This is a genomic window from Pseudomonas cremoris, assembly GCF_014230465.1.
The window spans coordinates 512,104-627,446 of sequence record NZ_JAAXCY010000001.1 but is presented as its reverse complement, the minus strand read 5'-3'; the positions used below and the strand labels follow the sequence as shown (position 1 = coordinate 627,446).

General features: G+C 60.5%; 96 protein-coding genes and 1 other RNA gene (2 of these 97 only partly in view). 48 read left to right on the top strand and 49 right to left on the bottom strand.

The features are described 5' to 3' along the window. From acnD to prpD, 3 genes are all read left to right on the top strand, one after another. Positions 1 to 1,283: the 3' end of a Fe/S-dependent 2-methylisocitrate dehydratase AcnD gene (gene acnD / locus HF257_RS02860; RefSeq protein WP_185703380.1), read on the top strand. Its footprint begins 1,312 nt before the window's first position; only the last 1,283 of its 2,595 coding nucleotides appear in the window; its start codon lies beyond the left edge, outside the window; the stop codon is at positions 1,281 to 1,283. 9 nt (positions 1,284 to 1,292) lie between these two features. Then, complete coding sequence (prpF, locus tag HF257_RS02855; RefSeq protein WP_185703382.1) at positions 1,293 to 2,483, top strand: 2-methylaconitate cis-trans isomerase PrpF; 1,191 nt, start codon at positions 1,293 to 1,295, stop codon at positions 2,481 to 2,483. Positions 2,484 to 2,681: 198 nt separating this feature from the next. Continuing rightward, positions 2,682 to 4,166, top strand: coding sequence for a 2-methylcitrate dehydratase (gene prpD, locus HF257_RS02850; protein WP_185703384.1), 1,485 nt, complete (start codon positions 2,682 to 2,684; stop codon positions 4,164 to 4,166). A gap of 148 nt (positions 4,167 to 4,314) precedes the next feature. Here the strand turns inward: prpD and HF257_RS02845 are convergent, their stop codons facing one another. The 7 genes from HF257_RS02845 to HF257_RS02815 all read right to left on the bottom strand — a co-directional run bounded on the left by HF257_RS02845 (position 4,315) and on the right by HF257_RS02815 (position 13,122). Next, positions 4,315 to 5,637 (bottom strand): ABC transporter ATP-binding protein, encoded by a 1,323-nt coding sequence (locus tag HF257_RS02845; protein WP_185703386.1) that lies wholly within the window; start codon positions 5,635 to 5,637, stop codon positions 4,315 to 4,317. Positions 5,638 to 5,651: 14 nt separating this feature from the next. Then, positions 5,652 to 7,397: an ABC transporter permease gene (locus tag HF257_RS02840; RefSeq protein WP_185703388.1), complete on the bottom strand. Its 1,746-nt coding sequence runs from the start codon at positions 7,395 to 7,397 to the stop codon at positions 5,652 to 5,654. Positions 7,398 to 7,639: 242 nt separating this feature from the next. Then, entirely contained in the window at positions 7,640 to 8,368 is a 729-nt protein-coding gene (locus HF257_RS02835) for an alanyl-tRNA editing protein (RefSeq protein ID WP_185703390.1), read from the bottom strand. Positions 8,369 to 8,370: 2 nt separating this feature from the next. After that, complete coding sequence (locus HF257_RS02830; protein WP_185703392.1) at positions 8,371 to 9,363, bottom strand: serine O-acetyltransferase; 993 nt, start codon at positions 9,361 to 9,363, stop codon at positions 8,371 to 8,373. 37 nt (positions 9,364 to 9,400) lie between these two features. Further along, positions 9,401 to 10,315, bottom strand: a complete 915-nt coding sequence (locus tag HF257_RS02825) for a PLP-dependent cysteine synthase family protein (protein WP_185704338.1) — start codon at positions 10,313 to 10,315, stop codon at positions 9,401 to 9,403. 24 nt (positions 10,316 to 10,339) lie between these two features. Beyond that, on the bottom strand, positions 10,340 to 12,202 hold the full coding sequence (gene moeB, locus HF257_RS02820) for a molybdopterin-synthase adenylyltransferase MoeB (RefSeq protein WP_185703394.1): 1,863 nt from the start codon (positions 12,200 to 12,202) through the stop codon (positions 10,340 to 10,342). A 26-nt stretch (positions 12,203 to 12,228) separates the two neighbouring features. After that, positions 12,229 to 13,122 carry a DMT family transporter gene (locus HF257_RS02815; RefSeq protein ID WP_185704340.1) on the bottom strand — a complete coding sequence of 298 codons (894 nt, stop codon included), beginning with the start codon at positions 13,120 to 13,122 and terminating at the stop codon, positions 12,229 to 12,231. 160 nt (positions 13,123 to 13,282) lie between these two features. Here HF257_RS02815 and HF257_RS02810 point away from each other — a divergent pair, with 160 nt between their 5' ends. After that, positions 13,283 to 14,707, top strand: a complete 1,425-nt coding sequence (locus HF257_RS02810) for an aminotransferase-like domain-containing protein (RefSeq protein WP_185703396.1) — start codon at positions 13,283 to 13,285, stop codon at positions 14,705 to 14,707. 158 nt (positions 14,708 to 14,865) lie between these two features. Here the strand turns inward: HF257_RS02810 and ppsR are convergent, their stop codons facing one another. Further along, entirely contained in the window at positions 14,866 to 15,684 is an 819-nt protein-coding gene (gene ppsR / locus HF257_RS02805; RefSeq protein ID WP_003193298.1) for a posphoenolpyruvate synthetase regulatory kinase/phosphorylase PpsR, read from the bottom strand. Between the two features lie 178 nt (positions 15,685 to 15,862). Between ppsR and ppsA the strand changes: the two genes are divergently transcribed. The 8 genes from ppsA to HF257_RS02765 all read left to right on the top strand — a co-directional run bounded on the left by ppsA (position 15,863) and on the right by HF257_RS02765 (position 23,956). Continuing rightward, a complete protein-coding gene (gene ppsA, locus HF257_RS02800) occupies positions 15,863 to 18,238 on the top strand; it encodes a phosphoenolpyruvate synthase (RefSeq protein WP_185703398.1) in 2,376 nt (791 codons plus the stop codon). Between the two features lie 105 nt (positions 18,239 to 18,343). After that, positions 18,344 to 19,327, top strand: a complete 984-nt coding sequence (locus tag HF257_RS02795) for an alpha/beta fold hydrolase (RefSeq protein ID WP_185703400.1) — start codon at positions 18,344 to 18,346, stop codon at positions 19,325 to 19,327. 187 nt (positions 19,328 to 19,514) lie between these two features. Further along, on the top strand, positions 19,515 to 20,006 hold the full coding sequence (rraA, locus tag HF257_RS02790; RefSeq protein ID WP_017527456.1) for a ribonuclease E activity regulator RraA: 492 nt from the start codon (positions 19,515 to 19,517) through the stop codon (positions 20,004 to 20,006). A 25-nt stretch (positions 20,007 to 20,031) separates the two neighbouring features. Then, positions 20,032 to 21,027 (top strand): zinc transporter ZntB, encoded by a 996-nt coding sequence (locus HF257_RS02785; RefSeq protein ID WP_185703402.1) that lies wholly within the window; start codon positions 20,032 to 20,034, stop codon positions 21,025 to 21,027. Positions 21,028 to 21,113: 86 nt separating this feature from the next. Then, positions 21,114 to 21,359, top strand: a complete 246-nt coding sequence (locus tag HF257_RS02780; protein ID WP_005790375.1) for a hypothetical protein — start codon at positions 21,114 to 21,116, stop codon at positions 21,357 to 21,359. 2 nt (positions 21,360 to 21,361) lie between these two features. Continuing rightward, positions 21,362 to 22,186, top strand: coding sequence for a mechanosensitive ion channel family protein (locus HF257_RS02775; RefSeq protein WP_003175519.1), 825 nt, complete (start codon positions 21,362 to 21,364; stop codon positions 22,184 to 22,186). Positions 22,187 to 22,274: 88 nt separating this feature from the next. Next, the gene (sigX, locus tag HF257_RS02770; protein WP_046382425.1) at positions 22,275 to 22,865 is read left to right on the top strand and encodes an RNA polymerase sigma factor SigX; all 591 of its coding nucleotides are present in this window, start codon (positions 22,275 to 22,277) and stop codon (positions 22,863 to 22,865) included. A 107-nt stretch (positions 22,866 to 22,972) separates the two neighbouring features. Continuing rightward, positions 22,973 to 23,956 carry an OmpA family protein gene (locus HF257_RS02765; RefSeq protein WP_185703404.1) on the top strand — a complete coding sequence of 328 codons (984 nt, stop codon included), beginning with the start codon at positions 22,973 to 22,975 and terminating at the stop codon, positions 23,954 to 23,956. 70 nt (positions 23,957 to 24,026) lie between these two features. On the opposite strand, the gene HF257_RS02760 is transcribed toward HF257_RS02765, so the two are convergent. The 4 genes from HF257_RS02760 to HF257_RS02745 all read right to left on the bottom strand — a co-directional run bounded on the left by HF257_RS02760 (position 24,027) and on the right by HF257_RS02745 (position 28,935). Further along, the gene (locus HF257_RS02760) at positions 24,027 to 25,697 is read right to left on the bottom strand and encodes a bifunctional protein-serine/threonine kinase/phosphatase (protein WP_185703406.1); all 1,671 of its coding nucleotides are present in this window, start codon (positions 25,695 to 25,697) and stop codon (positions 24,027 to 24,029) included. Continuing rightward, on the bottom strand, positions 25,697 to 26,908 hold the full coding sequence (locus tag HF257_RS02755; protein WP_105697579.1) for a nitrate/nitrite transporter: 1,212 nt from the start codon (positions 26,906 to 26,908) through the stop codon (positions 25,697 to 25,699). Before HF257_RS02755 ends, HF257_RS02760 begins: the two co-directional genes overlap by 1 nt. A 211-nt stretch (positions 26,909 to 27,119) precedes the next feature. Then, entirely contained in the window at positions 27,120 to 27,695 is a 576-nt protein-coding gene (locus HF257_RS02750) for an ANTAR domain-containing response regulator (RefSeq protein ID WP_185703408.1), read from the bottom strand. 13 nt (positions 27,696 to 27,708) lie between these two features. Then, positions 27,709 to 28,935 carry a CmpA/NrtA family ABC transporter substrate-binding protein gene (locus HF257_RS02745; protein ID WP_185703410.1) on the bottom strand — a complete coding sequence of 409 codons (1,227 nt, stop codon included), beginning with the start codon at positions 28,933 to 28,935 and terminating at the stop codon, positions 27,709 to 27,711. Positions 28,936 to 29,207: 272 nt separating this feature from the next. On the opposite strand from HF257_RS02745, the gene sctC reads away from it, so the two are divergent. From sctC to HF257_RS02725, 4 genes are all read left to right on the top strand, one after another. Then, positions 29,208 to 30,677 carry a type III secretion system outer membrane ring subunit SctC gene (gene sctC, locus HF257_RS02740; protein ID WP_185704343.1) on the top strand — a complete coding sequence of 490 codons (1,470 nt, stop codon included), beginning with the start codon at positions 29,208 to 29,210 and terminating at the stop codon, positions 30,675 to 30,677. A 236-nt stretch (positions 30,678 to 30,913) separates the two neighbouring features. Beyond that, the gene (locus HF257_RS02735; RefSeq protein ID WP_185703412.1) at positions 30,914 to 31,318 is read left to right on the top strand and encodes a winged helix-turn-helix domain-containing protein; all 405 of its coding nucleotides are present in this window, start codon (positions 30,914 to 30,916) and stop codon (positions 31,316 to 31,318) included. After that, a complete protein-coding gene (locus HF257_RS02730) occupies positions 31,311 to 31,772 on the top strand; it encodes a transglycosylase SLT domain-containing protein (RefSeq protein ID WP_185703414.1) in 462 nt (153 codons plus the stop codon). Before HF257_RS02735 ends, HF257_RS02730 begins: the two co-directional genes overlap by 8 nt. Before the next feature lie 86 nt (positions 31,773 to 31,858). Beyond that, positions 31,859 to 32,884, top strand: coding sequence for a quinone-dependent dihydroorotate dehydrogenase (locus HF257_RS02725; protein ID WP_185703416.1), 1,026 nt, complete (start codon positions 31,859 to 31,861; stop codon positions 32,882 to 32,884). A 124-nt stretch (positions 32,885 to 33,008) separates the two neighbouring features. On the opposite strand, the gene rmf is transcribed toward HF257_RS02725, so the two are convergent. Next, a complete protein-coding gene (gene rmf / locus HF257_RS02720; RefSeq protein ID WP_002553055.1) occupies positions 33,009 to 33,224 on the bottom strand; it encodes a ribosome modulation factor in 216 nt (71 codons plus the stop codon). 530 nt (positions 33,225 to 33,754) lie between these two features. On the opposite strand from rmf, the gene rlmKL reads away from it, so the two are divergent. Both rlmKL and HF257_RS02710 read left to right on the top strand, forming a co-directional pair. Next, complete coding sequence (gene rlmKL / locus HF257_RS02715) at positions 33,755 to 36,019, top strand: bifunctional 23S rRNA (guanine(2069)-N(7))-methyltransferase RlmK/23S rRNA (guanine(2445)-N(2))-methyltransferase RlmL (protein WP_185703418.1); 2,265 nt, start codon at positions 33,755 to 33,757, stop codon at positions 36,017 to 36,019. Between the two features lie 141 nt (positions 36,020 to 36,160). Next, a complete protein-coding gene (locus HF257_RS02710) occupies positions 36,161 to 38,563 on the top strand; it encodes a sensor domain-containing diguanylate cyclase (RefSeq protein ID WP_185703421.1) in 2,403 nt (800 codons plus the stop codon). A 124-nt stretch (positions 38,564 to 38,687) separates the two neighbouring features. Here HF257_RS02710 and dacB read toward each other — a convergent pair whose 3' ends face one another. Further along, positions 38,688 to 40,148 (bottom strand): D-alanyl-D-alanine carboxypeptidase/D-alanyl-D-alanine endopeptidase, encoded by a 1,461-nt coding sequence (dacB, locus tag HF257_RS02705; protein ID WP_185703423.1) that lies wholly within the window; start codon positions 40,146 to 40,148, stop codon positions 38,688 to 38,690. A 236-nt stretch (positions 40,149 to 40,384) separates the two neighbouring features. Here dacB and HF257_RS02700 point away from each other — a divergent pair, with 236 nt between their 5' ends. Then, positions 40,385 to 40,729, top strand: coding sequence for a YggL family protein (locus tag HF257_RS02700; protein WP_003193255.1), 345 nt, complete (start codon positions 40,385 to 40,387; stop codon positions 40,727 to 40,729). A gap of 37 nt (positions 40,730 to 40,766) precedes the next feature. Here HF257_RS02700 and HF257_RS02695 read toward each other — a convergent pair whose 3' ends face one another. Next, positions 40,767 to 41,957 carry a benzoate/H(+) symporter BenE family transporter gene (locus tag HF257_RS02695; protein ID WP_185703425.1) on the bottom strand — a complete coding sequence of 397 codons (1,191 nt, stop codon included), beginning with the start codon at positions 41,955 to 41,957 and terminating at the stop codon, positions 40,767 to 40,769. 214 nt (positions 41,958 to 42,171) lie between these two features. Between HF257_RS02695 and HF257_RS02690 the strand changes: the two genes are divergently transcribed. Beyond that, positions 42,172 to 42,936, top strand: coding sequence for a GntR family transcriptional regulator (locus tag HF257_RS02690; RefSeq protein WP_135288557.1), 765 nt, complete (start codon positions 42,172 to 42,174; stop codon positions 42,934 to 42,936). A 139-nt stretch (positions 42,937 to 43,075) separates the two neighbouring features. Here HF257_RS02690 and guaD read toward each other — a convergent pair whose 3' ends face one another. The 4 genes from guaD to xdhA form a co-directional block, all read right to left on the bottom strand. Continuing rightward, positions 43,076 to 44,380, bottom strand: coding sequence for a guanine deaminase (gene guaD / locus HF257_RS02685; RefSeq protein ID WP_185703427.1), 1,305 nt, complete (start codon positions 44,378 to 44,380; stop codon positions 43,076 to 43,078). 12 nt (positions 44,381 to 44,392) lie between these two features. Further along, a complete protein-coding gene (xdhC, locus tag HF257_RS02680; RefSeq protein WP_185703429.1) occupies positions 44,393 to 45,232 on the bottom strand; it encodes a xanthine dehydrogenase accessory protein XdhC in 840 nt (279 codons plus the stop codon). Between the two features lie 115 nt (positions 45,233 to 45,347). Beyond that, positions 45,348 to 47,747 carry a xanthine dehydrogenase molybdopterin binding subunit gene (xdhB, locus tag HF257_RS02675; protein WP_185703431.1) on the bottom strand — a complete coding sequence of 800 codons (2,400 nt, stop codon included), beginning with the start codon at positions 47,745 to 47,747 and terminating at the stop codon, positions 45,348 to 45,350. Next, a complete protein-coding gene (gene xdhA / locus HF257_RS02670; protein WP_185703432.1) occupies positions 47,740 to 49,188 on the bottom strand; it encodes a xanthine dehydrogenase small subunit in 1,449 nt (482 codons plus the stop codon). The genes xdhB and xdhA overlap by 8 nt, the downstream gene beginning before the upstream one ends. Before the next feature lie 280 nt (positions 49,189 to 49,468). Between xdhA and HF257_RS02665 the strand changes: the two genes are divergently transcribed. The 6 genes from HF257_RS02665 (at position 49,469) to ffs (ending at position 58,984) form a co-directional block, all read left to right on the top strand. After that, positions 49,469 to 50,128, top strand: a complete 660-nt coding sequence (locus HF257_RS02665; protein ID WP_185703434.1) for a GntR family transcriptional regulator — start codon at positions 49,469 to 49,471, stop codon at positions 50,126 to 50,128. Positions 50,129 to 50,130: 2 nt separating this feature from the next. After that, positions 50,131 to 53,619 (top strand): chromosome segregation protein SMC, encoded by a 3,489-nt coding sequence (smc, locus tag HF257_RS02660; RefSeq protein ID WP_185703436.1) that lies wholly within the window; start codon positions 50,131 to 50,133, stop codon positions 53,617 to 53,619. 259 nt (positions 53,620 to 53,878) lie between these two features. Further along, positions 53,879 to 54,742: a cell division protein ZipA gene (zipA, locus tag HF257_RS02655; RefSeq protein ID WP_185703438.1), complete on the top strand. Its 864-nt coding sequence runs from the start codon at positions 53,879 to 53,881 to the stop codon at positions 54,740 to 54,742. A gap of 87 nt (positions 54,743 to 54,829) precedes the next feature. After that, entirely contained in the window at positions 54,830 to 57,187 is a 2,358-nt protein-coding gene (gene ligA / locus HF257_RS02650; RefSeq protein WP_185703440.1) for an NAD-dependent DNA ligase LigA, read from the top strand. A gap of 222 nt (positions 57,188 to 57,409) precedes the next feature. After that, complete coding sequence (locus tag HF257_RS02645; RefSeq protein WP_185703442.1) at positions 57,410 to 58,576, top strand: zinc-binding metallopeptidase family protein; 1,167 nt, start codon at positions 57,410 to 57,412, stop codon at positions 58,574 to 58,576. Positions 58,577 to 58,887: 311 nt separating this feature from the next. Beyond that, positions 58,888 to 58,984: signal recognition particle sRNA small type (gene ffs / locus HF257_RS02640), an RNA gene on the top strand. 110 nt (positions 58,985 to 59,094) lie between these two features. Here the strand turns inward: ffs and HF257_RS02635 are convergent. Continuing rightward, positions 59,095 to 59,655 (bottom strand): hypothetical protein, encoded by a 561-nt coding sequence (locus tag HF257_RS02635; protein WP_185703444.1) that lies wholly within the window; start codon positions 59,653 to 59,655, stop codon positions 59,095 to 59,097. Between the two features lie 176 nt (positions 59,656 to 59,831). Here HF257_RS02635 and HF257_RS02630 point away from each other — a divergent pair, with 176 nt between their 5' ends. After that, positions 59,832 to 60,419, top strand: a complete 588-nt coding sequence (locus HF257_RS02630; protein ID WP_185703446.1) for a hypothetical protein — start codon at positions 59,832 to 59,834, stop codon at positions 60,417 to 60,419. A gap of 7 nt (positions 60,420 to 60,426) precedes the next feature. On the opposite strand, the gene HF257_RS02625 is transcribed toward HF257_RS02630, so the two are convergent. Next, complete coding sequence (locus HF257_RS02625) at positions 60,427 to 61,290, bottom strand: LysR family transcriptional regulator (RefSeq protein ID WP_185703448.1); 864 nt, start codon at positions 61,288 to 61,290, stop codon at positions 60,427 to 60,429. Positions 61,291 to 61,392: 102 nt separating this feature from the next. Here HF257_RS02625 and HF257_RS02620 point away from each other — a divergent pair, with 102 nt between their 5' ends. Continuing rightward, on the top strand, positions 61,393 to 62,292 hold the full coding sequence (locus tag HF257_RS02620) for a DMT family transporter (protein ID WP_185703450.1): 900 nt from the start codon (positions 61,393 to 61,395) through the stop codon (positions 62,290 to 62,292). Here the strand turns inward: HF257_RS02620 and HF257_RS02615 are convergent. Then, positions 62,243 to 63,001, bottom strand: a complete 759-nt coding sequence (locus HF257_RS02615) for a substrate-binding periplasmic protein (protein WP_185703452.1) — start codon at positions 62,999 to 63,001, stop codon at positions 62,243 to 62,245. The two genes, HF257_RS02620 and HF257_RS02615, sit on opposite strands and share 50 nt — an antisense overlap. A gap of 133 nt (positions 63,002 to 63,134) precedes the next feature. Between HF257_RS02615 and dnaX the strand changes: the two genes are divergently transcribed. From dnaX to recR, 4 genes are all read left to right on the top strand, one after another. Beyond that, on the top strand, positions 63,135 to 65,189 hold the full coding sequence (gene dnaX, locus HF257_RS02610) for a DNA polymerase III subunit gamma/tau (RefSeq protein ID WP_185703454.1): 2,055 nt from the start codon (positions 63,135 to 63,137) through the stop codon (positions 65,187 to 65,189). Positions 65,190 to 65,232: 43 nt separating this feature from the next. Further along, the gene (locus HF257_RS02605) at positions 65,233 to 65,571 is read left to right on the top strand and encodes a YbaB/EbfC family nucleoid-associated protein (RefSeq protein ID WP_003175481.1); all 339 of its coding nucleotides are present in this window, start codon (positions 65,233 to 65,235) and stop codon (positions 65,569 to 65,571) included. Positions 65,572 to 65,860: 289 nt separating this feature from the next. Then, the gene (locus HF257_RS02600) at positions 65,861 to 66,895 is read left to right on the top strand and encodes an NADP-dependent oxidoreductase (RefSeq protein WP_185703456.1); all 1,035 of its coding nucleotides are present in this window, start codon (positions 65,861 to 65,863) and stop codon (positions 66,893 to 66,895) included. Between the two features lie 66 nt (positions 66,896 to 66,961). Further along, a complete protein-coding gene (gene recR, locus HF257_RS02595) occupies positions 66,962 to 67,564 on the top strand; it encodes a recombination mediator RecR (RefSeq protein WP_015885312.1) in 603 nt (200 codons plus the stop codon). Positions 67,565 to 67,636: 72 nt separating this feature from the next. Here recR and HF257_RS02590 read toward each other — a convergent pair whose 3' ends face one another. After that, positions 67,637 to 68,185, bottom strand: a complete 549-nt coding sequence (locus tag HF257_RS02590; RefSeq protein WP_185703458.1) for an adenine phosphoribosyltransferase — start codon at positions 68,183 to 68,185, stop codon at positions 67,637 to 67,639. A 79-nt stretch (positions 68,186 to 68,264) separates the two neighbouring features. Beyond that, positions 68,265 to 68,999 carry a fumarate/nitrate reduction transcriptional regulator Fnr gene (gene fnr, locus HF257_RS02585; protein WP_016979302.1) on the bottom strand — a complete coding sequence of 245 codons (735 nt, stop codon included), beginning with the start codon at positions 68,997 to 68,999 and terminating at the stop codon, positions 68,265 to 68,267. Between the two features lie 150 nt (positions 69,000 to 69,149). Here fnr and HF257_RS02580 point away from each other — a divergent pair, with 150 nt between their 5' ends. Both HF257_RS02580 and HF257_RS02575 read left to right on the top strand, forming a co-directional pair. Further along, entirely contained in the window at positions 69,150 to 69,620 is a 471-nt protein-coding gene (locus tag HF257_RS02580) for a hypothetical protein (RefSeq protein ID WP_185703460.1), read from the top strand. A gap of 51 nt (positions 69,621 to 69,671) precedes the next feature. Further along, positions 69,672 to 70,130, top strand: coding sequence for a hypothetical protein (locus tag HF257_RS02575; protein WP_185703462.1), 459 nt, complete (start codon positions 69,672 to 69,674; stop codon positions 70,128 to 70,130). Here the strand turns inward: HF257_RS02575 and hemN are convergent, their stop codons facing one another. From hemN to ccoN (HF257_RS02505), 14 genes are all read right to left on the bottom strand, one after another. After that, entirely contained in the window at positions 70,131 to 71,513 is a 1,383-nt protein-coding gene (gene hemN / locus HF257_RS02570) for an oxygen-independent coproporphyrinogen III oxidase (protein WP_185703464.1), read from the bottom strand. 103 nt (positions 71,514 to 71,616) lie between these two features. Beyond that, positions 71,617 to 72,300, bottom strand: a complete 684-nt coding sequence (locus HF257_RS02565) for a sulfite exporter TauE/SafE family protein (protein WP_185703466.1) — start codon at positions 72,298 to 72,300, stop codon at positions 71,617 to 71,619. Further along, positions 72,293 to 72,505, bottom strand: a complete 213-nt coding sequence (gene ccoS / locus HF257_RS02560; protein WP_185703468.1) for a cbb3-type cytochrome oxidase assembly protein CcoS — start codon at positions 72,503 to 72,505, stop codon at positions 72,293 to 72,295. The genes HF257_RS02565 and ccoS overlap by 8 nt, the downstream gene beginning before the upstream one ends. Positions 72,506 to 72,527: 22 nt before the next feature. Further along, entirely contained in the window at positions 72,528 to 74,972 is a 2,445-nt protein-coding gene (locus tag HF257_RS02555) for a heavy metal translocating P-type ATPase (protein ID WP_185703470.1), read from the bottom strand. Positions 74,973 to 75,089: 117 nt separating this feature from the next. Then, positions 75,090 to 75,629, bottom strand: coding sequence for a FixH family protein (locus HF257_RS02550; RefSeq protein WP_185703472.1), 540 nt, complete (start codon positions 75,627 to 75,629; stop codon positions 75,090 to 75,092). A gap of 17 nt (positions 75,630 to 75,646) precedes the next feature. After that, the gene (ccoG, locus tag HF257_RS02545) at positions 75,647 to 77,050 is read right to left on the bottom strand and encodes a cytochrome c oxidase accessory protein CcoG (protein ID WP_185703474.1); all 1,404 of its coding nucleotides are present in this window, start codon (positions 77,048 to 77,050) and stop codon (positions 75,647 to 75,649) included. 319 nt (positions 77,051 to 77,369) lie between these two features. Then, positions 77,370 to 78,344: a cytochrome-c oxidase, cbb3-type subunit III gene (gene ccoP / locus HF257_RS02540; protein ID WP_185703476.1), complete on the bottom strand. Its 975-nt coding sequence runs from the start codon at positions 78,342 to 78,344 to the stop codon at positions 77,370 to 77,372. Further along, positions 78,341 to 78,526, bottom strand: coding sequence for a CcoQ/FixQ family Cbb3-type cytochrome c oxidase assembly chaperone (locus HF257_RS02535; RefSeq protein WP_005790274.1), 186 nt, complete (start codon positions 78,524 to 78,526; stop codon positions 78,341 to 78,343). Before HF257_RS02535 ends, ccoP (HF257_RS02540) begins: the two co-directional genes overlap by 4 nt. Positions 78,527 to 78,531: 5 nt before the next feature. Continuing rightward, positions 78,532 to 79,140, bottom strand: coding sequence for a cytochrome-c oxidase, cbb3-type subunit II (ccoO, locus tag HF257_RS02530; protein WP_003193167.1), 609 nt, complete (start codon positions 79,138 to 79,140; stop codon positions 78,532 to 78,534). Further along, positions 79,140 to 80,582, bottom strand: coding sequence for a cytochrome-c oxidase, cbb3-type subunit I (gene ccoN, locus HF257_RS02525; RefSeq protein WP_185703478.1), 1,443 nt, complete (start codon positions 80,580 to 80,582; stop codon positions 79,140 to 79,142). The genes ccoO (HF257_RS02530) and ccoN (HF257_RS02525) overlap by 1 nt, the downstream gene beginning before the upstream one ends. A gap of 367 nt (positions 80,583 to 80,949) precedes the next feature. After that, positions 80,950 to 81,897: a cytochrome-c oxidase, cbb3-type subunit III gene (gene ccoP / locus HF257_RS02520; RefSeq protein ID WP_185703481.1), complete on the bottom strand. Its 948-nt coding sequence runs from the start codon at positions 81,895 to 81,897 to the stop codon at positions 80,950 to 80,952. Then, on the bottom strand, positions 81,894 to 82,094 hold the full coding sequence (locus HF257_RS02515; protein ID WP_185703483.1) for a cbb3-type cytochrome oxidase subunit 3: 201 nt from the start codon (positions 82,092 to 82,094) through the stop codon (positions 81,894 to 81,896). The genes ccoP (HF257_RS02520) and HF257_RS02515 overlap by 4 nt, the downstream gene beginning before the upstream one ends. Positions 82,095 to 82,097: 3 nt before the next feature. Then, complete coding sequence (gene ccoO, locus HF257_RS02510) at positions 82,098 to 82,706, bottom strand: cytochrome-c oxidase, cbb3-type subunit II (RefSeq protein ID WP_185703485.1); 609 nt, start codon at positions 82,704 to 82,706, stop codon at positions 82,098 to 82,100. A gap of 10 nt (positions 82,707 to 82,716) precedes the next feature. After that, entirely contained in the window at positions 82,717 to 84,141 is a 1,425-nt protein-coding gene (ccoN, locus tag HF257_RS02505) for a cytochrome-c oxidase, cbb3-type subunit I (RefSeq protein ID WP_185703488.1), read from the bottom strand. Positions 84,142 to 84,220: 79 nt separating this feature from the next. Between ccoN (HF257_RS02505) and HF257_RS02500 the strand changes: the two genes are divergently transcribed. After that, complete coding sequence (locus tag HF257_RS02500) at positions 84,221 to 84,913, top strand: alpha/beta family hydrolase (RefSeq protein ID WP_185703490.1); 693 nt, start codon at positions 84,221 to 84,223, stop codon at positions 84,911 to 84,913. 124 nt (positions 84,914 to 85,037) lie between these two features. Here HF257_RS02500 and HF257_RS02495 read toward each other — a convergent pair whose 3' ends face one another. Both HF257_RS02495 and HF257_RS02490 read right to left on the bottom strand, forming a co-directional pair. Then, positions 85,038 to 86,603 (bottom strand): methyl-accepting chemotaxis protein, encoded by a 1,566-nt coding sequence (locus HF257_RS02495; protein WP_185703492.1) that lies wholly within the window; start codon positions 86,601 to 86,603, stop codon positions 85,038 to 85,040. A gap of 73 nt (positions 86,604 to 86,676) precedes the next feature. Next, positions 86,677 to 87,468 (bottom strand): CPBP family intramembrane glutamic endopeptidase, encoded by a 792-nt coding sequence (locus tag HF257_RS02490; RefSeq protein WP_185703494.1) that lies wholly within the window; start codon positions 87,466 to 87,468, stop codon positions 86,677 to 86,679. A gap of 419 nt (positions 87,469 to 87,887) precedes the next feature. On the opposite strand from HF257_RS02490, the gene HF257_RS02485 reads away from it, so the two are divergent. Beyond that, entirely contained in the window at positions 87,888 to 88,748 is an 861-nt protein-coding gene (locus HF257_RS02485) for a DMT family transporter (RefSeq protein WP_185703498.1), read from the top strand. Positions 88,749 to 88,795: 47 nt separating this feature from the next. Here HF257_RS02485 and HF257_RS02480 read toward each other — a convergent pair whose 3' ends face one another. Further along, complete coding sequence (locus HF257_RS02480; RefSeq protein ID WP_185703500.1) at positions 88,796 to 89,695, bottom strand: DMT family transporter; 900 nt, start codon at positions 89,693 to 89,695, stop codon at positions 88,796 to 88,798. A gap of 52 nt (positions 89,696 to 89,747) precedes the next feature. After that, positions 89,748 to 91,310, bottom strand: a complete 1,563-nt coding sequence (locus tag HF257_RS02475; protein ID WP_408635590.1) for a methyl-accepting chemotaxis protein — start codon at positions 91,308 to 91,310, stop codon at positions 89,748 to 89,750. Positions 91,311 to 91,762: 452 nt separating this feature from the next. Here HF257_RS02475 and aceK point away from each other — a divergent pair, with 452 nt between their 5' ends. From aceK to HF257_RS02450, 5 genes are all read left to right on the top strand, one after another. Beyond that, positions 91,763 to 93,478 (top strand): bifunctional isocitrate dehydrogenase kinase/phosphatase, encoded by a 1,716-nt coding sequence (gene aceK / locus HF257_RS02470; RefSeq protein ID WP_185703504.1) that lies wholly within the window; start codon positions 91,763 to 91,765, stop codon positions 93,476 to 93,478. A 68-nt stretch (positions 93,479 to 93,546) separates the two neighbouring features. Further along, positions 93,547 to 97,458, top strand: coding sequence for an ATP-dependent RNA helicase HrpA (hrpA, locus tag HF257_RS02465; protein ID WP_185703506.1), 3,912 nt, complete (start codon positions 93,547 to 93,549; stop codon positions 97,456 to 97,458). 341 nt (positions 97,459 to 97,799) lie between these two features. Further along, the gene (locus HF257_RS02460; protein ID WP_185703508.1) at positions 97,800 to 98,921 is read left to right on the top strand and encodes a beta-ketoacyl-ACP synthase III; all 1,122 of its coding nucleotides are present in this window, start codon (positions 97,800 to 97,802) and stop codon (positions 98,919 to 98,921) included. Between the two features lie 141 nt (positions 98,922 to 99,062). Then, a complete protein-coding gene (locus HF257_RS02455) occupies positions 99,063 to 99,677 on the top strand; it encodes an RNA polymerase sigma factor (protein WP_185703510.1) in 615 nt (204 codons plus the stop codon). After that, positions 99,671 to 99,916 carry an anti-sigma factor family protein gene (locus tag HF257_RS02450; protein ID WP_185703512.1) on the top strand — a complete coding sequence of 82 codons (246 nt, stop codon included), beginning with the start codon at positions 99,671 to 99,673 and terminating at the stop codon, positions 99,914 to 99,916. Before HF257_RS02455 ends, HF257_RS02450 begins: the two co-directional genes overlap by 7 nt. A gap of 107 nt (positions 99,917 to 100,023) precedes the next feature. Here the strand turns inward: HF257_RS02450 and HF257_RS02445 are convergent, their stop codons facing one another. Further along, a complete protein-coding gene (locus tag HF257_RS02445; RefSeq protein WP_185703514.1) occupies positions 100,024 to 101,370 on the bottom strand; it encodes a putative porin in 1,347 nt (448 codons plus the stop codon). Between the two features lie 281 nt (positions 101,371 to 101,651). Between HF257_RS02445 and HF257_RS02440 the strand changes: the two genes are divergently transcribed. Continuing rightward, entirely contained in the window at positions 101,652 to 102,776 is a 1,125-nt protein-coding gene (locus HF257_RS02440) for a GNAT family N-acetyltransferase (protein WP_185703516.1), read from the top strand. A 12-nt stretch (positions 102,777 to 102,788) separates the two neighbouring features. Here HF257_RS02440 and aqpZ read toward each other — a convergent pair whose 3' ends face one another. The 5 genes from aqpZ to HF257_RS02415 form a co-directional block, all read right to left on the bottom strand. Next, positions 102,789 to 103,490, bottom strand: coding sequence for an aquaporin Z (gene aqpZ / locus HF257_RS02435; protein WP_185703519.1), 702 nt, complete (start codon positions 103,488 to 103,490; stop codon positions 102,789 to 102,791). Between the two features lie 288 nt (positions 103,491 to 103,778). Continuing rightward, the gene (locus HF257_RS02430) at positions 103,779 to 105,611 is read right to left on the bottom strand and encodes an ABC transporter ATP-binding protein (protein WP_185703521.1); all 1,833 of its coding nucleotides are present in this window, start codon (positions 105,609 to 105,611) and stop codon (positions 103,779 to 103,781) included. An 81-nt stretch (positions 105,612 to 105,692) separates the two neighbouring features. After that, complete coding sequence (locus HF257_RS02425; protein WP_185703523.1) at positions 105,693 to 106,256, bottom strand: peptidylprolyl isomerase; 564 nt, start codon at positions 106,254 to 106,256, stop codon at positions 105,693 to 105,695. A gap of 3 nt (positions 106,257 to 106,259) precedes the next feature. Continuing rightward, positions 106,260 to 107,063: an alpha/beta fold hydrolase gene (locus HF257_RS02420; RefSeq protein ID WP_185703525.1), complete on the bottom strand. Its 804-nt coding sequence runs from the start codon at positions 107,061 to 107,063 to the stop codon at positions 106,260 to 106,262. 14 nt (positions 107,064 to 107,077) lie between these two features. Beyond that, positions 107,078 to 108,001: a LysR family transcriptional regulator gene (locus HF257_RS02415; RefSeq protein WP_185703527.1), complete on the bottom strand. Its 924-nt coding sequence runs from the start codon at positions 107,999 to 108,001 to the stop codon at positions 107,078 to 107,080. 49 nt (positions 108,002 to 108,050) lie between these two features. Here HF257_RS02415 and HF257_RS02410 point away from each other — a divergent pair, with 49 nt between their 5' ends. The 3 genes from HF257_RS02410 to HF257_RS02400 all read left to right on the top strand — a co-directional run bounded on the left by HF257_RS02410 (position 108,051) and on the right by HF257_RS02400 (position 110,179). Then, positions 108,051 to 108,365 (top strand): 3-phosphoglycerate kinase, encoded by a 315-nt coding sequence (locus tag HF257_RS02410; protein ID WP_185703529.1) that lies wholly within the window; start codon positions 108,051 to 108,053, stop codon positions 108,363 to 108,365. 139 nt (positions 108,366 to 108,504) lie between these two features. Further along, positions 108,505 to 109,104 carry an FMN-dependent NADH-azoreductase gene (locus HF257_RS02405; protein WP_185703531.1) on the top strand — a complete coding sequence of 200 codons (600 nt, stop codon included), beginning with the start codon at positions 108,505 to 108,507 and terminating at the stop codon, positions 109,102 to 109,104. Positions 109,105 to 109,309: 205 nt separating this feature from the next. Then, positions 109,310 to 110,179 (top strand): carboxylate/amino acid/amine transporter, encoded by an 870-nt coding sequence (locus tag HF257_RS02400; protein WP_185712017.1) that lies wholly within the window; start codon positions 109,310 to 109,312, stop codon positions 110,177 to 110,179. On the opposite strand, the gene HF257_RS02395 is transcribed toward HF257_RS02400, so the two are convergent. Next, positions 110,176 to 111,474 (bottom strand): mechanosensitive ion channel family protein, encoded by a 1,299-nt coding sequence (locus HF257_RS02395; RefSeq protein WP_185703535.1) that lies wholly within the window; start codon positions 111,472 to 111,474, stop codon positions 110,176 to 110,178. The genes HF257_RS02400 and HF257_RS02395 overlap by 4 nt on opposite strands. A 193-nt stretch (positions 111,475 to 111,667) precedes the next feature. On the opposite strand from HF257_RS02395, the gene HF257_RS02390 reads away from it, so the two are divergent. The 3 genes from HF257_RS02390 to HF257_RS02380 all read left to right on the top strand — a co-directional run. Then, positions 111,668 to 113,014: a DEAD/DEAH box helicase gene (locus HF257_RS02390; RefSeq protein WP_016979359.1), complete on the top strand. Its 1,347-nt coding sequence runs from the start codon at positions 111,668 to 111,670 to the stop codon at positions 113,012 to 113,014. Between the two features lie 149 nt (positions 113,015 to 113,163). Next, complete coding sequence (locus HF257_RS02385; RefSeq protein WP_185703537.1) at positions 113,164 to 113,553, top strand: transcriptional regulator; 390 nt, start codon at positions 113,164 to 113,166, stop codon at positions 113,551 to 113,553. 126 nt (positions 113,554 to 113,679) lie between these two features. Next, positions 113,680 to 115,343: the 5' portion of a copper resistance system multicopper oxidase gene (locus tag HF257_RS02380; RefSeq protein ID WP_185703539.1), read on the top strand. Its footprint extends 43 nt past the window's final position; 1,664 of the gene's 1,707 nt are visible here — the first part of the coding sequence; its start codon is at positions 113,680 to 113,682; its stop codon lies off the right edge, out of view.

Here is a 115,343-nt window from a genome sequence, read left to right as displayed (position 1 = left end):
CGTCCCTGGCACCGGGTTCGAAAACCGTGGCCATGTACCTTGAAGACGCCGGCCTGGATCATGAACTGGAAAAACTCGGCTTCGGCGTGGTGGCCTTCGCCTGCACCACGTGCAACGGCATGTCTGGCGCGCTCGACCCGGTGATCCAGCAAGAGATCATCGACCGCGACCTGTACGCCACTGCCGTGTTGTCGGGCAACCGCAACTTTGACGGGCGCATTCACCCGTACGCCAAGCAAGCCTTCCTTGCGTCGCCGCCGCTGGTGGTGGCTTACGCGATTGCCGGCACCATCCGTTTCGACATCGAAAAAGACGTGCTGGGCCTGGACGCCAACGGCAAGGAAATCCGCCTGCAGGACATCTGGCCAAGCGACGAAGAAATCGACGCGGTGGTGAAGGCTTCGGTCAAGCCGGAGCAGTTCCGCAAGGTCTACATCCCGATGTTCGCCATTCACGAAGACACCGGCCTCAAGGTTGCACCGCTGTATGACTGGCGCCCGCAAAGCACCTATATTCGCCGCCCGCCTTACTGGGAAGGCGCACTCGCCGGTGCGCGTCCGCTCAAGGGCATGCGCCCGCTCGCGGTGCTGCCGGACAACATCACCACCGATCACCTGTCGCCGTCCAACGCGATCATGCTCGACAGCGCCGCCGGCGAATACCTGGCGAAAATGGGCTTGCCGGAAGTCGACTTCAACTCCTACGCGACTCATCGGGGCGACCATTTGACCGCGCAGCGCGCGACGTTTGCCAACCCAAAACTGTTCAACGAAATGGTGGTGGAAAACGGCAAGGTCAAACAGGGTTCCCTGGCACGTATCGAGCCCGAAGGCCAGGTTACGCGGATGTGGGAAGCCATCGAAACTTACATGGAGCGCAAGCAGCCGCTGATCATCATTGCCGGCGCCGACTACGGCCAGGGTTCATCCCGCGACTGGGCGGCCAAGGGCGTGCGCCTCGCCGGCGTGGAAGCGATTGCTGCCGAAGGTTTCGAGCGCATCCACCGCACCAACCTGGTGGGCATGGGCGTGTTGCCGTTGGAGTTCCTGCCGGGCACCGACCGTCATACCTTGAACATTGACGGCAGCGAAACCTATGACGTGGTCGGCTCGCGTACCCCGCGTGCGCAACTGACCCTAGTGATCCACCGCAAGAATGGCGAACGTGTCGAAGTGCCGGTGACCTGCCGCCTGGACACCGCCGAAGAAGTGTCGATCTACGAGGCGGGCGGCGTGTTGCAACGTTTTGCCCAGGACTTCCTGGAATCGGCGGCGACCGCCTGAGGAATAACCATGGCACACGTAGCGCAAATCAAGATCCCCGCCACCTATATGCGTGGCGGCACCAGCAAGGGCGTGTTTTTCAGCCTCAAGGACCTGCCCGAGTCGGCGCAGGTCCCGGGCGCTGCACGCGACGCCCTGTTGCTGCGGGTAATCGGCAGCCCCGACCCGTACGACAAGCAGATCGACGGCATGGGCGGCGCCACGTCCAGCACCAGCAAAACCGTGATCCTGGCCAAAAGCACCCGCGCCGATCATGACGCGGACTACCTGTTCGGCCAGGTGTCCATCGACAAACCATTCGTGGACTGGAGCGGTAACTGCGGCAACCTGTCGGCGGCAGTGGGTTCGTTCGCCATCAGCGCGGGGCTGGTTGACCCAGCTCGCGTGCCCCGCAACGGCGTGGCCGTGGTACGTGTGTGGCAGGCCAATATCGGCAAGACCATCATCGCCCACGTGCCAATTACTGACGGCGCGGTGCAGGAAACCGGCGACTTCGAACTCGATGGCGTGACCTTTCCTGCGGCCGAAGTGCAGTTGGAATTCATGGACCCGGCAGCAGAAGAAGAGGGCGGCGGCGGCTCGATGTTCCCCACTGGCAACCTGGTGGACGACCTCGAAGTGCCCGGTGTCGGCACTTTCAAGGCTACGCTGATCAACGCGGGCATCCCGACCATCTTCATCAACGCCGAAGACCTGGGCTACACCGGCACCGAGCTGCAGAGCGCGATCAACAGCGACCCCAAGGCCCTGGCGATGTTTGAAACAGTACGGGCCTACGGCGCATTGCGCATGGGCCTGATCAAGCATCTGGACGAAGCCGCCCAGCGTCAGCACACGCCGAAGGTGGCGTTTGTGGCCAAGCCTGCGGACTACGTGGCATCCAGCGGCAAGGCGATCAAGGCCGGTGATGTCGACCTGCTGGTGCGCGCACTCTCCATGGGCAAGCTGCACCACGCGATGATGGGCACAGCGGCGGTGGCGATTGGCACGGCAGCCGCGATTTCCGGCACGTTGGTCAACCTCGCAGCCGGTGGTGTGGAACGCAATGCGGTGCGGTTCGGGCACCCGTCCGGCACGTTGCGCGTAGGTGCCGAGGCGACCCAAGTGAACGGCGAATGGGTAGTGAAAAAAGCCATCATGAGCCGCAGTGCGCGGGTGCTGATGGAAGGCTTCGTGCGCATCCCCGGCGACGCTTTCTAGCGACTTGCACCGAGCCAATGTGGGAGCGGGCTTGCTCGCGAATGCGTTGGATCAGTCAGCACATCTGTGGCTGACCCTCCGCATTCGCCAGCAAGCCCGCTCCCACAGGTGATTTGTATTCCAAGGCAGGCAATCAAGATCTGCCCCTGACAACCGTGAGCCCGAGGACTGACCCCAACCCACTTTTGGAGTACTGCCATGAGCGCCAACGTCGACCAGAACAACCGCCCCGACTACGACCAGGTCCTACAGGACATCGCCGACTACGTCCTCAACTACCGGATCGATTCCCAGGCTGCGCTGGACACCGCCCGTAACTGCCTGATGGACACCTTGGGTTGTGGCCTGCTGGCCCTGCGCTTTCCCGAGTGCACCAAGCACCTGGGGCCTATCGTCGAGGGCACGGTGGTGCCGTTTGGCGCGCGTGTACCGGGCACCTCGTTCCGTCTGGACCCGGTAAAAGCCGCGTGGGACATCGGCTGCATCGTGCGTTGGCTCGACTACAACGACACCTGGCTCGCCGCCGAATGGGGCCATCCTTCGGATAACCTCGGCGGCATCCTGGCCGTGGCCGATCACCTCTCGCAAAAACGCGTGGCCAATGGCGATGCACCGCTGACCGTACGTGCGGTGTTGGAAGCAATGATCATGGCCCATGAGATTCAAGGCGTGATCGCCCTGGAAAACTCCTTCAACCGCGTCGGCCTCGATCACGTGCTGCTGGTGAAAGTCGCCTCCACGGCGGTCACCGCCAAGCTGATGGGCGCTAACCGCGAGCAACTGTTGGCAGCGTTGTCCCATGCGTTTGTCGATGGGCAAGCGTTGCGCACCTATCGCCATGCGCCGAATGCCGGGTCACGTAAATCCTGGGCAGCCGGGGATGCGTCAAGTCGTGGCGTGCGCCTGGCGGATATCGCCTTGCGTGGCGAGATGGGCATTCCCGGCGTATTGAGCGCGCCGCAATGGGGCTTTTACGACGTGCTGTTCAGTCACACCAACAAGGACCTGGCGCTCAAATCCGAGGACAAGCGTGCGTTCAGTCTGTCCCAGCCCTACGGCACTTACGTGATGGAAAACGTGTTGTTCAAGATCAGCTTCCCCGCCGAGTTCCATGCGCAAACGGCCTGCGAAGCGGCGGTGACCTTGCACCCGTTGGTGAAAGATCGCCTGCATGACATCGAACGCATCGTGATCACCACCCATGAATCAGCGATTCGCATCATCTCCAAGGTCGGCCAACTGGCCAACGCCGCTGACCGCGACCACTGCCTGCAATACATGACCGCCGTACCGTTGGCGTTCGGTAACCTGGTGGCCGAGCAGTACGAAGATGAGTTCCACGCCGCCCATCCGATCATCGACGAACTGCGCGACAAAATGGTCATCGTCGAAGATCCGCGCTACAGCCGCGAATACCTGGAAGCGGACAAGCGCTCCATCGCCAACGCGGTGCAGGTGTTCTTCAAGGACGGTTCCAGCACCGAACAGGTGGCGGTGGAATACCCGATTGGCCATCGCCGCCGCCGGGTGGATGGCATTCCGTTGCTGGAAGACAAGTTCAAGGCCAACCTGGCCACGCGGTTTACGGCGCAGCGCAGCGCGGAGATTTTTGCATTGTGCAAGGATCAAGCGCGGCTTGAGGCCACGCCGGTCAACCGGTTCGTGGACCTGTTCGTGATCTAAATAACACCAGGTATCCAATGGGAGAAGGGCTTTTGTGGGAGCGGGCTTGCTCGCGAAGGCGGTGTTTCAGTCGACACATACTTCACTGATCCACCGCTTTCGCGAGCAAGCCCGCTCCCACATTTTGAACTGCGCGAGTCTCAGTTCACTACATACTGCCTTCAACGTCCTCCAGGCTAAACGTCTCGGTATGGTCGTCATACGAGAAAATCTCCGCATACCGTCCCCACGCCACCACGGTTTCCAGGGTTTTCTCCACGAACGCTTCGGTCATCGAGTCTTCCAACTCCTGCTCGAAACGCACCCGTGGTGCCCGGTGCCCGCTGCGCTCCAGCAACACCTGATGAATGCGCGCGGCCAATGGCACATGCTGGATCAGATGCTCGGCGAACAAGGTCTTGCGCTCTTGGGTGCCGTAGTCGGCAAACAGCTTGCCCGCATCGGTCAACGTGATGTCGGCACCCTTGAGTTCGGCGAAGCCCAGGTGCTCGAGCATTTCCGCGACTGGAAACAGATCGTCCACTTCCAACAGGCCCCGTTCGGCGACATTGGGCAAACCGGCGTGACCGTTGTAGGGCTCGGCGGCCAGGGTTTCGATCAAGCCGGCCATCAGGTTGGTGGAGACTTCCGGCAGCAGGCTGCCCATTTTCAGCTCGGGTTTGCCGGCGCTGGCATCGGCGCTGCGCCGGTCGGTCATCAGCGCGTAGATGTCATCGACCATCTGCCGGAATGTTGGGTCCAGGCGATTGCGCGGGTGAGCAAACGGTACCTTGATCTCGGCGACCACGCGGCCAGGGTTGGACGACAGCACCAGGATGCGGTCGCACATCAGCACGGCTTCCTCGATGTTGTGGGTCACGATCAGGATCGACTTGATCGGCAACTGTTTGCCGCTCCACAGGTCCAGCAGGTCGGTGCGCAGGGTTTCGGCGGTGAGCACGTCGAGGGCAGAGAAGGGTTCGTCCATCAGCAGCAGCGTCGGGTTGACCACCAGGCCACGGGCGAAACCGACGCGCTGGCGCATGCCACCAGACAGCTCGCGCGGGTAAGCGTTTTCAAAACCGTCCAGGCCGATCAGGTCGATGGCGGCCAGGGCACGCCGGCGCGTTTCCTTGCGCTCGACCTGCAAGGCTTGCAGGCCGGCTTCGACGTTTTCCAGCACGGTCAGCCAGGGGAACAACGCAAAGGTCTGGAACACCATGGCCACGCCTTCGGCCGGGCCGGTCAGTGGCTTGCCGTTGTAGTGCACGTCGCCCGACGAGGGCTGTATCAGCCCGGCGATAATGCGCAGCAAGGTGGACTTGCCGGAGCCGGAGCGCCCTAGCATGCCTACGATCTCGCCTTCATGCAGGCTCAGGTCGACGCCGCTGAGTACTTGCAGCTCGTCTTTGCCTTTGCCAAACACCCGGTTGACGTTTTTCAACGCGTAGATTTCCGGGGTGCCTGCAGTGTGTTCGATAGAAGTACTCATCACGGTGAATCCCATCAATTCAGACGCAGTTTGTTTTCAGCCATGGCGTACATCGGCCGCCAGACCGCACGGTTGAAGGCCACCACAAAGATCGACATCACCACCACGCCCAGGGCGATTTTGGGGAAGTCGCCGGCGGCGGTGGTTTGTGCGATGTAGGCGCCCAGGCCATGGGCGACCACGGTGTCCTGGCCCCACGACACGTACTCGGAAACGATGCTGGCGTTCCACGCACCGCCTGAGGCGGTGATCGCGCCGGTGACGTAGTACGGGAAAATGCCCGGCAGCATCACTTTGCGCCACCACAGCCAGCCGCGAATGCGGAAGTTGGCGGCGGCTTCCTTGAAGTCGTTGGGGAAGGCGCTGGCACCGGCGACGACGTTGAACAGGATGTACCACTGGGTGCCCAGCACGATCAGTGGGCTCAGCCAGATATCCGGGTTGAGTTTGTAGTGCAGGATCACGATGACGAACACCGGGAACAGCAGGTTGGCCGGGAACGCCGCGAGAAACTGCGCCAACGGCTGAATCTTTTCCGCCAGTTTGGGACGCAGGCCGATCATCACGCCTAGGGGCACCCAGATCAGCGACGCGATCAGGATCAGCCCCGCGACCCGCAACAAGGTGATCAGGCCCAACACCAGCACGTGGCCAACTTCGGCCAGGCCTACTTCCGTGCCGACGTACAGCACGATGTGGTACAGCGCATAGGCGGCCATCAAGGCGATCAGGCTGCCCCATGCCCAGTCGATCACCTTCGAGGCTGCCGGCGTTTCTGCCGGCAATGCCTTGAACGCACCGCCTGCCAGGCTGAAGCGCTTGTTGCCAATCCGGCTGATGGTGCGGGTGATCGGGCGCAAGATGCGTTGGACCATGCGCGTGCGCTGGATCAGGTTCAGCACCCAGGACTGTGGCGCAGCGCCTTGGGAGGCGGTGGTTTCCATGCGGAACTTGTCGGCCCAGGCCACCAGCGGGCGGAACAGGAACTGGTCGTAGATCAGGATCACCGCGATCATCGCCAGAATCACGTAACCCACGGCGTGCAAGTCTTTCTGGGCAATGGCCAGGGCCAGGTACGAACCCACGCCGGGCAGGGTGATGGTTTTGTCGCCGACGGTAATGGCTTCGGATGCGACCACGAAGAACCAGCCGCCGGACATGCTCATCATCATGTTCCACACCAGCCCGGGCATGGCGAAGGGCACGTCGAGTTTCCAGAACTTCTGCCAGCCCGACAGCCGCAGGTTGGTGGACACTTCCACCAGGTCGTGAGGCAGCATGCGCAGCGACTGGTAGAAGCTGAACGTCATGTTCCAGGCTTGGCTGGTGAAGATCGCAAAGATCGCCGCGAACTCGGCACCGAGCACGCGCCCGGGGAACAGCAGCAGGAAAAACGTCACCGTAAAGGAGATGTAACCGAGCACCGGCACCGATTGCAGGATGTCGAGCACCGGCACCAGCAGCTTCTCGGCGCGCCGGCTTTTGGCCGCCAAGGTGCCATACAACAGGGTGAAAACCAGCGCCGCAAACATCGCTGCGAGCATGCGTAGGGTGGTGCGCATCGCGTACTCCGGCAGGTTGGCCGGGTCGAGGGAAATGATTTCGCTCTGCAGGGTGTCGATGGGAGCCCAGGTTTCACGGGCAGTGATCGAGAAAAACAGTAGAAAGCCGATTACCAGCGGCAGGGCAACCAAATCCCAGCGGTTGGGCAGCAAGCGCAATGTGGACGCCGGGATGTAGTGGCGGAACACTTTGTTCATAGGCAGTCATTCCTGCAGCGTTCAGGTTCTAAGAGATGCGATGGGGGTGAGCTTAGCTTCTGTTCGAAAGCCCCACCGAGAATGGGCGGACGCTCTTTTTCCATGAGTCAGGTGGCTGCACATCAGGGGGATGGCTGCAGGCGGGATTGTACGTTTCTGAATGTTACAAGCACATAAATTTGCTGTCAGTTTGCTGTACGAAACGCAGCCAGGGCGCGGTCGCCCCAGCTGTTGCCCGGCGGTTATTCAAACCGCAGGATTACCCGGCGGTTGTGCTTGCTCTTCTTCTCGATTTTCTCGCAGAACACCCGGCCGATTTCCTCGGTGTTGGTGACGTGGGTACCGCCGCATGGTTGTATATCGATACCGCTGATCTCGATGACCCGGACCGAGCCTTGGACCACCGGAGGCGCGACCGCCTGGGTGCGGGTTATCTGCAGCAGGGTGGAATACTCGGAGGCGGGCATCGACAGGGTCTTGACCGTATGGGCTTGCTCGATCAGCGCGTTCAGGTCACGGGTGAGGCTGTCTTTGTCGAGGGTCATTTCCGGCAAGTCGAAATCCAGGCGGCCTTTGTCGGCACTGATGCTGCAACCGGTGACCGGAGCGTCGATGAGCGAACACAGCAGGTGCAAGCAGGTGTGCATCTTCATGTGTTGGTAGCGCCGCTCCCAATCGATACCCGCATCCACCTGCGCGCCGGCAGCCAACTGCGCCGGCCACTGTTCCACCTGGTGCCAGATGATCGAGCGCAGTACCGGGTCGCGTACCGTGCCGGTCACTTCAACCCGCGTGCCGTCGGCCAGCGTGAGGTGGCCGGTGTCGCCCGGCTGCCCGCCGCCAGTGGGATAGAACAACGTGTGTTCCAGCGCGACGCCGTGTTCGCTGACGGCGATCACCCGGGCGCTGAAGGCGTTCTGGTAGGGCGCGCTATCGAACAGCGCCAGGGTTTCCATGGTGTGCACAGACATGTTCAACCTCCGACAGTCAATGGGCTGGCTTGCATCAGGGAACGCACCATTGCACTCAAGCCAGGGGGGGATAGCAGGGTGATTTCAAATTCCGGGCCGCACACTTTCAGGTTCAGCGGCAGGCGCGGCAGGTGGTTGCCTGACTCCACGCGATGCAGACGAAATTGCAGGTGGTGGCGCTCCTTCACCGTGGGCTCCAGCATCAGCCCTTGCAAGGGGTGGAAATCGGCGTCCAGCACCGTGACCTTGTGACTGGCGTTGATCTCGCCGACCACGTGCAAACGCTCGTCGAGGGCGAAAGCGCCGAGGTAGTTGCTGTGCTCTGATTCATCGTTTTTCTGCAGCTGGACCTGGTTCACCACCTTGACCTTGGTGCCGGCCGGCACGTCTTGAGTGATCACGCAGGAAGGGCTGATAAACACGTTGTCGCCGATCAGCACGTAACCCAGCACGCGTGCGCCGGAGCCGACCTCGACGTTGTTGCCCAGGCGCGGGTGGCGCTTGCCGTCGGGGTTGTTGGCGATGCCTCGGGCGCCGAGCGTCACGCCGCAGAGGATGTAGCAGTCGTTGCCGATCTCGCAGGTTTCACCGATCACCGTGCCGTAGCCGTGGTCGAGCACAAAGCGCCGACCAATGCGGGCTGCCGGGTGGATCTCGGCGCCGGAGAGGATCTTGCCCTGGTTGCTCAGCTTGAGCGCCATGCGCGAAAACACCCCGTTGGTCTGGTCGGGGAAATTCCACACCAAGTGCGCCAAGCGGTAATACAGCACCGCCTTGAACGAGGCATAGGACTCCAGGATCAGCTCCCCACGCCCACGGGATGCCGGGTCGCGGTAAGCGTAGGCGATCAGGTCTTCGGCCACCGCCTGCGCGGCGTTCTGGATCAGCGGCGCGAGGTGCGGTTCCAACTGCTTCATCTGCGCCGGCGTGAGGGTGGTGATGAGGTGGGTGAGCAACTCATCGTGCAGCTGTTGCATGTCGATAAAACCGCTCATGGAGGCACCCCCGCATTCTGGTTTGTTGGAATACCGCTTATTCGAAACTGGGCAGGTAGCTGTCGGCATTGTCGTAGACCATGGTCAACACCACCGTTTCGGGCGGCAATTCGGGGGCGAGCTTGGCGATGGCCACCATGTTGGCGGCAGAGGACAGGCCCAGGCTGATGGCGTCGGTGCGCATGATGCGTTTCATCATGTCGATGCACTCCTGGCGCGAGACCTTGAGCATGCCGTCGATCACGTCCAGGTTGAGGATGCTCGGAATCAGGCCGATCGACAGGCCCTGGATATGGTGCGGTGCGTGCTGGTTTTTCAGCAGGTCGCATTCCTCCGGTTCCACACCCATGACGCGCACGGCTGGCCAGGTCGCTTTCAAGGTTTCACCGATGCCGGTGATATGCCCGCCGGTGCCAATGCCGCTGACGAAATAGTCCACGCGACGCTCGCCAAAGGCGCGGATGATTTCCCGTGCGGTGGTGTCGCGGTGGGTCTGCGGGTTGGCGCCATTGCGCTGCTGGTTGAGCATCACGAAGCTGGGGTTTTCCAGCTGCAGTTCCATGCACTTTTCGCCATGGGAGTTGTTGCCCAGGCGGCTGTCCGACAGCACCACCTTGGCCCCGTACAGGCGCAGCAATTTTTGTTTTTCAGGGCTGTAGTTGTCGGGGATCACCAGCACCACCTTGTAGCCCAGCACATTGCCGGCCATCACCAGGCCGATGCCGGTGTTGCCGCCGCTGGGTTCGATGATGGTTTGCCCGGAGTCGCGGATCAGCACGCCCCGGCGCTCGGCGTCGAGGATCATGCCCAAGGCGATGCGCGCCTTGTGGCTGCCGCCGGGGTTGAGGGATTCCAGCTTGGCGTAGACCTCGATGCCGAGGTCTTCGGAAAACTGCGCCAGGCGCACGATCGGCGTGTGGCCGATGGCGTCGAGAATAGAGTTATGCAGCATCAGGTAGGAGCCCATGGCCGGAGGTCAGTACAAAGGCATGTCGGGTTCGACGTCGCGAACCCAATGTTTCATGCCACCTTGCAGGACTTTGGTGTTGGCAAAACCTGCCGCCAGCAGCGTGCTGGCGGCCTGCTCGGCGCGGGTACCGGCATAGCAGATCAGGTAATGGGTGTTGTCCCGGCTGAGGCTGTCGAGTTGCCCATCCAGTTCGGCCAGCGGGATGTGCACCACGCCCGGCAACTTGCACACTTCCAGTTCGCTGGCATCGCGTACGTCCAGCAGCACGTCGGCGCTGCGTGGGTGTTCGAGCAATTGCTTGAGCACGCGGGGCTTGATGTAGCGCTCTTCGGCCAGTGACGGCTGGCTCGGCACGGCATCGGCGCACACCGCCGGCGCCTGGGTTTCGCTGTGGCGCAGTTCCGAGCAGCACGGGCAGTCGGTACGGCGCTTGAAGCGGATCTCGCTGAATTTCATCGCCAGCGCATCGAAGCGCATCAGGCGGCCGGACAGCGGCTCACCAATGCCGATCAGCAGCTTGATTGCCTCGGTGGCCTGGATCATTCCGACCACGCCGGGCAGCACGCCGATCACGCCGCCGGCGCTGCAATTGGGCGCCAGCTCAGCGGGCGGGGCCTTGGGGAACAGGCAGCGGTAGCACGGCCCGCCTTTATAGTTGAGGACGCTGATCTGCCCGTCGAAACGGTAGATGGCGCCGTACACCAAGGGTTTGCCCAGCTGCACGCAGGCGTCGTTGACCAGGTAGCGGGTGTCGAAGTTGTCGGTGCCGTCGATCACCAGGTCGTAGGCGCCCACGAGGTCCAGGGCGTTGTCGGCGTTCAAGGCGGTGTCGTGCGCGTTGATCTGGATATGTCGGTTTAGGTCTTGCAGGCGTTGCTTGGCGGACTCGACCTTGGGCATGCCAAGGGTGCTGTTGCCGTGCACGATCTGGCGCTGCAGGTTGCTGCTTTCCACCACGTCAAAGTCCACCAGGCCCAGGGTGCCGATGCCGGCCGCCGCCAGGTACAGGCTGATGGGCGAACCCAGGCCGCCAGTGCCGATGATCAGCACCTTGGCTTTCTTGAGGTTCAATTGGCCTTCACGACCGACACCGGGCAGGGTGATGTGGCGCACGTAGCGCTGTACTTCTTCGTTGCTCAAGGTGTCGACGTCGATGCCGCCCGAGGTGGCGAGCAGCACTTCGATCTTGGCTTTTTCGGGCAGCAGGTCGTCCGCGTCGATCAGCGCTTCCTCGGCGGTAAACAGGAAGTGCTCCTTGAGCTGGTTGTTTTTCTCGTGGAACAGGTGCGGACGCAACTGTGGGTGGCTGCTGCAGAGGTTTTCAATGACTTCGCGCAATGTCGATCCGGTACCCTCAAGGGTCGATTCCGGCAGCTTGGCCACGCGAACCAGAATGTCGGGGAAAGAGACAGCGTTCATGGACAACTCCGTGTGCAGGTCGTTGAAAGGGTTGAGGGCGAAATGCTTGCCGTCCCAGGCAAACAGCTTGGAACCCAGGGCCTGGCCCTGGCGAACGTCTACCACCAGGTAACTGACGGGGTAGATCGGTTCGCCCATGAACAGCGCCTTGTCCTGGTCTTCGTCGCTGAAATAGGCACCGACATCCGGGTGGGAGTGGTAGATCACCACCACCGGGTTGTCGCTGCGAAACGCCTTGTTCATCAGCAGGGTGTCGGCCACCGCAAACGTGTAGCCGTTGGCCGCGTTGCGTGGGTACATCTCGGGGTTCTTGCGGTGCAGCTCATTCTGGATATTGCTGCCCAGGTACACACTGCCATCGGCGAAGACGAAGCCGCAGCATTCCTCGGGATAGCTGCGGCTGGCGTGGGCGTAGATCTGTTCCAGGGCTTTTGGGCGGAGGACGTCCATGTTTCTCTCGCGTAGTGGTTGAAGGGTCAATTTTTCTTGGCCAGCAGTTTTTCAACCGGCAACTTGGTAATCGCAAAACCGGCCAGCAGGATGGCCGAATACAGCATCAGGTCGCGGGAAATCGCTACGCCTTCGTACCAGGCGCCGATGATCACCGCGAACACCGGAAAGATGATGAACACGAACGACAGGATGATCGGGCTCAAACGCTTGAGCAGCATGAAGTACACGATGAACCCGCCGACCGAAGCCACCAGCCCCAGATAGAACAGTGCCCCCCAGGAGCGCAGGGTGATGGCTTCAAAGGTCGGTGTTTCAAACCACAGTCCGGCGACAAACAGCATCAGCCCAGCGATGCCGATGGGCAGGGTGTTGTAGGTGATCACACTGATGGCGCTGCCTTTTTGCTTGGTAATCACGTAGCACAAGGCATGCATGATCGCGGCGGTGAGGATCGCCAGCACGCCGAAGAACTCGGCGTGGTCCAGGTGCAGGCCCTGGCTCTTGATGATCATGTACAGGCTGCCAAAGCCGATACCGATACCGACCACCTGGGAAAAGTAGATGCGTTCGCGCAGGAACAGCGCGGAGAAAATCAGGATGAAGACCGGCATGCAGCTGAACAGCAGGGCAGTGAGGCCGGATGAGACATGCATCTCGCCGTAATTGAGCAGGTAATAGGGAACGCTGAAGTAGGAAAGGGTCACGAACACAAAGAACCAGCGGCTTTCACGAGGGAACAGGATGGGCTCGCGGCGCACCATGGCAAAACACAGGAACAGTGGGAAGGCGATCAGGAAGCGCAGGCCGGCGGATGTGAGCGGCGGAACGCTCTCCACGGCAATCTTGATGCCCAGCCAAGTGGTGCCCCAACTCAGGCACACGATCAGGAACATCACGCTGGTGACCAGGCCGGCCAACCACTGTTTTTGGTTTTTGGCCTTGGCGGTATTTTCGAGAACGGCGGACATTGGCATCGTTTATTGCTTCCCTGAGCCGAAATTGAACTCTATATTGAGCTTGTAATGAGTTGTAAAATTCGGCGATTGAACCCGTAAAAGCACACTATTAGGGCGAAAGATGGCTGTCAAAACAAATATTGACATGGTGTCAATTATGCGTGAGGGGTTGTCCAACGGGCAGGGCGTGAAGTACAAGCGCCTGTCCGATGTCATGGAACGGGGCATCCTCGAAGGCTTGATTGAACCGGGAAGAAAACTGCCACCCCATCGGGTGCTTTCCGACAATCTTGGCGTCACGATCGGCACCATCAGCCGGGCCTACGGCGAGTTGGAACGCCTGGGGTTGGTAGTGGCGCGTGTGGGCGACGGCACGTTCGTCCGCAAGCGTGGGATGGAGCGCCAGCGCGATGAAGGCTTTCGCAACTTCAGCGAAGAGCCGCGCCAGTACTTCGACATGAGCCGCAACATGCATATCCCCGGGCAGGAAACGACGTTCCTCGCCCAGAGTTTCCAAACCCTGTCGACCAATGCCAAGTTCCTCCAGGACATCAGCGCCTACACCCCGGACGCGGGTCTGCCGCGTTACCGCGAGGCGGGCGCGCAGTGGCTGGTGCAGCGCGATTTCCATCCGATTCCCGAACAGGTCATCTGCGTCAATGGCGGCCAGCACGGCTTGCTCTGCGCGATGATGGCGTTGCTGCGGGCCGGCGACACGGTGGTCACCGAGCAATTGACCTATCCCGGCCTCATCACTGCCGCGCGCATGCTCGGCATACGACTGATCGGCCTGGCGATGGATGAAGAAGGCGTGCTGCCGAGTGCGCTGGATGAAGTCTGTCGCAGTCATCGGGTTTCAGCGTTGTACTGCACGCCGACTATTCAAAACCCGACCACGGCGGTGTTATCCGTCGCGCGTCGAGAAGCGCTGGTCAGGGTGTGCCGTGAACACAACCTGCTGATCCTTGAAGACGAGGCCCACGGTGTATTGGTAGAAGACCGACCGCCACCGCTCAGTTATTTCGCGCCCGAGCGTACGATTTTGATCAGCAGCTTGAGCAAGGCGGTGTCAGCCGGGTTGCGCGTGGGTTACGTACATGCGCCGCCGGCGTTGGTCAGCCGCATCTCGGCGGCGCTGCGCTCGACGTGCTGGATGGCCACCCCGGTGACCTTGGAACTGGCCACACAATGGATCGAAAACGGCACGGCGGAGTACCTGCTGCGCCAGCAGATCAACGAGATCAGCCGGCGCAAGGCGCTGGTGCGCGACCTGTTGGCCGGCCTGGAATACCGCACCCATCTCAATAGCCCGCACTTCTGGATTGAAGTGCCGGAGCCGTGGCGCGCGTCGGAAATCGAGGCAGAGCTCAAGCAGAATAATTACCTGATCGCCACTGCCGAGGCGTTTGCCGTGGGGCAGACGGCGGTGCCGCAGTTTATTCGGGCGAGCATCTGCAATACGTCGGGAGATGATCTGCTGTTGCGGGCGGGGTTTGATGCGTTGGCCACTGCGCTGGGGCAGGGTGGGGGCAGGTTTCATCTGTAGGCGGGGATATACACTGAACCAAATGTGGGAGCGGCGGTGCGACGATTCGACTTGCTCGCGAATGCGGTGTATCAGCCAACGAATCTATTGACTGGCACACCGCATTCGCGAGCAAGCCCGCTCCCACATTGGACTGCGGCGCTGTCGGGCAATCAGCCTTACTTGAACCTACGCTCAACCCCTTTCTCCACCAAAATCTTCGCCGAAATCTCTTCCACCGAAAAATGCGTGGAATTGATGTGCGCAATATTCTCGCGACGGAACAGATTTTCTACTTCGCGCACTTCGAACTCGCACTGGGCATAGCTGGAGTAGCGACTATTAGGCTTGCGCTCATTGCGGATCGCCGTCAGCCGGTCCGGGTCGATGGTCAGGCCGAATAGCTTGTGGGAATGGGCGCGCAGGGCAGCGGGCAATGTCAGGTGCTCCATGTCGTCTTCGGTCAGCGGGTAGTTCGCCGCGCGGATGCCGAATTGCATGGCCATGTACAGACAAGTCGGCGTCTTGCCGCAGCGGGACACACCCACCAGGATCAGATCGGCCTTGTCGTAGTAGTGGGTGCGGGCGCCGTCGTCGTTGTCGAGGGCGAAGTTCACCGCCTCGATTCGCTCCATATAGTTGGAGTTGTGGCCAATGGAGTGGGACTTTCCTACGGAGTATGAGGAGTGTTCACTCAGCTCTTGCTCCAGTGGCGCAAGGAACGTGGAGAAGATGTCGATCATGAAACCATTGGAGGTTGCGAGGATCTCACGGATGTCTTGATTGACGATGGTGTCGAAAATGATCGGCCGAAAACCGTCTTTTTCAGCCGCCAGATTGATTTGTTGTACCATGGCCCGCGCTTTATCCACGCTGTCGATATAGGGCCGCGTGAATTTGGCGAAGGTAATGTTTTCGAACTGCGCGAGCAGGCTTTGACCCAATGTTTCGGCTGTGATGCCGGTGCCGTCGGAGATAAAGAAAGCAGATCGTTTCATTTGAGCCCTGGGCCTTAAGCTGATGACGAATCTTGGATATGATAGGCGCGATTTTGCCGTCCCGCAGTGGGCCGCATTCTCACTTATTTTCCAGGTCCAGGCCACAAACGCCGGTAAGCGCTCCTACTGAGCAACCGGCGTCCTGAGCTTTTCCAACACAGTTAGTGGAGAGATCACCTTGGTAGAGTACGTAGTTTCCCTCGATAAGCTCGGCGTCCATGATGTAGAGCACGTAGGGGGCAAGAACGCATCCCTCGGCGAGATGATCAGTAATCTTGCAGGCGCTGGTGTCTCGGTGCCGGGTGGTTTCGCCACCACGGCCCAGGCTTACCGCGATTTCCTCGAACTGAGCGGCCTCAACGCTCAGATCCACGCCGCGCTGGATGCCCTGGACGTCGACGACGTCAACGCCCTGGCCAAGACTGGCGCCCAGATCCGCCAGTGGATCATGGAAGCCGAGTTCCCCGAGAAGCTCAACGAAGAAATTCGTACCGCCTTTGCTGAATTGTCTGCCGGCAACCCGGATGTGGCCGTTGCCGTGCGCTCCTCGGCTACCGCCGAAGACTTGCCGGACGCCTCCTTCGCCGGTCAACAAGAGACCTTCCTGAACATCCGCGGCGTGGAAAACGTGATCCGCGCGGCCAAGGAAGTGTTCGCCTCGCTGTTCAACGACCGCGCTATTTCCTACCGCGTACACCAAGGTTTCGACCACAAGCTGGTAGCCCTGTCTGCCGGCGTGCAGCGCATGGTGCGTTCGGAAACCGGTACTGCCGGCGTGATGTTCACCCTGGACACCGAATCCGGTTTCCGTGACGTGGTGTTCATCACCGGTGCCTACGGCCTGGGCGAAACCGTCGTACAAGGCGCGGTAAACCCGGACGAATTCTACGTACACAAGGGCACCCTCGAAGCGGGTCGCCCGGCCATCCTGCGCCGCAACCTGGGCAGCAAGGCCATCAAGATGATCTACGGCGACGAAGCCAAGGCTGGTCGCTCGGTTAAAACCGTTGAAGTCGACAAGGCCGAGCGCGCGCGTTTCTGCCTGACCGACGCTGAAGTCAGCGAGCTGGCCAAGCAAGCGATGATCATCGAAAAGCACTACAAGTGCCCGATGGACATCGAGTGGGCCAAGGACGGTGACGACGGCAAGCTGTACATCGTGCAGGCCCGTCCGGAAACCGTGAAGAGCCGTACTTCGGCCAACGTCATGGAACGCTACCTGCTGAAAGAAACCGGCACTGTGTTGGTGGAAGGCCGTGCCATTGGCCAGCGCATCGGCGCCGGCAAGGTGCGGATCATCAAGGACGTGTCCGAAATGGACAAAGTCCAGCCAGGTGACGTACTGGTTTCCGACATGACCGACCCGGACTGGGAACCGGTAATGAAGCGCGCCAGCGCCATCGTCACCAACCGTGGCGGGCGTACTTGCCACGCGGCGATCATCGCTCGTGAGCTGGGTATTCCTGCGGTCGTGGGCTGCGGCAACGCGACTCAACTGCTCAAAGATGGCCAGGGCGTGACCGTTTCCTGTGCCGAGGGCGATACCGGCTTTATCTTCGAAGGCGAGCTGGGCTTCGATATCAAGCAAAACTCCATCGATGCCATGCCCGACCTGCCGTTCAAGATCATGATGAACGTCGGCAACCCGGACCGTGCCTTCGACTTCGCGCAGTTGCCGAACGCCGGTGTGGGCCTGGCCCGCCTGGAGTTCATCATCAACCGCATGATCGGCGTGCACCCCAAGGCCCTGTTGAACTACGACGGCCTGCCGCTGGACATCAAGGAAAGCGTCGACAAGCGCATCGCCGGTTACAACGACCCGGTGGGCTTCTACGTCGAGAAGCTGGTGGAAGGCATCAGCACCCTGGCGGCGGCGTTCTACCCGAAAAAGGTCATCGTGCGTCTGTCGGACTTCAAGTCCAACGAATACGCCAACCTGATCGGCGGCAAGCTCTACGAGCCGGAAGAAGAAAACCCGATGCTGGGCTTCCGTGGCGCCTCGCGTTACATCAGCGAAGCGTTCCGTGACTGCTTCGAACTCGAATGCCGTGCCCTCAAGCGCGTGCGCAACGAGATGGGCCTGGATAACGTCGAGATCATGGTGCCGTTCGTGCGTACCTTGGGCGAAGCGAGCCAGGTCATCGATCTGCTGGCTGAGAACGGCCTGTCCCGTGGCGAAAACGGCCTGCGCGTGATCATGATGTGCGAGCTGCCGTCCAACGCCATCCTGGCCGAGGAGTTCCTGGAATTCTTCGACGGTTTCTCCATCGGTTCCAACGACCTGACCCAGCTGACCCTGGGCCTGGACCGTGACTCCGGGATCATCGCGCACCTGTTCGACGAGCGTAACCCTGCGGTCAAGAAGCTGCTGGCCAACGCTATCCAGGCCTGTAATAAAGCCGGCAAGTACATCGGTATCTGCGGCCAAGGCCCTTCCGACCACCCTGACCTGGCCAAATGGCTGATGGAACAGGGCATCGAAAGCGTCTCGTTGAACCCGGACTCCGTGCTGGAAACCTGGTTCTTCCTGGCGGAAGGCCAAGCGTCCGCCTAAGGTCGCTACGTCAAAAGTGCCGGCCACTCGTCGAGGGTGGCCGGCATTCTTATCTGTACAGGGCGGAATCCTTGCGGACGTCGCCCTTTTTTGTGCAAGAGCATTATGCAAAGCAGCAGCAACCTGTTTCCCGTCGCCCTGATCAGCGCTGAACGTCGTGGCGACCTGAGTGAAGATGTGTACCGCCTCAAGCCCGGTAACAGTCCCGACGGCACCGTTGAGCTCGCGGTTACCCGTTTGGGCCTGGCGGATGTCCCGGAAAACCGGGGCATCCCGGTTATCTTGTTGCATGGCAGTTTTTCCAATCGGCGTTTCTGGTACTCACCCAAGGGCATCGGTCTCGGTGCTTATCTGGCGCGCCAAGGGTTCGATGTGTGGATCCCTGAAATGCGCGGTCACGGCCTGTCCAAGCGTAACCAGAACTACGCGCGCAACCGCGTCGCCGACTATGCACGCTACGATTTGCCGGCGATTGGTGCGTTTGTGCGCGAGCAAAGTGGGCAGATTCCCCACTGGATCGGTCACTCCCTGGGTGGCACCAGCTTGGCTGCGGCCCTTGGCGGGCAACACCTGGGCGCGCCAGCAGTGGCTTCGGTGGCGCTGTTTGGCTGTCAGGTCAGCCGCACTCACTGGCCGCTGAAACTGCCGCCGGTTGAGTGGACGGGGCGCTTGCTATTGAAACGCTTCGGCGAGGTGTCCGGCTCGCGCCTCAAGCGTGGCCCAGAGGACGAACCGGCAGGCGTGATGATCGAAGCCATGCGTTGGAATGGTCTGTTTGGCCGGTTTGGCGAAGGCAAGAATGATTGGTGGAAGGGCTTGGCTGAAGTCGATGTGCCGTTGCTGGCGGTGAGCGCCGCGGGGGATCGTCAAGACCCAGACTGGGCGTGTCGCAAGTTGTTCGAACAAGTGGGGTCGGAACATCGCCAGTACTTATGCCTGGGGCGTCAGCAGGGTTTTACCGGGGATTTCGGGCACGTAGAGATGTTGGTCAGCAAGCCTGCACAGGCCGAAGTGTGGCCGTTGGTGGAACGCTGGTTGAGAGATCCGCTTGCACCGTTTTTCGAAGCGCCCGCATTGGCGGTGGATTGATGAAGCGCTCTGCCAAGGGCGTTTCGCTTGTAGCAGGTTGCGGCTAAGATATGACGCGCTGATCGCTTCTGGTCATATTCAGTCGCGCAGTGACTATTGCGTTGCGGCGAAGCGAGTGGGATGTTCCCTACCTGCTTCGACCGGTACTTCCTTGAAAGACACTTCTTTGACAGAAAGGAATTTTTCGATGAACCATTACGTGACCCCCGACCTCTGCGACGCCTACCCGGAACTGGTACAGGTGGTCGAGCCGATGTTCAGTAACTTTGGTGGCCGAGACTCCTTTGGCGGTGAGATTGTCACCATCAAGTGCTTCGAGGATAACTCGCTGGTCAAGGAACAAGCCGACCAGCCGGGCGCCGGCAAGGTGCTGGTGGTCGACGGTGGTGGTTCGCTGCGCCGCGCGCTGCTTGGCGACATGATCGCCGAAAAAGCCGCGAAAAACGGCTGGGAAGGGTTGGTGATCTACGGGTGCATTCGTGACGTCGACGTCATCGCCCAGACCGATCTTGGTGTGCAGGCCCTGGCCAGCCATCCCATGAAGACCGACAAGCGCGGCATCGGCGACCTCAACGTCGTAGTGACGTTTGCAGGCGTGACGTTCCGCCCGGGAGAATACATCTACGCCGACAATAACGGTGTGATCGTGTCACCCAGCCCGCTGAAAATGCCTGAATAAACCGCAATAACCGACAGGGGTGAGGATGTTCGAGGAAGAAAACGCGCAGTGGGGGCTGGTGCACGCCCTGGTGCTGGACGGTAAAGGCGGCGCGCGTTCGATTGCCCGGACTGAGCTCGACGATTTGCAATTGCAGCCCCAGGAAAGCCTGTGGCTGCATTGGGATCGCAGCCACCCGCAAACCCAGACCTGGCTGCGTAAATCCAGCGGTTTGAGCGAATTCGCGTGTGACCTGCTGCTGGAAGAGAACACGCGCCCACGGCTGTTGCCATTGCCGGATTCTGAGCTGCTGCTGTTTCTGCGCGGGGTCAATCTCAATCCGGGTGCGGAGCCGGAAGACATGGTCTCGGTGCGCATCTTCGCTGCAGCCAACCGTGTGATCTCCCTGCGTTTGCGCCCGCTGCGTGCCACCGATGAGCTGCTGGTGCAGTTGGCGGATGGCAAGGGCCCCAAAACTGCGTCAGAACTCATCCTTTATATGGCGCAGTACCTGACCAATAAAGTGCAGGATCTGGTCAGTGACCTGTCTGAAATCGTCGACGGCGAGGAAGAAAAACTCGACGCCGACGAACGGTATACCCCGGAGCATGGCAGTGTCCTGCAAATCCGTCGCAGGGCAGCCGGGCTCAAGCGATTCCTCGCGCCACAACGGGATATTTTTGCCCAGCTCACACGGATCAAATTGCCGTGGTTTTGCGACGACGATGCCGATTATTGGAACGAATTGAACAACAGCCTGACCCGCTACCTGGAAGAGCTCGAATTGACCCGGGAGCGCGTGGGGCTTGTGCTTGAGACCGAAGACCGGCGTTTGAGCGTGCGCATGAATCGCACCATGTACCGCTTCGGAATCATCACTGGGATCTTTCTGCCGATGAGCTTTCTGACCGGCCTGCTGGGTATAAACGTGGGGGGGATTCCGTTCTCCGCCAGCCCCTATGGTTTCGTGATTGCCTGCCTGATGATGGTGGCCGTCGCGCTCGGACAATGGTGGCTATTTCGACGATTGCGCTGGGTTTGAGCTGAATATGACCTGAACGTAGGAAGGGTCCTATGTGACCCCAAGAATTTAACCCTCGTCTTTTAACTCACTTGCGAGAGGTCTATATGCACGATCCGTTCGAACAGTCTTTGCGTGACATGCTCAATGCTTCGCCGTCCAACCGGGATGACGATGCCTGCCTGGGCCGCGTGTTGAAAACCGCCAACCGCCAGGTAGGCGCGGGCGATCTGTTCGGTCTGCTCGGCCGCTGGCTGCCGGCGTTGATGATGGCCCTGAACAACGGTTCGGCCCACGTATCACCGGTTTCCCGTCGTAAACCTCTTGCTCGCACTGCTGATAAGGCTGATTGAATATGGAACTTGATCTCTGGACCCAGAGCCTGGTCACCGCGATGACCGCATTGTGGACCAAGGTGGCGAACTTCATTCCCAACCTGTTTGGTGCCCTGGTACTGGTGTTGCTGGGCTTTGTCGTGGCCAAGCTGCTCGACACCCTGCTGTCCAAATTGCTCGCGAAACTGGGCCTCGATCGCTTGATGGCAGGCACTGGCCTGACCAAGCTGCTGGGGCGTGCGGGGCTGCAAGTGCCGATCTCCACGCTGATCGGCAAGATCGTCTACTGGTTTGTTTTACTTATTTTTCTGGTTTCTGCGGCGCAATCCCTTGGCCTTGAGCGAGTTTCAGCTACGCTCGACATGCTGGCACTGTATTTGCCGAAGGTTTTCGGCGGCGCGCTGGTACTGCTGGTAGGTGTTTTGCTGGCGCAACTGGCCAATGGGCTGGTGCGCGGCGCCGCAGAAGGCGTGGGCCTGGACTATGCTGCGGGGCTGGGGCGAATTGCCCAGGGGCTGGTCATTATCATCAGTATTTCGGTCGCGATCAGCCAGTTGGAGGTCAAGACTGACCTGCTCAACCACGTGATTGTGATCGTTTTGATTACCGTTGGTCTGGCCGTTGCACTGGCCATGGGGTTGGGAAGCCGGGAAATTGCCGGCCAGATTCTTGCGGGAATCTACGTGCGTGAGCTGTATCAGGTTGGGCAACAGGTGCGTGTGGGCGAGGTCGAAGGGCAGATCGAGGAGATCGGCACAGTCAAGACGACGGTGCTGACTGATGACGGTGACCTGGTGTCGTTGTCCAATCGGATTCTCCTGGAGCAGCAGGTCAGTAGCCGCTAATCCGGCAAAACCCTGCTAATGTACGCCGCCGCAAACCCGGCTGACCGGGCTGTAGCGGACATTGACCTGACTGTCGGCACGACTTGTTTTGAATAAAGCCCAAACGCTGTCCACGCGCTATGACCCCCGTGAGCTCTCTGATGAGGAGTTGGTCGCGCGCTCGCACACGGAGCTGTTTCACGTAACACGCGCGTACGAAGAATTGATGCGCAGATATCAACGCACTCTGTTCAACGTTTGTTCAAGGTATTTAGGGAACGATAGAGATGCGGATGATGTCTGTCAGGAAGTGATGCTCAAGGTGCTGTATGGCTTGAAGAACTTCGAGGGCAAATCGAAGTTCAAGACATGGCTATATAGCATCACGTACAACGAGTGCATCACGCAGTATCGGAAGGAACGGCGAAAGCGTCGCTTGATGGACGCATTGAGTCTGGACCCCCTCGAGGAAGCGTCGGAAGAGAAGACGCCGGCACCCGAGGAGAAGGGCGGACTTGATCGCTGGTTGGTGCATGTGAACCCGATTGACCGAGAAATTCTGGTGCTACGTTTTGTCGCAGAACTGGAATTTCAGGAAATCGCTGACATTATGCATATGGGTTTGAGTGCTACAAAAATGCGTTACAAACGTGCTCTAGATAAATTACGTGAGAAATTTGCGGGCGAGACTGAAACTTAGTGCGTGGCAAATATCTCTTACGTGTAGGCAAGTTCTGTTAGACTTGTCGCCGAGTTGTCCCCCGGTTTGTGGGACTGCTTTACAATCACCAGATGGGGATTTAACGGATGAAACTGAAAAACACCTTGGGCTTGGCCATTGGTACTCTTATTGCGGCCACTTCTTTCGGCGCACTGGCACAAGGCCAAGGCGCAGTTGAAGGCCAGCTGTTCTACAAAAAGCAGTTCAACGATAGCGTCAAGCACATCGAAGACGGCTACAACCCTGGCGCAAGCATCGGTTACTTCTTGACCGACGACGTGTCGATCAACCTGAACTACGACACCACCAACCACACCCGTTCGAACGACGGTACTGGCAACCAGAAGATCAAAGGTGACACTGGCAGCGTGACTGCTCAGTACCACTTCGGTCAGGCCGGCGTTGATTCCCTGCGTCCATACGTAGAAGGTGGTTTTGGTCACCAGTCCCGTACCAACGTACAGGCTGACGGCCACAGCGGTCGCGACCAGTCGACCCTGGCTATCGCTGGCGCTGGTGTGAAGTACTACTTCACCAACAACCTGTTCGCCCGTGCTGGTGTTGAGTCTGACTACAACCTGGACAACGGCAAGTGGGATTACTCCGCACTGGTCGGCCTGGGTGTGAACTTCGGCGGCAACGCTGGCGCAGTTGCTCCAGCTCCTACCCCAGCACCAGCTCCAGAGCCAACTCCAGAGCCAGAAGCTCCAGTTGCTCAGGTTGTTCGTGTTGAGCTGGACGTCAAGTTCGACTTCGACAAGTCCGTTGTTAAGCCTAACAGCTACGGCGACGTGAAAAACCTGGCCGACTTCATGAAGCAGTACCCACAAACCACCACCGTGGTTGAAGGTCACACTGACTCCGTAGGTCCAGACGCTTACAACCAGAAGCTGTCCCAGCGTCGTGCTGACGCGGTCAAGCAAGTTCTGGTCAAAGACGGTATCGCTCCTAACCGCGTTAGCTCGGTTGGCTACGGTAAATCCCGTCCAGTTGCTGACAACGCAACTGAAGCAGGCCGTGCTATCAACCGTCGCGTAGAAGCCTCGGTAGAAGCTCAAGCTGCTCAGTAATTACTGAGTAGTCGAAAAAGCCCGGCTTAGGCCGGGCTTTTTTTTGCCTGAAATTAACCTCAGGCTTGGTTCAGCTGTGAAAAAGCCAATACAAGAACACCAGATTGATCAGCATCGAGATCAACCCAAGGGTGCGCCACACCTTCAACGGTTCACGTTCCAGCAACGGCTTGGGGCGGATGTTCAGCTCCTGGCGATCTGCTTGTTCCAGCGCGAGCAACCATTCTTCTGCGGTTTCATAACGCTGTGCCGGTTGTGCGCCCACGGCCCGTTCCAGGCTGAGGGTCAACCAATCCGGCAAGTCAGGTCGGTAACGGCTGGCGCTGACAGGTTGGGTGAACCGGGGTCGCTGGAAAGCTTCGATTTCACCGTAGGGATAGTGCCCTGTCAGTAGGTAGAAGAGGGTTACTCCAACGCTATACAAATCCTGTTGTGGTGTAGGAACGTCGCCATTGAATGCCTCAGGCGCAATAAAACTCGGCGTACCCGGCAGCACGTGGGCACGGTCTTGCGAGAGGCCAGGGCAGTAGGCTAGGCCGAAATCCAGTACCCGCAGTTCGCCATCGTCCCCTAGCAGCAGGTTTTCCGGCTTGATATCGCGGTGCAGGATCTGCCGTCGATGCAGCATGCCCACCGCCCGCAGCAACCGCTCGGCAACCGACTGCCATTGCGCCAAGGGCAGGGCGCCTTGCTGCTGGAACAGCTCGGCGAGGGTTTTTCCGGGATATTCACGCATCACGTAGTACAAATGCTGACGCCCGCTAGCGACGTGGACTTCAGGAAAGCCGCGGCCGGCAACCCGCCGTAAAAACCATTCTTCCGACAACAACGCCTGGCCGGCATCATGCTCATCGTCGCGGCTCAACGGCAGGGTTTTCAGCAGCCAAGGTTGCTGCTGGGCATCGCGTACCCGATACAGCAACGACTGGCGACTTTGCGCGTGCAAGGTTTCTACCTGCCAGCCTTCAAACTGTTGCCCGGCCTTCAAGAGAGGCGGCACTGGCCATTGCTGCAATTGCACCAGTGCGTCGCCGAGTGTGGCCGCCCCCAGGCTATCGATGCGCACCATCAGGGCGCTGGCATTGTCCTGGCTGCCCGCTAGGTGTGCTGCATTCACCAAGGTGCTGACCGCCAGATCCAGATCCGATTGTTCCCGCAAAATCGTCCGGATGCTGTGATCGCCCAGCGTTGCCCACACACCATCGCTGAGCAGCAGGAAGCACTCGCCTTCACGCAACTGGCCGTCCAGAAAATCTACCACCAGATGTTGATCCAGGCCGAGGGCGCGCTTGAGCACATGCTGCATGCCCGGTTGCTCCCACACGTGATCTTCGCTGATGCGCTGCAACTCGCCGTCTAGCCAGCGATACACGCGACAATCGCCGACATGGGCCAGGGTAAAGCGCTGGCCGCGAAACACCAGGGCACTGAGGGTGGTCAGCAAGGGCTGGCCACCGCCATTGGCCTGCAACCAGCGATTTTGCGCCAGCAGCAGTCGCTCCAAGGCCTGGGCCACGCCCCAGGTTTGGGGTGTGGCGTAATAGTCCAGCGCCAGTGCCTGCAAGGTCGCGCGGGCGGCGAGTCCGCCGTCGGCACACTGGCTGACGCCATCTGCTATGGCGCACAGGTAGCCTTTGCTCGCCGCCAGTTCCGTTGCGGGCGTTACTACCCGCAGCGCGTCCTGGTTTTCGGCCCTGGGGCCGATAGCGCTGGCATGGGCGATGCTCAGTTGCAGGCTCATCAGACCCGCGCAGCCGTGACGGCAGCCGAGCCCCACGTTGTTCTCCAGCGACGCTTCACGCCATGCAGGCCGAACCAGGCGAGTACACCCAGGCTGGCAAATAACCACAAGGCCATTTGATAGCTGCCGGTGCTTTGCTTGATCGCGCCCATGCCTGCCGCCAGGGCGAAGCCGCCGATGCCACCGGCCATGCCGATCAGGCCGGTCATTACGCCGATTTCGCGACGGAAGCGTTGGGGTACCAATTGAAACACCGCGCCATTTCCTGCGCCGAGGCCGAGCATGGTGCAGACGAAAAGCGCCAGTGCCGCGTAGGAGCTTGGCAGGTTGAAACCGACTGCCGCGATGCAGATTGCTGCCACGCTGTACATGCCCAGCAGGGTACGAATCCCGCCGAATCGGTCCGCCAGGGCCCCGCCCAGTGGGCGCATCAGGCTACCGCCGAACACGCAGGCGGCGGTGTAGTAGCCGGCGGTCACCGGGCTCAGGCCGTACTGATCGTTGAAGTAGCCGGGCAGGGCGCTTGCCAGGCCGATAAAGCCACCGAAGGTGACGCTGTAGAAAAACATGAACCACCAGCTGTCACGGTCGCCCAGGGCCTTGAAGTAGTCGGCCATGGATTTGGCTTTCGGCCGCTCAGGGGCATTGCGGGCCAGCCAGGCGAAAACAATCAGGGTGAGTACCAGTGGAATCAATGCGAAGCCAAATACGTTGCTCCAGCCGAACGCCGCCGCTAGCACCGGTGCGAGCAGCGCGGCGAACACCGTACCGGAGTTGCCCGCCCCGGCTATCCCCATCGCCTTGCCTTGATGCTCGGCCGGATACCACTGCGACGCCAGTGGCAGCGCCACCGCAAAGGACGCCCCGGCCATACCGAGGAACACCCCCAGCAGTAATGCCTGTTCGTAACTGTGGATCCCCAGTTTCCAGGCGCCGAACAATGCGGCGATGACAATCACCTGGCCAATCAGGCCAGCGGTCTTGGGCGACAATTTGTCCGCCAGCATGCCCATCAGGAAACGTAGTACCGCGCCCGCCAGAATTGGCGTCGCTACCACCAGGCCGCGCTGTTGGGTGGTCAGGTGCAAATCGGCGGCAATTTGCACGGCCAGGGGGCCCAGCAGGTACCAGACCATGAAGCTCAAGTCGAAATACAGGAACGCGGCAAACAGGGTCGGGGTGTGCCCGGATTTCCAGAAGCTTGATTTCATCACGCACCTCAACGGTAGGAAGTCTTGTAAGAAGGCCGAGTGATGGAACAGCCGGCTCAGGCTGCCCCACCCGCCCCGTGTTAGCAGGGCCAAAACGAAAAAACGCCGCCACCAGGTTCGCGAGGGCAAACCGGATGTGCGACGTCTTTGTCGTGGAGGGGCAACCGCCGTTGGTTACCTGTGAATATCCTTTAGCAAGAGCTGCGCCAAATCAGCCGAGCAGCTCACTCATGGCGATGATCTGCTCCGCCACTTGGATCAGTTTCTGCTGCCGGCTCATGGCTTGGCGGCGCATCAGGGTGTAGGCCTCTTCCTCATTGCAGTGCTTCATTTTCATCAACATGCCCTTGGCCAGCTCTATGCGTTTGCGTTCGGCCAGTTGCTGGTCGCGTGCCTGCAACTGAGCGCGCAACGCCTGGTCGCTTTCGAAGCGGGCCATGGCCACGTCGAGAATCGGTTGCAGGCGCTGGGCCTGGATGCCTTCCACAATGTAGGCGCTGACACCGGACTTGATCGCCTGGCGCATCACGTTCGGGTCATGCTCATCGGTAAACATCACGATCGGCCGCGGCTGATCGCGGCTCACCAGCACCACTTGTTCCATCACGTCGCGGCCCGGTGACTCGGTATCGATCAGGATTACATCCGGGCGCACCGTTTCGACGCGCGCGGGCAGGTCGATGATCAGGCCGGACTCATCGATCACCTCAAAACCGGCTTCGATCAGTGCCGTTCTAAGGCGGCCAACCTTGCGCGGGGTGTCGTTGATCAACAGGATTCGCAGCATGTCGTGGCTCCTGTCAGCGCAACGCTTGGCGGCTGGCGTGCTCGGCCATTGCGTGCAGGCGGAAGCTGCGGGCGTAGCCAGTCGGATCGGAGCCGTCCCAGACCTTGCCGTCGATCAACTGGCTGCTGCGCATGTCATCGAGGTTGGCCGCGACACCTATCGCCTCGGCGGCCTGGCGGTATAGCGCCAATTGTTGTACCTGGCGGGCAACGCCGAGGTAGTCCGGGTCTTCGCGCAGCAGGCCCCAGCGGCGGAACTGGGTCATGAACCACATGCCGTCGGAGAGGTACGGCAGGTTCACTTTGCCCTCGGCGAAAAACCGCAGGGCGTGGGGGTCTTGCCATTGGTTACCCAGACCGTCTTCGTAAGCCCCCAACAAACGGGGCTCGATGCAGTCGAGTGGAGCATCCAGGTACTCGCGGCCACTGAGCAGTTGCGCTGTGGAGCGGCGGTTTTCGGTGTTCTGTTCGATAAAACGGCTGGCCTCCAAAATTGCCATTACCAACACTCGTGCGGTATTGGGGTACTGGTCGACGAACGCTTGGGTGCAGCCGAGGACCTTTTCTGGATGATCCGGCCAGATGGCCTGGGTGGTCGCCAGGGTGAAGCCCTGGTTTTGCTTTACCGCACTGGCGCACCAGGGCTCGCCGACGCAAAAGCCATCGATGCGATCAGCCTGCAGGTGCGCAACCATTTGTGGTGGCGGTACCACTACGCTGTCCACATCCTGCAAAGGATGAATGCCTTGGCTCGCCAACCAGTAATACAGCCACATGGCGTGGGTGCCGGTGGGAAATGTCTGCGCGAACGTCAGTTTTGTTCGGCTTTGGTGCACGTGGCGATCCAGTGCCTCAGGAGTGATCACCCCTTGCTGTTGCAGGCCACGGGACAGGTTGATGCTCTGGCCGTTCTGGTTCAGCCCCATCAGCACCGCCATGTCGGTAGGCGCCACGCCGCCGATGCCCAGGTGAACGGCGTAGATCAGCCCATACAGGCTGTGGGCGGCATCCAGTTCGCCACTGACCAGTTTGTCGCGCAGGTTGGCCCAGGAGGATTGGCGCTTGAGGTTCAGCGTCAGCCCGTAGGGTTGGGCGAACCCCTGGGTGGCGGTGACCACCAGCGAGGCACAATCGCTCAAGGCCATGAAGCCCAGGTCCAGGCCGCTCTTTTCCGGGGCGTCACTGCCGTTGACCCAGGCCAGCGGGTCTTTTATCGGGCTGTTTCCGACCGCGTCGTTCATCAATACCTACCTTATTGCTCAAAAAAAAGCGCCGTTCCTTCAGATGGCGCTGTAGGCCACTGCAGGTAACGACGCCTTTGTCCGTAAGCCCGTTCCATCGTTGGCGCGTGCTCTGATGCAGAGAGCAAAGCAAGGCACATGCCACGGATAGACCGTGCTGGTCTGCCGTCAACTTTCCATCAAGATTGAAACGTCGCCGGCTTTCAGTATGGCCGCTTCTTTTCGCCAGGCCGCCCAGGATACCCACGGTGTACGCAGATACTCCCAAGACGATGAGATGTCACTGGCTGTGCCGCTGGCTTGTGTGCGCCTTGTTGATGCTGGTCTGCGTTTCGGCGTGGGGGGAAACCTATCTGGCACGGGATGAAAGCCTGCATACCTTTTTTACTGCGCTGTCGGTACCACTGGGGGTGCCCATCGTTGTCAGCCGGGCTGCGAGCCGTCAGCGTATTTCCGGGACCTACGACTTTGGCAAGGCCCAGCAGGTGCTGGAGGCAACGGCTCGGCAACATGACCTGATCTGGCATGGCGACGGGCAGGTGCTCCACCTCTATGAATCGAGTGAAGCCAAAAGCTCGGCGGTGGCGCTGCGGCACATTACCGTCGAGAGGCTGCGTGAACTCATGCGCCGCTCAGGACTGGACGAGTCACGACATCCTTTGCGTGAGAGCGGGCAGAGAATGTTCTACCTGTCCGGACCGCCTAACTATGTCGACCAGGTCTTGCGACTGGCACAAATGATGGATCGCCAGCGGGCTGAACTGCTCGTAGGCAAGGAAGCGTTCGGCGTGGTGCAGGTATTCAATACCCACGTGGCTGATCGTCAATACGCCATGGGCGATGACAAGGTCAATGTGCCGGGGATGGCATCGATGATCGATTCCCTGTTGGCCAGTGAGCGCAAAGGGGGGGCGAAACAGTCGCTTGGCGTGTTGGCTGACGAGGGCCTTTCGGTAATTCCATTCCCGGATACCAACAGTCTGTTGATCAAGGGCAAGCCAGGCCAAGTGAGTGTCTTGGAACAGCTTGTCGCGAGGCTGGATGTGCCTAAGCGGCAACTGGAGGTTTCGCTGTGGGTCGTGGACGTGGATAACGAAGAACTCAAGAAATTGGAGCTCGGCTGGCTTGACGAGTCCAACCCTTCGCTTGCTGCAACCCGGGTGCTGGAGCCCTTGGAAGACAACCGGCTGATGGCGTTGATCAACGCACTGGAGCGGCGTCGGCGCGCACGGGTGGTGGCGCTGCCGGTGATGCTTGGCCAGGAAAATGTTCCGCTCGTGTTTCACGATAACCAGACGTTCTACCTGCCAAGGCCAGGAGAGGAGAGCGGCGAATGGCAGCCTGTGCGATATGGCACCCAGATCAGCGTGTTGCCGCGTTTTGTCCCAGGCAATGAAATCGAGATGTCGCTCACTGCTGTGGACGAACACCCTATCGACATGGAGAAGCAACGCAAGCTTTCGGCGGTGGTGGGGAGCGTGGGTGTGAGCACTGTTATTCGTGTACCCCAAGGTCGGCGCTTGTGGATGGGGGGCTTTCAACGTGATGCCGAAACCGTGCCACGGGGCACGATGAGGGGCCGTCGCGGCGAGGTACGCCTGTTTGTCATCCAGGCGCGAGGGGTAGGCGGCGAGCCCACGACATTGGCGGGCGCTGTGGCGCCTCCACCATTGACCCAGGCTCAGTATGAGCGTGTACAGCGCGCGTTTGTTCGTCCGGTCGCTAGCCCTCCCCATGAGTAAAGCGTTTATGCATGTATCTGGAAGCTTTCTACATGAGCTATGGGGTATCACGACGATGTCGTTGTTTCAGATGCTTTGGGCAAATGTCTTACGTACGGCTTCCCGAAAGGCGTCGGATGTATGGGTTTTTTCCTAGCGTGATCTCCTGTCCAGATTCCTATAGTCCTGATGTTGGCGGAATGGAGAGAACAGTAAACGAGGACCCTCAATGTCGGTAATTGGATGCAGAGGTATATATGGCCGCCCTGAGTGATCGAATGATGCCGGCTCCCTTGGTTTTTGCACGTTGGACCTTGCACGGTGATGGTCGATTGACCGCAGAGGGCATGGATATTCAGTTGCCTCCCAAGGAGTGGCAAGTGTTGCGATTGCTACTGGTATCCGGCGGTGCATTGATGACCAAGGATCGTTTGCTGGAGCGGGCGTGGCCTCATGGAGATGTTTCGGAAGAGTCACTGACCCGTTGTATCTATTCGTTGCGCAAGCATCTCAAGGCTGACAAAGGGTTTATCAAGACCATTTATGGCCGGGGCTATCGCTTTACATGCTCCGTGAGCACCGAAGGGGATGACGCGCCACGGTCAGGGCAGGGCCGTTTAGCGCATATCTGTTCGGCCTGCGGCCAAGTCCGCCATGGTTAAGGGATGGGTTCGATGCTTGTTGTGGGTGCTGCTGGTGTCGAGCAACAAGGCATTGGCTTACTGTTGGGAAGAGGTCGCGGCCCGCTACGACATCGAAGCGGAATTGCTGCAGGCCATCGCAGCTGTGGAGTCGGGGTATCAGGCAGGGGCGATGAATTACAGCAACAGTAACGGTACGCGGGACATTGGCCTGATGCAGATCAACAGCATTCATTTACCGGGCCTGCTCAAGCAGGGCGTTACCGAGGAGCGGCTACTCAGTGAGCCGTGTTTGTCGGTAGAGGTAGGCGCCTCGATTCTCGCCGGGTTCATCCAGCGTTTCGGCTACAACTGGACGGCTGTTGGTTCCTATAACGTGGGGCCAGGTCCAGGGCCGCAAAGGGAGACGTTACGCATGCAGTACGCACAGAAAATCTGGGCGCGTTATGAAGCGCTGGTCGCCCTTCGCTACTGACGATTGGACGGGACGCCTCGCACGCAGCCCGTTCCCCCGGCTATAATCGGCGCCACCTTTCGCCGCCATCCGAGTCTAGCCCGCCCATGTATACCCTGGCCCGCCAGCTGTTGTTCAAACTCTCCCCGGAAACCTCCCACGATCTGTCCCTGGACCTGATCGGTGCCGGTGGCCGCCTGGGGCTCAATGGCCTGGTATGCAAGGCACCGGCAAAAATGCCGGTATCGGTGATGGGGCTCGATTTCCCTAACCCGGTGGGGTTGGCGGCAGGCTTGGACAAGAATGGCGCGGCCATCGATGGCTTCTCGCAATTGGGTTTCGGCTTTGTCGAAATCGGCACCGTGACGCCGCGTCCACAACCGGGCAATCCCAAGCCCCGTATCTTCCGCCTGCCGGAAGCCGAGGCGATCATCAATCGCATGGGCTTCAACAACCTGGGTGTCGATAACCTGCTGTCGCGGGTTCAAGCGGCGAAGTACAAAGGTATTCTCGGCATCAATATCGGCAAGAACTTCGATACGCCAGTAGAGCGGGCAGTGGACGACTACCTGATCTGCTTGGACAAGGTCTACGCACACGCCAGCTATGTCACCGTTAACGTCAGTTCGCCTAATACCCCGGGCCTGCGTAGCTTGCAGTTCGGTGATTCGCTCAAGCAACTGCTCGAAGCCTTGCGCCAGCGCCAGGAAGATCTGGCCGTTCGCCATGGCAAACGCGTACCGCTGGCGATCAAGATTGCCCCGGACATGAGCGACGAAGAGACCGTACTGGTGGCCCAGGCCCTGGTGGATTCGGGTATGGACGCAGTGATCGCCACCAACACCACCCTCAGCCGTGTGGGTGTTGAAGGCTTGGCCCATGGTGACGAAGCGGGCGGCCTCTCGGGTGCACCGGTGCGCGAGCAGAGCACCCATATTGTCAAGGTACTGGCCGCTGAGCTGGCAGGACGCTTGCCGATCATCGCCGCAGGTGGCATCACCGAGGGCAAGCATGCGGCCGAGAAGATTGCCGCTGGCGCCAGCCTGGTGCAGTTGTACTCTGGTTTCATCTACAAGGGCCCGGCGTTGATTCGCCAGTCGGTAGACGCAATCGCGGCATTGCCAAAAGCCTGATAGCCGCCCATTAAAAAGGGCTCCATAAAGGAGCCCCCTGGGCCGAAGCCCGCCGCCCGGATAGGACGTGCGTGGTTAAGTCGTTACATATTCAAAGGTGGTATGTCGGAATTAAGTGCCCTGATTAGCCGACGGCGTGAAGTTCGTTGAGTCTGTGGATGCCCGCAGTGCCAGTCATACCGTCCCAGTTGTCGCCGCGTCCTTCTCGCCAGCCGTTGATCCAGGCTTGGCGTACCGACGGTAGAGTAAATGGGCAAAGCTCACGGGATTTGCCATGAACGCCATATTGATATCCGCGTAAAAATGCTCTTTCCAACGGATCACGCTTAAGTCTTCTCATAGGGTGTTTCCCTCACTTGTTGACTGTCTTGATATCCTTCGGCCTCGTCTGAGGCCGGGCAGAGTTTTTCTGCCGTTGGTGGGCTCGCTGCCGGCGTGGCGAGCCAATGTGTCGGCGTCGTTACGGCGCCAACCTGTGTTGAGTTCTAACCAATAGGTCACATGGATTCAATGATCGTTTTGTCATAAGCACGTAACGATAACGATGCTATAGCCATAAGCTGGGATGGCTTTTCGCCCCATTTGTAGGGCAAAGCCAGCTATGATGCACCCTGCAAAGAGGATGGGTTTAATCCTTTAGTGAGAATGCCCGCTCGTTGCAGTCGGTTATTATTCGACGAAGGGTCGCAATGTTTCTTTTTGTTGCGCAAAATTTTTCTCTGCCCCGTCTATAAAGGCCCAAAGGCCCGCCAGATGGGGTGGGACGGCACATTCGTGCCACGCGAGCACTCTTCAAGAAAAGTGCTTGATTGAAAACCGAGCCGGCGATGCGTCGCCCGTTCATTTATTGCTGAAAAGCCTGGAATGCCCATGTCGGACCGTTTTGAACTCTTCCTCACTTGCCCCAAGGGCCTCGAAGGCCTGCTGATCGAGGAAGCCGTCGGGCTTGGCCTTGAGGAAGCCCGCGAGCACACCTCGGCCGTGCGCGGCATGGCCGACATGGAAACCGCCTACCGTCTGTGCCTTTGGTCACGCCTGGCCAACCGCGTGCTGCTGGTGCTCAAGCGCTTCCCGATGAAGGACGCCGAAGACCTCTACCACGGCGTGCTGGATATCGAATGGGCCGACCACATGGTCCCCGATGGCACCCTGGCTGTGGAATTCAGCGGGCATGGCTCAGGCATCGACAACACCCACTTCGGCGCGCTGAAGGTCAAGGATGCGATTGTCGACAAGCTGCGCACCCCCACCGGCGAACGCCCGTCCATCGACAAGATCAACCCGGACCTGCGCATCCATCTGCGCCTGGACCGTGGCGAAGCGATCCTGTCCCTCGATCTGTCCGGCCACAGCCTGCACCAGCGCGGCTACCGCCTGCAGCAGGGTGCCGCACCCTTGAAGGAAAACCTGGCCGCTGCGATCCTGATTCGCGCTGGTTGGCCACGCATTGCTGCCGAAGGCGGCGCGCTGACCGACCCGATGTGCGGCGTAGGTACCTTCCTGGTGGAAGGCGCGATGATCGCCGCCGACATGGCGCCCAACCTGAATCGCGAACTGTGGGGCTTTACCACTTGGCTGGGCCACGTCCCGGCGCTGTGGAAAAAACTCCACGCGGAAGCGGCTGAACGCGCCACCATCGGCATGAACAAGCCGCCGTTGTGGGTGCGTGGCTATGAAGCCGACCCGCGTTTGATCCAGCCCGCGCGCAACAACATCGAGCGCGCCGGCCTGAGTCACTGGATCAAGGTGTACCAGGGTGAGGTCGGTACTTTCGAGCCGCGTCCGGATCAGAACCAGAAAGGCCTGGTCATCTGCAACCCGCCGTACGGCGAGCGACTGGGTGACGAAGCCAGCCTGTTGTACCTCTACCAGAACCTCGGCGAGCGTCTGCGCCAAGCGTGCATGGGCTGGGAAGCGGCGGTGTTTACCGGTGCGCCAGACCTGGGCAAGCGCATGGGCATCCGCAGCCACAAGCAGTACTCGTTCTGGAACGGCGCCTTGCCGTGCAAGTTGCTGTTGATCAAGGTCAACCCGGACCAGTTCGTCACCGGCGAGCGTCGTACACCGGAGCAACGCCAGGCCGAACGTGAGCAAGCCGCTTATGACCAAGCCCCGGCCGAGCCGCAAGAGCGCCAGTACAACAAGAACGGCAACCCAATCAAGCCAGCCCCGGCTCCGGTAGTCGAACAGCCGCGCCTGAGCGAAGGCGGGCAGATGTTTGCCAACCGCTTGCAAAAGAACCTCAAGTTGCTGGGCAAGTGGGCCAAGCGCGAAGGCGTGGATTGCTACCGCGTGTACGACGCCGATATGCCGGAATACTCCATGGCCATCGACCTGTACCACGACTGGGTCCACGTGCAGGAATACGCTGCGCCGAAGTCCATCGACCCGGAAAAAGCCTCTGCGCGCATGTTCGATGCCCTGGCTGCCATTCCCCAGGCGCTGAACATCGACAAGAGCCGCGTGGTGGTCAAGCGTCGCGAGCGCCAGAGCGGCACCAAGCAGTACGAGCGTCAAAGCGCCCAGGGCAAGTTCACCGAGGTCAGCGAAGGCGGCGTGAAGCTGCTGGTGAACCTCACTGACTACCTGGACACCGGCCTGTTCCTCGACCACCGCCCGATGCGTATGCGCATCCAGAAAGAAGCGGCCGGCAAGCGTTTCCTCAACCTGTATTGCTACACCGCCACGGCGAGTGTGCACGCAGCCAAGGGCGGCGCGCGCAGCACCACCAGCGTCGACCTGTCCAAGACTTACCTGGACTGGGCCCGTCGCAACTTCTCCCTCAACGGTTTCTCCGACAAGAACCGTCTGGAGCAGGGTGATGTGATGGCGTGGCTGGAGGCGAGCCGCGATGAGTTCGACCTGATCTTCATCGATCCGCCGACGTTCTCCAACTCCAAGCGCATGGAAGGCATTTTCGACGTGCAGCGTGATCACGTGCAATTGCTCGACCTGGCGATGGCGCGTCTGGCGCCGGGTGGCGTGCTGTATTTCTCGAACAACTTCCGCAAGTTCCAGCTGGAGGACAATCTCAGCGAACGCTATGCGGTCGAGGAGATCAGCGACAAGACTATCGACCCGGACTTTGCGCGTAATGCCAAGATCCACAGGGCCTGGAAAATCACCGCGCGCTGATTGCCGTACACAAGAAGCCGCAAGCCGGGACTAATCCGGGCTTGCGGCTTTTTTGCGCTGGTCAAACACCAGGCTGATGGCTATAACTTAAGGCCTAGCCAAAGTGACACCCCCCGCACGCTGGCGTTGTGAGTGTTGCCTATGCCGTTACAAGCTGTTCGCCCAAAGATCCTAGGCTTTATCAGTGAGCAGGCGTCGGCTTGGCTGGTGGCATTGGTGGTGGTGTTGGCAGGGTGTGCGCTGACGGTCATCATCGCTTGGGCCGCGTTCGACCTGTATGAGCAACAGGTGCGCCAGCGCTTCCAGTTGCTGGTCAACGAGCGCTATTCCCGCCTGCAAGAACGCTTTGAGGACCAGGAACAACGCCTGAACAGCCTGCGCCGGTTTTTCGTCAACTCGGACGACGTGTCCCGCGAAGAGTTCGACGGTTTCGCCCAACCGCTGTTATTGCGGACCCGCGCCTATTCCTGGGCGCCGCGAGTGTTTCGCAACCAGCGCAATCAATTCGAGCGCGAAGTCTCCCGGCAGCTCGGCAGGCCCTTTGTTATCCGCGAGCTGAATTCGGCCGGTGAGCTAGCGCCTGCGCCCGAGCGTGATGAATACGCGCCGGTGCTGTACAGCCAGACCCAGAGCTTGCTGGGTTCTCCCCTAGGCTTTGATCTGTTGGCCCAGCCGCTGCGACGCGCCACCCTGGAGCGTGCGCAAAAGAGCGGCAAGCTGGCGGTGTCCCAACCGATGCAACTGGTCGGTGTGGAACCTGCCTACGCCACTGGCGTGTTGTTGGTGGCGCCGGTCAGCAACCTGCCCACTGCTGAACAATTGCGTAATGAGCCCTATGGTTATGTGATGGCCGTGATCAGCATGCGCCAACTGGTGGCCGACGGGTTGCCCAAGCCAGACCGGGATAACCTGGTGGTGCAGATTGTCGACACCTCCGACACACAAGCACGAGTGCTCTACGAATCCAGCAACGCGCTGGGCGAGAGCGACCTGATTGCCGCACGTCGCCTGACCCTGGGGGATCACGTCTACACCCTGAGTTTGCGCCCGAGTCAGGTGTTCGACCTGGCCAACCACTCCTCCCTGAGCACCATCCTGGCCATGGGTGGGCTGCTTAGCGTACTGCTGAGCGCCTTGCTTTACATGCTCGTCAGCCAACGCCAGCGCGCCTTGAAACTGGTGGAACAGCGCACTGCCCAGTTACGTCTGCGCGAGCAGGAGCTACGTGGGGCCCATGGTCAACTGCGCAGTGTGCTGAACGCCGCCACCCAGGTCGCGATCATTGCCACGGATCTGCGCGGTGTCATCAACACATTCAACGCCGGCGCGGAAAACATGCTCGGGTTCAAGGCCGCGCAGGTGGTGGGCAGGCTGACCCTCGAAAGCCTGCATTTGGCGCCGGAACTGGAAGCGCGCTCTGCCAGCTTGAGTGTGGCGCTTGGCAAGCGCATTCCGGCGAGCCAGGCGATGCTGGTGGAAAGCCCGGACAACCTGCACGAAGCCCGCGAATGGAGTTTAAGCCGCCAAGACGGCAGCCAGTTGACCGTGAATATGCTCGCCACCGTGTTGCTGGATGATCATGGTCTGTGGATCGGCCACCTGGCGATTTACCTCGATATCACCGAACAAAAGCGCGCCTATGAGGCGTTGGCCGCGCGGGATCGATTGCTGAAGAAACTCAGTGCCCACGTGCCTGGGGGGATCTTCCAGTTCACCCTCGAACCTCAAGACGACTGGCGCTTCATCTACGCCAGCGACGGCATGCGGGACATTTATGAGATCGACCCAGGGGTGCTGCAACAGGACGCAAAAAAGGTCTTCGAGCGCATCCACCCACTGGATGCTGAGCGGGTGCGCGCGTCTATTCGTTTGTCGGCGTTGCAGTTGAGCCACTGGCGCGAAGAGTACCGGGTGTTGTTGCCACAGCGTGGCTTGCGTTGGATTCGCGGCGAGGCCACCCCGGAAGAATTACCTGGAGGCGGTACGTTGTGGCACGGTTACGTGTCGGATATTTCCGATCTAAAGCGGGTGGAAGAAGAGCTTCGCGCGCTGTCCATCACCGACTCCCTCACCGGTATCCACAACCGGCGTTATTTCCAGGACCGTCTCAAAGCCGAAATGGTGAGGCTCAACCGCAGCTCGGGAGCCTTGTCACTGATCATGCTGGATATCGACCATTTCAAACGCATCAACGATCAATATGGGCATGGGGTAGGGGATGGGGTGTTGCAGGAGTTGTGCAAACGTATCGGTCAACGCGTTCGCCGCACCGATGTGTTCTGCCGCCTGGGAGGTGAAGAGTTCGTGGTGTTGTGCCCCAATACCGACGGCGAACAGGCGTACAGCCTGGCGATGGAGTTGTGGCAGTCGTTGCGCAACGCACCCATGACGCCGGTGGGTATCGTCACCGCCAGCTTTGGCGTGGCCAGCTGGCGCATCGATGAAGGCATTGATGGCCTGTTGCTGCGCGCCGACTCGGCGGTATACGTGGCCAAGCAGGCCGGCCGCGACCGCGTAGAGTCCGAACGAGTACAGGCTATGTAGTGAGCGGGCTTGTCCCGCGCTGGGTGGCGAAGCCGCCCTAACAGGGGCGCCGCAGTATTTCAGTAAAACCGAGGTGCCTGGGTTTAGGGCGGCTTCGCCACCCAGCGCGGGACAAGCCCACTCACTACAAAACGGGGGCGGCGGCGGCTACTTTCGGCTGGCGATACAGGTCCAGCAGCACCTGGTCCAGTACCGATGAAGCGCCCCATGGCTTCGGATCGTTGAGAATCGCGACCACTGCCCAGGTATTGCCGTTGTTGTCGCGGCTGAACCCAGCGATGGCACGCACGGTGTTCAAGGTGCCGGTCTTGACGTGGGCTTCACCGCGCATGGCAGTGGTTTTCAGGCGTTTGCGCATCGTGCCGTCGGTGCCGGCAATCGGCAGCGAGCTGATGTATTCCGCAGCATAGGGGCTTTTCCAGGCGGCTTGCAGCATGGCGGCCATTTCGCGGGCGCTGACCCGTTCGGCACGGGACAGGCCGGAGCCGTTTTCCATCACCAGGTGCGGCGCGGTGATGCCTTTCTTCGCCAGCCACTGGCGTACCACGCGTTGCGCGGCCTTGGCGTCGTCGCCGTCGGCATCGTTGCGGAACTGCGCGCCCAGGCTCAGGAACAGCTGTTGGGCCATGGTGTTGTTACTGTATTTGTTGATGTCGCGGATAATTTCCGCCAGGTCCGGCGAGAACGCTCGGGCCAGGACCTTGGCATCCTTGGGCACGGGTGCCTGGATATCGCGGCCCTGAATGGTGCCGCCCAGTTCCTGCCAGATCGCGCGTACGGCGCCGGCGGTGTATGTCGCATGGTCCAGCAGAGACAAATACGTCTGCGAACTGCAGCCATCGGCCAACTGGCCGCTGACCGTCACGGTGACGCTGCCATCGGCGGCGGTGACCGGGTTGTAGCGCACGTCACCGGTGCACTGCTTGGCGTTGGAGACCTTGACCTGGTTGTCGATACGGATGCTGGCAATCGGCGGCTCTACCGACACCAGTACGCGGCCAGCGTCGTTGCGAGTCACGAAGCGCAGCGCCTTGAGGTTGACCAGCAGGGCATCGGGCTTGACCAGGAACGGTTTGTTCTCGTCGTTGCCGTCGTCATTGAATTCCGGCAGTTGCGGCTGGTTGAAGAAGCCACGATCCAGTACCAGGTCGCCGGTGACTTGTTGCACGCCATTGGCGCGCAGGTCGCGCATCAACAGCCAGAGTTTTTCCATGTTCAGCTTAGGGTCGCCGCCGCCCTTGAGGTACAGGTTGCCATGCAACACGCCGCCACTGAGGGTGCCATCGGTGTAGAACTCGGTTTTCCACTGGTGATTGGGGCCGAGCATTTCCAGGGCCGCATAGGTGGTGACCAGCTTCATGGTGGACGCTGGGTTCACCGACACATCCGCGTTGAACACGGTGGGAGTGCCCGGGCCGTTCAGGGGAATCATCACCAGGGACAGTGCGGTGTTTTGCAGTTTGGCTTTTGAAAGCGCCTGCTGGACATTCGGTGGCAGGCTGTTGTTGACGGGGGCAGCGGTAGCGGAAAAGGCCAGTGGCAGAATAAAACCGGCGAGTAGTGCTGAACGCAAAGATTTGATCATAGGTGATAAGACCCTACTGCTGAGGAGGGTGAAAAAGGTGAGGGGTATGTAAGAAAATCCCTCATTAGTCATGAAAGTGTCGGCATTATGCCCCAAGGTAGGGCCACTTGTAGCTGAACGATAGCTGGTATTCGGGGTTTTTTTACAGGCAAAGCGCCGCCTGTCCCAGAGAGTCGGGCAATTGCCTCCTTAAACTGCTAAAGTGCCGCCCGTTATTACTTAAGAGGATTGTTCCAATGGCGACTAACCGTTCCCAGCGTCTGCGCAAAAAACTGTGCGTTGATGAATTTCAAGAGCTGGGTTTCGAACTGAACCTGGACTTCAACGAAGGCCTGAGTGAAGAAGCTATCGACGCTTTCCTCGAAGCATTCATCAAAGAAGCCATGGAAGCCAACGGTCTGGGCTATGTTGGCGGCGACGACTACGGTCTGGTTTGCCTGCAGAAGCGTGGCTCGGTATCCGAAGAGCAACGTGCTGCTGTTGAAGCCTGGCTGAAAACCCGTTCCGAGCTGACCAAGGCTGAAGTCAGCCCGCTGCTGGACGTGTGGTATCCGGAAAAGCCGATCAACGCGGCTAAGTGATACTGAAAAAAACGGCGACCTGAGGGTCGCCGTTTTTTTATGCCTTGCGCCAGTTAAGAATCAGCAGCGTCAACACCCCCGCGACAATCCCCCAGAACGCCGACCCAATGGAAAACAGCGTCAAGCCCGACGCAGTAACCATAAAGGTGATCAGCGCCGCTTCCCGTTCCTTCGGCTCATTCATGGCGATGCTCAAGCCATTGATGATCGAGCCAAACAACGCCAACGCCGCAATCGACAGCACCAACTCCTTGGGCAAAGCGGCGAACAGTGCTGCCAAGGTTGCGCCGAACACGCCGGCAATCCCGTAGAACACCCCGCACCACACGGCGGCCGTGTAGCGCTTGTTGCGGTCTTCATGGGCATGGGGCCCGGTGCAGATCGCCGCGCTGATCGCAGCCAGGTTGATGCCATGGGAGCCGAACGGCGACAGCACCAGGGACGCCAGGCCTGTGGCGGTAATCAGTGGCGAGGCCGGTACGTTGTAGCCATCGGCACGTAAAACAGCGACTCCCGGCATGTTCTGCGAGGTCATGGCCACCACGAACAGCGGGATGCCGATGCTGATGGTTGCTGCCAGGGAGAAGTGCGGTGTGGTCCACACCGGTGTTGCCACCTCCAGGTGAAAACCGCTGAAATCCAGCAAGCCCATCACCCCGGACAATGCCGTGCCGATCACCAACGCGGCCAGTACCGCATAACGTGGTGACAGGCGCTTGATGACCAAGTAGGTGAAAAACATCCCCAGCACCAGGCCGGTACGGTGTTGGGCGGCGACGAAGATCTCGCTGCCGATCTTGAACAGAATCCCCGCCAGCAGCGCCGCTGCCAATGACGCCGGGATACGCTTGACCAGTTTTTCGAAGCTGCCGGTCAGCCCGCAGAGCGTTACCAACACTGCGCAGGTGATATAGGCGCCGATGGCTTCGCCGTAACTTACGCCGCCCAGGCTGGTGATCAGCAGGGCCGCACCGGGGGTGGACCAGGCAATCGTGATCGGCGTGCGATACCGCAGGGACAAGCCAATGCTGCAGACCGCCATGCCGATGGAAATCGCCCAGATCCACGAGGAAATTTGCGCCGTGGTCAAACCGGCGGCTTGGCCGGCCTGGAACATCAGCACCAGGGAACTGGTGTAGCCGGTCATCATGGCGATAAAACCGGCGACGACAGCCGACGGTGAAGAGTCGGCCAGCGGGCGCAGTGGCGCTTGAGTGGCGTCGGTCATGGAGCGGTGTTCCTTCTACCGATGAAAAATCGAATTCAAGCCTAAACTCAAACGTAACTACTCATTGCAATACAGCCGAGGCCACAAACAGCCGTACAGTGTGTTGGCGCATTCGGTTGTGTACAATGTGCCATGTTTTTAGGTGATACTTGCCAGCGACCCGCTGTTGCCGTATTACCGTTAATTCGCCGCCGTTCTCCAAACCCGAGTGCCCATGAACGAACAGTTGCAACCTCTCAAGAAAACACCGCGAGCCGGCAAGGCCGGTCGCAGCGGAACCCAGGACGATATCGTCTACGCGCATATCTTCGAAGCGATCCTCGAACAACGCCTGGCACCCGGTACCAAATTGAGTGAAGAGGCACTGGGGGAAATCTTTGGCGTCAGCCGCACCATCATTCGCCGCGCACTTTCGCGCCTGGCCCATGAAGGCGTGGTGTTGCTGCGGCCCAATCGCGGCGCAGTGGTTGCCAGCCCGAGTGTCGAGGAAGCCCGCCAGGTCTTCATGGCGCGTCGTCTCGTGGAGCGGGCGATCACCGAATTGGCAGTGCAGCACGCCACCGCCGAGCAACTGGCCGAATTGCGCCAGATGGTTAACGACGAGCGCGACAGCTTTTCCCGTGGCGACCGTGGTGCCGGCATTCGCCTCTCCGGCGAGTTCCACCTCAAGCTGGCCGAAGCGGCGAAGAACGCACCGCTGATCAGCTTCCAGCGCAGCCTGGTGTCGCAGACCTCGTTGATCATCGCCCAGTACGAAAGCGGCAACCGGTCGCACTGCTCGTACGACGAACACACCCAGTTGATCGATGCGATCGAAGCGCGGGACGCAGTGTTGGCAGTGGATCTGATGATGCATCACATGGATCACATCGACAGCAAGCTCAACCTCGATGAGGAAAGCGCGTCGGATGATTTGCATGCGGTGTTTTCGCATTTGCTGCAAACGAAGAAGCCAGGGCGTTCCTCGATCAAGCTGTAATTTCCCTGATTCACTGGGGATAAAAATGTGGGAGCGGGCTTGCTCGCGAATGCAGCGGGTCAGTCACTCTATCTGGTGACTGATACTCCGCATTCGCGAGCAAGCCCGCTCCCACATTGGTTTTGTGGTGTGGCTGAAATCAGCGCTCGTGCACCAGGTTGCCCGCCGCATAGGTCTGCAACACCGTCCGATCATCCCCCAGCGTCATCAACACAAACAACGTCTCGGCAATGTTATTCGCCTGTTTCAAGCGATAGCTCAGCAGTGGCGTAGCGTTGTAATCCAATACCAAGAAGTCCGCATCCGTCCCTGGCTGCAATGTGCCGATCTTGTCTTCCAGGCGCAGCGCCCGTGCACCGCCCAATGTCGCCAGATACAGCGACTTGAACGGACTCAAGCGCGCGCCCTGCAACTGCATGACCTTGTAGGCTTCGTTCAGGGTTTGCAGCAGCGAGAAACTGGTACCGCCACCCACGTCGGTGCCCAGGCCTACATTCAATTTGTGCTTTTCTGCCATCGGCAGGTTGAACAAGCCACTGCCGAGGAAGAAGTTTGACGTCGGGCAGAACGCCACCGCCGATCCCGTTTCTGCCAGCCGTGCGCACTCGTCATCACACAGGTGCACGCCGTGGGCAAACACCGAGCGTTCGCCCAGCAGCTTGTAGTGGTCGTACACATCCAGGTAGCCGTTGCGCTCCGGGAACAATTGCTTCACCCACTCGATTTCCTGCTTGTTCTCGCTGATGTGGGTCTGCATGTACAGGTCTGGGTATTCCCCCAGCAATTGTCCGGCCAACGCTAATTGTTCCGGTGTGCTGGTCGGCGCAAAACGTGGCGTGACGGCGTAGTGCAGGCGGCCTTTGCCGTGCCAGCGTTCGATCAGCACCTTGCTTTCCTGGTAGCCGGTTTCGGCGGTATCGGTCAGGTAGTCCGGCGCGTTGCGGTCCATCATCACCTTGCCGGCGATCATGCGCAGGTCGAGCTTCTCGGCCGCTTCAAAGAACGAATTCACTGACTGTGGATGCACGCTGCCAAACACCAGCGCGGTGGTGGTGCCGTTGCGCAGCAGTTCCTTGATGAAGATGTCCGCGACTTCCTCGGCGTGAGCCTTGTCGGCGAACTGGCTTTCGCACGGGAAGGTGTAGGTGTTGAGCCAATCCAGCAGCTGCTCGCCGTAGGCACCGACCATGCCGGTCTGCGGCAGGTGGATATGGGTGTCGATCAAGCCGGGGGTGATCAGTGCGTCCTGGTAGTGGGTGATTTCAATATCGGCCGGCAGGGTCGGCAGCAAATCACCGGCATGGCCGACGGCGCTGATCTTGCCGTTCTCGATCACCAGCAGGCCGTCTTCGAAATACTCATAGGAGGCTTCGATACCCACTTCGGCAGGGTCGGCGATGCTGTGCAACAGGGCGGCACGGTAGGCTTTGCGAGTCAAAGGCATGGTCGTCTCAATTCAAATGGCTTGGCTGCGACGCGAGGCCGGCAGCAGTTTGGCAATGGGTTCGGCGCTGGCGGTGTGCTGGCCGAAATTGGCGTTATAGGTGGCGATGATTTCGCCGGCGATAGAAATGGCGATCTCCACCGGCAATTTGCCCTTCACCTCGGTGAGGCCCATGGGGCAGTGCATGCGTTGCAGCTGTGCGGCGTCGAAGCCGCGGTCACGCAGGCGGTGTTCAAACTTGACGCGTTTGGTCTGCGAGCCGATCAGGCCGAAGTAGGTAAAGTCGTTGCGCTTGAGCAGGGCGGCGGTGAGTTCCAAATCCAGTGCGTGATTGTGGGTCATGACGATGCAGTAACTGCCCACCGGCAGGTCGGCAATTTCGTCCACCGGCTCTTCGCTGACGATTTTACGCACGCCTTCGGGGATATGTTCCGGAAACTCCTGCTCACGGGAGTCGATCCAGCGCACCCGGCACGGCAGGCTCGCCAGCAGCGGCACCAGTGCGCGGCCCACGTGGCCTGCGCCGAACACCGCGATCTGCGCCTGTACCTGGCCCATCGGTTCGAACAGCAACACGGTCACGCCACCGCAGCATTGGCCCAGGCTCGCGCCGAGGCTGAAACGCTCCAGATGGGTGTTCTGCTGACCCCGCACAAGCATGTCCCGGGCGATCTGCATCGCCTTGTATTCCAGGTGCCCGCCACCGATGGTGTCGAAGGTCTGGGCTGCGCTGATGACCATCTTGGAGCCGGCGTTGCGCGGGGTGGAGCCGAGCTCTTCGATGATGGTCACGAGCACGCAGGGTTCGCCGCTTTTTTGCAGATTCGCGAGGGCGCTGATCCAGTTGTTCATGTCTACCTCAACATTTCTGTTGTCAGTTCGGTCGTCTTCGCGAGCAAGCCCGCTCCCACATGGGAATGCATTTCAAATGTGGGAGCGGGCTTGCTCGCGAAGGCCGCGCCTCGGTCTAGAGCGAAGCCATCTCAGTTTCAGTCTCCACAGCCACAGCCGCAGTCAACTGCCGCATCTGCTCACATCCCCACAACACCCGCTCCGGCGTCGCCGGTGCATCGATCTTCGGCTGATGGCGATAGTCACCCAGGCTCGCCACTGCATCCTTGATCGCACACCACGAGGCGATCCCGAGCATGAACGGCGGCTCACCCACGGCCTTGGAATGGAACACCGTGTCTTCCGGGTTCTTGCGGTTTTCCACCAGCTTCACCCGCAGGTCCAGCGGCATGTCCGCCACCGCCGGGATCTTGTAGCTGGCCGGACCGTTGGTCATCAGCTTGCCCTTGTTGTTCCACACCAGCTCTTCCATGGTCAGCCAGCCCATGCCCTGGATAAATCCGCCTTCCACCTGGCCAATGTCGATGGCCGGGTTCAGCGAGGCGCCCACGTCATGGAGGATGTCGGTGCGCAGCATCTTGTATTCGCCGGTCAGCGTATCGACGATCACTTCGCAGCACGCCGCGCCGAACGCGAAATAGTAGAACGGCCGACCGCGCGCCTGGCTACGGTCGTAGAAGATTTTCGGGGTCTTGTAGAAACCGGTGCTCGACAGCGACACCTGGGCGAAATACGCCTGCTGGATCAGCGCCTCGAACGTCAGGATCTGGTCGCGCACGCGTACATGGCCGTTGTGGAATTCCACATCCGCTTCACTCACGTCGTACTTGCGCGCGGCAAATTCCACCAGGCGCTGCTTGATGGTTTCGGCGGCGTTCTGCGCGGCCTTGCCGTTCAGGTCGGCACCGCTGGAGGCAGCGGTCGGCGAGGTGTTGGGTACCTTGTCGGTGTTGGTGGCGGTGATCTGTACGCGGTCGATTTCCACCTGGAACACTTCGGCTACAACCTGCGCAACCTTGGTGTTCAACCCCTGGCCCATCTCGGTGCCGCCGTGGTTCAGGTGGATGCTGCCATCGGTGTAGATATGGATCAGCGCGCCCGCCTGGTTGAGAAAACTCGCGGTGAACGAAATGCCGAATTTCACCGGGGTCAGCGCCAGGCCTTTTTTCAGGATCGGGCTGTGGGCGTTGTACAGGCGAATCGCTTCACGGCGCTCGGCGTATTGGCTGCTGGCTTCAAGCTCGGCGGTCATTTCTTCGAGCATGTTGTGCTCGACAGTCTGGTAGTAGTGGGTGACGTTGCGCTCGGTCTTGCCGTAGTAGTTGACCTTGCGCACCGCCAGCGGGTCCAGCGCCAGATGGCGGGCGATGGCGTCCATCACTTCCTCGATGGCGACCATGCCTTGCGGGCCGCCGAAGCCGCGATAGGCAGTGTTGGATGCGGTGTTGGTCTTGCAGCGATGGCCGTTGACCGTGGCGTCGCCCAGGTAATACGAGTTGTCGGAGTGGAACATCGCACGGTCGACAATCGAGTTCGACAAGTCCGGTGAACAGCCGCAGTTGCCGGCCAGGTCCAGGTTGATGCCGTGCAGGCGGCCGCTGTCGTCAAAGCCGACGTCGTATTCGATATAGAAGGGGTGGCGCTTGCCGGTCATCAGCATGTCTTCGACGCGCGGCAGGCGCATCTTGGTCGGCTGGCCAGTGAGGCGCGCGACCACCGCGCACAGGCACGCCGGGCTGGCAGCCTGGGTTTCCTTGCCGCCGAAACCACCGCCCATGCGGCGCATGTCGACGACGATTTTATTCATCGACACGTCCAGCACTTCGGCCACCAGTTTCTGCACTTCGGTGGGGTTTTGCGTGGAGCAATAGACGATCATGCCGCCGTCTTCGGTGGGCATCACCGAGGAGATCTGGGTTTCCAGGTAGAAGTGTTCCTGGCCGCCGATGTGCAGGGTGCCCTGGATGCGGTTTTTCGCCGACGCCAGTGCGCTGGCCGAATCGCCACGCTGGTGGGTGTGGCTGTCCAGCACAAAGTGTTTTTTGCGAAAGGCCTCGACCACATCCAGCACGGGTTCCAGGTCTTCGTATTCGATCACGGCTGCCATCGCGGCTTTACGTGCGGTTTCCAAGTCACGCGCTGCGACGGCGAGTACCACCTGGCCGACGAACTGCACCGTGTCGATGGCCAGCAACGGGTCGCCGGGCATCAGCGGGCCGATGTCTTTCAGGCCCGGCACGTCTTCGTGGGTGATGACGATGCGCACGCCGTCAAAGGCGTAGCACGGCGCTGTATCGATGCTGATGATGCGGGCGTGGGCACGGTCGGACATGCGCGCATACAGGTGCAATTGGTTGGGGAATTCCAGGCGGTCATCGATGTATTGCGCTTCGCCGGAAACATGCTTGGTGGCGCTGTCATGCTTGACGCTGCGGCCCACACCGGAGGTGAGGTCCTGTGAGAACAGTTCGGCGAGTTCGGCCTGGGTTTTTACCACGGCGTGATGGTTAGACATAAGCGGTCACCCGAGTCTCGATGTGCGGCGTTTGCAGTTCGATGAAGTATTTGCGCAGCAGGTTCTGTGCGCTGAGCAGGCGGTATTCCTTGCTGGCGCGGAAGTCCGACAGCGGGGTGAAATCCTCGGCCAGGGCGGCGCAGGCCTTCTCGACGGTGGCGGCGTTCCAAGTGGCGCCGGTCAACACGGCCTCGCAGTGTTGGGCGCGTTTTGGCGTGGCGGCCATGCCGCCGAAGGCGACGCGAGCCTCGCGGATGACACCGTTGTCGATCTTCAGGTTGAAAGCGGCACAGACCGCAGAAATATCATCGTCCAGGCGCTTGGAAACCTTGTAGGCGCGAAACAATGTGTGGCCCTTGGGCACGATGATTTTCTCGATGAATTCGCTGTCTTGACGCGCGGTGACGCGGTAGTCGATGAAGTAGTCCTCCAGCGCCAGGGTGCGCCGGGTTTCGCCCTTGCACAGCACGATCTGCGCGCCGAGGGCGATCAGCAGTGGCGGCGAGTCGCCGATGGGCGAAGCGTTGCCGATATTGCCGCCCAGGGTGCCCTGGTTGCGGATCTGCAAGGAGGCGAAACGGTGCAGCAAGTCGCCGAAGTCAGGGTATTGGTGGTGCAGCGCGCTGTAGCAGTCGGAGAGGGCGGTGGCAGCGCCGATTTCCAGGCGGTCGTCGAAGTCGTCGATGCGCTTCATCTCGGCGATGTTGCCCACGTAGATCATCACCGGCAGCGTACGGTGGAACTGGGTGACCTCCAGCGCCAGGTCGGTGCCGCCGGCCAGCAGGCGCGCTTGGGGGTAGGCATCGTAGAGGTCGGCCAGGTCGGCGACGGTCAGGGGCACCAGGCAGCGTTTGTCGCCGCTGTTGAGTTCGCCGGTCTGGGTGGGCGCGATGGCTTTGAGGCGCGCAATGGTCTCGGCCTGGCGGCTGTCGAATTGGTCTTGTGGTTTGTTGCAGCAAGCCTGTTCGGCAGCGGCAAGGATCGGGCGATAACCGGTGCAACGGCAGAGGTTGCCGGCCAGGGCTTCATGGGCTTTTTGACTGTCGGGGGCATCGCTGTTCTTTTGCAGGGCAAACAACGACATCACAAAACCGGGCGTGCAAAAGCCGCATTGCGAGCCGTGGCATTCCACCATGGCCTGTTGCACGCTGTGCAGTTGGCCCTGGTGCTTGAGGTCTTCTACGCTGATCAATTGCTTGCCGTGCAGGGACGAGACAAAGGTCAGGCACGAATTGAGGCTGCGATAACGAATCTGCTCGATGCCTTGAGCATCGGCGTGCAGTTCGCCGACCACCACGGTACATGCACCGCAATCGCCACTGGCGCAGCCTTCCTTGGTACCGGATTTGCCCAGGTGCTCACGCAAATAGTTGAGCACGGTCAGGTTGGGGTCCAGGGCGTGCTCGCTACGGAGTTCCTGGTTAAGTAAAAACTGGATCACGGAAGGCCTCGCAGACTCATTATTGTTGTTAACCGCTTTGCGCCGAATCTAGTCATGTCTGACTTTTCGGTCAACGATTTTCTGACCAGAAGGTCAAGAAAATGCAGTCGCAACACTTTCAATTATGGTCCAGTCTTCTGGAACCGGCGTTTTCAGGGGCTTTTGGCTTTTCAACGTTGCTTATTTCATGCCAAATTCGCCACGGCGGGCGTAGCGCCATCAGCGGGCCAATGCGCTACACTGCCGCGCTTGTACCGATAGAAGATTTTGAAGGGAAAACATGACGTTCAAGGCGCCGGACAGTCTCGCCGAGCAAATTGCTCACCACCTCGCCGAACGTATCATTCGCGGCGATCTCAAGCCTGGGGAGCGAATCCAGGAGCAAAAGGTCACGCTGGCGCTTAATGTCAGCCGTGGTTCCGTGCGCGAAGCCTTGTTGATCCTCGAACGCCGCCACTTGATCGCGATCCTGCCGCGCCGAGGCGCCCACGTCACCGAACTCACCGCGCACAAGGTGCAGAGCCTGTGCACGCTGATGGGCGAGCTTTACATCCTGTTGGGCAATGCCGTTGCCGAAGGCTGGCAGACCCAGGCCGACATGGCGCCGTTCCTGCAGATCCAGCAGCGCTTGATCGTCAGCTTCGAACGCCAGGATATCCGTGCGTTCGTTGAAGAAAGCTTCAACGTGATGCGCGCCGCGTACCCATTTGCCAACAACCCCTATTTGCAGGAAACCGTCGAAAACCTGCAGCCGGCGATGAACCGCGCCTACTACCTGGCCCTGGACCAGCGCAAAGCGTCCATGAGCGAATACCTGGTGCTGTTCGAGCAACTGCTCGCCGCCGTACTCGCCCGTGACCTGGCACAGATCCGCCAAGTGCTGTCCGCCTACGGCCAGCGCAGTTGCTCACTGGTCATCGCAGCCTTGGCGGACGCCTAAGCGTGCGGCTCAAGTGCATCAAACTGGCGGGGTTCAAATCCTTCGTCGACCCGACCACGGTGAACTTCCCCAGTAACATGGCGGCGGTGGTCGGGCCCAATGGTTGCGGCAAGTCGAACATCATCGACGCCGTCCGTTGGGTGATGGGCGAGAGCTCGGCAAAAAACCTGCGTGGCGAGTCGATGACCGACGTCATCTTCAACGGCTCCACCAGCCGCAAACCCGTGAGCCAGGCCAGCATCGAACTGGTGTTCGACAACTCCGACGGCACCCTGATCGGCGAGTATGCGGCCTACGCGGAAATCTCGATCCGCCGCAAAGTGACCCGCGACAGCCAGAACAGCTACTTCCTCAACGGCACCAAGTGTCGCCGTCGAGACATCACCGATATTTTCCTCGGCACCGGCTTGGGCCCGCGCAGCTACTCGATCATCGAACAGGGCATGATCTCCAAGCTGATCGAAGCCAAGCCCGAAGACCTGCGCAACTTTATCGAAGAAGCGGCCGGCATCTCCAAGTACAAGGAGCGCCGCCGCGAGACCGAAAACCGCATTCGTCGCACCCACGAAAACCTCGCCCGCCTCACCGACCTGCGCGAAGAGCTGGAGCGCCAGTTGGAGCGCCTGCACCGCCAGGCCCAGGCCGCCGAGAAGTATCAGGAATACAAGGGCGAGGAGCGCCAAATCAAGGCGCAACTGTCGGCCCTGCGTTGGCAGGCGTTGAATGATCAGGTTGGCCAGCGCGAAGCGATCATCGGTACCCAGGAAATCAGCTTTGAAGCGCTGGTGGCCGAGCAGCGCAACGCCGACGCCAGCATCGAGCGCTTGCGTGACGGTCACCATGACCTGTCTGAACGCTTCAATTTGGTGCAAGGCCGTTTCTATTCGGTGGGCGGCGATATTGCCCGTGTGGAGCAGAGCATCCAGCACGGCCAGCAGCGCCTGCGCCAGTTGCAGGACGACTTGAAGGAAGCCGAGCGCGCGCGACTGGAGACGGAGTCGCACCTGGGCCACGATCGTACCTTGCTGCTGACCCTTGGGGAGGAGCTGGACATGCTCACCCCCGAGCAGGAAGTCATCAGCGCTGCAGCCGAAGAAGCCGCCGCCGCCCTGGAAGAATCCGAAACCACCATGCACGGCTGGCAGGAGCAGTGGGACACGTTCAACCTGCAATCCGCCGAGCCGCGCCGCCAGGCCGAGGTGCAGCAGTCGCGTATCCAGCAGCTGGAAACCAGCATGGAGCGCCTGGCCGAGCGCCAGCGTCGCATGCAGGAAGAACGTGCGCTGCTGTCTGCCGACCCGGAAGACGCAGCGATCATGGAACTGAGCGAGCAACTGGCCGAAAGCGAAATGACGCTGGAAGAGCTGGAAGCCAGCGAAGAACAACAAGTGGAGCGCCTGGAGCAGTTGCGTCAACAACTGCAGCAGGCGACCCAGGCACAGCAACAGGCCCAAGGCGATTTGCAGCGGTTGAACGGGCGCTTGGCGTCCCTCGAAGCCTTGCAGCAAGCCGCCTTGGACCCAGGCACCGGCACCGCCGAATGGCTGCGTGACCAGCACTTGGCCGAGCGTCCACGACTGGCAGAAGGCTTGAAAGTGCAAGCCGGCTGGGAACTGGCGGTGGAAACCGTGCTGGGCGCCGACCTGCAAGCCGTGCTGGTGGATGATTTTGGCGGCTTCGACCTGGCCGGTTTTGCCCAGGGTGATTTGCGTTTGCTCAGCCCCGCAGCCGATGGCGCGCGCGTGCCGGGCAGCCTGCTGGACAAGGTTGAGGCGGCCATTGATCTGTCGCCATGGCTGGGCCAGGTCAAACCAGTGGATTCCCTGGAACAGGCGCTGGCCCAACGCGGCCAACTGGGCGCCGGTGAAAGCCTGATCAGCCGTGATGGCTACTGGGTGGGTCGCCACTTCCTGCGGGTGCGCCGTGCCAGTGAAGCGGAAAGCGGCGTTCTGGCCCGAGGCCAGGAAATCGTCAACCTGATCGCCGAACGCGAAGAGCGCGAAGCCACTCTGGAAAGCCTGGAAACCCAACTGCAAACCCTGCGCGCCACCCAGCGTCAGCAAGAGACCGGCCGCGAACACCTGCGCCGTCTGTTGCAGGACGAAGCGCGCCAGCAAGGCGAACTCAAGGCCCAGCTCTCTGCGAGCAAAGCCAAGGCTGAACAACTGACCCTGCGCCGCACTCGCCTGGACGAAGAAGTCGCCGAGATGGGCGAGCAGCGTGCCCTGGAGCACGAACAGATCGGCGAAGCGCGCCTGCACTTGCAGGAAGCCCTCGACAGCATGGCGCTGGACACCGAGCAGCGCGAATTGCTGCTGGCCCAGCGCGACAGCCTGCGCGAACGCCTCGACCGCGTGCGTCAGGAAGCGCGGCAGCACAAGGATCATGCTCATCAGTTGGCGGTGCGGTTGGGCTCGCTCAAAGCCCAGCACGCGTCCACGGCCCAGGCTCTTGAGCGTCTGGAGATGCAATCCGAACGCTTGACCGAAAAGCGTGAGCAACTGAGCCTTAACCTGGAAGAGGGCGAAGCGCCGCTCGAAGAGTTGCGCCTCAAGCTCGAAGAACTGCTCGACAAGCGCATGACGGTCGACGAAGAACTCAAGACCGCGCAGATCGCGCTTGAAGACGCCGACCGCGAACTGCGCGATGCAGAAAAACGCCGGACCCAGGCCGAGCAGCAATCCCAGCTGATCCGCGGCCAACTCGAACAACAGCGTATGGAATGGCAAGCCCTGACCGTGCGTCGCAAGACCTTGCAGGACCAGTTGCTGGAAGACGGCTATGACTTGCATGGCGTACTTAATACGTTGACCGCCCAGGCCAACGAGAAAGACGCCGAAGAAGAACTTGAGCGCATTGCTGCACGTATCCAACGCCTTGGCGCGATCAACCTCGCCGCCATCGACGAATACCAACAGCAGTCCGAACGTAAGCGTTATCTGGATGCCCAGGATGCTGATTTGGTCGAAGCCCTGGACACGTTGGAAAACGTGATCCGCAAGATCGACAAGGAAACCCGTAATCGCTTCAAAGATACCTTTGATCAGATTAATAGCGGTTTACAGGCGTTATTCCCGAAAGTTTTCGGCGGTGGCAGCGCTTACTTGGAACTGACAGGCGAAGATCTACTCGATACAGGGGTAACGATCATGGCGCGGCCTCCGGGCAAGAAGAACAGCACCATCCATTTGTTGTCCGGTGGCGAGAAAGCCCTGACCGCTTTGGCCCTGGTATTTGCCATCTTCAAGTTGAACCCGGCGCCGTTCTGCATGCTCGATGAAGTTGACGCACCGCTGGATGACGCTAACGTTGGACGGTACGCACGGCTGGTTAAAGAGATGTCCCAGACGGTGCAGTTCATCTATATCACCCACAATAAGATCGCCATGGAAATGGCCGATCAACTGATGGGTGTGACGATGCACGAACCTGGCTGTTCGCGTTTGGTGGCCGTGGATGTGGAAGAAGCGATGGCGATGGTGGAATCCTGACCCAGGCTTTGGAAGAGAATTTTCGGCAGGATGTAAGGTCTTTTACGAGGCTGGCAAATATGGCTAAAGGACATAATTGTCCAAGGCATTTTGACAGACGGTGTAAAGTTATCTTTGGTCGTGCTAGTTTAATGTCAATTTTTCGTGTGCGTGGGCAAAACGTCAGTCAGAACATAGAGTTGGCGCCACGTTTTAAAGCGGTTTGCACGGTGCTAAACCCCTTATTTTTCAGCATTTTTTATTAGAGGCACGGGATTACATGGAAATCGGTCTGCGCGAGTGGCTGATCGTCATCGGCATTATTGTCATTGCCGGTATTCTTTTTGATGGCTGGCGCCGGATGCGCGGTGGCAAGGGCAAGCTCAAATTCCGTCTGGACCGCAACCTGTCCAACTTGCCTGACGACGACGGCAGCGCCGAGCTGCTGGGGCCGCCCCGTGTGCTGGATACCCATAAAGAACCGCAATTGGACGAGCACGACTTGCCGTCGATGAGCGCGCCGGTGCGTGAAGCCCGCGAGCCGTCTTCCAAGCGTGGCAAGCGCAACAGCGCACCGGTTGCCGAGCCGCATCAGGGCGACCTGAACTTGGACGTCGATGAAGGCCCGAGTTTCAGCAGCCGTGACGATGATTTCCCGGATGAAAATGTTGGCAAGAATGCACCGCGTCAATCGGTTGCCGATCAGCCGGCTGCCGAAGAAGTCTTGGTGATCAGCGTGATCTGCCGCGACGCCGCCGGTTTCAAAGGCCCAGCCCTGTTGCAGAACATCCTCGAAAGCGGCCTGCGTTTTGGCGAGATGGATATCTTCCACCGCCACGAAAGCATGGCCGGCAACGGCGAAGTGCTGTTCTCGATGGCCAACGCGGTCAAGCCGGGCACCTTCGATCTGGACGATATCGACCTGTTCAGCACGCCAGCCGTGAGCTTCTTCCTCGGCCTGCCAGGCCCGCGTCACCCGAAACAAGCGTTCGACGTGATGGTGGCCGCAGCCCGCAAGCTGTCCCAGGAACTGAACGGCGAGCTCAAGGACGACCAACGCAGCGTCCTCACCGCCCAGACCATCGAGCACTACCGTCAGCGCATCGTCGAGTTTGAGCGTCGCGCCCTGACACAGAAACGCTGAGGTTCGATCTTAAGCGTTGTCTGTAGAATCCGTGCACTAACATATTGAGCAGCTTCGGCTGCTCTTTTGCTTTATGAGAGAACACCCATGACCGCCGCCCACACCCGCATCCTCGAACTGCGCGCTGAACTGGATCAGCACAACTACCGTTACCACGTACTCGACGAGCCGAGCATCCCGGACGCCGAGTACGATCGGTTGTTCCACGAGCTTAAAGCCCTGGAAGCCGAGCACCCGGACCTGGTGACGCGCGATTCACCGACGCAACGTGTAGGCAGTGCGGCGCTGTCGGCGTTCACCCAGGTGAAGCATGAGATCCCGATGCTCAGCCTCGGTAACGCGTTCGATGAAACCACCATGCTGGAGTTTGATCGCCGGGTGACCGAAGGCCTCGACCTTCCGGCGGGCGATCTTTTTGGCGGTGGCGCGGCGGTGGAGTACAGCTGCGAACCCAAGCTGGATGGCCTGGCGGTCAGCCTGTTGTATCAGGACGGCGAATTGGTGCGCGGTGCCACCCGTGGCGACGGCACCACGGGTGAAGACATCAGCGTCAATGTGCGCACCGTGCGCAATATCCCGCTCAAGCTGCACGGCAGTGGTTGGCCGGCGACCCTGGAAGTGCGCGGTGAAGTGTTCATGTCCAAGGCCGGATTCGAACGCCTCAACGCCTCGCAGCTGGAAATCGGCGGCAAGACCTTCGCCAACCCGCGCAACGCCGCCGCCGGCAGCCTGCGCCAGTTGGACTCGAAGATCACCGCCAGTCGCCCGCTGGAATTCTGCTGCTACGGCGTGACCACCGACATCAGCGACACGCATATCGGCAACCTGCAACAGTTACAGAAGTGGGGCATGCCCATCAGCCACGAGCTGAAATTGGCTAAAGGTATCCAGGATTGCCTGGAGTACTACCGCGACATCGGCGAGCGCCGTAACAGCCTGCCCTATGAAATCGACGGCGTGGTGTTCAAGGTCAACAGCATTGCTTACCAGCGTGAACTGGGCTTCCGCGCCCGTGAGCCGCGTTGGGCGATTGCGCATAAATTCCCGGCGCTGGAAGAGCTGACCGAACTGCTGGATGTGGAATTCCAGGTGGGTCGTACCGGTGCTGTCACGCCGGTGGCGCGCTTGAAGCCGGTCAAGGTCGCGGGTGTGACGGTGTCCAACGCAACCCTGCACAACATGGACGAGGTCGCGCGTCTGGGCGTCATGATCGGCGACACCGTGATCATCCGCCGCGCCGGTGATGTGATCCCGCAAGTCGTCTCCGTGGTGCTCGAACGCCGCCCGGAAAACGCCCGCCCGGTGCCGATCCCCGAAAGCTGCCCGGTGTGCGGCTCCCATGTGGAGCGTACCCAACTGGTCAAGCGCAGCAAGGGCAAGGAAACCGTCAGCGAAGGCGCGGTGTATCGCTGTGTCGGGCGCCTGGCCTGCGGTGCGCAGCTCAAGCAGGCGATCATCCACTTCGTTTCGCGGCGCGCCATGGACATCGACGGCCTGGGCGACAAGACCATCGAGCAACTGGTGGATGAAAAACTCATCGGCTCGCCGGCCGATCTCTACAAGCTCAAGTACGAGCAGATCATCGACCTGGAAGGCTTTGCCGATATCTCCAGCAAGAAGCTGATCACCGCCATCGAAAACAGCAAAACGCCGACCCTGGCGCGCTTTATCTACGCCCTGGGCATCCCCGACGTGGGCGAGGAGACCGCCAAGGTGTTGGCACGCTCCCTGGCGTCCCTGGAGCGCGTGCAGAAGGCCTTGCCGGAAGTGCTGACGTACCTGCCGGACGTGGGCCTGGAAGTGGCGCACGAGATTCACAGTTTCTTTGAAGACAGCCATAACCAGGACGTGATCGGTGCGTTGCTGTCGCCAGAGGAATGCGGCCTGCAATTGCAGGATCAGGGCGACCTGAGTGCCGAGTTCGCCGCCAGCACCACACTCGGCGGCTTGCTCGACAAGCTGCACGTGCCTAGCGTCGGTCCCGGTGCAGCGCAGAAGCTGGCGGACAAGTTCGGCAGCCTGGAAGGGGTGATCAAGGCAGATTGGCTGGATATGCGCCAGGCGCTGCCCGAGAAGCAGGCCAAGGCCGTGCGCGACTTCTTTGATAACGCCGACAACGCCAACCGTGCCCTGGCCATTGAGCAGCAGCTCAAGGACTTTGGCATGCATTGGGACAGCGAGAAGAAGGTGGTCGAAGGTTTGCCCGAAGCTGGCCACACCTGGGTACTCACCGGCTCGCTGGAACTGATGAGTCGCGACGTGGCCAAGGACAAGCTCGAAAGCCTGGGCGCCAAAGTAGCGGGCTCTGTTTCTGCGAAAACCCACTGCGTGGTCGCCGGGCCGGGCGCCGGTTCGAAACTGGCCAAGGCCAGCGAACTGGGCTTGAAGGTGCTGGATGAAGAAGCCTTCGTCGCGTTCCTCGCCAAGCACAACATCACCGTCTGACCGCGTGATGTGATGGGCAGGGCTGTTGTAGTGAGCGGGCTTGCCCCGCGCTGGGGGGCGAAGCCGCCCTAACAAGCGCGCTGCGGTGTTTCAGGAAGATTGCGGCGTCTGGGTTTGGGCGGCTTCGCCCCCCCAGCGCGGGGCAAGCCCGCTCACTACAAGCATGCGGAACGATTTTGACTGGGAAATGATCTAGTCTCTGTCACCCAGGGAGAGATCGCCATGTTCCGCTACTTCGAGCAGCTCAGTTCGCGCATCGCCGCACCGTTCGTGGCCAGCCCATCTCGCAACAGCAAGGTGTGGCAATGCCGCTGCGGCCAATCCCTGTTCTTTCGCAACAGCCAATGCTTGGCTTGCCAGGCGTTGCTGGGCTACCAACCCCAACAAAGCCGGCTAGCCTCCCTGCAGCCCGGCCCCGTCGAAGGCACCTGGCTGCAGGACGGCAACCTCGACGCCGGCGCCTTCCGCCGCTGCGCCAACCTTGACACCCCGGCGGCCTGCAACTGGTTGATTCCCGCCCACAGCACCGCACCCCTGTGTGTGGCTTGTAGCTTGAATCGCACCATCCCTGACCTGTCCGTTCCGGAAAACCCTGAGCGCTGGCGCAAGGTCGAGATCGCCAAGCGTCGTCTGGTGGCGCAACTGGTCAGTCTGGGTTTGCGAGTGGTCCCCAAAACCGTCGATGAGGATGCCGGCCTGGCTTTTGACTTCGTCGGCATCGACCTGGAAGGCAACGCCCCGATGACGGGCCACGCCAACGGCCTGATCACCCTCGATATCAAGGAGGCCGACGACGCCCACCGCGAAAAAGTCCGTGTGCAAATGCGCGAGCCTTATCGCACTTTGCTCGGACATTTTCGACATGAAGTCGGCCACTATTATTGGGATCGCCTGATCGCCAATACCCAGTGGCAGGAACCCTTTCGTAACCTGTTCGGCGACGAACGCGCCAGTTATGCCGATGCACTGGATCATCACTACCAGAACGGCGCGCGTCCCGACTGGCAGCAAACCTGCGTCAGCGCCTATGCCACCATGCACCCCTGGGAAGACTGGGCAGAAACCTGGGCGCACTACCTGCACATGATGGACGCCGTCGACACTGCGCTCGGCTTCGGCATGAGCGCCCGCGAGATGGACCTGGATTACCAGCCGTTTCCCCTCACCACCCTCTACGATCCCGAACACCCTGGCGGCGTGGCGTTCCTGTCATTCGTCAACGCGTGGATCGAGCTTGCCGGCATGCTCAATGAGCTGTCGCGCAGCATGGGCCAGCCGGATTTCTATCCCTTCGTGCTGCCACCGCCGGTGATCGCCAAGCTGCACTTCATCCACCTGGTAATCCAGGAAGAGGGCGGCCGGGCGGATGAGGTGCTACAGGCCCAATAGCTGAGTCTGTAGTGAGCGGGCTTGCCCTGCGCTGGGTGGCGAAGCCGCCCCAAATCCCGGCACCTCGGTCTTTCTGAAATATCGCAACGCCCGGTTTAGGGCGGCTTCGCCACCCAGCGCGGGGCGAGCCCGCTCACTACTAGACCGAGTCGTCTGCATCCCGGCTCCACAGCGGGCGATGGACCTTCTGGGGAAACAGGCAAGTACTTGAGCCATCAGATATTTTTAATCCGCCACGAACGGTTGTAACTTCTGATTAGATCGGTACAATGGCCCCGCTTGCCGAGAGGCAGGCGTCGTTATGGTGACCCCATCGGTCCCCCCGCAACGATTACCCGTGAACCTGGTCAGAGCCGGAAGGCAGCAGCCACAGCGGGAACATTGTGTGCCGGGGTGTGGCTGGTGGGGTTGCCTCCATAACGCTCTTCCTGCAACACCCACCTAAACCCAAATTTTTTATATGCGCTTTGCTGGCAATCACTGCCTGCGAACAGCTTCGTGCTGCCCGCTCTGCGGCCTCATGGCCGGTACTTCGGAAATGCCTCAATCAGCGGCACTATTTCCCGGCCTGTTTCCACGGCCTTTGCCTCGGGGTCGCTCGGAACCGGAATATTCCTCGCGAAGTGGAAAATGATGGTCTGGCCGGTGCCGCTGTCTTTGTAATACTTGAAATAACTGATTTCAGAGAAGTGCCCGTCTTTACGCAGTGACTTGGGGTAGAAATGCATCGAATAGTCGATCCCCGTTTTATTGTCCGTCAGCAGGATCGCCGGGCTGTTCGGGTTTTCCTGCTGGTGCAACTGGATGGCGCGCTTGGCGAGGTCCAGAGGCGTGAAGCGGTTGAAGTCGCGAGAAACGACGGTGAAGTCCACCATTTCACTCCAGGCATCGACGCTTTCCTCAGCGGGGAAATACTCCCACAAACCATCCTTCTGGAATTTCAGGACGAACGTCTTGCTGCCGAACACCACTGTCTTGGTTTCGGCAATCGAGGGGCGTGACATATCTGGAGTTGCAGAGGTGGTGCAGCCGGACAGCAGGACCAGGAGCAACGAGATCAGTAGTAAAGGCGCTTTCATTTCAATCCTTGAATGTTTTCAGGTGCGTCATGCGTCCGTGACAGTAGCCCAGCTTGTGAATAAACGCTTCGTTTAAATTGAAAGTCCGGATTTTACAGGCGGGCTAATCCGTCGCCTGGCTGCGCCCAAGCCCTGACTCGCGTAGCATGCGCCTCCCGTAGACATGGAGGTCCCACATGCGTTTTTCGTCCCTCGTTTTACTCTCCGCACTGGTGCTGGGTTTGCACGGCTGCGTGATGATTCCCTATCAGAGCCCCGAAGACCGGGCCAAAATTGAACATGACCTGGGCGTTGCACCGGCCGATATCATCGGCATCACCGAAACCAACTGGTGCCCCTACACCTACAGGATTGCAGAGATCTGCCATGCCACCCAAGGGTTGGGTGTGTTGACCAAACAGGGGTTCATTCTCAGCCTCTACCAGAACAAGACTTATATTCCGGTCAGGACCTTGCGTGTCGATGAGGTGATGTGCGCGAAAGTGACGGAGGGCCGTGACAAGCCGGAAATCTTCTACGTGTTCACCAAAGACGATGCCTTCATGCTGGCGCCCATCACGCCGGGCGGCCAGATGAATATGCCGATGAAGTTGAAGATCTTCGATTACCTGACCGGTAACCAGCAAAAGGTGTTCACCGGTGTCGAGGGCTCATTTGTGAAACTCACCGGTAATAAGGTTTTGCGCTACGTCACCACGCCTGGCTATAAGCCGGGGATGGCGAATACGGATGAGTTTGCAATCGTCAACCCGTGCCCGCAGTGAAGTTAGGCTAGCCGAACGTCTCTCGCAGCAACCCGGCAAACGCATCCCGCGCCAGGTGCCGCTGGGTGTCTTTGTGCCAGAACAGCAGGTTGTCCACGGCCTGCAGTTCTTCAAACCGATAAGACGCCAGTTGGTTGGCCTGCTCATAGCGCGCCAGGATGCCCTCTGGCGCCAACGCCACGCCGATCCCCGCACTCACGCAGCCGATGATCGTGCCCCAGCTGGCATAGCTGGCGATGCTTGGCTTGAAGTCGTGGGGCTTGACCCAGTTTTCCAGCGCCGCGCGGTAGGGGCAGCCGGGCGGCCATACCAGCAGGGTGCGGCCGGCCAGGTCGGCGGCGTTGCGGATCGGTTCGCTGGAGGCGCTGGCGATCAGCACCAGGCGTTCGCTGTAGACCACGCTGTGTTCGAGCTTGGTGCGCTTGCCGCCGGACGCCACCAGCGCCACATCCAGGCGGTGGTGTTGCAGGTCGTCGAGCAACTGGCCCCAGGCGCCGGTCACCAGTTCCAGGCTCACATCCGGGTAGCGCCGGTGATACTCCGCCAGCAACGGCGGCAGGCGGCCGCTGGCGCTCGACTCCACGGCGCCGATGCGCAAGGTGCCACGGGGAATGGCGTTGGCGTCCACGGCGCGTTTGGATTCGTCCACCAGCGCGAGAATGCGTTCGCAGTACTCCAAAAAGATCTCACCGGCGGCACTGATGGCCAACCCACGCCCGGCGCGGATAAACAGCGGGGTGCCCAACTCGCCTTCCAGTTGCTTGATGCGCGTGGTGATGTTGGACGGCACGCAATGCAGCTGCACGGCGGCCTGGGCCACGCTGCCGGTTTGCGCCACGGCTCGCACCATTTTCAGTTGGGCCAGTTCCATTGCTCAGTTCCAGTGATTTCAGAAGTCAGAAACGGTTAATTGTCCTACGCCTTGTGCGGCCCAAGACTGACGGCATTCCTTCTCAGTTTCTGGATACCGTCGATGAATACCCCGTCACCCGTGAAGCTTACGCTAGTCATTGCCAGCGTCATCCTTTGTTGGGCCTATTCGCCGATTGGCGTGCACATGGGGCTGCACAGCTACAGTCCTGGCCAGTTGGCGTTGCTGCGGTTTTTGATAGCGTCGGTGTTCATGGCGGGTGTGGCGCTGGTGATGGGCATCGGTCGACCGCGCGTGAGGGATCTGCCGTGGTTGCTGGTGCTGGGTTTTTTCGGGGTGTTCCTGCACCACACCAGCCTCAATCAAGGGCAGCAGTTCGTCACGGCGGCGGCGTCCAGCGTATTGGCGCAGTCGGCGCCGCTGTTCAGCGTGTTGATCGCATTTTTCTGCTTGAAGGAGCGGGTCAGTGCCTGGCGTTGGGGCTGCGTGTTGCTGGGGTTGCTCGGCGTGTTGGTGGTGATCTGGGGGGATCATGGCGTGGGGGATATTGACCCGCGTGGCTTGCTGATTCTGCTGGCAGCGGTGTCGTGGAGCGTGTATTTCGCCATCCAGAAACACTATGCCCATCGCTACAGCCCACTGACCATGGCGTGCTACATGGTGTGGGCGGGCACCTTGATGTTGCTGGTGAACCTGCCGGGCCTGCCCGCTGCCGTGGCGCAGGCGCCGTTGCCGGAGAACCTGGCGGTGCTGGTGCTGGGCATCTTCCCAAGTGCCCTGGCGTACCTGGCGTGGGGGTACGTGTTGAAGCATGTGGAGGTCAGCCGCGCATCGGTGGCGATGTATTTGATCCCGCCCGTGGCGATGGTGATGGCGGCGACATTGTTGGGCGAGCACATTGCTGCGCAGGTGGTGTTGGGCGGGGTGATTGTGCTGGCCAGTGTGGCAGCCATCAGTCTTGAGGGGCGCTGGGTGCGGCCTCCCCGGTGTACAGCCGGATGATGTCGTCGATCTCGCCGGACATCTTCATCCGTAGCAGCGTGCGCAAAATCGGTTGCACGGGCACATTTGGGTCGTTGCGCACAATGCAGCCCAGGCTCAGCTCCTCGATCGCTGCCACTTTATGCAGCCGGCGACCATCTGGCATGCCCAGGTTGAAACGGTTCAGGGTCCATTCATTGATGACGGCGTACTGGTAGCGTCCGGCCACCAGCTTATGCAGCACTTGCTCTTCATTGCGAGCGTCGTCGCGAGTGAGTTGGCCTTTGGCGAACAGCGCGTCGAGACTGGAGTAGCGGTAGTTGAGCACCGTGCCGATCGACTGTGGTGCCAGCTTGGCCAGTTGCACCGGTTGCACCGGAACGCGGGGGCTTACCAGCACGTTGCGCTGCACCATCAGGGGCACGCTCCAGATGTAGTCGCCGGAGAGGTTGTCGACCCAGGCTTGGGCGACATAACAGCGTATGTCGATGTCGCCGTGTTCCATGGCGCCGGCAATGCGCGCCCGAGCCAGGACGTGGAACTGCGCCGGGCGCCCGACCTGGGTGGCCAGGCTCGACATCAGGTCATAGAGGATGCCTTGGGTGGGCTGGTCGCCGTCCAACTGCACCATGGGCATCGCCCAGCTGTCGGAAACCGAGAAGCGCAGCGGTGTGGGCGCTGCCAGGCTTGCCGTGGTGATCATCCATAAAGCGCCCAGGACTACGCGCATACACTCTCCGGGTTCAGGCCTTTTCGGGGCCAGCCAACAGAGCTTAGTCAGATTAGGCGAGCGTGCCGGATGCAATTTCCCCCTTGCTCCGCTAGCATTACCGGCTTCTGTTTCCCAGTTGCGACGGTTTTCGATGAGTTATCAGGTTCTTGCACGTAAATGGCGTCCGCGCTCGTTCCGCGAAATGGTCGGCCAGACCCATGTGCTCAAGGCTCTGATCAATGCCTTGGACAGCCAGCGGCTGCACCACGCCTACCTGTTTACCGGGACCCGTGGGGTGGGCAAGACCACCATCGCGCGCATCATCGCCAAATGCCTGAACTGTGAAACCGGTATCACTTCCACGCCTTGCGGCACCTGCTCGGTGTGCCGGGAAATCGACGAAGGCCGTTTTGTCGACCTGATCGAGATCGACGCCGCGAGCCGCACCAAGGTCGAAGACACCCGTGAACTGCTGGATAATGTGCAGTACGCGCCCAGCCGCGGGCGTTTCAAGGTCTACCTGATCGACGAAGTGCACATGCTTTCCAGTCATTCCTTCAACGCACTGTTGAAAACCCTGGAAGAGCCACCGCCCTACGTCAAATTCATCCTGGCCACTACCGACCCGCAGAAACTTCCTGCAACCATTCTGTCGCGGTGCCTGCAGTTCTCCCTCAAGAACATGACGCCTGAACGGGTAGTCGAGCATCTGACCCACGTGCTGGGCGTCGAGAATGTACCGTTCGAAGACGACGCACTGTGGCTGCTTGGCCGCGCCGCCGATGGCTCGATGCGTGACGCCATGAGCCTCACCGACCAGGCCATCGCCTTTGGTGAAGGCAAGGTCATGGCCGCCGATGTGCGCGCCATGCTCGGTACCCTGGACCATGGCCAGGTATTCGACGTGCTGCACGCCTTGATCGAAGGTGACGCCAAGGCATTGCTCGAAGCCGTGCGTCACCTGTCGGAGCAAGGTCCGGACTGGAACGGCGTACTGTCTGAAATTCTCAATGTGCTGCACCGCGTTGCCATCGCCCAGGCCCTGCCTGAAGGTGTCGACAATGGTCATGGCGATCGCGACCGCGTGTTGGCCCTGGCCCAGGCACTGCCGGCCGAAGATGTGCAGTTCTACTACCAGATGGGCCTGATCGGCCGCCGGGACTTGCCTCTGGCGCCGGAGCCGCGCGGTGGCTTTGAAATGGTCATGTTGCGAATGCTGGCCTTCCGGCCCGCCGACTCGGCAGACGCACCGAGACAGCCGCTAAAGCCAGTGGGGATCAGCCAGGCCACAGTTGATTCCGCCAAACCAGTGGCTGGCGCGGCAGTCGTTGCGCCAGTGGTTGCTGCGCCTGCTCCGGCTCCAGAGCCCGTTCCGGTCGTGGCGGCGCCCGTGGTTGAGCCGGAACCTGCGCCGGTTGCCGAGCCTGAACCGGTCGTCGATTTGCCATGGAATGACCCGGTAGAAGCCGAGGCCGAGCCCGAAGTCGAGCAACAGCCGGCGGTGGAGCCTGTTCTGGAAACCACCGGTGAGCAGCCCGAACTCACACCGATGCCCACGCCAACCCCGGACAGCGTAGTGCCGGATGCGCCTGAGTGGGTGTCGGCGCCTGTGCCGGAGCCGACCGTCGCCCAGGTGGAAGCTGCGGTGCCGGGTATCGATGACGACGAACCGCCGTTGGACGAAGACTACATCGAGCCGGACATGGATTCGGCCTACAGCTACCTGGACGATTTGGCCAGCGAGCACACCACCGAGCCGGCCCCCGAGCCCGAGGCGGAACCCGCTGCCGCGCCGGCCACCGGCTTGGCCCTGCAGTGGCTGGAGCTGTTCCCGAAACTGCCGATCTCCGGCATGACCGGCAGCATCGCCGCCAACTGCACACTCATCTCTATCGACGGCGACCACTGGTTGTTGCACCTGGACCCGGCCCACAGCGCCCTGTTCAACGCGACGCAGCAACGTCGCCTCAACGATGCCCTGAACCAGTACCATGAGCGCACGCTGACCATCGCCATCGAGTTGATCAAGCCTGAGCAGGAAACCCCGGCCCAGGCCGCGACCCGCCGGCGTATCAACCGCCAGCGCGAAGCAGAAGACTCGATCCACGGTGATCCGCTCATCCAACAAATGATGCAACAGTTCGGTGCGGTCGTCCGCCACGATACTATTGAACCTGTCGAAGCCCTGGTGCCCCAAGCGTCATGACACCGGGCAACTAACTTGATCCACGTACTTTGAGGTGATTCCCATGATGAAAGGTGGCATGGCCGGCCTGATGAAGCAGGCGCAGCAGATGCAGGAAAAAATGGCCAAGATGCAGGAAGAACTGGCCAACGCCGAAGTCACCGGTAAAGCCGGTGGCGATATGGTCAGCGTGGTGATGACCGGTCGTCACGACATCAAGCGCGTGAGCATCGACCCAAGCGTATTGCCGGGTGTAGGCGAAGATGACTTGGAAATGCTGGAAGCGTTGTTCGCGGCAGCCGTCAACGACGCGGTGCGCAAGATCGAAGCCAACAGCCAGGAAAAAATGGGCGGCGTGACCGCTGGCATGCAACTGCCACCGGGCATGAAGCTGCCGTTCTGATCGGCGAGCGTTAGCTAGACTCCAATGCCAGGCCCAGTGCCTGGCATTTTTGTATGTGCTCGTAGTGAACGCCGTTGTTGTAGTGAGCGGGCTTGCCCCGCGCTGGGGCGCGAAGCGGCCCTAATACCAGGCGCCGCATTTTACCTGGAATGGTACGGTGAGTTTAATGGGGCTGCTGCGCAGCCCTGCGCGGGGCAAGCCCGCTCACTACAGGGTCATCTGTTCTGAACCCTGGCACTGCAAAGACGGTCTGCACCCTATACCGATGGATTCGTTAAAGGAGCCCCTGATGCCTCAACAACCGATTCTGAACCAGCGCATTGTCCTGGTCTCACGCCCCCAGGGTGCGCCAACCCCGGAAAACTTCCGCCTGGAGCGTGTGAACCTGCCGGAATTGGCAGACGGCCAGGTGTTGCTGAAAACCCTGTACCTGTCCCTCGACCCCTATATGCGCGGGCGCATGAGTGACGCGCCGTCCTACGCGGCACCGGTTGAAATCGACGAGGTGATGACTGGAGGTGCTGTCAGCCGTATCGAGCAGTCACGTAATCCTAAGTTCGAAGTGGGTGACCTGGTGGTCGGTTCCACCGGCTGGCAGAGCCACAGCATTTCCGACGGCCACAACTTGATGCCGGTGCCAAAGGGCTTGGCCAGCCCCTCCATGGCCTTGGGCGTGTTGGGTATGCCGGGCATGACGGCCTACATGGGCCTGATGGATATTGGCCAGCCCAAGGCCGGTGAAACCCTGGTAGTGGCGGCCGCGTCCGGCGCAGTGGGCTCGGTCGTTGGCCAAGTGGCCAAGCTCAAAGGTTTGCGGGTGGTGGGGATCGCAGGTGGTGCGGACAAATGCCGCTACGTGGTGGACGAATTGGGCTTTGATGCCTGCATCGACCATAAGAGCGCGGATTTCGCCAACGAACTGGCGCTGGCCTGCTTCAAAGGCGTGGATATCTATTTCGAGAACGTCGGTGGCAAGGTCTTCGACGCGGTCGTGCCGTTGCTCAATCCCAAGGCACGCATTCCCCTGTGTGGTTTGATCGCCGGCTACAACGCCCATCAGCCACCCAGCGGTCCCGACCGGCTGCCGGCGCTGCAACGCACGTTGCTGACCAAGCGGGTCCGTATCCAGGGCTTTATCGTGTTCGACGACTATGGCGACCGTCTCCCTGAGTTCATCAGCGCGATGGCACCGTGGGTGCGCGAGGGCAAGGTGAAATTCCGTGAAGACGTGGTGGACGGCCTTGAGCAAGCGCCCGAAGCGTTTATCGGTTTGCTCGAAGGGCGCAACTTCGGCAAGTTGGTGGTGCGGGTCGCACAGGATTGACCATTTGACGCTAATCCGGGGCGCGGGTATAAACCGCGTCTCGTTGTTTTGTCGGACCTTTCGCCCATGAGCTTCAGCCCCCTGATTCGCCAACTGATCGACGCCCTGCGGACCTTGCCGGGTGTGGGCCAGAAAACCGCCCAACGCATGGCGCTGCAACTGCTGGAGCGTGACCGCAGCGGCGGCACCCGGCTGGCGCAGGCCTTGAGCCAGGCCATGACCGGGGTGGGCCACTGCCGCCAGTGCCGCACCCTCACCGAGGAAGAACTCTGCCCACAATGCGCTGACCCACGCCGTGACGACACGCTGCTGTGCGTGGTGGAAGGGCCGATGGATGTGTACGCGGTGGAGCAGACCGGCTATCGCGGGCGCTACTTTGTGCTCAAAGGCCATCTGTCGCCGTTGGACGGCCTGGGGCCGGAAGCCATCGGCATTCCACAATTGGTGGCGCGTATCGAAGAGCAAGGCACTTTCACCGAAGTGATCCTGGCCACCAACCCGACGGTGGAAGGTGAAGCGACGGCGCATTACATCGCTCAACTGCTGACCAACAAAGGCCTGATCACCTCGCGTATCGCCCATGGTGTGCCGTTGGGTGGTGAGTTGGAATTGGTAGATGGCGGGACGCTGGCGCATTCGTTTGCAGGTCGCAAGCCGATCGCGCTCTAAGCAACACAGCAAAGCAAAATGTGGGAGCGGGCTTGCTCGCGAAGAGGCCGGCAAAGACAGCCGAGAAGGCCCTTACTGCTCGTTCAACCCAAACTGCGTCAAACAAAATGTCGCAATCCCCATATCTTCTAGCCGCTGCGACCCACCCAACTCCGGCAAATCAATAATCGCCGCCGCTTCAAAAATCTTCGCGCCCATGCGCCGCACCAGGTTCGCCGCCGCAATCAAAGTACCGCCCGTGGCAATCAGGTCATCGAACATCAGCACCGAATCACCTTCGCACAAGCTGTCGGCATGCACTTCCAGGAAGGCCTCGCCGTATTCGGTCTGGTAACCCTCGGCCAGCACGTCGGCCGGCAGCTTGCCTTGCTTGCGGAACAGGATCAGCGGTTTGTTCAGTTGGTAGGCGATGATCGAGCCGATCAGGAAGCCGCGCGCGTCCATCGCGCCGATATGGCTGAAATCGGCCTCGACGTATCGGTGGGCAAAACTGTCGGCCACCAGGCGCAAGGCGCGGGGCGATTGGAACAGCGGCGTGATGTCTCGAAAGATCACCCCAGGCTTGGGGAAGTCGATGACGGGGCGGATCAGGGATTTGATGTCGAACGAATCGAAGGTCATCGTCGAAGAGTCCTGGGGTTGGAAACGGACTCGAAGTATACCTGCGGCCTCACCGGTTGGCGCGACCGCAGTGTCTGGATCAGCCCTCTAGCGAGCCCCCGGCCAGCGCGCACAACTGGATCGGGTCGAGGATATGCACTTCCTTGCCCTCGGCCGCGATCAGCTCGTTCTGCTGGAAGCGGGTAAACACGCGGGACACGGTTTCCACCGCCAGGCCCAGGTAGTTGCCGATTTCGTTGCGCGACATGCTCAAGCGGAACTGGTTGGCCGAGAACCCTCGGGCACGGAACCGTGCCGACAGGTTGACCAGGAAGGTGGCGATGCGCTCGTCGGCGGTTTTCTTCGACAACAGCAGCATCATTTGCTGGTCGTCACGGATCTCGCGGCTCATCACGCGCATCAACTGGCGGCGCAATTGCGGCAGTTGCAGGGCCAGTTCGTCCAGGCGCTCGAAGGGGATTTCGCACACCGACGTCGTCTCCAGTGCCTGGGCCGACACCGGGTGAATCTCGGTGTCCATGCCCGACAAGCCCACCAGCTCGCTGGGCAGGTGGAAGCCGGTGATTTGCTCTTCGCCGCTGTCGCTCAGGCTGAATGTTTTCAACGCACCCGAACGTACTGCATAAACGGAATCGAACTTGTCGCCCTGGCGAAACAGAAACTCGCCTTTTTTCAATGGGCGGCCGCGTTTAACGATGTCGTCCAGCGCATCCATGTCTTCCAAATTCAACGAAAGTGGCAAGCAGAGGGGGGCCAGGCTGCAATCCTTGCAATGAGCCTGGCTGTGAGCGCGCAGTTTAACTGGCTCGGACATTTCTTAAATCCTTGTGGGAAAACACACATAAGACGTAAGGGTAACGCACTGGGGGGCGCCGAGGCCAGCCTGTACAAAAAACCGGCAGCGGTATAAAGCTTTTTGTATCGGCGTCGATACAGTTGGATACCTCCATGAGAAGGAACTCAGATGATGTCTGTCATCGCTGCCAATAACGCTGCTATTCGCCTGCCAGCTGCACCCACTGCCAAGCCTGTCGGCGGGGCAGAAGACAAGGCTGAAACCGTTGCTCCCGCTGCTGACTCAAAGGCGGCGGAAGGGGTTGCGGTGAAGATTTCCAGTGCTGGGTTCCGGGCCGCCAAAAACGACTCCAACAACAAAGACATCGATGACAGCAACCTGAAGGACAACGTTAAACAACTGCTGAAAATGATCCGTGAGCTGAAAAAACAAATTGCTGACAAGCGTGCCGAGATCGCATCGGTGATGGCGGACAGTGCCATGAGCCCGGATCAACGCCAGGCTCGGATGAGCAACCTGCAGTCATCATTGGCCAGTTTGCAGGGCAGTTTGAGCATGGCCAGTGTGCAACTGGGCAAGGCCATGAAGGATGAGTCGCCACAGGCGCAGTTGGAAGCCATGGCGTTGGCGGCGAAGTAAAACCGATTCAGCTCGGGCGCGGACATTTCTCTACGAAGAGGAGTTCTGGACATGCTTGTTTTATCGGTGGACAGCCCGTTGATCCGTGTACCGACCGCGCCAACGGTGTCGAGCGTAAAGTCGGCAACCGCGGTTGAGGAGGCGGTTGGCGTTGCGGCTTCGGCCTCCGAAGGCATCAAGGTGACGATCTCTCCCGATGCGTTCAAGGCGGCTGAGGTGGAGAGTGCCGACGCCGACATTGATGAAAGCGGCCTGGACGACAACATCAAACACATGCTGAAAGCGATCCGCAAATTGAAGCAGCAGATCGCTGAGAAGCTTGCCGAGCTGCAAGCCGTCGCGATCGATCAGAGCCTGACCCCAGAGGAGCGTCAGGCCAAGGTCGCCAATTTGCAAACCGCCATCAGCGCCTTGCAAGCTGGGTTGATTACCACTCAGACCTCCCTGGCCAAGGCGATGAAAGGCATGAGCCCGGAAGATATCGGAAAAGTCCTCGCGTTGATGCGCTGATCAGATCACCCGGGAAAACCGCTGGCGGTTCTGATGTTCCAGATAAGCATCGAACACCATGCACACCGACCGCACCAACAGCCGCCCGGCCGGCAGTACCTGAATGCCCTGCGCGTTCAGCTCGATCAGGCCGTCAGCGGCCATGGCTTCAAGTCGCGGCCAGATGTCGTCGAAATACCCGCGAAAATCAATGTTGAAGGCCTGTTCGAGTTTCTCGAATGCCAGGTTGAAATTGCAGATCAACTGCTGGATCACTTCCCGCCGCAACCGATCATCCGTGGTGCATACCAGGCCGCGGCTGGTGGCCAGTTGCGCGCTGGCCAACGTGTTCTGGTAGGCGTTGAGGTCGCTGCTGTTCTGGCAATACAGGTTGCCGATCTGGCTGATGGCCGACACGCCGAGCCCGATCAAGTCGCAATGGCCGTGGGTGGTATAGCCCTGGAAGTTGCGTTGCAGGGTGCCTTCTTCCTGGGCGATGGCCAGTTCGTCATCTGGCAGGGCGAAGTGGTCCATGCCAATGTAGCGGTAACCGGCCTGGGTCAGTTGCTCGATAGTGGTTTGCAGCATCAGCAGCTTTTCTGCGGGGGAGGGCAGGTCGTCGGTGTTGATACGCCGCTGGGGCATGAAGCGTTCCGGCAGGTGCGCGTAGTTGAACACCGACAGGCGGTCTGGTTGCAAGCGAATCACTTCGTCAACGGTGCGCGCAAAGTTCAGCGGGGTCTGCTTGGGCAAGCCGTAGATCAGGTCGATATTGATCGAACGAAATTGCAGGGTGCGCGCCGCATCGATCACCGCACGGGTTTCTTCCAGGCTTTGCAGACGATTGACCGCCCGTTGCACCTCGGGATCGAGGTCTTGCAGGCCGATGCTCACGCGGTTGAAGCCCAGTTCACGCAGCAGGCCCATGGTGGCCCAATCTGCCTCGCGGGGGTCGATCTCGATGCCGTAGTCGCCGGAGTCGTCGTCCAGCAGGTTGAAGTGCTGACGCAGGCAGCCCATGACCTGACGCAGTTCATCGTGGCTGAGAAAGGTCGGCGTGCCACCGCCAAAGTGCAGTTGTTCCACCGGCTGCTTGGGGTCGAGGTGGCACGCCACCAACTGGATCTCCTGCTCCAAGCGCTGCAGATAGGCCTGGGCGCGGCCACGGTCCTTGGTGATCACCTTGTTGCAGGCGCAGTAGTAGCAAATGTTTGCGCAGAACGGCACGTGCACATACAACGACAAGGGCCGCACGGCCTTGCGACTATCGCGCAGGGCGTGGAGCAGGTCGAAGGTGCCGACCTGGCTGTCGAATTGTACGGCGGTGGGGTAGGACGTGTAGCGCGGTCCCGCCAGGTCGTAGCGGTGAATCAGATCGGTGTCCCAACGAATGGCGTCGAGCATGCGGGCGGTCCCCCGGATAGGCTAATGGGCCGAGTCTAGGGGCGTGGCCGAGGGGGCATCTTGATTTGCATCAACGGGGAGCGGCGCTATGCCACATAGCCTTTTAGTGGCCCATTAGCCAGTGCTGATGGGGGCCAGGCAGCGTCCAGATACCGAACAGAATCACCAACAGCCCACCGGCCATGCGCACGCTGCGTTTGCGTAGCAAGGCGGTGATGCGTTCCGCTGCCAGCCCGGTGGCCAGCAGCACCGGCCAGGTGCCGAGGCCGAACGCCAGCATCAGCAAACCACTGTCCAGCGCATTGCCCTGGCTCGCGGCCCACAGCAATGTGCTGTAGACCAACCCACACGGCAGCCAGCCCCAGAGCGCGCCCAGCAGCAACGCGCGAGGCAGGCTGGACACCGGCAGTAACCGGCTGGCAATTGGCTGGATATGCCGCCACAGGCCGCGCCCGAGGGCTTCGATGCGGGTCAGGCCGCTCCACCAGCCGGCGAGGTACAAGCCCATGCTGATCAATAACAGCCCGGCCAGCACACGCATGAACATGGCGGCCGGGCTGTTGGCGACCGCCCAGCCTGCCAGGCCGATCAATACACCTGCCGTGGCATAGCTGAGGATGCGCCCCAGGTTGTAGGCCAGCAGCAGGCGAAAACGCCGGCTGCGTTGTTCGGGGGGAATCGCCAGCGTCAATGCGCCCATCAAGCCGCCGCACATGCCCAGACAATGGCCACCGCCGAGCAGGCCGAGGATCAGCGCGGAAACCAGCAGCGGGACCAACTCAAACATGCGGTGGGTCTTTGGGCGGTTGTTCCGGATGGTTGGCTTCTTCGACGCCGGCCAGGTGGTTCGGGTCCTGGTCGTCGAACAGCACGCTGTGGGCCGGGCCGTCGAGGTCGTCGTACTGGCCGCTGTCGACAGCCCAGAAGAAGATGTAGATGGCGACGCCCACCAACAACAGCGCCGCCGGAATCATCACGTAGAGAGCTGGCATCTGTACTCCATGCCCACGCGGCTCAGGCCGGCAGCGGGCGGGTTAATGTCGGGGCGCTGGCCACGTGCGCGCTCGGCAGGCGAGTCAGGCGCAGGGCGTTGAGCACCACGGTCAACGAACTGAGGGACATGCCGATCGCCGCCCATATCGGCGTGATCCAGCCCAGGGCGGCAAACGGCAGCATAAGGCCATTGTACAGCCCGGCCCACAGCAGGTTTTCAATGATCACCCGGCGAGTGCGGCGTGCCAAGGTAAAGGCTTGTACCAAGGCATCGAGCCGGTTGGACAGCAGCACCGCATCGGCGCTGGTCTTGGCCAGGTCGGTGGCCGAGCCCATCGCTACGCTGATATCGGCAGCGGCAAGCACTGGTACGTCGTTGACCCCATCGCCGAGCATCAACACCTTGCGGCCTTGCTTATGCAGTTGTTGCAGTACCTGCAGCTTGTCGTCGGGGCGCAAGCCGCCACGGGCTTCGTCGATGCCCAACTCGGCCGCCACACTGGCCACCATCGGCGAACTGTCTCCGGACAGCAGCAGCGTACGCCAGCCGCGCGCCTTGCAGGCGGCCAGCAACGCCGGGGCGTCGCTGCGCAGGCGATCGTCCAGGACAAACCAGGCGAGGGCGCCGTCGCGGTCGCCCAGCAGTAGCCACTGCCCGGCTTCTTTCGGCGAGGGCGGGATCGGGCAGCCACTCAGTTCGCAGACAAAGCCCGGTTGGCCGATGCGCAGATGCCGGTCGCCGACACGGCCTTCCAGGCCAAGGCCGGGGGAGCTGAGTACTTCATCGGCAGCCAGCGGTGCGCGGCCAAACGCACGGGCAATCGGGTGTTCCGAGCGGTTTTCCAGGGCGGCGGCGAGGCTCAGGCACAGATCACTGTTCAGCGTGCCCAGAGGGTGGATCGCACGCAGGGCCAAGCGCCCTTCGGTCAGGGTGCCGGTCTTGTCGAAGATCACCGTGTCGATCTGGTTCAAACCTTCCAGCACGTGGCCACGGGTCAGCAGCAACCCGAGTTTGTGCAGGGTGCCAGTGGCAGCTGTGAGTGCGGTGGGCGTGGCCAGGGACAGCGCGCACGGGCAGGTGGCGACGAGCATCGCCAGTACGATCCAGAACGCCCGCGATGAATCAAGCTCCCACCACACCAGGCCAATCACGGCGGCGGCAATCAGCGAGCACAGGAGGAACCACTGGGCGGCACGGTCGGCGATCTCGGCCAGGCGCGGCTTCTCGGCTTGGGCGCGTTCCAGCAGGCGCACGATGGCAGACAGGCGCGTGTCATGGCCCAGGGCGCGCACTTCGACGGTCAACGCGCCTTCAACGTTGAGGGTGCCTGCGGTGACCGCATCGCCGACCTGGCGCGGTTGCGGCAGGTACTCACCGGTGAGCAGGGATTCGTCGATGCTCGACTGTCCGTCGAGGATCACGCCATCAGCCGGCAGCACCGCGCCGGGGTGCACCAGCACGCGGTCGCCCAGGGCCAGTTCGCTGAGCAGGATGCGTTCGCTGTGGCCGTCGGCTTTCAAGCGCAGGCAAGAAGCGGGCAGCAGGTTAACCAACTGCGCAGTGGCCGCCGCCGTGCGCTCCCGTGCGCGGCGCTCCAGGTAACGGCCGGCCAGCAGGAACAGGGCGAACATACCGACCGCATCGAAGTACAACTCGCCGACGCCGGTGATTGCGGTCCAGATGCCCGCCAGGTAGGCCCCGCCGATGGCCAGGGACACCGACACGTCCATGGTCAGGTGGCGCGTGCGCAAATCACGCATGGCCCCTTTGAAAAAAGGCGCGCAACTGTAGAACACGATAGGGGTGGTCAGAAACATCGCGACCCAGCGCAGGATCACATGCAATTCCGGGCTCAGGTCGATATTGAATTCCGGCCAGGTGGCCATGGTTGCCATCATCGCTTGGAACCATAGCAAGCCTGCCACGCCCAACTGGCGCAAGGCTCGGCGGTTTTCACTGGCCAGTTGTTCGGACGCGCGGTCCGCCTGATAAGGGTGGGCGGCGTAGCCGATATGGCGCAGCTCGCTGAGCAGTTGGCTCAGTGGCAATTGCCCGTCGGCCCAGCGCACTTGCAGGCGGTGGTTGGACAGGTTCAGCCGCGCTTCGGCGACGGCGGGCAGGCTGCGCAGGTGTTTTTCGATCAGCCAGCCACAGGCGGCGCAACTGATACCTTCCATCAACAGGGTGGTTTCGGCGAGGTCGCCTTCGTGGCGCACAAAGGGTTTTTGCACGTCGGCACGGTCGTACAATGCCAGTTCGTCCACCAGCTGCACCGGCAGTGCCTCGGGGTTGGCGGAGGCTTCGCTGCGGTGTTGGTAATAGCTTTCCAAACCACCGGCCACGATGGCTTCGGCCACTGCCTGGCAACCTGGGCAGCAGAGTTCACGGCGCTCACCGAGAATCACCGTGGTGAAACGGCTGCCGGAGGGGACGGGTAGGGCGCAGTGGTAGCAGGGGGTGGTCATGAACTGGAATCTTTATTGGCTGGGAGGGCCTCTTCGCGAGCAAGCCCGCTCCCACATTTTGAAATGCATTCCAAATATGGGAGCGGGCTTGCCCGCGATGCGCGAAGCGCAGGCTGTTTACTTTTTCAAGTCTTCGGCACCCTGCAACGGTTCGTCACCCAGCAGCAAGTCCTTGTCGTGGCTGACCTGTTCCTCTTCGAACATGCGCCAGGTCTTGTCCCCTTCCACGCCGAGCAACTCGACGAAGCGGCGGCCTTCGACCTTGTCGGTCACTTGGCCGATGTAGCGGCTGGGCTCACTGTCGCTGCGGGTCAGGGTAATCCGGCGGTCTTTTTCCGGTTGGGTTGGCGAAATCAGGTTCAGTTCCAACGTGTTCGGGTTGCTGTTGCCAGTCAGGTGCAGCTCGACTTCACCGGTCAGTTCATCCAGGTGCACCTTGGCGCGCAGTTGCAGGGTCTGGGCCAGCAGTTCACGGTCCAGCGAGCGGTTGATGCCTTTGCCGGCCTCGTAGTAGTTGTCGTTGACCAGGTTGTCCGGGTTGTTCACCGCGATGGTCACCATGGACAAGGTCAACGTCACCGAACAGGTCAGGATGCCAATGATGATCCACGGCCAGAGGTGCTTGTACCAAGGGCTTGCGGCAGTAGCTACGGGCATTGTTTTACTCTCTATAGTCAACGAACTTGGGGGCCGATGAATCGGCTCTTGGCTTCAATACGGACGCTGGCGTCATCGGCATCGGTGAGGATGAATTTCACCTCGTTGGTGCTCGACGGCAATTGTTCCGGTGCGCTCGACAACTCAACCGGCATGCTGACGATATCGCCGGCAGCCACCTTGATTTCACGCCGGCCTTGCAGCTTGAGGTCCGGCAGGCCCGAGGCGTCGAGCACGTAGGTGTGGTCGCGCTGGTCCTTGTTCATGATCTTCAGGCTGTAGACGTTTTCGATGCGGCCTTCGGCGTTTTCGCGGTACAGCACGCGGTCTTTGCTCACGTCGAACCCCACCAGCGAGCGCATGAAGAACGCCCCCACCAACAAGCTGATCATCGCCAGCAACACCAGCGCGTAACCGATCAGGCGTGGGCGCAGCTTGTGGGTTTTCTGCCCGGACAGGTTGTGTTCGGTGGTGTAGCTGATCAGGCCGCGCGGATACTCCATCTTGTCCATGATGTTGTCGCAAGCGTCGATACACGCCGCACAGCCAATGCACTCGATTTGCAGGCCGTCGCGGATGTCGATGCCGGTGGGGCACACCTGCACGCACATCGTGCAATCGATGCAATCCCCCAGGCCCTGGGCCTTGTAGTCGGTGCCTTTTTTACGCGGGCCACGCAGTTCACCACGACGCGGGTCGTAGGAGACGATCAGGGTGTCCTTGTCGAACATCACGCTCTGGAACCGCGCATACGGGCACATGTAGATGCACACCTGTTCGCGCAGCCAGCCGGCATTGCCGTAGGTGGCGAGGGTGAAGAAACCCACCCAGAAATACGACCAGCCATCGGCCTGGCCGGTGAAGAAGTCGAACACCAGTTCGCGGATCGGCGAGAAGTAGCCGACAAAGGTCATGCCGGTGACAAAACCGATCAGCAGCCACAGGGTGTGCTTGCTGAATTTACGCAGGAATTTGTTCGCGCCCATCGGCGCCTTGTCGAGCTTGATGCGCTGGTTGCGGTCGCCTTCGGTGACTTTTTCGCACCACATGAATATCCACGTCCACACGCTTTGCGGGCAGGTATAACCGCACCACACGCGCCCGGCGTACACCGTGATAAAGAACAGGCCAAACGCCGCAACAATGAGAATGCCCGAGAGCAGGATGAAGTCCTGGGGCCAGAAGGTCGCGCCAAAGATAAAGAACTTACGCTCCGGCAGGTTCCACCACACGGCCTGGTGACCGCCCCAGTTCAGCCACACCGTGCCGAAGTAGAGCAGGAACAGTCCGGCACCCCCGAGCATGCGCAGGTTGCGAAACAGGCCAGTGAAGGCGCGGGTGTAGATTTTCTCGCGCGAGGCGTAGAGGTCGACGGTCTTGGCAGGGGGGGTAACGTCATGTACCGGTATCTGGTCGCTCATCATTGCATCCCACGGCGGTGGACATTTGCCTCGGCCAGTACGTGCCAGCCGGGGTCAAAAATAGACTGTTGCAGTGGCGTAATGATACGCCTCCGGTGGTGCTCAAAGGGGGCGACCTACCTGACCTGGATCAATTGATCTGGCAAGTATGGCCGGTTTTGGCAGGCTCGGTGGCCAAAACGAAGCAGTTCCAATGTGGGAGCGGGCTTGCTCGCGAATGCGCTAGGTCAGTCAACTTATCCGTTACTGACTGACCGCCTTCGCGAGCAAGCCCGCTCCCACATTGGCTTCTCGTTGGTTTCAGAATAGGTGAGCGATTCTATTCCTCAGCCTTCTTATCCCCATGGGACAAGCTGTAAACATACGCCGCCAGCAAGTGCACCTTGTCATTGCCTTGCAGTTGTTCCTGCGCAGGCATCTGGCCTTGGCGGCCATAGCGGATGGTCTGCTGCAGTTGCGCGAAGCTCGAACCGTAGATGAATGCGCCTGGGTGAGTCAGGTCGGGCGCGCCCATCGCTGGGGTGCCTTTACCCTGGGGGCCGTGGCAGGCAACGCAGTTGGTGGCGAAGAGTTTCTCGCCGTTGGCCACGTCGGCCTTGGCGCCTTCCGGCAACTTGCGGCCATCGAGGTTGGTCAGCACAAAGCCCGCGACATCGGCCACGCCTTGCTCGCCGATGACTTCAGCCCAGGCCGGCATGATCGCGTGGCGGCCTTTCATGATGGTTTCCTTGATGGTCTCGGGCGACCCGCCCCAGCGCCAGTCGGCGTCGGTCAGGTTGGGAAAACCGTAGGCGCCCTTGGCGTCGGAACCGTGGCACACCGAGCAGTTGGAGGCGAACAGACGACCGCCCATCTTCAAGGCTTGCGGGTCCTTGGCCACTTCTTCAATCGGCATCGAGGCGAACTTGGCGAAGATCGGACCGAACTTGGCGTCCGACTTGGCCATTTCCTTTTCCCATTCGTGCACGCCGGTCCAGCCGGTCTGGCCGTTGGCGAACGGGGTTTGCTTGTCGTTGTCGAGGTAGTTGTAGCCCGGCAGCACGCCTTTCCAGTTGCCAAGGCCGGGGTACAGCACCAGGTAACCGAGGGCGAAGATGATGGTGCCGACGAACAGCATGAACCACCACTTGGGCAGCGGGTTGTCGTACTCCTCGATACCGTCGAAGGAGTGGCCGACGGTCTCGTCGGTTTGCTCGGTGCGCTGGCCCTTGCGGGTCGACAGCAGCAGCCAGGTCAGGGCGAAGATGGTACCCAGACTGAGGACTGTGACGTACAGACTCCAGAACGTAGTCATTCTTTGTTACTCCTAGAAGCTTGCTCGACGTGCTTGATGGCTTCGGGATCATCCGCAAAGGGCAGCATGGTTGCGTCGTCAAACTCCGACTTGCGCCGTGGGCTGAACACCCACAGCGCCAGGCCGACAAAGGCCACCATCACTACAACGGTGCCCAGGCCTCGAATCATCCCGATATCCATGAAGGTCACCGTTTGCTTTTGATGATGGTGCCCAGGCCTTGCAGGTAGGCCACCAGTGCGTCCATTTCGGTCTTGCCCTTCACGGCTGCGGCTGCACCGGCGATGTCTTCGTCGGTGTAGGGCACGCCCAGGGTGCGCAAGACTTCCATCTTCTTCGCGGTGTCCTTGCCGTCGAGCTTGTTTTCCACGAGGAACGGGTACGCCGGCATTTTCGACTCAGGCACAACGTTGCGCGGGTTGTACAAGTGCGCACGTTGCCAGTCGTCGGAGTAACGCCCGCCCACGCGGGCGAGGTCCGGGCCGGTGCGCTTGGAACCCCACAGGAACGGGTGGTCCCACACGCTTTCGCCGGCGACCGAGTAGTGGCCGTAGCGTTCGGTTTCGGCGCGGAACGGGCGGATCATCTGCGAGTGGCAGCCCACGCAACCGTTGGCGATGTAGACGTCGCGGCCTTCCAGTTCAAGGGCGGTGCGCGGCTTCATGCCTTCGACCGGCTTGTTGGTCACGTCCTGGAAGAACAGCGGAACGATCTGGGTCAGGCCGCCGATGCTCACGGCGATGACCATGAAGAAGGCCAGCAGGCCAATATTCTTCTCGACTACTTCATGCTTCATCAGTGAGCTCCCACAACGGCGATCTTGGCGGCGGCTTCGGCTTCTGCAGGATCGGCGGCACGCACGGTGCGCCAGACGTTGTAGGCCATGAGGAACATGCCGGAGGCAAAGAATGCACCGCCCAGGGCGCGCACGATGTAACCCGGGTGGCTGGCTTGCAGCGCTTCGACGAACGAATAGGTGAGGGTGCCGTCATCGTTGATTGCACGCCACATCAAGCCTTGGGTGATGCCGTTGACCCACATCGAAGCGATGTAGAGCACGGTACCGATGGTGGCCAGCCAGAAGTGCGCATTGATCAGCCCGACGCTGTGCATCTGCGGGCGGCCGAACAATTTGGGGATCATGTGGTACAGCGCGCCGATGGAGATCATCGCCACCCAACCGAGGGCGCCGGCGTGTACGTGGCCGATGGTCCAGTCGGTGTAGTGGGACAGCGAGTTGACGGTCTTGATCGCCATCATCGGACCTTCGAAGGTCGACATGCCGTAGAACGCCAGGGACACCACGAGGAAGCGCAGGATCGGGTCGGTGCGCAATTTATGCCAGGCACCGGACAGGGTCATCATGCCGTTGATCATGCCCCCCCAACTTGGCGCCAGCAGGATGATCGACATCGCCATGCCCAGCGACTGCGCCCAATCCGGCAGCGCGGTGTAGTGCAGGTGGTGAGGGCCGGCCCAGATGTACAGGGTGATCAGCGCCCAGAAGTGCACGATGGACAACCGGTACGAGTAAATAGGACGTTCGGCCTGTTTGGGCACGAAGTAGTACATCATCCCCAGGAAACCGGTGGTCAGGAAAAAACCGACCGCGTTGTGGCCGTACCACCACTGGATCATCGCGTCCGTCGCCCCGGCGTAGGCCGAATAGGACTTGAACAGGCTAACCGGCAGCGAGGCATGGTTGACGATGTGCAGCATCGCGGTAACCAGGATGAAGGCACCGTAGAACCAGTTGCCGACATAGATGTGCTTGGTCTTGCGCTTGACGATGGTGCCGAAGAACACCACGGCGTAGGTCACCCACACGATGGCCAGCAAAATGGCAATCGGCCATTCCAGCTCGGCGTATTCCTTGGTGGTGGTGTAGCCCAGCGGCAGGGTGACGACCGCGCCGACGATGACCGCTTGCCAGCCCCAGAAGGTGAAGGCGGCGAGGCCGTCGGAGATCAGTCGCGTCTGGCAGGTTCGCTGCACGACATAGTAGGAGGTGGCAAACAATGCACATCCACCGAAGGCGAAGATCACCAGGTTGGTGTGCAACGGGCGCAGGCGACCGAAGGTCGTCCATGGCAAACCGAAATTCAACTCCGGCCAAACCAATTGCGAGGCGATGAACACCCCGAGCCCCATGCCAAGGATCCCCCAGACCACCGTCATGATGGCGAACTGGCGGACTACCTTATAGTTATAAGCAGTCGGACTGATTGCTGTGCTCATTCTAAGGTTCCACGGTTTAGGTTTTTTTATAGGTAGAAATCGGCCGCAAGTATGTAGAAAGCGAGGGGCCAATGCAACGCAATGGCTGACCTGTATCAATGCGTTCCACGCCAGATTCTGCGCCCTTTCCATGTTTTGCGTAGGGACAAAATCAAAAATGGAAAGCTGATCGAGTGGACAAGAAATTTACCAGGCCGCAACGGGAGTCGTTGCATACGCCGGAACCGGTCCGCTGTGCAGGGAAGCGTAGACCCGAATGGCAGGAGGGGAAAGTTGTGCTTTGGAAGGGTGCGACGCTTGGTCGCATAGGAGGGCGCATCAAATGAACCTGTGGCGAGAGAGCAAGCTCCCTCGCCACAGTTAAAGCTTACTGCGCTTGGCTTTCTGGCGTTGCGCCATCAGCGTTATGGGACAAGCTATACACGTAGGCAGCCAACAAGTGCACCTTGTCATTGCCCTGCAGGACGTCCTGCGCGGGCATCTGGCCTTGGCGGCCGTGACGGATGGTCTGCTGCAACTGCGCCAGGCTGGTGCCGTAGATGAACCCGGCGGGTTCGGTCAGGTTCGGCGCGCCCATGGCTTCCATGCCGTGGCCTTCCGGACCGTGGCAGGCCACGCAAGTGGTGTTGAACGCCGCTTTGCCGGCGGCCAGGTCAGCGGTGCTGTCGGCAGGTAGTGGCAACTTGGCCAGGTCGTGACGTACAAAGGCGGCGACGTTTTTTACACCGTCTTCGCCGAGTATCTCACCCCAGGCCGGCATCGCCGCGTGGCGACCGTTGAGGATGGTGGTCTTGATCGCCTCGGCCGAACCGCCCCAGCGCCAAATGTTGTCTGCCAGGTTGGGGAAGCCGTACGCGCCCTTGGCATCCGAGCCGTGGCACACCGCGCAGTTGGACGCAAACAGGCGACCGCCCATTTTCAACGCTTGTGGGTCCTTGGCCACTTCTTCCACCGGCATGGCTGCGAATTTGGCGAAGATCGGCCCGAACTTGGCGTCGGCCTTGGCCATTTCCTTGTCCCACTCCTTGGTTTGGGTCCAGCCGTCTTCATAGCCCGGCAGCACGCCTTTCCAGTTGCCCAGGCCCGGGTAGAGGATCAGGTAGCCGACCGCAAACACCAAGGTGCCGGCGAACAGCATGAACCACCACTGGGGCAGCGGGTTGTCGTATTCCTCGATACCGTCGAAGGCGTGGCCCATGGTCTGGTCCACGCTGCCCTTGGTTTCGCCCTTGCGGGTGCCGATCAACAGCCAGGTCAGGCCGATCAGGCTGCCCAGGGTCAGTACGCAGATCCATGTACTCCAAAATAGGGTCATGGCCGATTGCTCCTTGTTGCAGGCTCTTCTTGAGCGTCGGAAGGGGTGGGTTCATCAGCGAACGGCAGCAGGCGCGCCTGCTCGAATTCCGCATTGCGCCGGTTGTTGAACACCCACAGCGACAGGCCGATAAAGGCGATGGCGACCACCAGCGTGCCGAGGCCGCGGATGGTGCCCGCATCTAATTCAAATCCCATGGCTCACCTCTTGCTCTTGATGGCAGTGCCGAGCACTTGCAGGTACGAAACCAGCGCGTCCATTTCGGTCTTGCCCTTGAGGCTGGCCACTGCGCCACTGATGTCTTCGTCGGTGTACGGCACGCCGAGGGTGCGCATCACTTGCAGCTTTTTCTCGGTGTGGCTGCTGTCGACCTGGGCTGTGACCAACCACGGGTAGGCCGGCATTTTCGACTCGGGCACCACGTTGCGCGGGTTGTACAAGTGCGCGCGGTGCCAGTCGTCCGAGTAGCGCGCGCCGACGCGGGCCAGGTCCGGGCCGGTGCGCTTGGAACCCCACAGGAACGGGTGGTCCCACACGCTTTCGCCGGCGACCGAGTAGTGGCCGTAGCGTTCGGTCTCTGCGCGGAACGGGCGGATCATTTGCGAGTGGCACTGCACACAGCCTTCGCGGATGTAGATGTCGCGGCCTTCCAGTTGCAGCGCGGTGTAGGGCTTCATGCCTTCGACCGGCTTGTTGGTCACGTCCTGGAAGAACAGCGGGACGATCTGGGTCAGGCCGCCGATACTCACGGCCAGCACCATCAGCAGCATCAGGATGCCGACGTTCTTTTCAATCGTTTCGTGTTTCATCACAGACTCCTCAGGCCAGCTGCGCAGTGGTGGCGGCTTCGACAGGCTGCGGCGAACGCACGGTGCGCCACGTGTTGTAAGCCATCAGGAACATGCCGCTGAGGAACACCGCACCGCCCACCAACCGCACGATGAAGCCTGGGTGGCTGGCCACCAGGGTTTCGACGAAGGAGTAGGTCAAGGTGCCGTCTTCGTTGACCGCACGCCACATCAGGCCCTGGGCGATGCCGTTGACCCACATCGAGGCGATGTAAAGCACGGTGCCGATGGTGGCCAGCCAGAAGTGCGCGTTGATCAGGCCGAGGCTGTACATCTGCTCGCGACCGAAGATTTTCGGGATCATGTGGTACAGGGCGCCGATGGAGATCATCGCGACCCAGCCCAGAGCGCCGGCGTGTACGTGGCCGATGGTCCAGTCGGTGTAGTGGGAGAGGGCGTTGACGGTCTTGATCGCCATCATCGGGCCTTCAAAGGTCGACATGCCGTAGAACGCCAGGGACACCACGAGGAAGCGCAGGATCGGGTCGCTGCGCAACTTATGCCAGGCGCCCGACAGGGTCATCATGCCATTGATCATGCCGCCCCAGCTTGGCGCCAGCAGCACCAGCGACATCACCATGCCCAACGACTGTGCCCAGTCCGGCAGCGCGGTGTAGTGCAGGTGGTGCGGGCCCGCCCAGATGTACAGGGTGATCAGCGCCCAGAAGTGCACGATAGACAGGCGATAGGAATACACCGGGCGCTCGGCCTGCTTCGGCACGAAGTAATACATCATGCCCAGGAAGCCCGCAGTGAGGAAAAAGCCTACTGCGTTATGCCCATACCACCACTGCACCATGGCATCCGTCGCACCGCCGTAGAGGGAGTAGGACTTGGTCAGGCTGACTGGGATTTCCAGGTTGTTGACGATATGCAGGATGGCCACGGTGATGATGAACGCACCGAAGAACCAGTTACCGACGTAGATGTGCTTGGTGTTGCGCTTCATCACTGTGCCGAAGAACACGATGGCGTAGGCCACCCACACGATGGTGATGAGGATGTCGATCGGCCATTCCAGCTCGGCGTATTCCTTGGAGCTGGTGTAGCCCAGCGGCAAGGTGATCGCGGCCAACAGGATGACCAATTGCCAGCCCCAGAAGCAGAACGCGGCGATTTTCGGCGCGAACAGCTGGGTCTGGCAGGTGCGTTGCACCGAGTAGAAGGAGCTGGCGAACAGTGCGCAGCCACCGAAGGCGAAGATCACCGCGTTGGTGTGCAGCGGGCGCAGGCGACCGAAGCTGGTCCACGGTAAATCGAAGTTGAGTGCAGGCCAGACCAATTGAGCAGCGAGAAAAACCCCGAGCCCCATGCCGACGATGCCCCACACCACCGTCATAATGGCGAATTGGCGGACCACCTTGTAGTTATAGGCGGTACTTAAAGTAGTGTTCATGGTTCCCCATCCACGGTTCAACCCAAGCAAATGCGGCACTTGGGCTGGAGTTATAGGCAGACTAAAAAGCGAGGCAAGCATGGGCAAAGAGCACAAGGCCAGTATTGACGGGGATCAATGGGCGCAGTGTGTGCGGGAACGCGGGTGGTTGTGGGATGTCGCGACCGGTGCGGGTTCAAGCGAACCTGTCACGTTGATCCTGGCCCACGGCGCCGGTGCACCGATGGACTCCACCTTCATGAACGACATGGCTGCACGCCTTGCCGGGCATGGCGTCAACGTGTTGCGCTTCGAGTTTCCGTACATGGCGCAGCGCCGTGCGGACGGCGGCAAACGCCCACCGAACCCGGCGCCGAAACTGCTTGAAGCCTGGCGTGAGGTGTATGCCGAGGTGCGACGTCATGTCGCTGGGACACTGGCGATTGGCGGCAAGTCCATGGGCGGGCGCATGGCCAGTTTATTGGCGGATGAATTGGGTGCCGACGGGCTGGTGTGCCTGGGGTATCCGTTCTATGCAGTGGGTAAGCCAGAAAAACCGCGGGTCGAACATTTGGCCGGTTTGAAGACGCCGACGTTGATCATGCAGGGCGAGCGCGATGCCTTGGGCAATCGGGCGACGGTGGAGGGTTATGTGTTGTCGCCGAACATCGAGGTGATGTGGCTGGTGGCGGGGGACCACGACTTGAAGCCGTTGAAGGCTTCGGGGTTTAGTCATGAGCAGCATTTGGAGGCTACGGCGTTAAAAGTAGCCGGGTTTCTCGGCGGCTGTTAGGGCCTTTTCGCGAGCAAGTCGAATCGTCGCACCGCCGCTCCCACATTCGACCGCATTCCAAGGGATGTACACGGTTAAATGTGGGAGCGGCGGTGCGACGATTCGACTTGCTCGCGAAAGCGGTCTACCGGTTGAACCGCTCCACCAGCGAATACTGGGTATTCGCCGTATGCGTCAGCTCTTCACTCAACTGCGCCGAATTCAACGCCTGCTCCGACGTCTGGTCCGCCAACAACGCAATTGTGCTGATATTGCGGCTGATCTCTTCGGCCACCGAGCTTTGCTCTTCGGTCGCCGCAGCGATCTGCGTGGTCATATCGGTGATGTGCGCCACTGCTTCACTGATGCCTACCAGCGCCTGGTCCGCTTCCATCACCCGTGCTACACCTTCTTCGGCCTGGCGATGCCCGGCGTCCATGGTTTGCACGGCGGCGGCGGCAGTTTGTTGCAGCTTGGCGATCAGGGTGTGGATCTGCCCGGTGGACTCGGCGGTACGCTGGGCCAGTTGGCGGACTTCGTCGGCTACCACGGCAAACCCACGGCCCATCTCACCGGCACGCGCCGCTTCGATGGCGGCGTTGAGCGCCAGCAGGTTGGTCTGGTCGGCAATGCCCTTGATCACGTCGACAACACCGCCGATCTCGTCGCTGTCCTTGGCCAGTTGGGTCACGGTCACACCGGTCTCGCCCACAGCAACGGACAGACGCTGAATCGCATCACGGGTTTCCCCGGCGATATCGCGACCGCGACCGGTCAGGCGGTTGGCCTCTTGGGTCGCATCGGCCGTGCGCTGCACGTGGCTGGCGACTTCCTGGGTGGTGGCGGCCATCTGGTTGACCGCAGTGGCCACCTGCTCGGTTTCCACGCGCTGGCGTTCCAGGCCGCTGGAGCTGTTGTGCGCCAGGGTGTTGGATTGCGCGGCCTGGTCGTTCAGATGCTCGGCGGTGTCCTGCAAGCGAGTCAGACACGTCTTCAGACGCGCTTCCTGGCTGAGGATCGACATCTCCAACCGCGCCTGTGCGCCACGGCTATCGGTGTACATCTGCGCGATCAACGGGTCGGACGTAGTTTGCTCGGCCAGGCGTAGTAAACGCTTGAGGCCGCGCTGTTGCCAGCTCAGTCCCAGCAGGCCTAACGGCACCGACAACCCCGCCGCCAGGGCAAAGCCCCAGTGGGAATTGAGGGAGGCGCCGATCATGAAGCTCAACTGGCTCACCAGGATAAACGGCAGCCAGTCCTGCAGCACCGGCAGCCACTTGTCACGCTGGGGAACCGCCGACTTGCCTTTGTTGATGCGTTGGTAGAGCGCTTCGGCGCGGCGGATCTGCTCGGCGGTGGGCTTGATGCGCACCGATTCGTAGCCGACCACCTGGTTGCCTTCGAAGACGGGTGTCACATAGGCGTTAACCCAGTAGTGATCACCGGTCTTGCAGCGATTCTTGACGATGCCCATCCATGGCAAGCCTTGTTTGAGCGTGGACCACATATGCGCGAACACCGCCGGCGGCACATCTGGATGACGCACCAGGTTGTGCGGCGCACGCAGCAGCTCTTCGCGCGTGAACCCACTGATCTCGACAAACGCGTCGTTGCAGTAGGTGATCACGCCCTTTGCATCTGTGGTGGAGATCAACCGTTGCTGAGCGGGGAAGGTACGTTCGCGCTGGGTAACGGGTTGGTTATTACGCATGATTGTTCAATCCGCAAGGCTTTCAGGGGGTATCGGCACGGGCCCGCGTTTATTTAACTTATTTTTGCAACAATCAGCCGGCCAGCATCGGGTAGGTGAATAACCCGAAGTGCAGCAGGTTCAAGCCAAAATGCGTGGCCACCGCCGCACCCAGGCCGCCGAAGCGATAGGCCAGGCCATAACCCACGCCGGCGATGCTCGCCAGCAGCACCCAGTGCCAGCCCGCGCCCAGGTGCACCAGGCCGAATAGCAGCGAGGCCAGTAGCAGCGCGAGGTTCTCGCCGTAGGGCAGGTGCTTGAAACGTTGGCTCAGGCCTCCCTGGATGTAGCCACGGAACAGGGCTTCTTCTACCAAGGTCACCAACAACAGGTTGTTCAGTACCCACAGCCATGCCTGTTCCGGCCATTTCGGTGCCCAAGTGATCATCCCCAGTAACGTCGCGCCACCCAAGGCGGCGATGGCGGTGAGGGTCAGGGCCAGGGCGGTAATGCATAGCGACAGCCGCAGTCTGCGCCGCGCCACGATCCAGGGGCAGGCCAGCAGCAGCCAGAAGCCAATCAGCGGCTTGTCCTGGTTCAAATACATCGAGAAAGGCACGGCGTCGGGCGTGAAATGCTGCGAGGCAATGCCACGGCCATTGTAGAAACCTGGCAGCCAGTGCATCGCCAGGCTCACCGCCAGCACGATAAACAACCCATGCCCCAGGTAGCGTGCCCAAGGCGTGCGCTGCTGGCGTACGGCGTAACCTGCAATCAGCAGCAGGACGACAGACACCGCTGCCAGCACCCCCAGTTGCCCGTAGGTCAAGGCCAGTACATAGCCAATGGAAAGAAGCGCCAAATACAGCCAGGGCAATGCGATCATGGGGAATCCTTGGAAAAAACTCGCGGCATTATAGCGACCAGTCCTACGTTGCTCAGATGAAAACTCCTCCACGCAGCAAGGGTGGTGAAGTGATTGCAAAACGTATCAGCGGCTGGTTATAGTCGTTGCCTCTTCATCCCTTCACACAAGATCAGCCCATGCCAGCTCTCCAGCGCATAGCGGTAGTCGATTCAGCGGTCAACGCTGTAGTCGTGCCGTGCGGGAGCCAACAGCCTGTGCAGATCAGTCACTACCCCCCACCTGTCAGTAGCACGCCGGTGTACGCAGTCGTATCACCGCCGGGTGTTGGCATTTCGGGCTGATCAGCTGATCGCTGTTCCCGTCTGCCCGCCTGAAAAAAACCAATGAATTTCAGCGTTTGCTGAATCGGCTTTTTTGCCTGATTACAGGTGGTATCCATGTCTGTTCTTTCGAAACAATCCGTGGCCGCGGCGGCCTCGACGAGCCTGTTTGTATTGCTGTGGAGCAGCGGGGCGATCTTCTCCAAATGGGGCCTGGCCCATGCGTCACCCTTCGCGTTCCTGTTGATCCGCTTTGCCATCGCCTTGGCCGGCCTGGTGATCCTGGTGCCGGTCCTCAAGCTGAAACTGCCGCGTCCCGGCAAACCGCTGATGTATGCGGCGGCGACCGGTTTGGTGCTGTTGGGGGCCTACCAGATCTTTTACCTGCTGGCGCTGGACCTCAAGGTCACGCCCGGCATGATGGCGACCATCATGGGCGTGCAGCCGATCCTTACCGTGGTGCTGATGGAGCGCCAGCGCTCGTTCAGCCGGATGTTCGGCTTGGGCCTGGGTTTGGCAGGGTTGATCATGGTGGTCTACCAGGGCATCGGTGTGTCCGGCATGTCCCTGGCGGGGATGCTGTTCGGACTGCTGGCCCTGGCGAGCATGACCTTCGGCTCGATCATGCAGAAACGCATCACCGATAACCCGCTGGGAACACTGCCCGTGCAGTACTTGGCCGGGCTGTTGTTGTGCTCGGTGTTTGTGCCGTTCCAGCCGTTCCACTTTGAACACGACACCGGCTTTTACCTGCCGGTGCTGTGGATGGGGCTGGTGGTGTCGGTAGTGGCGACGTTGTTGCTGTATCGCCTGATCGCCCGGGGCAACCTGGTGAACGTCACCAGTCTGTTCTACCTGGTGCCGGCGGTGACGGCCGTGATGGACTACCTGATCTTCGGTAACAAGCTCGCCCTGCTCAGCCTGCTGGGGATGATGCTGATCATCATCGGCTTAGCCTTCGTATTCCGTAAGGTCTGACTTTGTAGTGAGCGGGCTTGCCCCGCGCTGGGGGACAAGCCCGCTCGCTACAGAACCGCGCGCGCCGTTTTTTTTGGGCGCAACACCAGCCACAACGCCGCCGCAATCAACACCCCGCCATACAGGTGTGCCATCGACAATGGCTCATCCAGCAGCAACGCGCCCCACAGCACGCCGAACGGCGGGATCATGAAGGTCACGGTCATCGACTTCACCGGTCCGATGGACGACAGCAGGCGGAAGTACAGGATGTAGGCAAACGCCGTACACACCAGCCCCAACCCCAATAACGACAACCACACCTGCCACCCACCCCAACTCGCGGGCGGTTGGCTGATGGCGCTGTAGGCAAAGAACGGCAACAGAAACAGGGTAGCGCCGAGCATGCTGCCCAGGGCTGAAAGGCGGCTGTCGAGCCCGCCACGTTGGTCCAGCCACCGCCGTGCGAGGAAACCGGCGAAGCCATAACAGGTGGTGGCCAGCAGGCAGGCCAACGCGCCCATCAACAACTGTGCGTCAAACGCCACCGGCCCGGCGCGGGTCAGTACGCCGACGCCCAACAGGCCCAGGCACACCCCAGCGACTTTCGACGGCGTAAGACGCTCGCTGAAAAACAGCCCGCCAATCAACACGCCCATCAACGGCGTGGTGGCATTGAAGATCGCCGAGTAGCCCGCCGGCAGCACTTGGGCTGCCACTGAATACATGGTCGCCGGGATTCCGGAGTTGATCACCCCCAGCAGCAATACCGTCTTGAACTTACCCTGGAAGTCCCAGCTCACCCGCATTATTGCGAGGATCACCAGCAGCCCGGCGGCGGCAATCGACACGCGGAAAAACGCAGTCGGCACTGTGCCGATCTCTGGCGCGATAATGCGCATGAACAGGAAGCTGGCGCCCCAGATGGCGGCCAATCCCAGCAAGTAAAGGGTGTCGACAGGTCTCACGCAATACTCCTACATCAGTCAGGCGGCGAGTGTTGCACGCCGCCTTCACTGATTACAGGACAAACCGCGTCACCAGCCCATTCAAACCCACCGCCAAACGCGACAGCTCATGGCTGGCGGCCGAGGTCTGGGTGGCACCGGCGGCTGTTTGCGTAGACAGGTCACGGATATTCACCAGGCTGCGGTCCACTTCCCGCGCCACCAGGGCCTGCTGCTCGGCGGCGCTGGCGATCACCAGGTTGCGCTGGCTGATCTGCGAGATCGCCGCGGTGATTTTTTCCAGCGCGCTGCCGGCGCTGTTGGCCCGTTGCAAGGTCTGGCCAGCGTGCTCGGCGCTGCTGTTCAGCGCGTCGACGGTGCCTTGGGTGCCTTGCTGGATAGCGGTGATCATTTGCTCGATTTCTTCGGTGGAGTCCTGGGTGCGTTGCGCCAGGGAGCGCACCTCATCGGCGACCACGGCAAACCCGCGCCCGGCTTCGCCCGCACGCGCCGCTTCAATCGCGGCGTTGAGCGCCAGCAGGTTGGTCTGCCCGGCAATGCCTCGGATCACTTCGAGCACCTTGCTGATGTCCTGGGCCTGCACGGCCAGGCCTTCGGCTTTGTTCGAGGCGCCGAGCACTTCGTCCACCAGGTTTTGGATCGAACTGATGGTCCCGCTGATCTGATAATGGCCGTGCTTGCTGTCTTCGTCGGAAGCCTTGGAGGCTTCGGCGCTGGATACCGCATTGCCAGCCACTTCATCCACCGCTGCGCTCATCTGGTTCACGGCCGTAGCGGCTTGCTCGATTTCATCGTTCTGCGCCTGCAGGCCACGGGTGCTTTGTTCCATCACCGAACTCATTTCTTCGGCGGCTGACGCCAACTGTTGCGCCGATTCGCTGATGCCACGGATGGTGCCTTGCAAGCGGTCTTGCATGGTGGCGAGGGCGCTGAGCAGCTGGCCAGGTTCGTCGTTGCCCTGCACCACAATCGGTTGGCTCAAGTCGCCGCTGGCGATGGTGCGCGCTACGGTCAATGCTTGGTTGATAGGGGCGGTGATACTGCGGGTCAACAGCCAGGCCAGCAGCAAGGTGGCGATCAGGGCAATGGCGATGATCAGGCCCACGATCCATTGGGCGCTGGAGTACATCTGCGCGGCCAAATGTACGGCGGCTTCGACTCCGCTTTGGTTGAAGGTGATCAGGCTTTCCAGGCTCTTGCCCAGGATTACGCCTTGCGGTGCCAGGCGCGTATTAAGCAGGTCGATAGCGTCCTGTTGCTGGTCCTTGTCGACCAGCGCAACAATTTGCTCGACGAGCGTGAGGTAGCCGTCTACGTCGACCTTGAGTTGCTTGAGCAATTGGTCCTCTGCGTCGTCGCTCAGCAGGGTTTCGTGGTGCTCCAGCAACGCTTTCAGTTCGCTGAGGTGGCGGGTCAGCAGGTTTTTACTGTTGTCACGAATCCGCGATTCATCGGTGGTCGCCAGGCGCAGGGTTTCCAGGCGAATGCTGGCGACGTAGGCGGCGCTGTCGTGGATATTCTCGATGCTCGGCATCCACGATTGTTCGATAACCAACGCGCTTTCACGCAGCTTGGCCATTTGCCCCAGGCCAAACATTCCCACAATCACCAGCATGCTGGCCAAAACCCCAAAACTCAGACCGGCACGCAGACCGATCCTCATATTCCTCAATGACATCTCGATGCTCCTTGGGCGAATAGAACCTGTTCCCGGATCGGTCTTATGACCTTGTTAGGGTGGGAAAGGGCGCGCTATATATCAAAGTGCCACTAAGGTGGTAATCAGGGTTTCCCTTAGGTGTATCAAAACGCTTACACAAACCGGGTGAACAGTCAGCGGCGCATTATTTACCCGCCATCGCTCCAGGCCACGGCCTTGCAGGCGGGCGATACATGCGCGCGCCACTTTTTGGTGCGTTACCTGACCGGCCGGTCGAATTATTAAAATTTGAAAGTAAATGTACGAAGTGCCAAAAGTTGTACAACCCGGCACCGAAAGTCGGCCTTCTCCTACCTTCCTACACTGGCTAAGCTCAGGTCTTCCAGATGCCCGTAGAGGTTTCCCGCATGCCGCAGTCCTCCCTCGCCATTGCCCAGATGATCCTCGATGGCTTCGATGATTACCGCGAACACTTTCGTCAGATCACCGATGGCGCCCGCGAGCGCTTCGAAAAAGCCCAGTGGCAGTTAGGGCAGGCGGCGTCTGCGGCGCGCATCAACCTGTATGAAGAGAAGGTCGGTGAAGTCACCGCACGCTTGCATGCCGGCTTCAATGAAGCGGCGTTATTGGACATCGACATCTGGCCCCTGGTGAAAAACGCCTACATCGGCCTGATCGACCTGCGCTTCGACGATGAGCTGTCCGAGACCTGGTACAACTCGATTTTTTGCGGCCTGTTCAGCCATGACCTGATCAGCGACGGCTGCATGTTTATCCACACCACCCGGCCCAGCCTGCGCCGGGCACGCGCGGCGCAGACGCGCATCTATACGCCGGGGGGCAAGATTCCGGAAATGCTCGCGCAGATTTTCGCCGACTACTGCTTCAGCGAACCCTATGCGGACCTTGCCGCCGACCTGCGCCGCCTCGAAACCCAACTGCGCGAAAACCTGCCGGATTGGGTCTGCAAGGACCCGGACCTCAAGGTCGAGCTGTTTTCCTCGGTGCTCTACCGCAATAAAGGCGCCTACCTGGTAGGGCGGATCTACACCCGCGACGAGCAGTGGCCGCTGGTCATTCCGCTGCTGCACCGTGAAGGCCAGGGCATCCAGATCGATGCGCTGATTACCGATGAAGCTGACGTGTCGATCATCTTCTCGTTCACCCGTTCCTATTTCATGGTCGATGTCCCCGTGCCGGCGGAGTTCATCGGTTTTCTCAAGCGCATCCTGCCGGGCAAGCACATCGCCGAGCTGTACACCTCCATCGGTTTCTATAAGCACGGTAAGTCGGAGTTCTACCGTGCACTGATCAACCACCTGGCGACCACCGACGACCAGTTCATCATGGCCCCCGGCGTGCGGGGCATGGTCATGAGCGTGTTTACCCTGCCGGGCTTCAATACCGTGTTCAAGATCATCAAGGACCGTTTCTCGCCGTCGAAAAACGTCAACCGCGCCACGGTGATCGAAAAGTACCGCCTGGTGAAAAGCGTCGACCGGGTAGGGCGCATGGCCGATACCCAGGAGTTCGCCGACTTCCGTTTCCCCTTGAGCAAGTTCGAGCCCGACTGCTTGGCCGAGCTGTTGGAAGTGGCGGCGGGTACCGTCGAAGTGGAAGGCGACACCGTGCTGATCCGCCACTGTTGGACCGAACGGCGCATGACCCCACTCAACCTCTACCTGGACAACGCCAACGACGCCCAGGTACGCGAAGCGCTGGAAGACTACGGCCTGGCCATCAAGCAACTGGCGGCGGCGAATATCTTCCCGGGTGACATGCTGCTGAAAAATTTCGGCGTCACCCGCCATGGTCGCGTGGTGTTCTACGACTACGACGAAATCTGCTTTCTCACCGAGGCCAACTTCCGGCATATCCCCGCGCCACGTACCCCAGAGGACGAAATGGCCTCTGAGCCCTGGTACTCCATCGGCCCGCTGGATGTGTTCCCGGAAGAGTTTCCGCCGTTCCTGTTTGCCGATGCCGGCCAGCGCAAGTTGTTCGACCAACTGCACGGCGAGTTGTACAACGCCGACTACTGGAAAGGCCTGCAGGAGGCGATTCGCGCCGGTAAGGTCATTGATGTATTCCCTTACCGGCGCAAAGAGCGCGATAACGAATGAGGGGCGCGGGTGGGCGGTTTTCTGCGACAATCCGCCCCCTGCCTACATAGACGACCCTTGCGTACCCGATGACCGACCAAGCGCCCACTATCGACCAACTGCTCAAAACCCTCGACCACGCCATGCTCGCCGACCGCCACCGGTTGCGCCGGCAGTTGCTTGAGTTGCGTAAAAAGCCCGACGAGGACAAGTTGGCGCAGTGGGTTGCGCGCATGCAGGCGTCTTGTGCGCAGGTCACGGCGCGGCGCGCCAGCCTGCCGGTGATCCGTTACGACGACAGCCTGCCGATTGCCGCCAAACGCGATGAAATCAAAGCGGCGTTGAACAAGCATCAGGTGCTGATCATTGCCGGCGAGACCGGTTCGGGTAAGACCACCCAGCTGCCGAAAATCTGCCTGGAGATCGGTCGCGGCCAGTTCGGCCTGATCGGCCACACGCAACCGCGTCGGATCGCGGCACGCAGCGTGGCCAGCCGGGTCGCCGAAGAACTCGCCACACCGCTGGGCGCGCTGGTCGGCTATCAAGTGCGTTTCGAAGACCAGAGCGATTCCAATACGCTGATCAAGCTGATGACCGACGGCATCCTGTTGGCGGAAACCCAGAACGACCGTTACCTGGAACGCTACGACACGATCATCGTCGACGAAGCGCACGAGCGCAGCCTGAACATCGACTTCCTGCTGGGCTACCTGAAAACCCTGCTGCCCCGTCGCCCGGACCTGAAAGTCATCATCACCTCGGCGACCATCGACCTGGAGCGTTTCTCCAAGCACTTTGACGATGCGCCGATTGTCGAAGTGTCGGGCCGTACCTTCCCGGTAGACACGTGGTACCGTCCGCTGACCCTGGAGCAGGACGAGGAGGGCAACCGTGTCGAGGATGACCTCACTGTCGACCAGGCGATTCTTGCCACCCTCGATGAAATCGCCGCCTATGAGCGCAGCGAACGTCGCAGCCCTGGCGATGTGCTGGTGTTCTTGCCCGGCGAGCGCGAGATTCGCGACGCTGCCGACATGCTGCGCAAGGCCCAGCTCAAGCACACCGAGATTCTGCCGCTGTACGCACGCCTGTCACCGGCCGAGCAGCAGCGGATTTTCCAGTCCCACCCAGGCCGTCGCGTAGTGCTGGCGACCAACGTCGCGGAAACCTCGCTGACGGTGCCGGGCATTCGTTATGTGATCGACAGCGGCACCGCACGCATCAGCCGCTACAGCTACCGCGCCAAGGTGCAGCGCCTGCCCATCGAGGCGATTTCCCAGGCCAGCGCCAACCAGCGTAAAGGCCGTTGCGGCCGTGTGGAGCCGGGCATCTGCGTGCGCTTGTACAGCGAAGAAGATTTTATCGGCCGCCCGGAATTTACCGACCCGGAGATTCTGCGTACCAACCTCGCCGCTGTGATTTTGCAGATGCTGCACCTGCGCCTCGGCGAGATCACCGACTTCCCGTTTATCGAACCGCCGGATGGCAAGGCCATCAGTGACGGTTTCAACCTGCTGCAAGAGCTCTCGGCGGTGGACCGCAACAGCCAGCTCACGCCATTGGGCCGCCAATTGGCGCGCCTGCCGGTGGACCCGCGCATGGGCCGAATGTTGCTGGAAGCGGCCAAGCTCGGCAGTTTGCAGGAAGTGCTGATCGTGGCCAGCGCCATGTCGATCCAGGACCCGCGCGAGCGCCCGCCGGAGCGCCAGCAGGCTGCTGACCAGGCCCACGCGCAGTGGAAAGACCCGGATTCGGACTTCGCCGGTTTGGTCAATTTGTGGCGTGGCTTTGAAGAGCAGCGCCAGGAGTTGACCGCCAGCCCGTTGCGCAACTGGTGCCGCAAGAATTTCCTCAACTACCTGCGTCTGCGTGAGTGGCGTGATTCCCATCGCCAACTCAGCCTGATCTGTCGCGACATGCAACTCACGGTCAATAAAGAACCGGCGGACTTCCCGAAACTGCATAAGGCGGTGCTCTCTGGCCTGCTCAGCCAGATCGGCCAGAAAACCGAAGACGGCGATTACCTGGGCGCGCGCCAGCGACGGTTCTGGATTCACCCTTCGTCGGGTATCGGCAAGAAGCGCCCGCAATGGCTGATGACCGCCGAACTGGTGGAAACCACCAAGCTGTATGCGCGCATGGTGGCCAAGATCGACGCCGACTGGATCGAGCCGCTGGCCGGGCACTTGATCAAGAAAAACCACTTCGAACCGCATTGGGAGAAGAAGCGCGGCCAGGTGGTGGCGTTTGAGCAAATCACTCTGTTCGGGTTGATTGTGGTCGGACGTCGGCCGGTGCATTACGGACCGGTTGATCCGGTGGTGTCCCGCGAGCTGTTTATCCGTGAAGGCCTGGTGCGTGGCGAAATTCAGTCGCGCGCCAAATGCCTCACGGCCAACCAGCAATTGCTGGAAGAGCTCGACGAACTGGAGGCCAAGGCCCGTCGTCGCGACATCCTGGCCGATGAAGAAACCCTTTACGCCTTCTACGATGCGCGGCTGCCAGCGGAGATCCACCAGACCGCCACCTTCGACAGTTGGTACAAGATCAACAGCCAGAAAGACCCGCAACTGCTGATCATGCGTGAAGAAGACGTGCTGGCCCGCGAGGCCAGTGAAGTCACCGCCATGCATTATCCGGACACCCTGCACCTGGGCGATCTGGAGCTGGCGCTGAGTTACCACTTCGAACCCAATCACCCGCGCGACGGCGTGACCCTGCGCGTGCCGGCGCCGCTGTTGCCGGCCTTGCCGCCGGAACGCCTGGAGTGGCTGGTACCGGGGGTGATTGAAGCCAAGTGCATTGCCTTGGTGCGCAACCTGCCCAAGGCGCTGCGCAAGAACTTTGTGCCGGTTCCGGACTTCGTCAAGGCCGCCCTGCAACGTATCGAGTTCGGCCAGGGCTCTTTGCCTCAGGCGTTGGGCCGCGAATTGCTGCGCATGACCGGCGCACGGGTCAGCGACGAGGCTTGGGCCGAAGCGGCGCAACAGGTGGAAAACCACTTGAAGATGAACCTGGAAGTGGTCGACGGGCAGGGCAAGTTCCTCGGCGAAGGCCGCGACCTGGCCGAACTGACCGCGCGTTTTGCCGAGGCCAGCCAGGCAGCATTGGCCGTGCCGCAAACCGCGAAAAGCCAGCAGCCGGTGGAAGCCAAGGTGTTCGCGGCGGTGGCCGAGAAGACTCAGCAAAAAATTGCTGGCCTGTCGATGACGGTGTACCCGGCGCTGGTGGAAGAAAACGGCACGGTTAAGGAAGGACGTTTCTCCACGGCTGCCGAAGCCGAGTTCCAGCATCGCCGCGCGTTGCAGCGCCTACTGATGCAGCAACTGGCGGAACCGGCGAAATTCCTGCGCGGTAAATTGCCGGGGCTGACCGAGCTGGGGCTGATGTACCGCGAGTTGGGGCGCATCGACGCGCTGGTGGAAGACATTCTGCTGGCCAGCCTCGACACCTGCGTACTCGAAGGCGAGGTCAACCTGCCGCGTGATGGCGCCGGGTTGGCGGCGTTGGCCGAGCGCAAGCGCGGCAGTTGGACTGAACATGCCGAACGCCTGGCGAGGCAAACGTTGGAAGTGCTGAAGCTTTGGCACGGCCTGCAAAAGCGCTTCAAGGGCAAGATCGACCTGGCTCAGGCCGTGGCGTTGAACGATATCAAGCAACAACTGAGCAACCTGGTGTATCCCGGTTTTGTCCGCGAAACCCCGGCGCAGTGGTTCAAGGAACTGCCGCGTTACCTCAAGGCCATTGAACTGCGCCTGGAAAAACTGCCGAGCCAGGTGCAAAAGGACCGGGTGTGGAGCGGCGAGCTGGCCGGCCTGTGGACGCAGTACGAAAACCGCCTGAAGAAACACGCCCAGGAAGGCAAGCGCGATCCCCAGTTGGAGCTTTACCGCTGGTGGTTGGAGGAGTATCGGGTGTCGTTGTTTGCCCAGCAGTTGGGTACCAAGGTGCCGATTTCCGATAAACGCCTGAGCAAGCAGTGGAGCCAGGTAGAGCCCTGAAACCCAACGCAAATCCCCTGTGGGAGCGGGCTTGCTCGCGAAAGCGGAGTGTCAGTCACAGTGATTTTGACTGAGCCACCGCTTTCGCGAGCAAGCCCGCTCCCACATTTGAATGCAGTCCAAGGGAAGGGTGTGTGTCCACAAATAGCGCCAAATTCCGAGGGTTGTGGCAAACTTCGCGCCTATAAATGCCGGGATCGTCGGGAAGGGCTGGCTGCTACAGCCACGGCGCGATGGAATAAAGCGATGCCAGTTTGATGTCCGCCGGGCGGAATCGAACTACTTAGAGTTTGGTACGACGGTACCAATATCCCCTGCCTGACAGATTTAGAGGAACGACCGTGCATAACGTCGTCATCAGCGGCACCGGCCTGTACACCCCGGCCAACAGCATCTCCAACGAAGAGCTGGTGCAGTCTTTCAATACCTACGTTCAACAGTTCAATACTGACAATGCCGCCGCCATCGAGCGTGGTGAAGTGCAGGCGTTGACTGAATCCAGTGCAGCCTTCATCGAAAAAGCCTCGGGCATCAAGAGCCGTTTCGTGATGGACAAGGACGGCATCCTCGACCCACAACGCATGGCCCCACGCCTGCCAGAGCGCAGTAACGACGAATGGTCGGTGCTCTGCCAGATGGCTGTCGGCGCTGCCGAACAAGCCCTGCAGCGCGCCGGCAAGACCGCCGCCGATATCGACGGTGTGATCGTCGCCTGTTCCAACCTGCAACGCGCCTACCCGGCCATCGCCATCGAAGTCCAGGAAGCCCTGGGTATCGAAGGCTTCGGCTTTGACATGAACGTGGCGTGCTCCTCGGCGACCTTTGGCATCCAGAACGCCGCCAACAGCATCGCGCTGGGCCAGGCCCGGGCAATCCTGATGGTCAACCCGGAAGTTTGCACGGGCCACCTGAACTTCCGTGACCGCGACAGTCACTTCATCTTCGGTGATGCGGCCACTGCGGTGATCCTGGAACGCGAAGACCTGGCGACCTCCGAGCATCAGTTCGACGTGGTGAGCACCAAGCTGCTGACCAAGTTCTCCAATAACATTCGCAACAACTTCGGCTTCCTCAACCGCGCTGCGGAAGAGGGCATCGGCGCGCCGGACAAGCTCTTCGTGCAGGAAGGCCGCAAAGTCTTCCGCGACGTGTGCCCGATGGTGGCCGAGCTGATCGGTGTACACCTGGCGGAAAACCAGTTGAACGTGGCCGACGTGAAGCGCTTCTGGCTGCACCAGGCCAACTTGAGCATGAACCACCTGATCGTGAAGAAACTGCTGGGCCGCGAAGCCACGGTGGAAGAAGCTCCGGTGATCCTCGATACCTACGCCAACACCAGTTCGGCGGGTTCGGTGATTGCCTTTCATAAATACCAGGACGACTTGCCCAAGGGCACCGTTGCCGTACTCAGTTCGTTCGGTGCAGGTTATTCGATCGGCAGCGTGATCCTGCGTAAACGCTGATACCGCGACGGGCTGTAGTGAGCGGGCTTGCCCCGCGCTGGAGTGCGTAGCGCTCCCGTTTTGTGGGGCCGCTGCGCAGCCCGGCGCGGGGCAAGCCCGCTCACTACAGGGGCCGCGTCCAAAGTGAAATCGAGGTAGACAATGGCAGCAGCGGACGACGCGCACCTGCTTGAACGGCTGCTCAAGGGTGAGCAACGCGCCTATAAAGAGCTGGTCACCACCTACCAGAGCGCCATGCGCGCGGTGGCCTATGCCATCGTCGGTCAGCGCCACGCCGATGAAATCGTCCAGGACGCCTGGCTGTCGGTGGTGCGCAACCTTTCCAAGTTTGAAGGGCGTTCCAGCCTCAAGACGTGGCTGCTGACCATCACCGCCAATGCTGCCAAGGGTCGCTACAAACAAAACCGCCGCGAAGTGCTGCTCGATGATCTGCCTTCACCCCACGGCACCATTGGTGATGATCGCTTCGTTCCTGACGATGGGCATTGGGCAGTAGCGCCCTACGCATGGCATCAGGACACCCCAGAAGCCCTGCTGACCGAAGATGAGCTGCGTGATTGCCTGGAGCATACGTTGCTGAGCCTGTCGGACTTGCAAAGCAGTGTGCTGGTGCTGCGTGAACGCCAGGGCCTGGAGTTGGAGGAGATCTGTAATCTTCTGACGCTCTCGCTCTCCAATGTCCGTGTGCTGTTGCATAGAGCACGGCTTAAAGTCTTCGCCACGGTGGAGCATTTTGAGGAAACGGGCGAATGTTGACCTGTAAAGAACAAGTGGCACGTTCCAGTGACTATCTCGATGGGCAACTGACCTTTCGCGAGCGCCTGCTGGTGCGTCATCACTTGATGTTTTGCCCTAACTGCCGACGTTTTATCCGCCAGATGCGTCTGATGCAGGCCACGCTGAAGCTAATGCCGGAACAGCCGGTAGAGGGTGTGGATGCCTTGGCGCAGCGTCTGGCCGACGAGCGACTCAAGGATCAGAAAGGCTTGGAATAAGCAGGCTCGCGTGGCGGAGTCGAACGGATGATGGGGATCGATCCAACCACGCAAGACTGTTGCAGCGACCTCGGGCCGTCCTGGCCCAAGGCTTTTAACACTCACATTTAGAACTTGGCTTCTGCGTCCAGTTGCAGGGTGTTGACCTTCGCATCCCGGTAGTTAGGCGCGCTGGAGTAATCGGCCTTGGTCAGGAAGTAAGTGGCACCGATGGCGAAGTTTTTGTCGATGTCGTAACCGACCTTGAACTTGTGACCACGCGAACCGGTGACACCGCCGGCGAAGTCCGAGTCGGTGAAGCCACCCACCACGGCATAACGCTGAATGTCGCGATAGTTGTAGTCCAGGTTCAAACCAAACACTTTGGACTTGGCGCCCACCAGCCAGGCAGTGTCCTTGTCGCTGTCAGTGGCTTTAGTGTTTTGCACGTATTGACCGTAGAACGACAACGGTACGGCCAGACCGCCAACATCCACTTGGCTGAAGCCTTCGTACAAGCGGTATTCGCTGGCATTGCCGGCGACGGTGTTGAGGATGGTTTCCTGTGGCGTCAGGCAAGCCACGGAGCCCGCGGTCGGGCAACGGCTGTCTTCGTCATTCTGGAAGGCGTACATGCTGCCGCCCACGGTGACTTTGAGGTTGTCGGTCACGGAGAAACGAGCGCCCAACTGGCCGGCGTTCATGCGCAGGTCGTTGCGAAATTGCACGCCTTCGCCGTTGACGTTGTCCTTGAGGCTGTAGGTACCGGCGCTGCCGAACAGCTCGGCGCTGCTACCCAGTGGGTACTTGTAGGTCAGGGCCAGGCCTTCCGGGTTCACGTCGGTGTCCCAGATCACGTCGCCCATGCTGACCCACGGTTGCAGCATCTTGCCGCCGATTACATGCAGGTTCTTGATCTGGTCCGGGTGGTAGTCGATGTAGCCCAGGTCCAGCCACAGTGCTTTCTTGACGAAGTAGCCGTCCAGATCCACGTTGGTGGAGCGCGGGTCTTCGCTGCTGCCAGTGGCGATGCGGATACCGCTGTCCACTTGCGAGTTGATTTCGGTGAAGGCACCCAGGCGGGCACGCAAGCGCTGACGATCCTTGTCCTTGCCGCCGTTGTTTGGCGAGCCTTCGACCTTGACGGTTTCCTGGCGAACACGCACGTCGCCTTTGAACTGAGTCTTGGCCGCCCAGGCCAGCTTCTGGTCAAACGTGCTCAGCTCGTTGGTTTTTTTCGCGGTGGCCGCGATCTGTTCGTTGGTCTCTTGTTGAGCTTGCCGTGCGATCTGCTTTTCTTTCTGATCGTTGGCCAGTTCGGTTTGCAGTTCGGTGTACTGCGCGGCAGTGATCTGGCCGTTGGCCTTGAGCATGTCGAGCAATTTAGCGTCGACTGCAGCGCTGGCCGGAACGCTCACGGCCAATAGCAGGCCGCCGCACAGAATCGCCGCAGTTTTAGTGGAAGCAAGACGCATATCAATCTCCGAAGGTGAGGAGGGATGGCAAACCATCCAGGACACAACCGACCGATGACGGACGGAAAAATAACCACCTGCTAGAACCAGGCGCTCTAAAAACAGGCGTCAGTATCACGATCGTTTATGACGGCGCAGTGGCTAAGTGATGTCATGTAGATGACAAAAAATTTAAGTTGGAACTAATCGATTTGCGTCTTGTCGTTCGATTTCGGGGTGTGCGAAGCCAGCCGATCGGCGATACTCGCCAGGCTTTTACGTCCGAAACAGTGAGGATTGCGATGCCGCTGCAACGCCTGGACAGCCTGTCCGAAATCGCCCCGCAGGCCTGGGATTGCCTGGTGCCGCAGGCACAGCCGTTCGTGCGGCATGCGTTCCTCAGCGCGCTGGAAGACAGCGCCAGCCTGGGCCACCAATCGGGCTGGCAACCGGAGCATTTGCTGCATTGGGAAGGCGACAGGCTGGTGGCGGCCTTACCCAGTTATCGCAAGTGGCATTCCTACGGCGAGTACGTGTTCGATCATGGGTGGGCGGATGCCTGTGAGCGGGCGGGTATCGATTACTACCCCAAGCTGCTGACGGCGGTGCCGTTCAGTCCAGTGAGTGGCCCGCGGCTGTTGGCGGCGAGTGCCGATGATGGTTTTGAGTTGCTGAAAAGCCTGCCGGGCTACCTGGAAATCGAAGGGCTCTCCAGTGCCCATGTCAACTTCACCGACGAGCTGGCCGACACGGCGTTGGCCCAACAGCCGGGTTGGCTGCAACGCCTGGGTTGCCAGTTTCACTGGCAGAACCGTGGCTACCGTGACTTCCAGGATTTCCTCGACGCCCTCAGCTCGCGCAAGCGCAAGCAAATGCGCAAGGAGCGCGAACAGGTGGCCGGGCAGGGCATCGACTTCGAGTGGCTGCAAGGCCATGAGCTGAGCGAGGCACAGTGGGATTTTGTCTACGCCTGCTACGCCAACACCTACGCGGTCCGCCGCCAATCGCCCTACCTGACCCGCGCGTTTTTCAGCCTGTTGGCCGAGCGCATGCCCGAGGCCATTCGTGTGGTGCTGGCCAAGCAGGGCACCCGGCCGGTGGCTATGGCCTTTAGCCTGATCGGTGGTGACAGCTTCTACGGTCGTTACTGGGGCTGCCTGGCGGAGTTCGACCGCCTGCACTTCGAAACCTGTTTCTACCAGGGCATGGACTACGCCATCGCCCACGGCCTGCAGCGTTTCGACGCCGGAGCACAGGGCGAGCACAAGTTGATTCGTGGGTTTGAGCCGGTGATCACACGGTCCTGGCACTACCTGCGCCATCCCGGATTGAAGAGTGCCGTGGAGGATTTCCTGGCGCGTGAGCGAGTAGGAATTGTGGCGTATGCCGAGGAAGCGCGGACAGCCCTGCCTTACCGGCAGGGCTGAACCCGCGTTGTCTTAGGCCGGCTCCTCCTTGCCCAGCCATCGATAGACAAAACCACCCACCACCGCACCCAGGATCGGCGCGAGCCAGAACATCCACAATTGCTGGATCGCCCAGCCGCCGACGATCAAGGCCGGGCCGGTACTGCGGGCCGGGTTGACCGAGGTGTTGGTGACGGGGATGGAGATCAAGTGGATCAACGTCAAGGCCAGGCCGATGGCGATGGGCGCGAAGCCCTTCGGGGCGCGATGGTCGGTGGCGCCGAGGATGATCAGCACGAACATCGCCGTCATCACCAACTCACACACAAACCCCGCAGCCATCGAATAACCGCCCGGCGAATGCTCGCCATAGCCGTTGGAGGCCAGGCCCGACGCCAGCTCAAACCCAGGCTTGCCGCTGGCAATGAAGTACAACAGCGCAGCGGCGATGGTGCCGCCGACGACCTGCGCCACGATATATGCCGGTAACTCCCTGGCCGGAAACCGCCCGCCCACTACCAGCCCCACCGACACTGCCGGGTTGAGATGGCACCCGCTGATGTGCCCGATGGCAAACGCCATGGTCAGCACCGTAAGCCCGAATGCCAGGGCCACACCCAATAAGCCGATCCCGACTGCAGGGAACGCTGCGGCCAACACCGCACTCCCGCACCCGCCCAACACCAGCCAAAACGTACCCAACCCCTCCGTGACTGACCGCTTGAACAAAGACATGGAACACGTCCTTGATAGATCGCTCTACCGAAACAGTAAAACCGTGATGCTCCCTGCGATTACTACAGCGCCCATCTGGGCACTGCGTTGATTACAGCAGGGTTGTGGCACAAATCCAGTGCCCAAATGGGGAAGGGCCTAATGAAATCTGGCGCCGGGCACTGATCAAATGTGGGAGCGGGCTTGCTCGCGAATGCAGTGTGCCAGTCGCCAGATGTATTGACTGATTCACCGTTTTCGCGAGCAAGCCCGCTCCCACATTTTTGATTTGTGTATGCCCGGAAATGTTCAGTCGATACCGACGAAGCCTCCGGTCTGGTGCTGCCACAGCCGCGCATACAGCCCGCCATGGGCCAGCAACTCGGCATGGCTGCCACTCTCGGCGATCTTGCCTTTCTCCAGCACCACCAAGCGATCCATCCGCGCGATGGTCGACAACCGGTGGGCAATGGCGATCACCGTCTTGCCTTGCATCAGGGTTTCCAGGCTTTCCTGGATCGCAGCTTCCACTTCCGAGTCCAGCGCGGAGGTGGCTTCATCCATGATCAGGATCGGTGCGTCTTTGAGCAGTACGCGAGCGATGGCAATCCGTTGACGCTGCCCGCCGGAAAGTTTCACCCCGCGCTCACCGACGTGCGCATCCAGCCCTGTGCGGCCTTCGGAGTCGGACAGCAGCGGGATGAATTCATCGGCCCGCGCCTTGTGCACGGCAGCCCAGAGTTCTTCATCGGTGGCGTCCGGCTTGCCGTACAGCAGGTTGTCGCGGATCGAGCGGTGCAGCAGTGACGTGTCCTGCGTGATCATGCCGATCTGTTCGCGCAAGGACTCCTGGGCCACGTCGGCGATGTTCTGGCCGTCGATCAGGATGCGCCCGCCTTGCAGGTCGTACAAACGCAGCAGCAGATTGACCAGGGTCGATTTGCCCGCGCCGGACGGGCCGATCAGGCCGATCTTTTCGCCGGCCTTGATCTCAAGGTTCAGGCCGCCAATGATCCCGCTCTTCTTGCCGTAGTGGAAATCCACCTGTTCAAAGCGTACTTCGCCACGGGGCACGTTCAGGCGCGGGGCGTTCTCGCGGTCGATCACCGCCAGCGGCTGGGCGATGGTTTTCAAACCGTCCTGCACCATGCCGATGTTTTCGAAAATGCCGTTGACCACCCACATGATCCAGCCGGACATGTTGACGATACGGATCACCAAGCCGGTCGCCAGGGCGATTGCACCCACCGAAATCAGCGACTGCGTCCACAGCCACAATGCCAGGCCGGTGGTCGTGACAATCAGCAGGCCGTTCATGGTGGTGATCACGATGTCCATGCTGGTGACGACACGGCTGGCCAGCTGGGTTTTTTCGGTTTGTTCGATGATCGCTTCCTTGGCGTACTGTTGCTCATATTGGGTATGGGCAAACAGCTTCAAGGTGGTGATGTTGGTGTAACCGTCGACGATGCGGCCCATCAACTTGGAGCGCGCTTCGGAGGAGATCACCGAGCGTTCCTTCACCCGTGGCACGAAGTAGCGCAGTGCCAGGCTGTAGCAGATGATCCAGGTCACCAGCGGGATCATCAGGCGCCAGTCGGCCTCGGCAAACAGCACCAGGGAGCTGATGGCATAGATCGCCACGTGCCAGATCGCATCCACTGCGGCTACGGCGGAGTCGCGCAGGGAGTTGCCGGTTTGCATGATGCGCTGGGCGATACGCCCGGCGAAGTCGTTCTGGAAGAAATTCAGGCTCTGCTTAAGCACGTAGCTGTGGTTCTGCCAGCGGATCAGGCTGGTCATGCCGGGGCTGATGGTCTGGTGCACCAGCAGGTCGTGCAGCGCGCCGAAAATCGGGCGCAGCAGCAGGGCAACCACGGCCATCCAGATCAGCTCGGTGCTGTGCAGTTGGAAGAAATTGGCCGGCGGGGTGCCCTGGGCCAGGTCGATGATGCGGCTCAGGTAGCTGAACAGCGCGACCTCGATCAACGCACCGATCAGGCCCACCACCAGCAGCGCGGCAAAATGTGGCCATACCTGACGCAGGTAGTAGAGGTAGAAGGGCAGGACTTTATCGGGCGGGGCGGCGCTGGGTGCGTCGCGGAAAATATCGATCAGTTGTTCGAAACGACGATAGAGCATTAAGTATGACGCCCGCAGGGCGGGCTCTCCTTTCAAATGCGCGCGCGACCTTGTGGGCCACGCGCGGAGCTACCTGCTACCTCAGTCGATGCGCTTGGCCGACTTGATGTACACAGGATCGATTGGCACGTTCTGCATGCCCTGCTTAGTGGTGGTCTGGGAGTTGACGATGATATCGACCACATCCATGCCCTTGACCACTTTGGCGAATACCGCGTAACCGGCATCACGGCCCGGGTCGAGGAAGGCATTGTCGGCGACGTTGATGAAGAATTGGCTGGTGGCCGAGTTCGGGTCGTTGGTGCGGGCCATGGACAGGGTGCCGCGTACGTTATGCAGGCCGTTGCTGGCTTCGTTCTTGATCGGTGCTTCAGTCGGCTTCTGCGACATCTGCGCGGTGAACCCACCGCCCTGGACCATGAAGCCCGGGATCACGCGGTGGAAGATCGTGTTGGTGTAGAAGCCCTTGTCGACATAGGCCAGGAAGTTCTTGGTACTGATGGGCGCCTTGACCGGGTCCAGTTCGATTTCAATGTCGCCGTTGGTGGTGGTGATCAGCACGTGGGGCGCCTTGGCAGGCTCGGCGGCCATCAGGTTGGCGGCGAACAGAACAGAACCGGCGAAGAAGGCGATTTTTTTCAGCATGGGTCAGTGATCCTGGGTAGTGGTTTCGACTGTCTTTAGAAATTCGAGCAGGGTTGCGTTAAAGACTTCGGGTTGGTCCAAGGGCGTGGCGTGGCGCGAATCTTCAATCACCACCAGCCTCGCATCGGGCAGCAGTTTTACATAGTTTTCTTTTTGCGCCACGGGGGTGTAGTCGTGGTCGGCGCTGATGACCAGGGTTGGACAGGTAATCCTCGAAAGTCGTTCCTGTACGCCCCAGCCCACAATCGCATCGAAGCTGGCGAGATAAGCACGTTTGTCGTTTTTTGCCCAGCGTTCGGCCATCTTGCGGCGCAGGTCAGCCTGTTCGGGTTTCGGGAACAACCGGTCGCCCAGCGCCTTGCCGATAGTGCCAAGGCTAAGCACACGTGCCAGGCTCCAACGCTTGGCCCACTGCCAATAATCATCGGCACTGCGCACCTTGACCTCAGGCGCGCTGTTGACGATGCACAGGCTCTTGACCTGTGCGGGTTCATCCACCGCCAATTGGAACGCGATCATGCCGCCCATGGACAAGCCGACCACATGGGCCGGCGGCAGGTGCAAGTGTTCGATCAGGGCAAGCAGGTCGAAGGTGAAACCCTGGATGCTGTAGCGCTCGCGCGGTTTGTCGGAGCGACCATGACCGCGCACGTCTACCACGATCAGGCGGTAATGCCTGGCCAATACCGGGATTTGCAGTTCCCAATCCTGGCTGCTGGAGCCCAAGCCGTGGATCAGGATCAGCGGCGTGCCGTGGCCATATTCCTCGTAGTGCAGGCTGCATCCTTCGTGGTCGAACCAGGCCATGCGTGAACTCCATTTCAGGCTTGCTGGGGGGCGGCGAAAGGCGCGTCCAACGGGGCGGTGTCAAAAGTGCGCAGCAGCTCCACGAGGATCTGCGTTGCCGGCCCCAAGGGTTTGTCCTTGTTTGAATACAGGAAGAACGTAGGGTGGCGGCTGCCGCCCTGTTCCAAGGGTAGCTGCTTGAGTATGCCTTCGGCGAGTTCGCGTTCGATCATGTGCCGGGGCAACCACGCAAACCCCAGGCCGCTGCCCACAAAGGCGGCCGCGGTAGCCAGGCTGCCGACGGTCCAGCGTTGTTCGGCGCCGAGCCAGCCGACATCGCGGGGCTGTTGGCGGCCAGAGTCACGGATCACCACCTGCATCTGGCTTTCCAGGTCCTGGAAGCTCAGCTCGCGGTGCATGCGATGCAGGGCATGTTCGGGATGTGCCACGGCGACAAATTCCACATCGCTCATTTCCGTGCCCAGGTAGCCGGGGATGCTGAAACCGCAAATGGCCAGGTCGGCCACGCCTTCTATCAACAACTCCTCAACACCCGACAACACCTCTTCACGAAGGCGCACGCGGCAACCGCGGCTTTGCGGCATGAAGGCAGAGAGGGCGCGCACCAGGCGGGCATTCGGATAAGCGGCGTCGACCACCAGGCGCACTTCGGCTTCCCAGCCTTGTTCCATATGGTGAGCCAGGTCTTCCAGTTGGCTGGCGTTTTTCACCAGTTGCCGGGAGCGGCGCAACAATACTTCACCGGCGTCGGTGAGCACCGCCTTGCGCCCGTCGATACGCAACAGCGGTACGCCAAGCTGGTCTTGCATGCGGGCCACGGTGTAGCTCACCGAGGACTGCGAACGGTGCAGTGCTTCAGCCGCCTGGGCGAAGCCGCCATGGTCGACCACGGCTTGCAACGTGCGCCATTGATCGAGGGTAACGCGGGGCGCTTTCAAGATGGGTTCCTCTTGTCCTAAGCTGACAGTCCTTATTGGAGACTGCCGAATGAGAAAATTCTGTTGTGTGTTGCTGGCGCTGCTGCCGATGAGCGCGTTTGCCTACCCCATCGACGTCACCAAAAAGATCGACGGCGTAAGCGTCGACTACACCGCCTCCGACGTGGATGGCGATATCAGTTCGATCCAACTCAATAACTACGGCACCCATGACGCGGTGTGTTCGGTAACCTTCACCAATGGCCCGGAATCGCCGCGCCGTCGTACGGTCACGGTACCGGCGGGCAAAAGCACCAACACCACGGTCAAGTTCAACCGGGCCATCATCAAGATGCGGATTGCCCTGGCCTGCACGCCGAAATAACCAATAGCGGAGCATGACTTCGCTTATAAACAAATTTATAGATGGGTTATAGCAGTTTTTTGCGCTTTTTTATCGAATGAGCCCTGGTTAATCTTTTCTCCATCGTCTTACAGCAATTACCGATGGAGCCTACGAAGCCATGTCCAACGTTCTGATCATCGAAAGCAGTGCTCGCCAGCAGGATTCGATCTCTCGCCAACTGACCCAGCAGTTCATCAGCCAATGGAAGGCCGCCCATCCGGCGGATCAGATCACCGTGCGTGACGTAGCTCTTAACCCGGTGCCGCACCTGGACGCCAACCTGCTCGGCGGCTGGATGAAACCTGCGGATCAGCGCAACGCCAGCGAACAGGCGTCACTGGCTCGCTCCAACGAATTGACCGACGAATTGCTGGCTGCCGACGTGCTGGTGATGGCTGCGCCGATGTACAACTTCGCCATCCCCAGCACCCTTAAAGCCTGGCTGGACCACGTGTTGCGTGCGGGTGTGACCTTCAAGTACACCGCCACCGGCCCTCAAGGGTTGCTGACCGGCAAGCGTGCCATCGTGCTCACCGCTCGCGGCGGTATCCACACCGGTGCGAGCTCCGATCATCAGGAACCGTACTTGCGTCAGGTCATGGGCTTTATCGGTATTCACGATGTGACGTTCATTCACGCCGAGGGTGTGAACCTGAGCGGCGACTTCCAGGAAAAAGGCATCAACCACGCCAAGGCGCTGCTCGCACAAGTCGCGTGATGATCCTTTAATCGTCAGATAATCCCGCGATGTTTATATCGCTTCACGCAAACCCTTCAAGTACGCGTAACGAACCTCCCTTTGCACTTCTGCTCCTGAGTGCTCCAGCCCGACTGCCGCTATAGCGAGGTCGGGTTTTTTTTGCCCCGAGTTTCTTCAATCAGCGAAAACCTTTAATGTCCCGCCCATTCGAAACGAGGCGCGCATGGGCTATCTACTGGTTGTCACCCTGATTCAGGCATTTTCCTTCAGCTTGATCGGCGAATACCTCGCCGGTCACGTCGACAGTTACTTCGCGGTGCTGGTGCGCGTATTGCTGGCCGGGCTGGTATTTATCCCATTGACCCGCTGGCGCTCGGTGGAACCTGCGTTCATGCGCGGCATGCTGGTGATCGGCGCGTTGCAGTTCGGTGTGACCTACGTGTGCCTGTACCTGAGCTTTCGCGTGCTGACGGTGCCGGAGGTGTTGCTGTTCACCATCCTCACGCCACTGCATGTGACCTTGATCGAAGACGCCCTTAATCGGCGTTTCAACCCTTGGGCATTGGTGGCGGCACTGGTGGCCGTGGCCGGCGCGGCCGTGATTCGTTTCGACCAGATCACCCCGCACTTCCTTGGCGGTTTCCTGCTGCTGCAACTGGCCAACTTCACCTACGCCGCTGGGCAAGTGATGTACAAGCACCTGGTGAAACGCTACCCAAGCGACCTGCCGCATTACCGGCGTTTTGGCTTCTTCTACGTGGGTGCGCTGCTGGTGGTGCTGCCGGCGTTCCTGATGTTCGGCAAGGCCAACTACCTGCCCGATGCGCCGCTGCAATGGGGCGTGTTGGTGTTCCTTGGGATGGTCAGCACGGCCCTTGGCATGTACTGGTGGAACAAGGGCGCCTGCCTGGTGCAGGGCGGTACGTTGGCGGTAATGAACAACCTGCATGTGCCGGTGGGGTTGCTGCTGAACTTGCTGATCTGGAACCAGCATGAGCCGCTGGGCCGCCTGGCGTTGGGTGGGTTGGTGATCTTGGGAGCGGTGTGGATCAGTCGGTTGGGCGTGAAGTCGCCCAACCGATCCGTGGCCTAGCCCGCGATGCTTTCGGGGGCCGGCAAATGGCTGGCTCCCAATACAGCGGGCAAAACGCCTGCGCGCAAATCATTGCCACTCGGCTGCTGATACAGGCTCAAACCGAACTCTGGCAGCACCGCCAGCAGATAATCAAAAATATCCCCCTGGATGCGCTCGTAATCGGCCCACGCCGTAGTGCGGGTAAAGCAGTAGATCTCCAGCGGCACGCCTTGGGCGGTGGTTTGCATCTGGCGCACCATGCAGGTCATGTTCGGCTGGATGTCCGGGTGGCTTTTCAGGTACGCCAGGGCGTAGGCGCGGAAAGTGCCGAGGTTGGTCATGCGGCGTCGGTTGGCGGATAACTGCGCGCTGTGCCCCTGGGCTTCGTTCCAGGCCTTGAGCTCGGCCTGCTTGCGCCCGATGTAGTCGGTGAGCAGGTGCACCTGAGTCATGCGTACTTCTTCATCGTCACGCAGGAAGCGCACGCCGCTGGCGTCGATAAACAGGCTGCGTTTGATGCGCCGCCCGCCGGAGGCCTGCATGCCGCGCCAGTTCTTGAACGATTCGGACATCAGGCGCCAGGTGGGGATGGAGACGATGGTCTTGTCGAAGTTCTGCACCTTGACCGTGTGCAGGGTGATATCCACCACGTCGCCATCCGCGCCAACCTGGGGCATTTCGATCCAGTCGCCAACCCGCAGCATGTCGTTGCTGGTGAGTTGCACACTGGCGACGAACGACAGCAGGGTGTCCTTGTACACCAACAAGATCACCGCCGACATGGCACCCAGACCCGACAGCAGCAACAGCGGCGAACGGTCGATCAGCGTGGCCACGATGATGATCGCGCCAAACACGTAGAGGACCATTTTCGCCAACTGCACGTAGCCCTTGATCGAGCGGGTGCGGGCGTGTTCGGTGCGTGCGTAGATGTCCAGCAGGGCGCTGAGCAGGGCGCTCATGGCCAGCATCAGGAACAGGATAGTGATCGCCAGGGCCACGTTGCCGATGAACAGGATCGCGGTCTTGCTCAGGTCCGGTACCAGGTACAGGCCGAACTGGATCACCAGGGAGGGCGTCATCTGGGCCAGGCGGTGGAAGACTTTGTTGTGCCGCAGGTCGTTTAGCCAGTGCAGGGCCGGTTGCCTGCCAAGCAATTTGATGGCGTGAAGGGTGACGTAGCGCGCCACTCGTCCGAGCAGCAGGGCCACCACCAGCAACACCAGCAAGCCGAGGCTCGCATGCAGCAGCGGGTGTTCGTCGAGGGCGCCCCAGAGGTCTTGGGCGTTGAGCCAGAGCTGTTTGATATCCATGGGTGAAACCGATTCTTCTGTGGGACAAGACGGGGCGATTAGAGCATTTAAGTGCAACAAAGTTGTCCTTACAGAAAAATGCCCTGACAAAAAAGCAGCTGATTAGCACCGTTCGCGTAAAGAAACTCGGTTTGGACGCCCGAAACCGGTAACCTATGCCGCTGATATTTTGTATTTCTTCGAGGTAGCACCCGTGTTTTCCCAATTCGCCCTGCACGAACGCCTGCTCAAAGCCGTGGCCGAGCTTAAATTTGTCGAGCCTACGCCTGTGCAAGCAGCGGCCATCCCGCTCGCGCTCGAAGGGCGTGACCTGCGGGTGACGGCTCAAACCGGTAGCGGCAAAACTGCCGCCTTCGTCCTGCCGGTTCTGAACCGCCTGATCGGCCCGGCCAAGGTTCGCGTCAGCATCAAGACCCTGATCCTGCTGCCGACCCGCGAGCTGGCCCAGCAGACCCTGAAGGAAGTAGAGCGCTTCTCGCAGTTCACCTTCATCAAGTCCGGCATCATCACCGGCGGCGAAGACTTCAAGGTCCAGGCCGCCATGCTGCGCAAGGTGCCGGATATCTTGATCGGCACCCCGGGCCGCATGATCGAGCAACTCAACGCAGGCAACCTCGACCTCAAGGAAGTCGAAGTGCTGGTGCTGGACGAAGCCGACCGTATGCTCGACATGGGCTTTGCCGACGACGTACAGCGCCTGGTGGGCGAATGCGTCAACCGTCAGCAGACCATGCTGTTCTCGGCTACCACTGGCGGTTCGACCCTGCGTGACATGGTTGCCAAGGTCCTGAACAACCCTGAGCACCTGCAGGTCAACAACGTCAGCGACCTGAACGCCACCACGCGTCAGCAGATCGTCACCGCCGACCACAATGTGCACAAAGAGCAGATCCTCAACTGGCTGTTGGCTAACGAGACCTATCAAAAGGCCATCGTGTTCACCAACACCCGCGCCGCTGCGGACCGCATCTACGGTCGTCTCGTGGCCCAGGAATACAAGGCGTTCGTGCTGCACGGCGAAAAAGACCAGAAGGACCGCAAGCTGGCCATCGACCGCCTCAAGGCAGGCGGCGTGAAGATCCTGGTGGCCACCGACGTCGCCGCTCGCGGCCTGGACGTGGACGGCCTGGACCTGGTGATCAACTTCGACATGCCGCGCAGCGGCGACGAATACGTGCACCGTATTGGCCGTACCGGGCGTGCCGGCAACGATGGCCTGGCGATCTCGCTGATCTGCCACGGCGACTGGAACCTGATGTCGAGCATCGAGCGCTACCTCAAGCAGTCGTTCGAGCGCCGTACCATCAAGGAAGTCAAAGGCACCTACACCGGGCCGAAGAAGGTCAAGGCTTCGGGCAAGGCCGTGGGTGTGAAGAAGAAAAAGACCGACGCCAAGGGCGACAAGAAAAAAACCGGCGCCAAGTCGCCAACCAAGCGCAAGATCGCCAACCGTCCGAAGACCGACAACCTGTCGCTCGTCAGCAAGGACGGCATGGCCCCGCTCAAGCGCCGCAAGCCAGAAGCGCCAGCTGCCGAGTAAGGCTAGGCGGATGTGAAAAAACCGGACGATTGTCCGGTTTTTTTATGGGCGTGGAGTTGTAGCTTCGTCAGATGGACTGAACGGCGCGAAAGGCAACCGGTCCACCGCTTGACGGGCCACTTTTCCATCAGCCCGCAGGAGGAATCAGGATGACGACTTACAATTGGGATCTGATCGAACGTCTGCTGCATGAAGTGCAGAACGGTGAGGGCAGCTTCGCTCCGCGCAAGTATGCCGAACAGGAAGCGGCTGAAAAGGCTACGGCGGGAGAGTCCACCGGCAACCTGGATGCGCTGAAAAAGACCGCGGCGGATTATGAAGCGCTGTTGTTCAAGCGCGGGTTTATCGAGTCGCGGCCCGAAGAGCAGGGCGGTAACGGCGAGAACTTTATTCTGACCCCGCTCGGCGCGCAGTTACTGGCGCTGATCGACAGTTCGATCCCGGGCAATGACCACCCGCGCCAGGTGCTGGATGAGCAAGCCGATGCGCTGGACCCGGCGACCTTTGCCGAGGTGGCCTCCAAGGCCCAGATCGCCTGACACCCACGCGCCCCGGCACCCGTTGCGGTGCCGGGCGAAACTGTCAGATCAGTAATCTGCCGCTAAGCTGGCTGACAGCCGCCCCTGACTACCCTGCTGCCATTCAAGTCATGGAATTGAATCGGCATGCACTCCAAAACCACCCGACGAACCTTTGTCAAAGGCTTGGCCGCCAGCGGCTTGCTGGGCGGACTCGGGCTCTGGCGCAGCCCGGCCTGGGCCTTGACCAGTGCCGGGCAACCCACGGTATTGGCAGGTACCGAATTTGACCTGTTTATCGACCAGACCCCAGTCAACCTGACCGGCCGCCCGCGAACCGCACTGACCATCAATGGCAGCCTGCCTGGCCCGCTGTTGCGCTGGCGCGAAGGCGACACCGTGACCCTGCGCGTGAAGAACCGCCTGGCCGAGCAGACGTCGATCCACTGGCACGGCATTCTCCTGCCGTCGAACATGGACGGCGTGCCCGGTTTGAGCTTCAAGGGTATCGAGCCGGGTGGCGAGTTTGTCTACCAATTCACGGTCAAGCAGCACGGCACCTACTGGTACCACAGCCACTCTGGGTTCCAGGAGCAGCAGGGCGTATATGGTCCGCTGGTGATCGACCCCAGGGAGCCTGAGCCATTTACCTATCAACGCGACTACGTGGTGATGCTGTCGGACTGGACCGACGAAGACCCCGTCGCGCTGATGAAAACCCTCAAGAAACAGTCCGACTACTACAACCTGCACAAGCCCACCGTGAGCGATTTTGCGAGGGATATGGGCAACGAGGGGTGGTCGGCCACGGTTGCCGACCGCCTGATGTGGGCACAAATGAAGATGAATCCCACGGATCTGGCCGACGTCAGCGGTGAAACCTACACCTACCTGCTCAACGGCCAGCCGCCGGAGCGCAATTGGACGGGCGTGTTCCAGGCCGGTGAAACCCTTCGCCTGCGGTTTATCAACGGCTCGGCGATGAGCTATTTCGACGTGCGCATTCCGGGCCTGAAGATGACCGTGATTGCCGCCGATGGCCAGCCGGTGCAACCGGTGAGCGTCGATGAGTTCCGCATCGCCGTGGCAGAGACCTTTGATGTGCTGGTCGAGCCGTCGGCTGCGGCCTACACGTTATTTGCTCAGTCGATGGATCGCAGTGGCTACGCCCGCGGCACACTCACCCGGCAAGTCGGGGCGACGGCGTCGGTGCCTGGGCTGGATCCGCGTCCCTGGATCAGCATGGACGATATGGGCATGGGCGGTATGGACCATGGCGCCATGGCGGACATGCCGGATATGGCCGGCATGGACCACAGTGCCATGGCGATGCAGGCGCATCCGGCCAGCGAGCAACACAACCCGCTGGTGGATATGCAGGCCATGAGTCCAGTGCCCAAGCTCGACGACCCTGGCATCGGCCTGCGCAACAACGGGCGGCGTGTCCTGACGTACGCCGACCTGCGCAGTACCTTTGAAGATCCTGACGGCCGTGACCCTGGTCGCACCATCGAGTTGCACCTCACCGGGCATATGGAGAAGTTCGCCTGGTCTTTCAATGGCGTGAAGTTTTCCGATGCCGAGCCCTTGCTACTGACCTACGGCGAGCGGGTCCGTCTGGTGCTGATCAACGACACCATGATGAGTCACCCCATTCACCTGCACGGCCTGTGGAGTGACCTGGAAGACGAAAACGGTCAGTTCCAGGTGCGCAAACACACGATCGACATGCCACCGGGCTCCCGGCGCAGTTACCGGGTGACCGCCGACGCGTTGGGCCGCTGGGCCTATCACTGCCACCTGCTGTACCA

Coding starts and splice junctions, on each gene's coding strand:
- HF257_RS02665 (WP_185703434.1), top strand. CDS start 49,469: ATGACGTTCAAGGCGCCGGACAGTCTCGCCGAGCAAATTGCTCACCAC.
- HF257_RS02825 (WP_185704338.1), bottom strand. CDS start 10,315: ATGCTGCATAACTCTATTCTCGACGCCATCGGCCACACGCCGATCGTG.
- HF257_RS02830 (WP_185703392.1), bottom strand. CDS start 9,363: ATGAGCGGTTTTATCGACATGCAACAGCTGCACGATGAGTTGCTCACC.
- HF257_RS02710 (WP_185703421.1), top strand. CDS start 36,161: ATGCCGTTACAAGCTGTTCGCCCAAAGATCCTAGGCTTTATCAGTGAG.
- ligA (WP_185703440.1), top strand. CDS start 54,830: ATGACCGCCGCCCACACCCGCATCCTCGAACTGCGCGCTGAACTGGAT.
- ccoN (WP_185703478.1), bottom strand. CDS start 80,582: ATGAGCACAGCAATCAGTCCGACTGCTTATAACTATAAGGTAGTCCGC.
- HF257_RS02810 (WP_185703396.1), top strand. CDS start 13,283: ATGGCTGTCAAAACAAATATTGACATGGTGTCAATTATGCGTGAGGGG.
- prpF (WP_185703382.1), top strand. CDS start 1,293: ATGGCACACGTAGCGCAAATCAAGATCCCCGCCACCTATATGCGTGGC.
- HF257_RS02750 (WP_185703408.1), bottom strand. CDS start 27,695: ATGCTGCGAATCCTGTTGATCAACGACACCCCGCGCAAGGTTGGCCGC.
- HF257_RS02425 (WP_185703523.1), bottom strand. CDS start 106,256: ATGCTGAAAAAAATCGCCTTCTTCGCCGGTTCTGTTCTGTTCGCCGCC.
- HF257_RS02735 (WP_185703412.1), top strand. CDS start 30,914: ATGGCCGCCCTGAGTGATCGAATGATGCCGGCTCCCTTGGTTTTTGCA.
- ccoP (WP_185703481.1), bottom strand. CDS start 81,897: ATGACCCTATTTTGGAGTACATGGATCTGCGTACTGACCCTGGGCAGC.
- HF257_RS02535 (WP_005790274.1), bottom strand. CDS start 78,526: ATGGATATCGGGATGATTCGAGGCCTGGGCACCGTTGTAGTGATGGTG.
- HF257_RS02410 (WP_185703529.1), top strand. CDS start 108,051: ATGAGAAAATTCTGTTGTGTGTTGCTGGCGCTGCTGCCGATGAGCGCG.
- HF257_RS02695 (WP_185703425.1), bottom strand. CDS start 41,957: ATGACCGACGCCACTCAAGCGCCACTGCGCCCGCTGGCCGACTCTTCA.
- HF257_RS02635 (WP_185703444.1), bottom strand. CDS start 59,655: ATGAAAGCGCCTTTACTACTGATCTCGTTGCTCCTGGTCCTGCTGTCC.
- HF257_RS02580 (WP_185703460.1), top strand. CDS start 69,150: ATGATGTCTGTCATCGCTGCCAATAACGCTGCTATTCGCCTGCCAGCT.
- ccoP (WP_185703476.1), bottom strand. CDS start 78,344: ATGACTACGTTCTGGAGTCTGTACGTCACAGTCCTCAGTCTGGGTACC.
- HF257_RS02420 (WP_185703525.1), bottom strand. CDS start 107,063: ATGGCCTGGTTCGACCACGAAGGATGCAGCCTGCACTACGAGGAATAT.
- HF257_RS02550 (WP_185703472.1), bottom strand. CDS start 75,629: ATGCCCGTAGCTACTGCCGCAAGCCCTTGGTACAAGCACCTCTGGCCG.
- HF257_RS02795 (WP_185703400.1), top strand. CDS start 18,344: ATGCAAAGCAGCAGCAACCTGTTTCCCGTCGCCCTGATCAGCGCTGAA.
- dnaX (WP_185703454.1), top strand. CDS start 63,135: ATGAGTTATCAGGTTCTTGCACGTAAATGGCGTCCGCGCTCGTTCCGC.
- rraA (WP_017527456.1), top strand. CDS start 19,515: ATGAACCATTACGTGACCCCCGACCTCTGCGACGCCTACCCGGAACTG.
- sctC (WP_185704343.1), top strand. CDS start 29,208: ATGAGATGTCACTGGCTGTGCCGCTGGCTTGTGTGCGCCTTGTTGATG.
- HF257_RS02555 (WP_185703470.1), bottom strand. CDS start 74,972: ATGACCACCCCCTGCTACCACTGCGCCCTACCCGTCCCCTCCGGCAGC.
- HF257_RS02450 (WP_185703512.1), top strand. CDS start 99,671: ATGTTGACCTGTAAAGAACAAGTGGCACGTTCCAGTGACTATCTCGAT.
- HF257_RS02430 (WP_185703521.1), bottom strand. CDS start 105,611: ATGCTCTATCGTCGTTTCGAACAACTGATCGATATTTTCCGCGACGCA.
- HF257_RS02615 (WP_185703452.1), bottom strand. CDS start 63,001: ATGCGCGTAGTCCTGGGCGCTTTATGGATGATCACCACGGCAAGCCTG.
- moeB (WP_185703394.1), bottom strand. CDS start 12,202: ATGGACGTCCTCCGCCCAAAAGCCCTGGAACAGATCTACGCCCACGCC.
- HF257_RS02395 (WP_185703535.1), bottom strand. CDS start 111,474: ATGGATATCAAACAGCTCTGGCTCAACGCCCAAGACCTCTGGGGCGCC.
- HF257_RS02780 (WP_005790375.1), top strand. CDS start 21,114: ATGCACGATCCGTTCGAACAGTCTTTGCGTGACATGCTCAATGCTTCG.
- HF257_RS02495 (WP_185703492.1), bottom strand. CDS start 86,603: ATGCGTAATAACCAACCCGTTACCCAGCGCGAACGTACCTTCCCCGCT.
- HF257_RS02760 (WP_185703406.1), bottom strand. CDS start 25,697: ATGAGCCTGCAACTGAGCATCGCCCATGCCAGCGCTATCGGCCCCAGG.
- HF257_RS02775 (WP_003175519.1), top strand. CDS start 21,362: ATGGAACTTGATCTCTGGACCCAGAGCCTGGTCACCGCGATGACCGCA.
- HF257_RS02690 (WP_135288557.1), top strand. CDS start 42,172: ATGAACGAACAGTTGCAACCTCTCAAGAAAACACCGCGAGCCGGCAAG.
- HF257_RS02835 (WP_185703390.1), bottom strand. CDS start 8,368: ATGTCTGTGCACACCATGGAAACCCTGGCGCTGTTCGATAGCGCGCCC.
- HF257_RS02515 (WP_185703483.1), bottom strand. CDS start 82,094: ATGGGATTTGAATTAGATGCGGGCACCATCCGCGGCCTCGGCACGCTG.
- HF257_RS02385 (WP_185703537.1), top strand. CDS start 113,164: ATGACGACTTACAATTGGGATCTGATCGAACGTCTGCTGCATGAAGTG.
- HF257_RS02575 (WP_185703462.1), top strand. CDS start 69,672: ATGCTTGTTTTATCGGTGGACAGCCCGTTGATCCGTGTACCGACCGCG.
- recR (WP_015885312.1), top strand. CDS start 66,962: ATGAGCTTCAGCCCCCTGATTCGCCAACTGATCGACGCCCTGCGGACC.
- HF257_RS02845 (WP_185703386.1), bottom strand. CDS start 5,637: ATGAGTACTTCTATCGAACACACTGCAGGCACCCCGGAAATCTACGCG.
- xdhB (WP_185703431.1), bottom strand. CDS start 47,747: ATGTCTAACCATCACGCCGTGGTAAAAACCCAGGCCGAACTCGCCGAA.
- HF257_RS02565 (WP_185703466.1), bottom strand. CDS start 72,300: ATGTTTGAGTTGGTCCCGCTGCTGGTTTCCGCGCTGATCCTCGGCCTG.
- ccoS (WP_185703468.1), bottom strand. CDS start 72,505: ATGCCAGCTCTCTACGTGATGATTCCGGCGGCGCTGTTGTTGGTGGGC.
- HF257_RS02730 (WP_185703414.1), top strand. CDS start 31,311: ATGGTTAAGGGATGGGTTCGATGCTTGTTGTGGGTGCTGCTGGTGTCG.
- HF257_RS02405 (WP_185703531.1), top strand. CDS start 108,505: ATGTCCAACGTTCTGATCATCGAAAGCAGTGCTCGCCAGCAGGATTCG.
- HF257_RS02590 (WP_185703458.1), bottom strand. CDS start 68,185: ATGACCTTCGATTCGTTCGACATCAAATCCCTGATCCGCCCCGTCATC.
- HF257_RS02440 (WP_185703516.1), top strand. CDS start 101,652: ATGCCGCTGCAACGCCTGGACAGCCTGTCCGAAATCGCCCCGCAGGCC.
- HF257_RS02700 (WP_003193255.1), top strand. CDS start 40,385: ATGGCGACTAACCGTTCCCAGCGTCTGCGCAAAAAACTGTGCGTTGAT.
- HF257_RS02645 (WP_185703442.1), top strand. CDS start 57,410: ATGTTCCGCTACTTCGAGCAGCTCAGTTCGCGCATCGCCGCACCGTTC.
- HF257_RS02625 (WP_185703448.1), bottom strand. CDS start 61,290: ATGGAACTGGCCCAACTGAAAATGGTGCGAGCCGTGGCGCAAACCGGC.
- prpD (WP_185703384.1), top strand. CDS start 2,682: ATGAGCGCCAACGTCGACCAGAACAACCGCCCCGACTACGACCAGGTC.
- ccoG (WP_185703474.1), bottom strand. CDS start 77,050: ATGAGCGACCAGATACCGGTACATGACGTTACCCCCCCTGCCAAGACC.
- hrpA (WP_185703506.1), top strand. CDS start 93,547: ATGACCGACCAAGCGCCCACTATCGACCAACTGCTCAAAACCCTCGAC.
- HF257_RS02400 (WP_185712017.1), top strand. CDS start 109,310: ATGGGCTATCTACTGGTTGTCACCCTGATTCAGGCATTTTCCTTCAGC.
- aceK (WP_185703504.1), top strand. CDS start 91,763: ATGCCGCAGTCCTCCCTCGCCATTGCCCAGATGATCCTCGATGGCTTC.
- zipA (WP_185703438.1), top strand. CDS start 53,879: ATGGAAATCGGTCTGCGCGAGTGGCTGATCGTCATCGGCATTATTGTC.
- rlmKL (WP_185703418.1), top strand. CDS start 33,755: ATGTCGGACCGTTTTGAACTCTTCCTCACTTGCCCCAAGGGCCTCGAA.
- HF257_RS02600 (WP_185703456.1), top strand. CDS start 65,861: ATGCCTCAACAACCGATTCTGAACCAGCGCATTGTCCTGGTCTCACGC.
- HF257_RS02475 (WP_408635590.1), bottom strand. CDS start 91,310: ATGCTGGTGATTGTGGGAATGTTTGGCCTGGGGCAAATGGCCAAGCTG.
- HF257_RS02785 (WP_185703402.1), top strand. CDS start 20,032: ATGTTCGAGGAAGAAAACGCGCAGTGGGGGCTGGTGCACGCCCTGGTG.
- HF257_RS02605 (WP_003175481.1), top strand. CDS start 65,233: ATGATGAAAGGTGGCATGGCCGGCCTGATGAAGCAGGCGCAGCAGATG.
- fnr (WP_016979302.1), bottom strand. CDS start 68,999: ATGTCCGAGCCAGTTAAACTGCGCGCTCACAGCCAGGCTCATTGCAAG.
- aqpZ (WP_185703519.1), bottom strand. CDS start 103,490: ATGTCTTTGTTCAAGCGGTCAGTCACGGAGGGGTTGGGTACGTTTTGG.
- HF257_RS02500 (WP_185703490.1), top strand. CDS start 84,221: ATGGGCAAAGAGCACAAGGCCAGTATTGACGGGGATCAATGGGCGCAG.
- HF257_RS02445 (WP_185703514.1), bottom strand. CDS start 101,370: ATGCGTCTTGCTTCCACTAAAACTGCGGCGATTCTGTGCGGCGGCCTG.
- ccoO (WP_003193167.1), bottom strand. CDS start 79,140: ATGAAGCATGAAGTAGTCGAGAAGAATATTGGCCTGCTGGCCTTCTTC.
- dacB (WP_185703423.1), bottom strand. CDS start 40,148: ATGATCAAATCTTTGCGTTCAGCACTACTCGCCGGTTTTATTCTGCCA.
- HF257_RS02630 (WP_185703446.1), top strand. CDS start 59,832: ATGCGTTTTTCGTCCCTCGTTTTACTCTCCGCACTGGTGCTGGGTTTG.
- ccoO (WP_185703485.1), bottom strand. CDS start 82,706: ATGAAACACGAAACGATTGAAAAGAACGTCGGCATCCTGATGCTGCTG.
- HF257_RS02840 (WP_185703388.1), bottom strand. CDS start 7,397: ATGAACAAAGTGTTCCGCCACTACATCCCGGCGTCCACATTGCGCTTG.
- HF257_RS02755 (WP_105697579.1), bottom strand. CDS start 26,908: ATGAAATCAAGCTTCTGGAAATCCGGGCACACCCCGACCCTGTTTGCC.
- HF257_RS02725 (WP_185703416.1), top strand. CDS start 31,859: ATGTATACCCTGGCCCGCCAGCTGTTGTTCAAACTCTCCCCGGAAACC.
- HF257_RS02745 (WP_185703410.1), bottom strand. CDS start 28,935: ATGAACGACGCGGTCGGAAACAGCCCGATAAAAGACCCGCTGGCCTGG.
- HF257_RS02455 (WP_185703510.1), top strand. CDS start 99,063: ATGGCAGCAGCGGACGACGCGCACCTGCTTGAACGGCTGCTCAAGGGT.
- ccoN (WP_185703488.1), bottom strand. CDS start 84,141: ATGAACACTACTTTAAGTACCGCCTATAACTACAAGGTGGTCCGCCAA.
- HF257_RS02485 (WP_185703498.1), top strand. CDS start 87,888: ATGTCTGTTCTTTCGAAACAATCCGTGGCCGCGGCGGCCTCGACGAGC.
- ppsR (WP_003193298.1), bottom strand. CDS start 15,684: ATGAAACGATCTGCTTTCTTTATCTCCGACGGCACCGGCATCACAGCC.
- HF257_RS02620 (WP_185703450.1), top strand. CDS start 61,393: ATGAATACCCCGTCACCCGTGAAGCTTACGCTAGTCATTGCCAGCGTC.
- guaD (WP_185703427.1), bottom strand. CDS start 44,380: ATGCCTTTGACTCGCAAAGCCTACCGTGCCGCCCTGTTGCACAGCATC.
- rmf (WP_002553055.1), bottom strand. CDS start 33,224: ATGAGAAGACTTAAGCGTGATCCGTTGGAAAGAGCATTTTTACGCGGA.
- HF257_RS02765 (WP_185703404.1), top strand. CDS start 22,973: ATGAAACTGAAAAACACCTTGGGCTTGGCCATTGGTACTCTTATTGCG.
- hemN (WP_185703464.1), bottom strand. CDS start 71,513: ATGCTCGACGCCATTCGTTGGGACACCGATCTGATTCACCGCTACGAC.
- xdhC (WP_185703429.1), bottom strand. CDS start 45,232: ATGAACAACTGGATCAGCGCCCTCGCGAATCTGCAAAAAAGCGGCGAA.
- HF257_RS02490 (WP_185703494.1), bottom strand. CDS start 87,468: ATGATCGCATTGCCCTGGCTGTATTTGGCGCTTCTTTCCATTGGCTAT.